The sequence below is a fragment of the Leptotrichia sp. HSP-342 genome, from assembly GCF_041199995.1.
GTDB lineage: Bacteria > Fusobacteriota > Fusobacteriia > Fusobacteriales > Leptotrichiaceae > Leptotrichia > Leptotrichia mesophila.
The window spans coordinates 403701-519043 of sequence record NZ_CP165646.1; the positions used below are offsets into that span (position 1 = coordinate 403701).

Here is a 115343-nt window from a genome sequence, read left to right on the forward strand (position 1 = left end):
TTGGACCATCTAAGGATTATGAATGTGCCTGTGGTAAGTACAAGAGAATGCGTTACAAAGGCATGGTATGTGAAAAATGTGGTGTTGAAGTGACAACTTCAAAAGTTAGACGTGAAAGAATGGGACATATAAAACTTGCTACTCCAATTGCACATATCTGGTATTCTAAAGGTACGCCTAACAAAATGAGCCTTTTATTGGGAATCAGTACGAAAGAATTGGAATCAGTTCTATATTTTTCAAGATATATTGTGACTGATCCAGGAGAAACTGGGCTTCAAAAAGGTGAAATTCTGACTGAACGTGAATATAAACTATATGAAAACCAGTTTAAAAATGAATTTACAGCAAAAATGGGAGCTGAGGGAGTTCTAGCCTTGCTTGAGGAAATCGACTTGTTTGAACTAGAAAAAACTTTGCAAGGAGAAATGGATACAGAACACTCTACACAAAAAAGAAGAAAAGTTATAAAAAGATTAAAAGTAGTTAGAGATTTGATAGAAGCAGGGAACAGGCCAGAATGGATGATTTTGACTGTATTACCTGTAATTCCTGCGGATTTACGTCCGATGGTTCAATTAGATGGTGGAAGATTTGCCACTTCTGACTTGAATGATTTATATAGAAGAGTAATCAACAGAAATATCAGACTTAAAAAATTAATGTCAATAAAAGCGCCTGAAATTGTAATAAAAAATGAAAAAAGAATGCTTCAGGAAGCAGTTGACGCATTAATTGACAATGGTAGACGTGGAAAACCAGTTGTTACACAAAATAACAGGGAATTAAAATCGCTTTCTGATATGCTGAAAGGGAAACAAGGACGTTTTAGACAAAATCTACTAGGAAAACGTGTGGATTATTCAGGAAGATCGGTTATCGTCGTTGGACCAAATTTAAAAATGAATCAATGTGGACTTCCTAAAAAAATGGCACTTGAGCTGTATAAACCATTTTTAATGAGAGAACTTGTAAAAAGGGAACTTGCCTCAAATATAAAAGTGGCTAAGAAAATGGTTGAGGAAGAAGATGAAAATGTATGGGAATTGATTGAAGAAATTATTAAAAATCATCCAGTTCTTTTAAATAGGGCGCCAACATTGCATAGACTTTCAATTCAAGCTTTTGAGCCAACATTAATTGAAGGGAAAGCAATAAGACTTCATCCACTTGTATGTTCTGCTTTTAACGCAGATTTTGATGGAGACCAAATGGCAGTACACTTGGTATTGTCACAAGAAGCCCAAATGGAAGCAAAATTATTAATGCTTGCAACAAATAACATTATCGCACCATCAAGTGGTAGACCGATAGCAGTTCCATCACAAGATATGGTAATGGGATGTTATTATATGACAAAGGAAAGAAAAGGTGTTAAAGGAGAAGGAAAATCTTTCTCTAACAAAAACCAGTTAATTACAGCATACCAAAATGGACAAGTTGCAGTTCACGCACTTGTAAATGTAAGAATTGATGGAAAAACAGTACAAACTACACCTGGACGTCTTATGTTTAACACAATGCTTCCAAAAGAAGTGAGAGATTATACAAAAACTTTTGGTAAAGGTGAATTAGGAAAGTTAATCGCTGAACTGTATAAAAAATTTGGATTTGAAAAAACATCTGAACTGCTTGATAAAATTAAAGAGTTTGGATTCCACTATGGAACACTTGCTGGAATTACTGTTGGAATTGAAGATTTGGAAATTCCTGAAAGTAAAAAGGCTATTTTGGAAAAAGCTGAAAATGAAGTGGCTGAAATTGAGGAACAATATAAATCTGGAGAAATTATTGATGCAGAAAGGTACAGAAGAACAGTCGCAATATGGGATGAGGCAGTTTCAAAAGTAACTAAGGAAATGATGGATAATTTGGATGAATTCAATCCAGTTTATATGATGGCGAATTCTGGAGCCAGAGGTTCGATTGCACAAATGCGTCAACTTGGTGGAATGCGTGGACTTATGGCAGATACGCAAGGGCGTATTATCGAAATGCCAATTAAAGCCAACTTTAGAGAAGGACTTAACATTCTTGAATTCTTTATGTCATCACATGGAGCGAGAAAAGGACTTGCGGATACAGCATTAAGAACAGCGGATTCAGGATACTTAACAAGAAGACTTGTTGATATTTCACACGAAGTTATTGTAAATCATGATGATTGTGGATGTGAACACGGAATTGTCGTATCAGATTTGATGGATGCTGGGGAAGTAATCGAAAAATTAAGTGAAAGAATTTATGGAAGAAACTTGGCAACAGACTTGATTCATGAAGGAAAAGTAATTGCTGAAAGAAATACCTTAATAACTGATGATTTAATTAGAAAGATTGAAGAATTAGATATTCGTGAAGTAGAAATAAGAACGCCTTTGACATGTAAACTGGAAAAAGGAGTTTGTAAAAAATGTTATGGATTAGATCTTTCTAATCATAAGGAAATTCTTAAAGGAGAAGCAGTTGGAGTTATCGCAGCTCAATCAATTGGAGAACCTGGTACACAGCTTACAATGCGTACTTTCCATACAGGAGGGGTAGCAACAGCGGCATCTGTTCAGTCAGACTATAAAGCTGATGTTTCTGGAAAAGTTAAGCTTAAGGATATCTCTGTACTTGTAAATGAGGAAGGCAAAGAAATTGTTGTTTCACAAAATGGACGTGTAATAATAGGAAAACATAGATATGAAGTACCATCAGGCTCGACTTTACACGTAAAAGATGGAGATTCAGTTAAGAAAGGACAAGTATTGGTAGAATTTGATCCTTATCAAATACCGATTATTACTTCTGTTGAAGGAAAAGTAGAATTTAGGGATATTTACGTAAGGGAAAATATTGACGTAAAATATGGAGTTACTGAAAAAGTGGCGATAAAACCTGTGGAAAGTAATGATGTAAACCCTAGAATAATAATTTATACAAAAGATGATAAGAAAGTAGAATATGCAGTTCCTTATGGGGCATATTTAATGGTAAGTGAAGGAGAAACTGTCAAAAAAGGTCAAATTATTACAAAAATCCTAAAAACTGGAGAAGGAAATAAGGATATTACAGGAGGACTTCCTCGTGTACAAGAATTATTTGAGGCAAGAAACCCTAAAGGAAAAGCTATTCTATCAGAAGTTGCAGGGCGTGTAGTTTTCTCTGACAAAAAGAAAAAAGGTATGAGATTAATCTTGATTGAAGATCCTGAAAGTGGGGAATTAATACAAGAATATACTGTTCCTGTTGGAGAGCATTTAGTTGTAACTAATGAGATGTTAATTGAAAAAGGTGCGAAAATAACTGACGGGCCTGTTTCACCACACGATATTCTGAAAATAAAAGGACTTGTAGAAGCACAGCAATTTATTCTTGAATCAGTACAGCAAGTTTATAGAGAGCAAGGAGTTGCGGTTAACGATAAACATATTGAGATAATCGTAAAACAAATGTTCCAAAAAATTAAAGTTAAAGAAGCTGGAGATTCATTATTCCTTGAAGATGAGTTAATCGATAAAAAAATTGTGGAACGTGAAAATGAAATATTAATTTCAAAAGGAAAACGTCCAGCAACTTACGAACCAGTAATTCAAGGTATTACGAAAGCAGCTGTAAATACAGAAAGTTTCATTTCTGCGGCATCGTTCCAAGAAACTACAAAAGTTCTTGCAAATGCGGCTGTTGAAGGAAAAACAGACAGACTTGAAGGATTGAAGGAAAATGTAATCATTGGTAAAAAAGTGCCAGGAGGTACAGGATTCAATGATTATAAATATTTGGATGCAGTATTAAAAAATGATATTGTAGAAGAGGAAGCTGTGGAAACTGAAGTGGAAGTAGATGGAGAAAAAGTAGAAGTTACAGAAACTTTAGGTTCCTTAAAGGACAATCCAAATGAAATTATAGAAACTGTTGAAGAAACAGCAGAAGTTGAATAATTAAGATAATTTAAACTTGATTGGTAAATATATACTTGTAGCAACTATGAATATAAAATTTTAATATTACTGTCAAAATTAGATTATTAATATAATATTGTGAATAGGGAGATTTGTGAATATAAATTTCCCTTATTCGCGTAAAAAAATAAAAGGTGGTTTCTAATGAAAGGAAAACTATTCATTATTTCAGGGCCTTCAGGCTCAGGAAAATCAACAGTTACAAAATTAGTAAAAGATCGACTAAATATTCCATTATCAATATCAGCTACAACTCGACAGCCAAGAGACGGAGAAATCGATGGTAAAGACTACTTTTTCTTAACTAAGGAAATTTTTGAACAAAAAATAAAAAATGATGAATTTTATGAATATGCAAATGTTCATGGAAATTATTATGGAACATTGAAAGAAGTAGTAGAAAGTAATTTAAATAAAGGATTAAATGTAATTTTGGAAATTGATGTGCAAGGTGCATTAATTGCGAAGGAAAAGAAAAAAGACGCTGTATTGGTATTTTTTCGTACAAAGGATATGGAAACTCTTGAAAAAAGGCTTCGTAACAGAAATACTGATACAGAAGAAGTTATTCAGACACGTTTAAAAAATGCGTTAAAAGAACTGGAATATGAAAAAAAATATGATTACACTATAATAAATAATGATATTGAAGAATCTTGCACAGCATTGATAAATATTATTAATCCACAAAATTGATATAAATTCTAAAATAATAGGAGAAAATTATAAAAAATGAAAAAAGAAAAAATAACAATAGATGAACTATTGACTAAAATACCGAATAAATATGAACTTGCAATTGTATCAGGAAAAATTGCAAAAAGAGAATTTGCTAAAGGAAAGCAAAAATCGGAAATAATGGATGAAGTTTTTAAAGATATTATGGAAGATGATGTGGAAATAATTCGTGAAACTAATGAGAGAAATTAAAAAAATTTGTTTATAAAGTATTGACTATTTAAAAAAACAAATTATACTAATAGTGTAAATATTTTTTATTGACTGTTTTTTTATGGAGGAATAAAAAATAATGATTTATAGTGAAAAAGAGATACAGAAATTAATTGATAATTTAGATATTGTTCAAGTGATTGGAGAATATGTAAATTTAAAAAAGGCAGGTTCAAATTATAAAGGCTTATCTCCTTTTAAAGATGAAAAGACTCCATCTTTTACAGTCAGCCCAGTAAAAAATATTTTTAAGGATTTTAGTACACAAATTGGCGGAAATGTAATTTCGTTTTATATGAAAATCAATGATGTTAGTTTCATTCAGGCAGTAGAAGAGTTATCTCGAAAGTATAATATTCCGCTCAAGAAAAATAGGGAATATAGGACAATCAATCAGGAAATTGAAAGAAAAAAGGCTATAAACAAGGAATATTACGAAATAATGAATGAAGCCCAGATATTTTTTAGAGAAAATATTGAAAAATATCCTGAAGCATTAGAATATATGAAGGAACGTGACTTCTCTATTGAAGAAATCAGAAAATTTGGGATAGGATTTGCCAATAGTTCAAGAGATGAATTATTTCAGCATTTATTAAAAAAAGAATTTCCAGAAGAAAAGATAATAGAATTAGGACTTGTCAAAAGAAATGAAAATGGTGAAATTTATGATAGCTTTAGGAATAGAGTGATTTTTCCAATTTACAATATAAATTCTCAGATTGTAGGATTTGGGGGACGTATAATTGAAAAAAATACTAATTTTCCTAAATATTTAAATTCGCCAGATTCACCTATTTTTAAAAAAGGAAATGAACTTTTTGGAATAAAGCATCAGGGAGAAAATATTAGGAAAAAAGGTTTTGCAATGCTTATGGAAGGATATCTTGATGTACTTACAGCCCAAAAAAATGGTTTTGAGAATGCAGTTGCAAGCCTTGGAACAGCACTTACTGAGGAACAGGCACAACTTCTAAAAAAGTATACAGATAAAATATTGATTTCGTATGATAACGATGAAGCTGGGAAAAATGCCATAATAAAAGCAGGATACATTTTAAAAAAATATGATTTTGATGTAAAGTGTCTAGTTATAGATGGAAATGAGAAGGATCCTGATGAGTTCTTGAGGAAAAATGGTAAAAAGGCATTTATAGAAGTTGTAAAAAAATCAGAAGAAATTTTTGATTTTTTAACAAAGGAAGCTTCAAAAGATTTGGATTTGAATGACATAAGTGGAGAAAGAAAATTCATTGAAAGATTAAAACCATTTTTTTCAAATGTTACAAATAATCTTAATAAAAATCTATATTTACAAAGATTATCAGCCAATTTTGGAATTAATGAATTTGTTTTAGAAGAGGAACTCAAAAATTTGCCGAATAAAACTTCTAAAATGAAAAAAAGAAGAATCTATGAAAATCAGAAAGTTCAATACAAAAAGCCAAAAAGAGATTTATATATTGAACTGGAAGAACAAACACTTATATATATATTGGAATTTTTTAAATCAGAAAAGGAAAAATGTATAGAACTTTTAAATAAAGAATTTAGCCATCCGATTTTTAATGAACTAATAGAAAAATTGAAAGCTATAGATTTTGATATAATGAAGCTTGATAAAATTGATATTAGTGAAGAAAATAGGGAGATTGTAACAAACTTGAAGTTACGGGCAGATAATGACATTAAGGATAAGGAAATTTATTTTAGGGAAATTTATTCTGGCTGGTTTGAGCGTGAAATAGATGAGGAAAGACAAAAAACTGAGGAAGAAAACGATAGAATTAAGAAAATTGAATTAAAAAAAATATTATCAAAATTAAAAAATATTAATAAAATTAGTGAAATAGAAAAATTATATAATGAATTTATATTGATAAGGAGACCGAATTATGTCTGATAAAAAACAAAATTTAAAAAATAGTCTCGCAAATTTTATAAAACAGGCACGAGAGCAAAAAGTTGTAAGTTACGAAGAAATAAATTCTGTTTTATCTATCGGATTTTCAACTGAAAAAATCGAGCAGTTAATAAAAAAACTGACTGATGATGGTGTTCAAATCGTAGATACTATAAAGGAAAAAGAGGATTTATTAAAAGTTCCTGATTCCATAGAAGCTATCGAAAAAATGGAAATATCGGATTTTGAAGATTCGCATGATGAATTTGTAGAGAGTGAAATCGACGATTCGGAAGTGGATAAACTATTACAGACAGATTTGTTAAAAATGGCAGAAAGTATGGATGTAGATGAACCAATAAAAATGTATTTGCGTGAAATTGGACAAATTCCACTACTTAGCTATGAAGAAGAAATCGAATATGCTCAACGGGTTTTAAATGGCGAGGAGGAAGCAAAACAGAAATTAATAGAGTCAAATCTAAGGCTTGTTGTCAGTATCGCAAAAAAACATACAAATCGTGGCTTGAAAATGCTGGATTTAATTCAGGAAGGAAACATGGGGCTTATGAAAGCTGTGGAAAAATTTGAATATGAAAAAGGATTCAAGTTTTCGACTTATGCAACTTGGTGGATTAGACAGGCTATAACACGTGCAATTGCAGATCAGGGAAGAACAATAAGAATACCTGTTCATATGATTGAAACAATTAATAAAATCAAAAAGGAAAGCCGTATTATTTTACAGGAAACTGGAAAAGAGCCAACAGCAGAGGAACTGGCTGAAAAGTTAGAATTACCAGTAGAAAAGGTAAAAAGTATTTTGGAAATGAATCAGGATCCAATTTCACTTGAAACTCCAGTTGGAAGTGAAGAAGATAGTGAACTGGGAGATTTCGTGGAAGATGATAAATTTGCAAATCCTTATGATGCGACAACTAGAGTTCTATTAAAAGAACAGCTTGATGAAGTATTAAAAACATTAAATGAGCGTGAGGAAATGGTGCTCAGATATAGATATGGACTAGATGACGGTTCTCAGAAAACTCTTGAAGAGGTGGGGAAAATCTTTAATGTAACAAGGGAACGTATTAGACAGATTGAGGTAAAAGCATTAAGAAAATTAAGACATCCAAGTAGAAGAAAAAAATTGGAAGATTACAGGAGCTAAAGTTGTTATTTAGCTCCTTTTAGATATTTAGGATTTTTAGATAAACTAAATAATAAATAAAATAAGGGGAAAGAAGATGTTAAAAAATGTTTTTGAAGATATAAGAAAAAAAGGAAGTTTCAGTTTTGAAAAAATTATAGAAAATCATACAATGAATGATGATGAGTTTTTTGAATTTTTGAAATTTATCCATTTGGAAAATATTCCAGAGGTTAGGACTTCAACTGATGGAAGTGATTTTATCGTATTAGAAGACGAGAATATTTTTATTGAAGAAAAGGATATGATAAAGTCTTATTTAGAAGATATAAAGAGAAAATACGAGGAACTCGAGAAAAAAAGTGAAAATGAGAAAGAAAAGGAAGAATTAATTGATAAATATTTAAAAATTGCAGTAAAAGAAAGCTTGCTTTATTCAAAATACGGATTTTCGTTTTTGGATACTGTTCAGGAAGCTACACTTGGAATTATGTCGGGTTTGAATTATTACGATGAAATTATGAAAATAACAAAAGAGCCTGAATTTTTTGTGAAAAATTTTGCTGTAAAATATATTTTGGAATTTCAGAAGGAACTGCTAAAAGATATTAAATCATCTGAATTATCATATATTTTATATTTAAAAGTAAAAGTTGATAGGAGTATGGGATTTTCAATGGATGAAATAAGTAAACAGATGAATGTTTCAAAAGAATATATTGAACAGCTTGAAAAACTATTTGACGAGGTAGAGCCTGAAGAGCTGATTGAAAATTCACAGATATTGGAAAAGGCTGATAAAATTACACAAATGTATATTCTTGAAAATATTCCTAAAAAATTAAATTATCTAGATGAGCAGATTTTAGTTATGACTTATGGACTGGATGATAAAGTGTATACAGAAAAGGAAATTGCAAAATCTTTAAATATTGCTAGTCACAATGTAAATATTTTAAAGGAAAAGGCACTTAATAAGTTATCAATTGACTTGATGAGAAATGATTTTGTAGAAAATAATGAAGAGGCAAATTATACAATAAATTAAGAAAAATAATGAAAGGAAAAGGAAATTATGAAATTATGGGAAATAATAGGAGAGCTTCACACAATCTTTAATCCTAAAATTGCTGAAAACTGGGATAATGTCGGACTTCTTGTGGGAGATAACACAAAGGAAGTCAATAAAGTGTTATTTTGTCTGGATGTAACAGAAAAAGTTGTAAAACAAGCTGTAGATAACAATGTAGATTTGATAATTTCACACCATCCAGTTATTTTTTCAGGTCTAAAGAAAATTACAAATGAAACTGTACATGGAAGAAAGTTATTAAAATTAATAGAAAATAAAATAGCAGTTTATTCAATTCATACTAATTCTGATTTTGCAATTAATGGATTAAATGACTTTATAATGGATAAATTAAATCTAGATGGGGGAGAAATAATTTTTAATGAACATGAATTTCAAGACTATAATCCAATAAAAAATAAGGTGGAACGTGTACATAGCGGACTTGCAAGAATAAAGATATTAAATGAGGAAATGAGACTGGAAGACTTGCTTGAAAGAATAAAGGATTCTCTTGGAATAAGCTATGTAAGGTATGTTGGCAATAAAGATGCATATGTACGAAAAATTGGACTTGTTACAGGTGGTGGAAGTTCATTTATGTATGAAGTGGCTGATAAAATTGATGTGTTTCTCACAGGAGACTTGAAGTACCACGAGGCTTTAGATGCTTTAGAAGAAGGGCGTATTTTAGTTGACATTGGACATTTTGAGAGTGAATACTTGTTTGTAGATATGATGGAACAGAAAATGGCGAAATTCTTTAATGGAGAAATGATTCGACATTTTGAAGACGAGGTATTTAAGTTAGGATAAAATTATTTTAAAAGTAATAATAAGAAAGTCTAAAAATATAATAAAATTAGACAAAAAAATTTTGAATATCCAGTACAAAGTGTTATAATACCTTTATAATTTCAAAAATTTGAGAATCAAAATATATTTAAAACTCTGTAAATTATAAATGCAAGATAAATAAAGCAAAATAATAACTTTTGAGTTTTAGATTTAAAATAATTACTTTAATTTTTGAAAAAAACAAGAAAAAAGGAAGGTGTTTCTATGACAACTACTCACACAAGCTGGTATCACAAGTTTAAAGCCTTTGGACCTGGAATTCTTATGGCTTCAGCGGCTATTGGAGGTTCTCATATCGTGGCATCTACACAAGCGGGTGCATTATACGGATGGCAATTGGCAATCATTGTAATTTTAGTTAATATTTTTAAATATCCATTTTTCCGTTTTGGAACTCAATATACGTTAGAGCGTAAACATTCATTGATTGAAGGATATGAAGAAAAAGGGAAAATTTACTTATGGGTATTCTTTATTATGAATATATTTTCTGCGGTTATTAATGTTGCGGCAATAGGTATTTTGACAGCAGCAATTTTGGCAAATATTCTGAAATTGACATTTTTAAGTAGCCTTACTCCTACAGCAATGGCTTCAATGATTAATTTGCTTACTACAATTGTTCTTGTAGGCTCACTTGCAATGATGGTATTTGGAGGTTATAAACTATTGGACAGCTCTTCAAAATTTATAGTTATTTCTTTGACAGTTGCAACAATCATTGCAGTAGCTATTGCATTATTTAAACAGCACCCTGTAGCTCCTAATTTTGTTGTTCCATCTCCTTGGAAACTTGCTGCATTGCCATTTATTGTTTCATTAATGGGATGGATGCCTGCGCCAATTGAAATTTCGGCAATTAATTCCATGTGGACAGTTGAAAAGCAGCAGAGTATGAAAGTTCCTCACAAGATTGCAATGCTTGACTTTAATGTAGGTTACTGGGTTACAACTATTCTAGCGTTTGTTTTCCTTGCATTGGGAGCATTAATTCAGTATGGTACAGGTACAGCAATTAAAGGAGCAAGTGCAGCCTATATTGCACAATTCATTCAGATGTACTCAAGTGTAATTGGAAGTTGGTCAGGTCTTCTTATTGCGTTTATTGCGTTTATGTGTATTTTTGGTACGACAATCACCGTAGTAGATGGTTATTCACGTGCTAATGCAGAATGTCTACGTTTAATTTGTAAACAGAAAGAAGTAAAGACTTCACATTTTAATATCTGGATGACTTTAACTGTAGTTATAGCAATGATTATTGTATTTTTCTTTGCTGGAAATGTTGCAGCAATGATGAATTTTGCAATGATATTTTCATTTGTTTCGGCTCCAGTTTATTCGTATCTTAATTTTTCACTTGTGAAGGATAACAATAAATTACCTGTCTGGCTATGGTTTTTATCAGTTGCAGGAATTGTTTATCTGGCAGGATTTACAATATTCTTCCTTGTGTATTTATCAGGAATTTTAAAATAGAGTAACATACAAGACTGTTTTAGAAATTGGAACAGTCTTTATTTTTTAATTGTTTTTGATAATTTTTATAAAATATAGTATAATAGGAATATATATTTCTTAGGATAATATCTATAATATTTAAAAAAAACTAAAAAAATAAACACAATATATTCAAAAATTTTTAAATTTAGGCAAAAAAAGCAGATAATATCAGGATTTAAATAATATAATCATAATTTTTGAATTTGGTTTTAAATGATTTTTTAGTTGAAATAGTCCGATTATTTTAGGAGGAAAGATGATTTACTTAGATAATTCAGCTAGCACAAAGCCACGTAAAGAAGTTATAGATGTGCTTATTCAGACAATGGAAGAAAATTATGCAAACGCTGATGCAATTCACAGTTTTTCCCATAATATTCTTTTAAAAATAAAAAATGCAAGAAAAATCATAGCTAACTATCTGAAGGTGGAAGCTGAAAGAATTTATTTTACAGCAGGGGGAGGAGATGGAAATAATCTTTTATTGCAGGGAATTATTAATGCAAACTCTCGTACAAAAAAGCATCTTATAACAACAAAAATTGATCATCCGTCAGTTTATGAGGTATTTAGACATTATGAAACTGCTGGTTTTGAAGTTGATTTTCTAGATGTTGATAGAGATGGATTTGTGAATTTGCAGCAACTTCAAGATGCAATTCGTGAAGATACGTTGATTGTATCTGTGGGAGCAGTAAATAGCGAAACTGGAGCAATTCAGGATTTAGAAAAAATTTCGAAAATTATTCAAGCAAAAAATAAGGATACATATTTTCATACTGATTTTGTGCAAGGTCTTGGATGTACAGATATAAAATTTGATAAATTTCCTGTAGATGCAATAACAATAAGTGGACATAAAATTCATGCACCAAAGGGAATTGGAGCCATCTATATAAATAAACGTGTCAAAATTGCAAATATAATTTACGGTTCAAATGCTGAAAATGGAATTGTAAAAAGAACAATGCCTACGGAACTTATTCTTGCATTTACAAAAGCTGTGGAAATTTTATCGAGGGAAGATAAGCTAGAAATGGAGCATTCTCAAAAAATAAAGAAATTACTTGCAGACAGGATTTGTGAAGAAATTAATGATATCAAGCTTAATTCATCGCTTAATTCTGAAAAATCAAGTCCAAAAGTTCTGAATATTTCTTTTAAGGGAACAAAAGCCGAAGTATTGACACATTTTCTGGGAATGTATCAAATTTATGTTTCCACGGGTTCAGCTTGCTCATCAAAGAAAGGAAATAGCAGAATACTTGAAGTTATGGGACTTAATCAATCGGAACTTGATGGAGCGATAAGATTTAGTTTTTCGAAAGATAATACTGAAGAACAGATTGCTGAAGTTGTCAAAAGGCTAAAGGAAAGTGTGGAAAGAATTAGAAAAATGAGATAATATTTTTTTTTAATAATATTTAGAAAGGGAAAAAATGAAAAATTATACTAATAAAAATTTATTAGACGCGATAGGTCTTTCTTATGGAGAATTGTCACTGAAAGGGAAAAACAGAGGACAATTCGAAAAAAAATTACGAAATAAAATCAATAAAGTGTTAAAGGGATTTGATTATAGGCTTTTTGACGATTTGTCAAAATTATATGTTTTAATAAATCCTCAAAATCTAGATGAAGTAACAGACAAGTTAAAAAAAGTTTTTGGAATAGTCGGGCTTAATCAGTCAGCAAAAGTTGAAAGAAATGATGAATTTATAAAGGAAAAAGTGCTAGAATTTGCAAACTATGCTTATGAAAATGGAGCTAGAACTTTTAAAATAACAGTCAATCGAAGTAATAAAGGATTTGAAAAAAAATCTATGGATTATGCACGTGAACTTGGAGGACATGTACTTGTAAACAGTCCGTTTGAAAAAGTTAAAATGAAAGATCCAGATGTTATGATAAATATAGATATTAGAAAAAACGTTTATATTTACACAGATAGAATAAAAACTTATGGAGGACTTCCTCTTGGATCGACAGGAAAGGGGCTTGTTCTTTTATCGGGTGGAATAGACAGCCCAGTTGCTTCGTTTATGATGGCAAAAAGAGGGATGCGTCTGAACTTTATTACATTCCACAGTTTCCCATTTACAAGTCAGCAGGCTCTTGAAAAAGTAAAGGAATTAACTGATATTTTATCACTTTATGTTGGAAAAACAAGACTTTATTCGTTAAATATACTAAAAATTCAGGAAGCAATAAATACTCAGACAAAAAAAGATTTAGCAACAATTTTGACAAGACGTGCTATGATGCGTCTAGCTGAAAGATTGTCAAATACTATGCAATACCAAGCTTTAATTACAGGAGAAAGCCTTGGACAAGTGGCGTCTCAAACAATGGGAGGGCTTACATGTACAAATGCTTCTGTAGAAAAATTGCCAGTATTTAGGCCTCTTATCGGAATGGACAAGACAGAAATAATTGAAATTGCAAAGGAAATAGAAACTTATGAAAAATCTATTGAACCGTATGAAGATTCATGTGTAATTTTTGCACCAAAGCATCCTGTTACAAATCCAAAGCTGGAAGATGTACTGGAAGAAGAGGCAAAGATTGAAAACTATGATGAAATTATGAATGAAATTTTTGAGGAACGTGAGTATTTTAATTTTGGGTAAAAATAAATTTTAAAAAATAATAATGGAGAAATTTTATGAAAGAAAAAAAAGATTTGAAAAAACAGAAAAAAGAAACATCAGAAGGTGGATTTAAGAAAAGAATTGAGGAAATAAAAAGGATAATTTATTTAATTTATAGAAATTATCGAGATGGAGAAACACAAATACTTGCAATTTCTCTTACTTACTATTCACTTTTAGCAATTTTTCCTGTAGTTGCTCTAGTTTTAGGAATTACAAAAGGATTTGGACTAGATAAGATATTTATACAGAAATTTTTTGAATTATGGCCGGGAAATAACAGCTTTCTAAAAATAATTGTAGATATAGCGCAAAGACTTTTATTATCAACAGAAAGTAGTATATTAACAGGTGTAGGAATTGTAATTTTGATTTATTCTGCAGTAAAAGTTTTGATAATGCTGGAAAATTCATTTAATAAAATATGGAAAATTAATAAAAAAAGATCTATAACAAGAAGAGTTATTGACTATATTGCGATTATATTTTTAGGACCAATATTTTTTGTATTATTGTCGGCATTAAATTCAATTGCAGTCGAGGAAATGGTAAAACATTTTCCAAGTAATGGTGTATTACTTAATTTGTTTATCGGACTTTTCGGGCCTGCAACGTATATTATTCTGTTCAGTTATCTATTTTATATAATTCCAAATACAAATGTAAAAATAAAGCCAGCAGTTTTTGCTGGAGTTGTAACAACAGCTCTTACCTTTGGATGGAAACTGTTATTTTTACTATTACAATCTTCAATTACAAAATATAATATAATTTATGGAAGCCTTGCATTAATTCCAATTTTTCTAATTTGGGTGCAATATGTATGGGTAACAATTTTATTAGGAGCACAAATAGCATTTTCAATTCAGACTTCTGATGAGTTTTTATATAATGAAAAAATTGAAATGCCAATAAAGGTAAAAAGAGAAGCGGGAATTTTAATTTTATCATTAATAATTAAGAATTTTGTGGAGAAAAAGGAAGCATTCACATATCAGAAATTAACGGATAGACTAGGTATGGAAGTGTTTTTTGTAAAAGAAGTGTTGTCCGATCTTGAAAAAATGGGATTCATAAATGAAGTGTTTTATGACAAAAATTCAGATAGTCAATATCAGGTTGCATACAGCCCTGAATCTATAACAATTAAAGAATTTATGAAAAAATTTGACACTAAAAATATCGAACATTATAAAGATATTTTTGACAATTTAAATGAGGATGATCAAAAACTTCTTGAAAAAATAAGAGAAAAATTAGCAATGAAAAAAATTGAAAGTTCTGAGAATGAAAATGAAATTTCGAAACAAGAAGTAGAATTTTCAGAAACAGAATATTTTAAAGAAACAAAAGTTCCTGCAAATTCAAGAAAGTCAGAAGAATTAACAATAGATTTTCAAATTTCAAAGCAATCAAAACAAAAAAATGAAAATTTACAAGTAAAAGATTCTCCTAAAATAATAAGAAAAGAAAAATTAAATCGTGATCCTGAAATTCAATCATCTTCAAAAGAAACTGAAAACTCTCAAAATAAACAAAAAAAGGTTAGATATGAAGATGGAACTTGGAAATTCTTTTAATAAATAAAAATTATGCAACTAAAAAGGAGACTTAGAAATGATAGTAATAGTACTAGTAATGACAATTATAAATATTATTTCAGTAGCCGCAATAATTATTTATCTTAATAGAAAAAATAATAAAAATACGGAAAAAATGATAATAAATCAAATAAATGAAAATAATAAGGAAAATTTTGAGGAAAATAAGAAAAAATTTGATGAAATTGAAAAATCAATAAATCTTAATACAAAAAATAATTTACTTGAAGGAATAAGCAATTTAGGAAATGTACTATCTGAAAATAACGAAAAACTTCTTTTAAGATTTAATGAGCTTGGGCAGAATATAAATACCACGATGAATACCAATAATCAGCTTTTATCTAAGAATCATACTGAAAATACACAACTTTTGACCACAAGTATGAATAATAATATTCAAAAACTGTCTGTCAGATTAAATGAAAATAATACAGCATTGACGGGTGTTATGACTGAAAATAATCAGTATTTAACTAAAAATATAAATGAAAATTTTGAAAAATTAAGTCATAAAGTTGAAAGCAGACTTGATTTAATGAATACAAAGGTAGAAGAGCGCCTGTCGAAAGGGTTTGAAGAAACTACAAAAACTTTTGGAAATGTGCTGGAAAGACTAAGTAAAATTGATGAAGCACAAAAAAAGATAGAGGCATTATCAAGTAATGTTGTTTCGCTTCAGGATATTTTAACAGATAAAAAAAGCCGTGGAATTTTTGGAGAAATTCAGCTTTATCAAATATTATCTTCAGTTTTTGGAGAAAAAAACGATAAACTTTACCAAAAACAATATAAACTTTCAAATGGAACAATTGTTGATTCTATTATTTTTACTCCAGAACCCCTTGGCAACATTGCAGTTGACTCAAAATTCCCATTAGAAAATTATAGAAAAATGTATAATAATGAATTATCTCAGATTGAAAGAGAAAATGCTAGAAAAGATTTTGTAAGTGACTTGAAAAAACATATAGATGCGATTTCTTCAAAATATATAATAAAAAATGAAACGAGTGAACAAGCAATATTATTTCTTCCGGCCGAAGCAATTTTCGCTGAAATAAATGCTTATCATACAGATATAATTGAATATGCTTACAAGAAGAATGTACGAATAGCTTCACCAACAACATTAATTTCAGTATTGACAGTAATTCAGGTTACGATGACTAATTTGGAACGTGACAAATATGCAAATATAATTCAGCAGGAATTGGAAAAATTGAACGTTGAATTTACAAGATATCGTACACGTTGGGATAATTTGCAAAAGGATATTGAAAAAGTTTCCAAAGATGTAAAAGAAATAAACACAACTTCAAATAAAATAAGCAAAAGATTTGTAGAAATTTCAAATGCAAAATTTGAAGAAAAAATAGGAAATAACAATGCAGAAAGTTTTAAAATTTTAGAAATTGAAGAATAAATTAATTTGATGAATTTAACAAAAAAATTATGCTAAATTCCATAAAAAACAGTTTTATACAATTTTTACCATAAATAAAATCAAAAAAAGTATTAGTATAAAAAGGAGAAAGAATAAACAATGCAAAAAAATGGAATAATATTTGGAAAATTTTATCCATTGCATACTGGACATGTTAATTTCATTCAAATAGCCAGTGGTTACGTAGAAAATTTATATGTTGTCGTATGCACAGATGATGATAGGGACAAAAAATTATATGAAGAATCAAAAATGAAGAAAATGCCGACCGTAAAAGATAGAATCAGATTTGTAGAGAAAACTTTTAAACATCAGAAAAACATAAAAATAATACATCTTGCAGAAGATGGAATTCCTTTTTATCCAAATGGCTGGAAATTATGGAGTGAAAGGGTACAGGAAGCACTTTTAAAAAATAAAATTAAAGTGGATGTAATTTTCACAAACGAAACTCAAGATGTAGAAAATTATAAAAACAATTTTTTAACATTACCAAATTTCGAAAAAACTTTTAATAAAAATTTGAAAATTCAATTAATAGACATAAATAGAAATAATTTTCATATCAGTGCAACAGAAATAAGAAAAAATCCATATAAAAACTGGTTTTTTATTCCAAAATATGTAAGAGAGTTTTTTGTCTTAAAAGTAGCAATAATCGGTTCAGAACACTCTGGAAAAACTAATTTGGCTCATAAATTATCCAATTACTACAATACAACTTATGTAAAAGAATATAGAAAAGAGTATATAAAAGAAGAATTACAAAATCATATAGAAAATATGCAATATTCTGATTATAGCAATATTGCTTATGAACATAACAGAAGAATATTGGAATCTGTTAAAAATGCTGACAAACTAACTTTTATAGATACTGAATTTTCCTCTTTGCAGACTTTTTCAATAATTCAAAATTATCAAAAAAACCTAGTAATAGAAGATTTAATTAAACACAGTAGCTTTGATATACTAATATATATTGAAAAAGAAATAAATTCAAAAAGTGAAAAATCTGAATTTGATAATATATTACAACACTTACTAAAAAAAAATAATCAAAAATTCATAAAATTATTTTATAAAAACAATAAAAGTCTTACAGAAAATTATATAAAGAGTATTGAAATAATAAATAAATATCTCGAAATAAATTAAAAATAATTTATTAGAATAATATCATTAAAACTAAGAAACAATAAGCGCTTTCTAAGAACTAAAAAATGATTTACGAATAAAAATATGAAAAAATTTAGAAAAATTCAAAAAAAGTAGTTGACAAAAGGGAGTGATTGTGGTAATATATATCTTGTCGATACGAAAAAGGTATCACAGGACAATAGAAAATAAGAATAGAAGAAGCAATAATGTGTAATAGATAAAATAAAAGTCAAGAGTATATATTTTAGTAGAGTAAGATATGAACTTGTCAAAACTAAGGTGAAATAAAATATATTTATGATATATTGAATGAAGAGTTTGATCCTGGCTCAGGATGAACGCTGACAGAATGCTTAACACATGCAAGTCTTTGGCGAAGCTGTGCTTGCACAGACTAGCCAAGGCGGACGGGTGAGTAACGCGTAAGGAACTTACCCTGCAGACAGGGATAACAGATGGAAACGACTGATAAGACCTGGTATTGTCAGGCTGACGCATGTCAAGCCTGATGAAAGGAGACGCTGCAGGAGAGCCTTGCGTCCTATTAGCTAGTTGGTGGGGTAATGGCCTACCAAGGCGATGATAGGTAGCCGGCCTGAGAGGGTGAACGGCCACAAGGGGACTGAGATACGGCCCTTACTCCTACGGGAGGCAGCAGTGGGGAATATTGGACAATGGGGGCAACCCTGATCCAGCAATTCTGTGTGCACGAAGAAGGTTTTCGGATTGTAAAGTGCTTTCAGCAGGGAAGAAGAAAGTGACGGTACCTGCAGAAGAAGCGACGGCTAAATACGTGCCAGCAGCCGCGGTAATACGTATGTCGCAAGCGTTATCCGGAATTATTGGGCATAAAGGGCATCTAGGCGGCCCTGTAAGTCTAGGGTGAAAACCTGCGGCTCAACCGCAGGCTTGCCCCGGAAACTACAGGGCTAGAGTACCGGAGAGGTGGACGGAACTGCACGAGTAGAGGTGAAATTCGTAGATATGTGCAGGAATGCCGATGATGAAGATAGTTCACTGGACGGCAACTGACGCTGAAGTGCGAAAGCTAGGGGAGCAAACAGGATTAGATACCCTGGTAGTCCTAGCTGTAAACGATGATTACTGGGTGTGGGCATGAAGAGTGTCCGTGCCGAAGCAAATGCGATAAGTAATCCGCCTGGGGAGTACGGCCGCAAGGCTGAAACTCAAAGGAATTGACGGGGACCCGCACAAGCGGTGGAGCATGTGGTTTAATTCGACGCAACGCGAGGAACCTTACCAGATCTTGACATCCTGCGAATGCCCGTGAGAGCGGGCAGTGCCTTTGGGAACGCAGAGACAGGTGGTGCATGGCTGTCGACAGCTCGTGTCGTGAGATGTTGGGTTAAGTCCCGCAACGAGCGCAACCCCTATCGTTAGTTACCATCATTAAGTTGGGGACTCTAGCGAGACTGCCTGCGAAGAGCAGGAGGAAGGTGGGGATGACGTCAAGTCATCATGCCCCTTATGATCTGGGCTACACACGTGCTACAATGGCCGGTACAGAGAGCAGCCAGGCGGCAACGCTGAGCGAATCTTGAAAGCCGGTCCAAGTTCGGATTGAAGCCTGCAACTCGGCTTCATGAAGCTGGAATCGCTAGTAATCGCAGATCAGCAATGCTGCGGTGAATACGTTCTCGGGTCTTGTACACACCGCCCGTCACACCACGAGAGTTGTCTGCACCTGAAGCTGCTGGTCCAACCGTAAGGAGGAAGGCATCTAAGGTGTGGATAGTGATTGGGGTGAAGTCGTAACAAGGTATCCGTACCGGAAGGTGCGGATGGATCACCTCCTTTCTAAGGAGAAATAAACACAGCTTCTTCTTATATCTTCTATGTTTTATATTAGGACAATGAGAAATGAATAGTAGGTAAAAGATTACAATAAAACTAGAGTAAAAGTTATTCTGGAGAAAAAGCTAATAAGGGCACACGGAGGATGCCTAGGCAACAGTAGCCGATGAAGGACGTGATAAGCTGCGATAAGCCAGGAGGAGATGCACATAATTATTGATCCCTGGATTTCCGAATGGGTAAACCTACATATCTGAAGGATATGTGTGAAAACGGTAAGTCCGCGAACTGAAACATCTAAGTAGCGGGAGGAAAAGAAAGTAAAAACGATTCCCTAAGTAGCGGCGAGCGAACAGGGAGGAGCCTAAACCGTGTCAGTGCCAAGCGGACAGCGTTGCTGGCACGGGGTTGAGGGACTTCCATTAACGGATTGTCATAATGTTTAAGCTGCATGTGTGTAAGTGGAACCAGCTGGGAAGCTGGACCAAAGAAGGTGATAGTCCTGTAGAACATAAAACATATGCTGTGACTGGAAGCACCCGAGTAGCGTCAGGCACGAGGAATCTGGCGTGAATCAGCGTGGACCATATCACGCAAGGCTAAATACTACTGTTGACCGATAGTGAAGAGTACCGTGAGGGAAAGGTGAAAAGAACCCTGAGCAAGGGAGTGAAATAGAATTTGAAACCGTGTGCTTACAAACGGTAGGAGCACTTTATGTGTGACTGCGTGGATTTTGGTTAATCATCCTGCGAGTTATGATTAGTGGCAAGGTTAATAAAGTGGAGCCGAAGGGAAACCGAGTCTTAATAGGGCATTAAGTCGCTAGTCATAGACGCGAAACCTAGTGATCTAGGCCTGTCCAGGCTGAAGCTGAGGTAAGACTCAGTGGAGGGCCGAACTCACCGCCGTTGAAAAGTTGGGAGATGAGATAGGTCTAGGGGTGAAAAGCCAATCGAACTAGGAGATAGCTCGTTCTCTCCGAAATGCATTTAGGTGCAGCCTTGATATTAAGATATGCGGGGGTAGAGCTCTGTATGGTCTAGGGGGCGTATTGCTTACCGAAATCAAGCAAACTGCGAATACCGCATATTAATAGTCAGGAGTGAGTCCGTGGATGACAAGGTCCTCGGACGAGAGGGGAACAGCCCAGACCGCCAGCTAAGGTCCCTAATTATGTCTAAGTGGGAAAGGAGGTGGATATTCACAGACAACCAGGAGGTTGGCTTAGAAGCAGCCATGCCTTGAAAGAGTGCGTAACAGCTCACTGGTCGAGAGTATCTGCGCCGAAGATGTAACGGGGCTAAGACATAAACCGAAGCTGCGGAGGCGTTTTTACGCCTGGTAGGAGAGCGTTCTGTAGGCCGTTGAAGAGACGCCGTAAGGCAGTCTTGGAGGTATCAGAAGTGAGAATGCAGGAATGAGTAGCGAGAAGGCGGGCGAGAATCCCGCCGGCCGGAAGTCCAAGGTTTCCAGGGGAAGGTTTGTCCGCCCTGGGGGAGTCGGGACCTAAGCATAAGCAAAAATGTGATGGCGAATGGAAAACAGGTTAATATTCCTGTACCGCTGTTATCGCCTGAGAGACGGAGTGACGCAGGAAGGTATGCGGGAAGGCTGACGGAATAGCCTTTCTAAGGGCGTAGCATGGGCATGCAGGAAAATCCGCATGCCTAAATGTGAGACCTGATGGGTAAGTGCATCTGCATAAGCTGCAGATCCTACACTGCCGAGAAAAACTTCTATCGATGAGAAGCAGCGCCCGTACTGTAAACCGACACAGGTGGACAGAGTGAGAAACTTAAGGCCGACAGGATAACTCTAGCTAAGGAACTCTGCAAAATGGCCCCGTAACTTTGGGAGAAGGGGTGCCTGATATACCTGATGGGAGAAACACCCTGAGGGGAAACAGGCCGCAGTGAAGAGTCCCAAGCAACTGTTTACCAAAAACACAGGTCTATGCTAAGCTGAAAGGCGACGTATATGGGCTGACACCTGCCCAGTGCCGGAAGGTTAAGAGGAGGGTTGAGAGACTCAAATTGAAGCCCCGGTGAACGGCGGCCGTAACTATAACGGTCCTAAGGTAGCGAAATTCCTTGTCGGGTAAGTTCCGACCTGCACGAATGGTGAAATGATTTGGGAGCTGTCTTGGCTGGAGACCTGGTGAAGTTGTAATGCCGGTGAAGATACCGGCTACCTGCAGTAGGACGGAAAGACCCCGTGGAGCTTTACTGTAGTTTGGCATTGGGTTCTGGCTGCATGTGTATAGGATAGTTGGGAGACTATGAAGCCAAGGCGTCAGTCTTGGCAGAGTCGCTGTTGGAATACCAACCATATGCCGTCGGAATTCTAATCTGGAAACGGAGACAGTGCTAGATGGGCAGTTTGACTGGGGCGGTCGCCTCCCAAAGAGTAACGGAGGCGTTCAAAGGTTCCCTCAGGCTGGATGGAAATCAGCCTAAGAGTGTAAACGCATAAGGGAGCTTGACTGCAAGACTGACGGGTCGAGCAGGCACGAAAGTGGGAGTTAGTGATCCGGCGGTTCCGAATGGAAGGACCGTCGCTCAACGGATAAAAGCTACCCCGGGGATAACAGGCTGATACTTCCCAAGAGTCCATATCGACGGAAGTGTTTGGCACCTCGATGTCGGCTCGTCTCATCCTGGGGCTGGAGAAGGTCCCAAGGGTTGGGCTGTTCGCCCATTAAAGAGGCACGCGAGCTGGGTTCAGAACGTCGTGAGACAGTTCGGTCCCTATCCACTGCAGGCGCTTGAGTACTGAAAAGATCTGACCTTAGTACGAGAGGACCGGGTTGGACAGACCTCTGATGTATCAGTTGTCACGCCAGTGGCACGGCTGAGTAGTCACGTCTGGAACGGATAACCGCTGAAAGCATCTAAGCGGGAAGCCGGCTTTGAGATGAGTACTCGCAGTATCCATGGAGAACACATGGTCGATAGGCCAGAGGTGTAAGCGTAGTAATGCGTTTAGCTGACTGGTACTAATATTACATATGCTTTTTAGGTAGTCTTTTACTTCTACTATTTATTTCTCATTGTCTTAGTTCATACAATTTAATCTTACATAGTTTGGTGATCATAGCGGCAGGGATACACCCGGTCACATTTCGAACCCGGCAGTTAAGTCTGCCTGCGCCTACGATACTTGGATTCGTCCCGGGAAAATAGGAAGTTGCCAAACTTTTTTTCTTTGCGTCTCCGTAGCTCAGCTGGTTAGAGCATCTGACTGTTAATCAGAGGGTCGTTGGTTCAAGTCCAACCGGGGACGCCATTTTTTTGTTCAAAAAGGAATTCAGTTTGATTTATGGCTGTTTACTTTTATATCGCTATATTTTATTTATAACTACAACAAACGCATTAAAAAATTTGTTCCATTGAAAGTTTAATTCTTTTGAATCGCTATAAATACATATAAAATTTAAAAGGAGCGCTAGTCTCTTTTAATGATAAGATTCTATATAATCATTTTATATTGTATGATAATAGAAAAAGAAATTCATTCCGAAAATTCTGTACGTCTGCTTTCATAAAATGTTTATCTCGAAAGTATTAATTATCTTTTAAAGTCTCTTAGAGATATGCTAGAATAAAATCTATACTAGATAATTATTTATAAAAATATAAAAGTCCTAATAATTTTAATTATTCTTATAAAAATAATTATAAGAAAAAACTTAAAAAATTTAAATGAGTCGTCTTTAAGAAATTTGAAAGTGTATCTTGAATTTTTTGTGAAAAGTCAAGATATTTATTTCATCGAATAAATAAATGATGTTATAAAGAAGAAATTTTAATATGTGATTGACCTATTTTTATAATTATCTGCAGAGTTATGAAGTAAATTAGATAAAATTGATTTAAAGGATTTTATATTTCTCATTTTCAAAAGTGAAAATTCTGTATTGTCCGTTACCTATTAGTTTACGTTCATCTAAATCTTTTGCTTCTTTATTTTGAATGTAATTTAAAAATAGTTCTAGGACCGTTCCGTGTGTTACAATTAGGATATTTCCAGATTTATGTTTGTTTACAATTTTATTAATACCTTTTAAAAAACGTTCTAATCCGTCTTTCAATTCTTCAGCTTTTATATTTTTAGCATTGTAATTTTTTACTTCATAAAAATAATTATGAGCTTCTTTTGGATATTTTAGAAAGATTTCTTTAAAATTCATTCCTTGCCATTCTCCGAAATAGATTTCATTTAATTCTGATAATTTTTGTGGTTTTAATTTTTTATTAGTATCTTTTATCCTTTCAGAATTGTTGTATTGTAAAATTATTTCAGCAGTAGAAATTGTTCTGCCTAGTTCACTAGTGTAAACTGCTTCAAATTTTATATTTTTAAGCTCTATTGAAGTTTCTTTTATTTTTTCTATCCCTTCTAATGTAAGTGGTGAATTTAATTGTCCTTGAAATTTTTTTAAAACATTCCATTCAGTTTGTCCGTGTCTTACAATATATAATTTTAGATTATTATTCATAATTTTTCAATATATAAATATTATATATTCCTTTCTTTTATTTCTACAAAGTTTAGCTTTAAGAAAATATTAATTATTGTCTTAAAAAATATTTTCTCACAATAATAAGAATATCAGATTTTTTCTATATTGTAAAGTTTCTTTTTGAGATGTTTTTATATTTTATTAAAATTTATTTGATAGTCTGATTTATGGTGCTATATTTAACTTTTTGGTTAGTTTCACATCATTTCCTATTTAAGTAGCAAATGTTTAATGAATTTTGAATTACATACTATATTAATATAAAATTAAGATTTCTTATTCTTAATATAATTTCTATTTTTTTATGGCATTTAGTACAGCTAGGGACATTGTAGTTTTTAAAATTATTTTTAATGAAATAATTTAAGAAAGTTTTATTTTAAGTTATTTAAAAAATTATTCTTGAGCATTTTATAGAAAATTATAATAAGTAAATTGTAAATAATGCTTGCAAAAGTTGAAATTATTAGTATAATAATAAAGGAGTAGATTTAAATATATTTGAAGATACTAAAACTATAATGATTAGGAGTGGGAAATTAAATGATTTGGATAATTGGTGGAACTAAGGATTCCAGAAGTATTTTAGATGAAGTTTTGAAGGTTAGGGAAGATGGAATCATTGTGAGTACAGCTACCGAATATGGTGGGAAATTGCTTGAAGATGTAGCTAAAAATGAAAGAGTACATGTGATTTCAGAGAGATTAAATGTATTGCAGATTGAAGGCATGATTTTAGAAAAGAATATTGATTTGATCATCGATGCTAGTCATCCATATGCACAGAATATTAGTAATACTGTTATTTCAATGGTAAGTTATTTGAATGAAAGAGCTGTAGCAGGAGAAAAGATTAAATATGTGAGGTTTGAAAGAAAAGTAATTAACTATGGAAATAAAAATGTATTTCAATTTAATGATTTAAAAGAAATAATTAAATTTTTGGATAAAGTCGAAAATAAAAATGTACTAAGTACACTAGGCTCTAATACTTTGGCAGAAATAAAGGAAATAAGTAATAAAAATAATTTGTTTGTTAGAATATTACCGACAACGACTTCAATCCAAAGTGCAGAAGAGCTTGGATATTTACCCAAAAATATAATAGCAATGCAGGGGCCATTTTCTAAAAATATGAATATTGCAATGTTAGAAGATTTTAAGATTGATTATCTTATTACGAAGGAAAGCGGTGAAACTGGTGGAGAACTTCAAAAAGTTGAGGCATGTCAGGAATGCGGAGTAAAAATTTTAGCAATAAAACGTCCAGTACTGAATTATGGAATATTTTTTGACACTATTGAGGAGTTGATTAAATATATAGCAGAGCTGTTTTAGTATAAAAAATATCTTGAATATTTGTAGTATTTATACTATTTTCTGTTTAAAAAATGAAAATTATATTTTAATAATTAGGAAATAAATACTGGATTTTAATCCTTTAATCTAAAAATTTACAATAAATCTGTTATTTAAAAGGAATTCAGTATTGGTATAAAAATAAGATTGGTGCTATTCATTTATTTAAAAAAAATTTATAAATGTTTAGCACCAAATATTTTTAGTATAATTAATTCAAATTATTCTTTTTAATAAACTCTAGTAATGCATTACAACCTTTCACAACATCATCATAAGTTGTATCAAAATCACCGGTAAACCACGGATCTTTTATTTCTCGGTTTTCTCCTGCGTATTCTAACAACATTTTTATTTCGCCTTTATTTTTTCCATTTGTAAAAAGTTTTATATTTTCTATATTACTTTCATCCATTCCAATAATATAATCGGCATCTAAATCATCATTATTCAAAATTCTGGAATACATTCCCTCAACTCCGATTCCTTCTTTAGCAAGCCTAGTTTTAGTACCGTGATGAACTGGGTTTCCATGTTCCCAAGAACTTGTGGCTGCTGAATCAATTATGATTCTATCAGATAGACCTTCTTTTTTTACCATTTCTCGAAAGACTGCTTCTGCCATTGGAGAACGGCATATATTTCCTAGACAGACAAATAATACTTTTATCATTTTCACCTCTTTATTTAATTTTTATTTTAAATTTTTAAAAATTTCTCCTATACTTTCGTGTATAACTAAATTTGCAAAATTATCCTGCTCAGTCTTGGATTTATTTATTAAAACAAGATTTTTTCCTTGAAAATATTGCACAAGAGAAGCTGCTGGATACACGATAAGGGAAGTTCCGCCTATAATTAATGTATCGGCTCTAGATATTTCGTTTATTGCTTTTCTAAAAGTATCTGGATCAGGTACTTCTTCATATAAAGTAACATCTGGTTTTATAATTCCGCCACATTTTGAACAATGCGGGATATTTTCAGTTTCACAGATTTCTAAAAATTCTTCCATATTGTATTTTTTGTTGCAAATAATACAAGTATTGCTGTCAACAGTTCCGTGAAGCTTTAGGACATTTTTACTTCCAGCCATTTCATGTAGACAGTCGATATTTTGGGTAATTACAGTAGCTAATTTTCCATCTTGTTCTAGCCTTGCCAAATATTTATGAGCGAAATTTGGTTTTGCATTTGGATAAACAAGATGTTTTTTATAAAAATTGTAAAATTCTTCAGGATATTTTTCATACATTGTGTGGGAAACAAGTTCTTCTGGAGAAAAATTTCTATTAAGTTTTAAATTGTAGACTCCATTTGCACTTCTAAAATCAGGGATGCCAGATTCTGTAGAAACTCCCGCACCTCCAAAAAAGACGATTCTTTTACTTTCATCAATTATTTTTTGAAGTAAACTTATTTTATCCATTTTATCACCTTATTTCATTGTTTACTTTACTTTTTATTATTAAACCCACCATTAAAATAGTGGGTTAAAAAAATTATAAATATTTCAATTTTCCTCTGAAATCTTCGATAGTTTTGTATCCTTTTTTATCCATAATAGCCTTTAATTCGTTAGTTATTCTTTCAAAAGCACTAGGACCTTCCTTATGTAAAGTCGTACCGATTTGCACCATGCTCGCTCCACAAAGAATATGTTCAAAAGCATCTTGTCCTGTAAGAATTCCTCCCGTTCCAATAATTTTGATAGAAGAATTTAATCTTTTATAAAAGGCGTGAACATTAGCAAGAGCAGTTGGTTTTATATATTCTCCACCAATTCCTCCAAATCCATTTTTAGGCTTTATTACAACACTTTCATCTTCAATTACAAGCCCATTTCCAATGCTATTTATACAATTTATGAATGTCAATGGAAATTTATTGAATACTGCGGCTGCCTGGTCAAAGTGGACAATATCAAAGTAGGGAGGCAATTTTACTCCAAGCGGTTTTTTGAAATATGAAAAAATATCTGCCAGCAACTTTTCAGTAGTTTCCAGATCATAGGCAATTTGTGGTTTTCCTGGCACATTTGGACAAGACAGGTTAAGTTCTGTTATTCCCTTAAAATCACTTTCTTGAACTTTTTTTAGTAATGCGTGAGTGTCTTCTGTTGACATTCCTACAAGCGAGAAAAAGAAAGTTCTATGAGGATGTGTTTTCTGCAATTCCAGTAAATAATCTAAATAGTAATCAAATCCCAAATTTGGGAGGCCCATTGAATTTATGCTTCCTAAAGTTGTGTCGTGGTATCTAGGCTCAGGATTTCCAGGACGTGACTGTAATGTGGCAGTTTTGGTAACAAATGTTCCAGCTTGTGAATTTATCACTTGTTCCAATTCGTTTTTGTCATAACAGTAAACTCCAGCAGCATTCATAAAGCAGTTTTCAAACTCAAAATTACCTATTTTTGTTTTTGTAGTTGCCATTTTTCCTCCTAAAATTTATTATTTATTTTTATTTAAATTACAAATGCAAAGCTGATTTATAGTATTGGATAGCCAATTTCAATTGATCTGCTTCTTCGTAAAGTTTTGCAACTTCAATTACATTGTCAGAAATTTTAAGATATTCGCTGCCTTTCAAATTTTGTTCAGCAACATCAAATTTTCCAAGTTTTATACAGCATTTTCCAAAATTAAATTTAAGTTTTGCATCGTCAATTTTTTTCATATCAACTTTTGCATTTTCTCGTTTTTTACCTTCAAAAAAATGTCCATAATTTGTGTAGGCAAGATTATAGTTCTTTTCATCAGCAAAAATGTTTCCAAGCAGTGCAAAAGCTTCCAAATGATTTTCATCTGCAAGCAATGTTAAATAGTGTTTTGCAAGAGTAAGATTGTTTTTATCTGTATAAAGTTTTGAAAGAACCTCCTGTGCTCTTTTATTGTCATAGTCATCTGCTGCTGTTTTTAAATGTTTTTCAGCAGTTTCAATGTCCTGTTTTTCACCATACAATTTTCCAAGAAGATAATATGCTTCACCATTATCTTTTGCCTTGTGCAAATATTCTTCAGCCAAGTCAACTTGACCATTGTCATAGTAAATTTTTGCAAGCAACACTTGAGCTTCCTGATCTCTCTCATCAGCAATAGGTTTTAAATAATCTATTGCTAAATTTTTCTTTTTGAATAAATAATATAATTTCCCTAAGTGATATTGTGCTCTTTGATTTCCATTATTTATAGCTTGTTTATAGTAATACTCAGCTAATTCAAAATTTGATTTTCTTTTATAAACTGTTCCAAGTTTATCCTGTAGTTCAAAATCTCCACCATCAGCAATTTTTTTTAAATATTTTTCTGCTAAATTTAGTTTGTCGTATTTTAGATAAATATCAGCAAGTAAAAGAAAAGCCTTTCTATTTCCACCTTTAGCGGCTTCTTTCAAATATTTTTCGGCAAGAATGTCAGAACCGCTGTCATAGTAACTTTTCCCCATGTCATACAATCGTCCTGAATCATCATTTTCAATATTATCGAAACTTTCAAATTCGATATTTTCCATAAAAAGCAACCTCCTATTTTCAATGTTTTATTTTTTGCCTCCAAATTTGTTATTCAAAGTTTGGAGTTTAAATTTAAAATTATTACATTATTATATTATACTATATTTTTTTATATTTGTCATACTATTTCAGAAAAATAACACGACAAACGCATGAATATTTTAAACTATTTCTTTATATTTATTCATTTTTTTAACAACAACTTTTCTATAATATCAAAAAATAATTTTAAATATCTTCTTATATTATCTCTTTATCCTTCTGCTAAATTTCTTTCTGAACGGCAGTTCTTCCAGTATTGAGATTGCTAATTTCCTTAGAATATTTAAGTTTCTTGCCGCATTTTTGTTCAATGTCCTGCTTGCATCTTCTCTGAATGTCACATCCAGTATCCAATGATAACTTTCTATTGCCCAATGTCCTCTTACCGCTCTTACAAATTCTTCCACTCCCCCTGCTATATTCGTTATGTAATACCTTTTCTGTTCCTGATTTTTTCCATTTTCTTCTGTTGTTAAAATTGATGCACCTATCCCTTTTACTTCCTTCCATTCCTTATTTCTTTTAATAAGCCATTCTGTTTCTTCAGTATAGTAATATTCCCTAGTTTCCAGTCGACCCCTTTGCTTTTCTGTTTTCCTGCTGTACATTCCTTTACTGAGATTTTATCAAGCAGACGTAATATCACTTCTATCTCATTCCCTTTTCCTTCAAGCGCCACTTGTGAATAGCAGATTCCATCTTCTTTGGAATACGCAGATACTATGTTTAACGGGCTGTTGTTTTTATTCTTCATTCCGTTTAAAAATTTCCCATCAATATTCAATATTTTTCTTATTTTTTTATATTCCCCGGAAATTTTTAGCTCCATCCATTTTGTCAAAAGAACTTCTGTAACTTCAGGCTCTATTGTAGCCATGACTCTTTGAATAGTATCATGCGAAGGAACTCCGTTTGGCAGCTCCAAGTATCTTTTTAATGCTTTAAGATACAGTTTCCCAACTTCCTCAATCTCTTCCCAATATTCAACATTCGCAAGCATAGCAAAAAGAGTAATCACAACAATGTCACTTAACTTGTGTTTTATTTTTGAAGCCTGTCGCTTGTCCTCTATTTGAGTAATATATAGTAAAACCTCTTTAAAACTGAACTGATTTATTAAATAAAACAGAAGTAACTGCTTCTTCCAGTGTATTAAAATTATGGGCTATGCCTTTTAATTTTTTCTTCATATTAGCCCATAATTTTTCTATTGGATTTAAATCTGGCGAATACAGCGAATGTAGAATAATATTAGCTATACTTATAAAACAACCTCCTTAATTTTCACAATTCCTAAAAGACTGTCAATCAGCTCTTCAAAAATTACATCCCGATTTTTTTCATCTTTATAAAGAATCAGAAAGAAAAGATCTGAATAAAATTCTTTTTTTATCCCATTAATAAAATAGTTTCCACATCTTATATTTTTTCTATTTTTTACAACTAGAATTCTATCTCTATCATTTTTACGTTCTGAAAAATAAATTCCAAATTTCAAGTTTTCAAGCTGAATCTTCTCAATATTCTCATCTTTAATGTCATTTTCTTTAAATAAAAAACTTTCCTTCATCTGCTGATTTAAGCTTTCTATATTTTCCATATCTGTAAAACAGATATAATCTCTAAAAGCGTTTTTCATGATTAATTTCTCCTTTTATTATTTAATAAATTTCCAATTGATATTTATAATAAAACTAGATTTGGTAGTATTTATTCTACTATTTAAATTCTAATTTTATTAAAAAAATAAATTGATATCAGAATTTTAACATAATATCAAAATATTTTTTAGGGTTAATTTTATTATTTTTAAAATACGCTCAAAGTAGCTAAAATAGATATTTTATTTTTATATTTAACATTAAAATAAAATTAATATAATGAATATGTTTAATAGTTAAAATATAATATATTATAATATTTATAATACTTTATCTATAAAAATATTATTTATATATATTAAAATTTTAAGAACTAAAAATAATATACTTTAATAATTAAAAAATAATTAGTATTGTTGTAAAAATATATAAAAAATTATATATATAAAATGATTATTACAGCTAAGTCATTGAATTTTTTCAATTTTTAATAATAGATCCATTCGATAACCTTTCAATAAAGAACAATATCAGGGTATAATAATGTTGGTAATTAAAATGATAAATAATGTTTGAAAGAATAAAAAGATTTAAGGAAGAAAACTATCAGAAAATTGTACCATAGGCTGAGAAAAGCAGGGAGTCTTCCTTGCCTAAAAGAGGGAGCTTGTCTGGGACACTGAGATAGAGGTTGTACTGGTTAACGCTATGGAATGCGAGATTAAGCGTCCTAAACAGTGGAAATATTACTCAGGAAAAAAGAAAAAGTACACGATAAAGGCTCAAATAGTGGCAAACGAAAAAGAGCTAAGGATACTTAATGTCTCATTTTCACATGGAAGTATTCACGACTTTAAGCTGTTCTGCAAGAGCCGCGTGCATTTTTTAAAAGATGTCCTTTTAATTGTCGACAAAGGATACATAGGCATGTAAGATACACAGTAACAGCTTGATACCTAAAAAATCGATAAAAAGAAACAAATTAACTAAAGAGGATAGAAAATACAATTCAACTATTTCAAAGCGGAGAATCTACATAGAGCATGTGAACAGGCATATCAAGAAATTTAGGATAGTATCTATATGTTACAGAAACAAGGAAAGAAAATTTTCTATGAGATTCTCGTTGATTTGTGTAATTTATAATTTTGAACTATAAGTTATCGAACAGGTCTAATGATATTTATAACATAAATTGCAATATTAATTGCGACATTTTACCAAATTTTTTTAAAAACTAATTTCGTGTAAAAATTTTTCAAACGGCGTTGCATAGTTTAAACATTTTCTTGGTCTTGAATTTATCAGCATCAAGGTTCTTATCAAGTCTTCTGTATCTATTTTTGATATGTTGGTCTTCTTTGGGTAAAATTCTCTTAGAAGACCGTTGCTGTTTTCATTGCAGCCTCTCTGCCATGAGCAGTAAGGATCTGCAAAATAGAAATCTATTCCCATCTTCTCCACCTCTTCCCAGCACGAAAATTCCTTTCCTCTGTCTGATGTGAAAGTCTTGAATGCTCCTTGTGGAATACTGGCTGTCAGCTGTTTTATTGCTTCCAGCATTGAATTTTTGCTTCTATCTTTCATCTTTATTGCTACATAAAACCGTGTCTTCAATTCCACAAATGTTGCAAAGCAGGCTTTGCTTTCTCCTCTTGATGAAACTACCGAGTCTAGCTCCCAATGCCCAAAAATTTCTTTTTTCTTAACTTCTTCCGATCTATCGCCAATTGTCTTCCAATATTGAATTTTCCTCTCGTCTCCTTCCCTTTCTTCTCAAGACATTCAGGGAAACATCTAAAAAATTACTGTAAAGCCAGTTATAGATAGTTTTAAATGAAAGTCTCCCCTTTAATTCCCTGCCAGCAATTTGTTCAGGAGACCAGGTTTTGTAGAGCCTGTCCTCTATCAGATTTTTCAATTCAGCAGTAATTTTTGAGTTTCTTCCTTTATTAGCAGATTTTGTATTGGCATCTGACTAAGCATTCTCAGAAGAGTATTCGCCATTAATTCTTTTGATTTCACGATAAATGGTAGCCCTGTGCCTGTTAAGGATTTTGGCAATTTTAGAAATTTTGTAATTTTCTTTTAGCAGGACCTCTAGTTTATTTCTTTCATTTATGGTAAAATATTTATGGCTCATGATATATTTCCTTTCGTTAATGTTTTTGTGGTTACTAACATTTTAACACGAAATTATCATGAGTTTTTACATTTTTTAGTTTGTCGCAATATATATTATACAATCTATGACTTGTAGTGATAGAAATAGTTACTTCAAAATTGATAAGGAGATGATGTTTATGAGAATGAAAGAAGATTGTATGAAAAAATGGCCAGCTAAGACCGGTATATAATTTATAGAAAGGTGTGAATTCTGAATATATTATAGGACTGGATTTGTTCCCTAATGTTATAGATATAGAATTTCCTTATATTTCTATTAGTATTAGAAAGTAAAAACATGAAATCTAAAACTAAAGTTGATGTTTTACTGTTTGTTATTAAATATAATTTAAGAAAATATATTTATAAAGAAGTACAAAAATATGAAGATATAAAATTCTATAAACTAGTTGTTAACTAAGTTTAAGAGAAATAAGGTTCTCTAATTTTTTAGTATAGGAAAAATTCTAATCGAATAATCACAATAAATTAAAGATTTTTTAATTTAGATAAAAAATAGAGGCTGAACTCAAGATTTTAATCATTTTGAGACAGCCCTTTTTTATTCAATTTACGTATATCAAAATTTTTCTGATAGTTTTATTTTTTTATCATTATTTATCACGAGTATTATTGTTTCCTGATATTATTCTTTAATTCGAAACAAGTTTAGTAAAAAGAGAATTAACCAGCTATTTTAGATAAAATGAGAGACTTAATGACTTTATAGTTGCCAATGCAGACCACCTTTTGAAAGATAATTTTGATATAAAGTTTTTTATATTTATTTTAAAATTCCTATTAAATCAGTTAGTATAAATGGAATAAACACTTGTCCATCAGCAAAGTTTGTACCTTCTCCTTGATTATATATTAGAACCAATGAATCATTTTCTAAGTAGAAGTTTTGTTTTTTAGAAACAGCATCAAATTTGGCTACCTGAGGCAGTCCAAACTGTCTAAACTTATCATTAACAGCATCTGTCAATGCGTCATTAAATCCATCTACAAGGACATCCTTTAATTTTAATGGTTTTCCATCTTTTACATTAAATGAAATTCCATCATAAGATGTTATTTTTTCACCAGTTTTTGTGTCTTTTTCTTCTACTGTGAACAACACGCTTACGAACGCACTATTATCACCTTTAACTTCAGAAGTAACTGTGTAAATTTTATTTCTTGAAGATTTGTAGTCCGAAATGAATTTCTCCATGTTTTTGTTCATATTTTTAGTAATATTTCCACTTTTACCAAAAAACATTGGATATGAAACTCTTGATTTTCCTAAGACTTTCACTCTTTTTGTCGATTTTACAACACTTGGAGAAACAGGACTAAATCCTTGGAAGGTAAAAGTAGTATCTTCCGCTGCAAATGACAAATTAAATAAAATTAATGTCATAAAAAACAATGTTAATTTTCTCATTTTTATAATCACCTCAAAATTTTTATTTTTTTATTTTTAAATAATAACTAAAAAGTAGATTTTGTTACAATGATTCAAATTTTTAAGTTATCTTAATATATTATATACTAAAATTGATAAATAAGCAAACTTTTTTATTTCTTTGAATCGAATTGTCAGACTAGAAGATTAAAGATTTCTTTTTTATAAAATTTGTTTCAATTTTATAGATACCTATTTAAAAAGTCAAATAAAAATCGTTAATTCAGAATATTTTTTAGGTAAAATTATAAAATAAATTATAAATTTTGAATATCAAAATAATATTAATTATGGAAGTTTTTTTCAAAAAATGTTAAAATAATTGTATATACAAATAATATTGGTGAAATTTTTGGTTTGTGAAGAAGAGAGGAATGTTGGAATATGAAATTGAATAATTATGAAAGAATCAAGGATTATGAGGCTGAGAGAGAGAAAAAAGAGCTGGAGTTTATTATAAATTTGACAAGGGAAGCTTTAACTGATCCTGAAAAGGAGAAGGAATGGAATGCAGTTAGGACTTCATTTGCACTTTATACAGAGGGAAGAAAAAAAGGGACGTATATGATAAGACCTCGTTTTTTTGAAAGTAAAATCGACATTGAGGACTTTGAGTATTTATTAGATGTTGTGCAGAAGTATTGTGATAAAAGGCTTCATCTTACGACAAGACAAGATTTTCAGCTACATGGAATAGAAAAGGAAAATTTGCCAGACTTATTGGAGGCTATTTCGAAAAGAGGATTTTTTACGAAAGCGACTTGTGGTGATTCTACAAGAGCAGTAATTACTCCTGAAACAACTGGATTTGAAGAAGAAGTTTTTGACGTTTCACCTCATGCAAAAATTGTGACAGATTATATTTTAAATGGACGTGAATTTATGCATTTGCCGAGAAAATATAAAATTGCTTTTTCAAATAAGGAAGAAAATTCACTTTATGTAAAAATAAATGACATTGGATTTCAGGCGGTAATTCAAGATGAAAAAAAGGGATTTCGAGTATATGTTGGCGGAGGAATTGGACCAATTTCAACTAATGCTATTATTTTGAGGGAATTTATCGAGGAAGATGAGTTTTTATATTATATTCATGCAATAAGAAATGTGTTTAATGATCATGGAAATCGTAAAATTCGTGCAAGAGCAAGGCTTCGTTACATTATGCTAAATTTGGGAGAAGAAAAATTTTTAGAATTATGTAATGAATATATTTCTAACTTCTATGTTGAAAAAGGGGATAGCCTTAGAGTTTATACGAAAAAATTACTTGAGGAAAGAGAAATTTTGGATAAGGAAAAAGAATTAGAAAAGATAGAAACATTTTCTGAAGGAGAAAATACGGATGAAAATGTTAAAAATGATGAATTTGTGAAAAATAATGAAAATATCGTGGTGGGAAAGCGTAAAGGAGAATATGGGTATTATTTAAGACCTGCCAGAGGAAATATTTACAAGGAAGATGGAGAAAAATTGATTAAGTTTGTAAAAAGCCTTGATTATAAAATTGAATTGAAACTTACAAGTTTTCAAAGTATTCTGGTTCGAGGATTGAAAAAAGAAGATGTTTTAAAATTAAGAGAAATTATGGAAGAATATTATGGCGAAAACGAATTTTTTAATTCATACTCGTGTATTGGGAGTACAACTTGTAATGTTGGAATTTTAGATACTCCGCCGATACTGGACTATATTTTTAAATATTTTGAAAATGAGGAAAAGAGGGAGCTTACAAATTATTTGCCACAAATAAAGATTGCTGGATGTCCAAATTCCTGTGCGACACCGCAGATAGCAAAACTTGGATTTAGTGGAAGAAGAAAAAAAGACGGAGAATACTTTGCAATTTTTGCAAGAGGAGAATTTACAGGTAAAACTGTCAAACTGAATGAAATCGTGGGAGAAATAAAGGCAAGTAAAATTCCGTATTTTCTTGAGGACATTGCAAACATCATAAAAGAGGAAAACATTGAATTTAAAGAGTTTGTACATGAAGAAAGGTTTATTGAGCTGATAGAGAAATACAAGGAATTTGAACTTGAAGTGGTTGATTTCAATGATTTCCGTAAAGCTGATATGGAAAGGGCGTGGTAGATGAATGTATGTGGAACTAAAAAATATTAACAAAATGTATAATAGCTACAAAGCGTCAGATAATATAAATTTAGGGATTAGAAAAGGAAAGCTGGTAGCTTTGCTAGGACCAAGTGGAAGTGGAAAATCCACGATTTTACGGATGATTGCAGGACTGGAAACACCTGATACTGGGGAGATTATAATTGACGGAAAAGTTGTAAATGATGTTTCTCCAAGTAAAAGGGGAATTGGCTTTGTTTTTCAGAATTATGCGTTATTTCGGTACATGACTGTGTTTGACAATATTGCATTTGGATTAAAGATTGCAAAAGTGAAAAAGTCCATTATAAAGGAACGTGTGGAAAAACTGATGGTGCTTGTGAATATAAAAGGACTTGGGAAACGGTATCCAAACCAGCTCTCAGGAGGACAGCGGCAAAGAGTGGCATTTGCAAGGGCATTAGCTCCTCATCCTGAATTATTGCTGTTAGATGAGCCTTTTGCTGCAATTGATGCTAAAGTTAGGCAGGAACTTCGGAACTGGCTACGTGAAACAATTGATAAAGTGGGAATTACGAGCATTTTTGTAACACACGACCAGGAAGAGGCAATAGAAGTGGCGGATGAAATCATTGTAACAAATAAAGGAAGAATCGAACAAATTGGAAGTCCAAAAGAAATTTATTCCAATCCCAAAACAGCATTTGTAGCCAAATTTATGGGAAACCCAATAGAACTGGAAAATATAAACAGATTTAAAGGTTTTGAAAACTTGAAAAATGGACAAAAAGCAATAATCCGTCCAGAAAACGTAAGTATTATAAAGGCAAATGAAAAATTTAGATATTCAGCTTCAACAGAGAACGGAATTGTTAAATATACATTATTTCGTGGAAAAGAAGTAGAAATTGGTGTACAAATAAACGGCACTTTAATAAAAGGAAATCGTAAAATTGAAGAAGATGCTGTATCTATGGGAGAAGAAGTCAATATTTATATATATCGTGCCTATGCCTTTGGGGAAAATGAGGAAGTGGAAATTGTGGAAAATGAAAATACAAGAAATCAAAATGATGTCGTTATTTAAAAAAACTGAAAAAAGATTTTTTAAATATCTAAAAATGTTTTTATATAAATTTTTTCAAAGAAATTATGATTAATAGAGAATTTTTCTGTAATTTTTCTGTTTTTTCTTTTTTATAAAGCAAAGGGAAACAGTCGCCATCCCCTTTGCAAACCCGGCTTGTCTAAGCATTTTTTGGAAACAAAAATTAAACTCGCTTCGCTCAGACAATAATTTTTATTTCCAAAAAATCACGACATTTTTAATTATGAAAATTAATTTGATTAAAAAGATTTTAAAACAAAATATTGATAAATAAAAAAAGAAAAATAATACAGTTTAATAGTATTGAATGGAGTAGCTAATATCATTAAAATTAATAAAAGAGGTGATTTTATGTTAGAGAATAAGGAGGACAAAAATAATAAGGGAAGAAAAAAATTTGAAATAAAGGAATTGGAAACGGATGTATTGATTATTGGTGGGGGAACTGCTGGATGTTATGCAGCTATTACGCTTGGAAAAAATTCTGATTTATCGGTAATTGTGGCAGAGAAGGCGAATATTAAGAGGAGCGGGTGTCTTGCGGCTGGGATTAATGCAATAAATGCGTATAATGTGAAAGGACGTGTGCCACAGGATTATGTGGATTACGCGGCAAAGGATGCCAATGGAATTGTGCGGCACGATTTGTTAATTACTGCTGCGAATAGATTTAATGAGATTACCGCTGAAGTAGAAAAGTTGGGGCTTGTGATTTTGAAAGATGAGAATGGAGAGTATGTTGCACGTGGAAATAGAAATATAAAAATAAATGGAGAAAATTTTAAGCCGATACTTGCTGATGCTGTGAAAAAAACAAAAAATGTGAGAGTTCTGAATACACTTAATATTACGGATTTACTTGTGAAGGACGGGAAAGTTTATGGCGCGGTTGGATTTTCTATAAAAAAAGAAGAAGTATTTGTGATTAGGGCGAAAAAAGTGATAATTTCGACTGGAGGAGCGGCTGGACTTTATAAGCCTAATAATCCTGGATTTTCAAGGCATAAGATGTGGTATCCGCCATTTAATACTGGGGCAGGATATGCGATGGGAATTCTGGCTGGAGCAGAAATGACAACTTTTGAGATGAGATTTATTGCTTTGAGATGTAAGGATACAATTGCGCCAGTTGGAACGATTGCCCAAGGAGTTGGAGCGAAACAGGTAAATTCAAGAGGGATGGTTTATGAGGATAAATATGGGCTTACAACGAGTGAGCGTGTTTATGGGACCGTGCGTGAAAATCAACTTGGAAATGGACCTTGTTACTTGAAGACAAGTGGAATTAGTGAAGAAGAAAGTGAAAGTTTGTTAAAGGCATATTTGAATATGGCGCCAAGTCAGACATTAAAATGGATTGAAAGCGGAAAGAATCCGAGTGAGCAGGATGTTGAAATTGAAGGGACAGAGCCGTATATTGTCGGTGGGCATACTGCAAGCGGCTTTTGGGTAAATACGAATAGAGAAACTACAATTAATGGACTTTATGCAGCTGGAGATGTAGCTGGAGGTTGTCCGCAGAAATATGTTACAGGTGCACTGGCTGAAGGTGAAATTGCGGCGCTTGACATAATTTCAAAGTTAGCTGATAAAAAAAATATTAATTGTGGAAAAATTGATGAAAATGTGGAAAACTTCTTGAATGAACAAAAGAATCAAATTATTAAGCAGTATGAAAAAATAAGAAATACAGAAGCCAAAAGATTTTCAACGGAAGATATGGAAGAAGGAATGCAAAAAATTATGGATGAATATGCAGGTGGAATCTCAACAAACTATCAATTTAATGAAAAGCAGCTAAATTTGGCAAAACAGAAAATTGATCAGCTTATAGAGCTTTCTGATGAGCTTTCGGCAGAAAATATGCATGATTTAATGTTTGCTTATGAGCTGAAAGAGAGATTGATAGTGTGTAAATCGCTAATTGAGCATCTTTTTTTCAGAAAGGAAACGAGATGGCATTCGTTTAATGAAAATCTGGATTATCCTGAAACTGACGAAAACTATTTTAAATATGTGAATTCGAGGTTAGTTAACGGAGAACTGAAAGTATTTATGAGGGAAATTGTTAAGGAGGAGAAATATGAGCATAGTAATTGATCCGTATGTGTGTATAGGATGTACAAAATGTACGCTGGTATGTCCAGGGACTTTAATTGAAATGCAGAAAGTGGATGACATGAAAATTGAAAAGGCGGTTATGCAATATCCGAAAGATTGCTGGGGCTGTGTTTCCTGCGTGAAGGAATGCCCAGTTCAGGCAATTTCATTTTTCCTTGGGGCAGATATTGGCGGAAATGGAAGCACAATGACAACGAAGGAAGAAGGAGATGTTCTGAAATGGATTATTGAAAAAAGAGACGGAACTGTGGAGGAAATTGATATAAACAGGAAAGATGCGAATAAATATTGATGAAATTTAACAAAAAATAAAAAAAAGAAAGGGTGATTTATATATGAATGAATTATCTCATTTAGATGAACTGGAAGCGGAGGCGATATATATTATTCGGGAAGTTGCGGCTGAATGTGAAAATCCTGTTATGCTTTATTCAATTGGAAAGGATAGCTCAGTTATGTTACATTTGGCGATGAAGGCATTTTATCCTGAAAGACCGCCTTTTCCATTTCTACACGTAAATACTGGTTGGAAATTTAAGGAAATGATTAATTTTCGTGATAAAAGGGCGAAAGAACTTGGAATTGAAATGATTGAATATATCAATCCTGAAGGAGTTGAAAAAAATATTAATCCATTTGATCATGGCTCTTCATTTACAGATATTATGAAAACACAAGCGTTGAAACAGGCACTTAATAAATATGGATTTACTGCGGCATTTGGTGGAGGTCGTAGAGATGAGGAAAAAAGTCGTGCTAAAGAAAGAATTTTCTCATTTAGAAATGCAGCACAAGCATGGGATCCCAAAAATCAACGTCCAGAAATGTGGAAACTTTACAATACAGAGATTAGTAAAGGTGAAAGTATTAGAGTTTTCCCAATTTCCAACTGGACGGAAAAGGATATTTGGGAGTATATTCAAAGGGAGAATATACCTATTGTTTCACTTTATTCGGCGGCAGAACGTCCTGTTGTGGAAAGGGATGGAAATTTGATAATGGTTGATGATGAGAGAATGAAACTGGAAGAAGGTGAAGAGCCTGAAATTAGGATGGTTCGTTTTAGAACTTTAGGAGATTATCCGTTATCAGGGGCTGTGGACTCAAATGCTGTAACTTTGGAGGAAATAATAGATGAAACGTTAAGTTCGGTGGAATCTGAAAGAACAAGCAGGGTTATTGACAAGGACAGCGGAGCGGCAAGCATGGAAAAAAGAAAAAGAGAGGGGTATTTTTAATGGTAAGATTATTAAAATTTATAACTTGTGGAAGTGTGGATGACGGAAAATCTACATTAATTGGAAATATCCTTTACAATTCTAAACTGCTTTATGCGGATCAGGAAGAAGCGTTAATTTTAGACAGTAAAGTCGGTTCACGTGGAGGTGCAATCGATTATTCGCTACTTTTGGATGGATTGATGGCTGAAAGGGAGCAAGGAATCACAATAGATGTGGCATATCGGTATTTTACAACAAATAAACGGAGCTTTATTGTGGCTGATACGCCAGGGCATGAGGAATATACTCGAAATATGGCGGTTGGAGCTTCTTTTGCGGAAGTGGCAATTTTACTTTTGGACGTTACAAAAGGAGTGCTTGTACAAACAAGAAGACATGCGAGAATTTGCTCGATGGTTGGAATAAAACACTTTGTCTTTGCAGTAAATAAAATGGATTTAGCAAAATACAGCGAAGAAAAATTTAATAAAATTGTCGATGAAGTGAAGGAATTAGCGAAAGAACTGGAATTAGAAAATATAAAAATAATTCCCGTGAGTGCCACAGAAGGCGATAATGTTACGAAAAAATCTGAAAACATGGACTGGTATAAGGGCGAGAGCATTATAGAATATCTTGAAACAGTGGATGTGACAGAAAATAAGGAAAATTCAGACTTTTATATCCCAATCCAGCGTGTATGCCGTCCAAATCACGAATTTAGAGGATTTCAGGGGCAAATTGAAAGTGGAATCATACGAACTGGAGAAGAAATCACTGTTTTGCCAAGTAATGAAACTGCAATTGTTAAAACGATTTTGAATGGAGATAAAAATGTAGAAGAGGCATTTTCTGGACAGGCTGTTACAATTCAGCTGGACAAGGAAGTGGATGTGAGCCGTGGTTCTGTTATTACAAAAAACAAAAATCTTCCAGTTGCAAAATCGGTTGAAGCCGTATTATTGTGGATGGATGATGACAAATTAACAGCTGGAAAGGAATATTTGGCAAAACTTGGAACAAAGAAACTTTCTGCAATATTAAAGGAAATTGTATATAAAATTGATGTGAATACAGGAGAAAAAATTGAAACACAAAGTATCACAAAAAATGAAATTGCATTTTGCAAAATAGAATTTTCAGATAAAGTTATTGTTGATTTGTTCAAAAAAAATAAGGCTTTGGGAGAATTGATACTGATTGACAGGCTTTCACATCAGACTGCCGCTGCAGGAGTAGTGGAAAATATTGATACAATTGGAGAAAAACCTTATTTTGAAAAGGATGACATAAAAATTGACGGATACATTTTTGAAGAACTGTATTTCGATTTTGAAAATGCGAGAATGTCTAAAGAAGGAACAAAAGAAAAAACATACCATGTAGGCGATGAAGTGCCTCAAAAAGGAGATAGTTTTGAATATCCGCAATATTATGACATTATATCACTTGAAAGTGAGGCGGCAGTTTTAGTGCGAGACTGTAAAATTTTTGATATTGTTAAATTGGAAGATTATCATTTTACAGGACTGCCAATATTAGATACAGCAGGATTTGGATTGCAGATTAAAACTAGGGAAGATATGAAAAATTATCTTTTAGACTACAATCAAAATGTAAATAAAGTGGGAATTCACAAAAAATGGGCTAAATTTGAAACTTACAGAAGAGTAGTAAGTGGGGATAATTTTTATATGATTTAATATTAATCGGATTATTGAATAGACAGATTTTATAAAAAGGGGGAAGGAAAATTATGATAAAAAAACTAAAAATACCAATTATATTTATTTTAATCGGAATTTTACTATATTTTATTGGCATTCTACGTCAAAATAGCAAATTTGAAAAAAGTAAGAAAAAATTGGAAATTGTAAATGTTTCCTATGATCCTACCCGTGAACTGTACGAAAAGTATAACAAGCTGTTTATAGAATATTACAGGCAAAAATATGGACAGGATGTGAAAATTTCCCAATCGCATGGAGGCTCAGGCTCACAGGCACGTTCGGTAATTGAGGGGCTTGATGCGGATGTGGTAACTTTAGCACTGGAAAATGATGTGGCACTTCTTGAGAAGGTAGACTTGCTTGAAAAAGGCTGGGTAAACAAATTTCCAGGAAGCTCTTCTCCGTATACCTCTGCAATCGTTTTTCTTGTAAGAAAAGGAAATCCGAAAAATATTAAGGATTGGAACAGTTTGACAGAAAAAGGAATAAAAGTGATAACACCTGATCCGAAAAGCAGCGGTGGAGCTTGCTGGAATTTTTTGGCAGCATGGTCATACGGACATGAAAAATTTGGAAATGATGAGAATAAGATTCAAAATTTTGTGAAAAATATCTATGACAATGTGACAGTAATGGATTCGGGGGCAAGGGCAGCAACTACGACTTTTGTGGAAAATAATCAGGGAGATGTACTGATTGCGTGGGAAAATGAGGCGATTGCTACGGTTAAGGAATATCCTGATAAATATGAGATTGTCTATCCGAGTGTGAGTATTTTGGCACAGCCTACAGTAGCAGTAGTTGACAAAGTTACAAAAAGCAACGGGACTTATCAGATAAGTACAGAATACTTGAAATATCTATATTCAGAAAAAGTACAGGAAATAATCGCTGAAAGTGGCTATAGACCCTACAATCAGAAAATTCTAAAAAAATATGAAAATAAATTTGACTTAAAAATGAAACTGACAAAAATAGATGAGTTTGGCGGTTGGAAAAAAGTCTATGAGAAATTTTTTAATGAAGGTGCATTATTTGATAAAATTTATGAAAATTAGAAATATTATTATGAAGGGAGCATAAAAATAATGAGAATATTAGCTTTAAAAAGAAAAGAGCAGTCTGTAATTCCAGGATTTGGACTGACATTTGGAATATCGTTGACAATGCTGTCAATCTTGATATTAATTCCGCTGGCCTCGATATTAGTTTACTCCTTTCGCCTATCACCTTCTGAATTTTGGAAACTTATAACAGAAAAACCAGTTTTGAATGCGTTTTTTACAAGTGTCATCTGTTCATTTATCGCTGCCGCTGTAAACTGTGTTTTCGGAGTAATTTTAGCGTGGGTGCTTGTAAAATACGACTTTTTTGGAAAAAGATTTTTAGATGGAATGCTTGAATTGCCTTTTGCTTTGCCTACTGCAGTTGCAGGAATCACACTTTCAAAAATGTATTCTGATACTGGGATGGTTGGAAAATATTTTGCAAAAATTGGGATAAAAATTTCATATACTCACATTGGGATAATAATTGCCTTAATCTTTGTAGGAATTCCTTTCGTGGTAAGAGCAGTTCAGCCAATTCTGGAAAAACTGGACAATCAGTACGAAGAAGCGGCATACATCTTAGGTGCAGACGGGAAGACGACTTTTCGGAAAGTAATTTTCCCTGAAATAAGACCTGCTTTATTAACAGGATTTGGACTTGCCTTTTCAAGAGGGCTTGGAGAATATGGAAGTGTAATTTATATTTCAGGAAATAGCTTGAAAGAGCATACACAGGTTGTTTCCTACGTAATTATGCAAAAATTAAATTATGTCGACTATCCTTCAGCGACTGTAATTGCTCTAGTTATGCTAATATTTTCATTCATACTTTTATTTTTAATAAATTTAGTTCAAATGAACCAGTTCAAGCGGACAAACAATATTTAGGGAAGGGGGAGAAGTGATGGATAAAAAAAATAATATTATAAAATATGTATTGATAGCAGTAAGTATTTTATTTATCGTAATCATGCTCATACTGCCATTAGTTGCAGTTATCATAAACTCACTTCAAAAAGGCTGGGTATTCTACATAAAAAGCCTGACAGATAGGTATGTTCTTTCAGCGTTGAAAGTTACAGTAATTGCAACAATTTCAGCATTAATTATAAATACTTTTTTTGGAGTGGCAGCAGCATGGCTTCTCACAAAGTTTTCATTTTGTGGGAAACATATGTTGGCAACACTAATAGACATCCCTTTCTCGATTTCTCCAGTAATAGCAGGTCTTGCCTTCATTATGACTTTTGGAAGAATGGGATGGGCAGCACCTTATATTGAGCATCTAAATAAATTTTTTGTACTTGACATAAAAATAGTGTTTGCAATTCCAGGAGTAATTTTAGCTACTGTATTTGTAACTTTCCCTTTTATTTCAAGAGAAATCGTTCCGATTCTGAATGCACAGGGAAAAGATGAGGAAGAAGCGGCTGCATTAATGGGAGCAGACGGATTCACGATTTTCAGAAAAATAACATTACCACAAATAAAATGGGGACTTCTTTACGGAATTATCCTTTGTACAGCAAGAGCATTAGGAGAATTTGGAGCAGTAAATGCATTATCAAAAGCGAGAGGAAAAACATTCACTTTACCACTAGAAATAGACGCTTTATACCTATCAGGCTCATCAGAGTCAATAGTATCAGCATTTGCAGTATCTTCACTTTTGGTAATAATTTCAATATTTATTCTGATTATAAAAAATATTATTGAGCATAAATCTACAAAAAAAGGAATTTAAAAATGATTTTCTTAAATAATTTATTTAAATTTATTTTTAAAAATTTAAACTAATAACTATTTCTTAATTCTTAGAAAATATATTGTTGTTAATAAAAATTTTTCTGTAATTCTTATGTTTTTCTTTTTTGAATACATAAAGGGGAGTAGTCGCCATCCCCTTTACAATCCCGGCTTGTTTAAGCATTTTTAGTTTAATCATAACAGGTAATTTTATTAAAACAAAAATATTTTTTATAAATTTCTGAGATTTTAATTTTTCAGTAAAAGACAACTTGTTTGAGCTTTTCTATTTTATTTGAATAGACAACAACTTAATGAGATGAAAATAACTTTTGTTAAAAGCGAGTTTTGTCTTTTGTTGTAAAATTAAAATTCGAGAGCGGGAGTGCAGTGGTATGGCGTCTGATACCTCTGCGTTAAAAAAACTAAAATAAATAAAATTAAGAAAAAACAGTTATTAATAAAACTAATCTATAAGAATAAAAAAATTAATAAATAGAAATTAGGAGATAAAAAATAATAGAAAGAAAAGTTAAAAAGTAATTGCAAATTTGAATTAGAAAATATATAATTATATATAGCTAGAATTTTATAAATGTAAGTTAAGTAAAGAAATTATAAAATTCTTTAATTTGGAGGGAAAAATGACAAAAAATATGAAAACAATGGATGGTAACCAAGCTGCAGCTCATATAGCTTACGCATTTACGGAAGTTGCTGGAATTTATCCGATTACTCCGTCGTCAACTATGTCAGAGCTTGTAGATCAGTGGGCATCATACGGAAAGGAAAATTTATTTGGAATGCCAGTAAAGGTTGTGGAAATGCAATCAGAGGCTGGAGCTGCAGGGATTGTACACGGATCGTTACAAACTGGAGCTTTGACCACGACATTTACTGCTTCTCAAGGATTACTGCTAAAAATACCTAATATGTATAAAATAGCTGGAGAATTGCTTCCAGGTGTAATGCACGTGGCGGCAAGGGCTATTTCTGCACAAGCATTATCAATATTTGGAGATCATCAGGATATTTATTCTGCTAGAATGACAGGATGGACTATGCTTGCGACAAGTTCGGTTCAGGAAGTTATGGATTTAGCTGGAATTGCACATTTAACAGCAATTAAGTCAAGAGTGCCAGTAATGCATTTTTTTGATGGATTTAGGACTTCGCATGAGATAAATAAAATAGAGGTTATGGATTATGAGTTTCTTGAGAGCCTGCTTGATAAAAAAGCTGTTCAGGAATTTAGAGAAAGAGCATTAAATCCAGAAAATCCTGTAACAAGGGGAACAGCTCAGAATGACGATATTTATTTTCAGGCAAGAGAAGCCCAAAATAAATTTTATGAAGCTGTACCTGATATTGTAAATGACTATATGAAAAAAATTAGCGAAAAGACAGGACGGAACTATGCACCTTTTGTTTATTATGGCTCAGAAACTGCTGAAAGAGTTATTATTGCAATGGGGTCTGTAAATGAAACAATAAAGGAAGTTGTCGATTATCTGAATAAAAATGAGGAAAATGTAGGTGTACTGAATGTTCATTTATATCGTCCTTTCTCCAGCAAGTATTTTTTTGATGCAATGCCAAAAAGCGTAAAAAAAATTGCTGTGCTTGACAGGACAAAAGAGCCTGGAGCATTGGGAGAGCCATTATATATGGATGTAAAGGCACTTTACTATGGACGTGAAAATGCACCTGAAATTGTCGGTGGAAGATATGGACTGTCATCAAAGGATACAACGCCAGAACAAATTATAGCAGTGTTCAAGAATATTGCACAAAAAGAGCCTAAAAATAATTTTACAATTGGAATTATTGACGATGTAACATTTACATCTCTTGCACTTGAAGATGAAGTGTTTACAGGAAATGAAGATGTAAAAGAATGTCTGTTCTTTGGGCTTGGTTCAGATGGAACAGTTGGAGCAAATAAAAATTCGATAAAAATTATTGGAGACAAGACAGATTTGTATGCACAGGGGTATTTTGCATACGATTCAAAAAAAGCTGGAGGAGTGACAAGATCTCATTTGAGATTCAGTAAAAGTCCAATTCACTCAACTTACTTAGTTACAAGACCTAATTTTGTAGCCTGTTCGGCACCTGCATATCTTGGGAAATATGATATGATTTCTGGATTAAAAGAAGGAGGAACATTCCTGCTAAATACAATTTGGGAGAAAGAGAAATTGATACCAAGTATTCCGAATGAGATAAAAAGGGAACTGGCTAGAAAAAAAATCAAATTTTTCATTATAAATGCTACAAAATTAGCTAAAGAAATTGGATTAGGAAATAGAACAAACACTATTATGCAATCAGCATTCTTTTATCTCTCGGGAGTAATTCCTCACGAAGAAGCAAAAGAATACATGAAAGAGTATGCAGAGAAAAGTTACGGAAGAAAAGGACAAGATATTGTTCAAAAAAACTGGGATGCGATTGACAGAGGAATTGACGGCCTGGAAGAAGTTGAGGTATTGTCAGAATGGGCAAACCTTGAAGTCAATGAGCAAATTATTGAAGCTGCAAAACCTGAATTTATCAAAAAGATTGCAGATCCGATTAATCTTATGAAAGGTAATGAATTGCCAGTTTCTTCAATTATAGAAAATGGAATGGTTGACGGAAGCTTCCAGCATGGAACGGCACATTATGAAAAAAGAGGAATTGCTGATGAAGTGCCAGAATGGCAGCCAGACATGTGTATCCAATGTAATCAATGTGCTTATGTATGTCCTCACGCTGTAATACGTCCGTTTCTGCTTGATGAGGAAGAAATGAAAAAGGCACCAGAAGGAATGCCTACAATAAAAGCTCTTGGTAGAGGAATGGATGGACTTGAATATAAAATTCAGGTATCGCCTCTGGACTGTACAGGATGTAGTGCCTGTGTAGATGTTTGTCCTGCACCACGTGGAAAAGCCATTGTTATGAAATCTACTCAATCTCAAATTGAAAGAAATGAAATTGAATACACAGATTACTTATTTAATAATGTTTCATACAAAGATAAGATTTTAGGAAAAAATACTGTAAAAGGCTCACAATTTGCAAAACCTCTATTTGAATTTTCTGGAGCGTGTGCAGGCTGTGGAGAAACACCTTATATTAAATTGGTGACACAGTTATTTGGAGAACGTATGATTGTGGCAAATGCGACAGGATGTTCTTCAATTTATGGAGCTTCTGCACCATCTTCACCTTATACGACTGCTGAAAGTGGTTGTGGGCCTGCATGGGCTTCTTCACTATTTGAAGATAATGCTGAATATGGGTATGGAATGTTTCAGGCTGTAAATACAATTCGGCTTAGAATTTTAAAAAGAATGGAAGAAATAAAGGCTGATGTTTCAAGTGAATTAGCTGATTTATTTACCATTTTTGCTGAAAATTTTTATGATGGAGATAAAACTACTGAAATTCGAGATGAACTGGTAATCTTATTAGAAAAGGAAAATAATGAAAATCCGAATGAAAAAGTAAAAAAGAATACTCAAGAAATATTGGAGCTAAAACAATATTTAATAAAAAAATCAATGTGGATGTTTGGTGGAGATGGATGGGCTTACGATATCGGATTTGGAGGTCTTGATCACGTCCTGGCTTCAGGAGATGATGTAAATGTTCTTGTACTTGATACGGAAGTTTATTCAAACACAGGAGGACAATCTTCAAAATCTTCGAGAGCAGGAGCAGTTGCAAAATTCGCAGCATCGGGAAAACCAGTCAAGAAAAAAGATTTAGCTGCGATACTAATGACCTATGGAAATATCTATGTTGCTAAAGTATCGATGGGTGCAAATCAAAATCAGACACTAAAAGCAGTAAGAGAAGCAGAGGCTTATCCAGGACCATCAATAATAATTGCTTATTCACCTTGTATAGAGCATGGAATAAAAGCTGGAATGGGTAAATTCCAGACAGAAGAAAAACTTGCAACAGAAGTAGGATACTGGCCAATTTTCAGATATGATCCAAGACTCGCTGAAAAAGGGAAAAATCCACTGCAGTTAGATACACGAAATCCCGCTTGGGACAAATATGAAGATTTCTTGCTAGGAGAACGAAGATATGCAACTTTAGCCGCAGAATTTCCTGAAAAAGCCAAAGAATTGCTTGAAGCAAACTTAAAGAATGCCAAAGACAACTGGAACTACTATAAACGAATGGCAGCAATGGATTATTCAACAGAAGAATAAAATTAAATTAAAATAAAATTTATTTTTTATAAAAAGAAATTCCCCTTTATTTTAGGGGTTTTTCTTATTTTTTAGAAAAAAATTAGAATAGGTGGCATTTATTTTGATAAAAAAATGTGGTAAAATTATTAAGTATAAAAATAAAAGGGGAAAATATAAAAGAGGAGATAAAATATGAGAAATACGAAATGGGCTGCAAAAATCATTCCTAATCCACGACAGGAAAGAGAATATATTGAAAGAGACAACAAGCAGGAAAATGATGAAAAAACAAAAAAATTGAAAAAAAGTAAGACTGAAAAACAGAATTTTGAAAATACAAATTTAAGTTCGGTAATTGATAATGATATTTTGAAAATACTTTATTCACGAGGGATAACGACAGAGAAGAAAGTAAGGGAGTTTTTGAATCCAAAACTTGACAATATTCAGAATCCTTATGGACTGCAGGATATGGAAAAGACAGTTTTGGAAATTGAAAAGGCGATAAAAGAACAGAAAAATATTTGGATATATGGGGATTATGATGTGGATGGAATTACTTCGACATCTATTTTGTATATGGCGTTAAAAGAGCTTGGGGCGGAAAATGTGAACTACTACATTCCTATTCGGGATGAAGGGTATGGACTGAATAATGAGGCTTTGAAGAAAATAAAAGAATCTGGGGCAGATTTGGTAATTACTGTGGATTGTGGAATTACAGCATTTCCTGAAGTGGAGTTTGCAAATTCTATAAATTTGCCAATTATTGTTACTGATCACCATAATTTACATGGGGATAAAGTTCCAGACGCTATTACAGTTGTGAATCCAAAACGTCCTGAAAATAAATTTTCCTTTGAGTTTCTAGCGGGAGTTGGGACTATTTTTATGGTAATTCTTTGTCTTTATGAAAGAATTGGGAAAAAGGCAAAAGCATATAAATATCTCGATCTGGTGGCAATTGGTACGGTTGCCGATATTGTGCCGCTGGTGGAAGAAAACAGGATTTTGACTAAGTTTGGGTTGGAGCAGCTTAGCCGCTCTAAAAATAAGGGGCTTAGATTTTTGCTGTATAAATTGTTTAGTACGCAAAATTCAGATTTTAATGAGAAAACTGAGTATAATTCATATGATGTGGGCTTTATCATAGCACCTGTCTTTAATGCGGCTGGAAGGCTTAAAGATGCAAAAATGGTGGTAAAATTGCTAATTTCTGATAATGACAGGGAAATTGAGATAATCGTAAAGGAATTGATTAATAAGAATTTTGAGCGTAAAGAATTACAGAATGAAATTGTGGAAAAAGTGGAAAAACACATTGAAGAAAGCGATTTGAAGGAAGATTATGTGATTGTGGACTATTCGCCTGAATATCATCACGGTGTAATTGGTATAGCGGCTTCCAAAATTGTGGATAAATATTACAAGCCTGCGATTATCATTGAAGTGAAGGAAGATGAAGGAATAGCAGTTGGATCGTGCCGAAGCATTGGGAACTTTAATATTTTGGAGGCGTTGCAGTCAATGCCTGAACTTTTTGTGAAATTTGGGGGACATTCTGGAGCGGCTGGATTTACGATTGGAATAAAAAATTTGGAATTATTTAGGAAAAAAATAAATAAATTTGCAAAAACAAAACTGAAAGAAGAGGATTTTGTAAAAATAATAGAAATTGATAAGCAAATCCCAATTCAAAAGGTTTCTTACGAATTTTTCCAAATAATAGAACTGTTAAAGCCATTTGGATTTGGAAATCCAATGCCGACGTTCAGGACAAATAACGTACTTTTTGAAAATATAAAATTTATTGGAGAAAATAAAAATCATATAATGTTTGACATAAAGCAAAAGGGATTTTTTAATAAAAATGCTGTCTGGTTTAATTCTGGCGAGTATTTTAAAGAGCTGAACGAGAATTTGTTTTACGATATTGTTTATAAATTAAAGACGGAAATGTTTCAAGATAGATATTATACGAAAGTGTATGTTGAGGATGTGAAGGTGTCGCAGTTGAAGGACGATACTTTATCTTATTATCATTCGCTTTTTAACACATCTTTCCCGATGAAGTCGGTATTTTATACAAATATTGAGCTGGAAACGGAAAAGAAAATTACAATGAAAATGGAATTTGACCAGGTTTCGCTTTTTCAAGGAAGAAAGTTCATTGGACGGCTTGATTACAGCATTTCCAACTTGTTAATACTTTTAAATCAGTATTATAACTGGAATTTTATTGTGAAAATGGAGGATGTGAAGCAGGCTTCAAATAATAATATTGTAAATATACTGATAAAAAGAGATTATAATTTTAAATGTTATGATTACACGCAAATTGGTATTTTTAAGAAAATAAAAGAATTTTTGATTGGGAAAATGGAGTATAATTCACAGACTAAAGAATTGCTGGCACAGTTTTTTAAGCAAAATAAAAATTTGATTATAAAAAATATTTTTGATGAAAATGAAAAATATAAATATAAGATGTCAAATTTTGAAAACTTTTTACTAACAGTTGGAATTTATTATAAAAAAATGACTGATAAAAAAAGTCAGATTGTGATAAGTTCAGATAAAAAGCCAGCTTTTAACAATTTTATAAAATCATATTTTGATATAAATGAAGAATATTCGGAAAACAATTATCCATTTACATTATTTTATAACTACAAGGATACAGAAAAGCTCGAAAATATTATAAAAACAGATTTTTCAATGCAAAACGAAATCAATTATGAAATTGACGAAAATAGCCAAAATCTTGAAGTTAATGAAGAACCAAAACAGCTGGAATACAAGAAAATTGAAAAAATAGAGTTTAAAAATAATGAAAATGTGGAAAACTCCGAGAGTATTGTGGAAAAAGAGCAGGAAAATACTGAAAAGTTAAGTGAAGCTGGAAAACAGGAAGTGGAGAAAAGATTTTGCATAATAATAAATTCTGAAGATTTTATGGTAAAAACAGATGATTTGGACAAAAATAATATTGAAGAGATAGATACGAAAATTGAAGTGCCAGAAAATATAATGTTTTTAGAAAATTCAACGAAGAAAGAGAGAAAAAATGCAAAAAATATTTTTGTAGAATATTTACCAATTGAAGAAAAAATGAAATTGAAAAAGTTGCTTACTGATGGAGAAAAGATTTATTCTGATTATTCAGTTAATGAGATTTTGTAAAAGTAAATAATGATAAAAATATTTGAGTAGCAAAAAAATCTTGATTTGTTGTAAAAAATTATAAAAAAAATGATGTGAGATAATATCTATGTGACAAGAATATAAAAAATATAATATTAATAAGATTTTATAAACTCTTTCAAATAATGAATTAAAAAAATAGGAGAATTTATGGAAAAATTAAAAAAGGCTATTTTGGTTTACAATCCAAAATCTGGAAATGCCAATATGATTTTAAGCAATTTTGATTTAATCACGACAAAACTGCTGGGAAAAGGGATTACATTGACACTTTACAGCATAAATCAGAATTATGATTTGCTTACAGAAATTTTAAAAAATGAAAAATATGATATTTTGATTTTATCAGGTGGAGATGGAACATTAAGCCGTTGTTTAAGTGAACTTTACTCTAAAAACATTGAGTTTCCAGAAGTTGCAATATTTCCGACAGGAACATCAAATGACTTTGCAAAAGCATTGAAAATTGAAGAAAACATTGAAAAATGGATAGAGAAAATTACAGATAAGACTGCTAAAAATATTGATTTTGGGTTAATTAATGGAAAAACGGTATTCCTGTCTTCGTATGCTGGCGGACTATTTACTAAAATTTCCTACAATACAGACAAAACATTGAAAAAGACGTTTGGAAAAATTGCCTATTACATAAATGGACTTGGAGAACTTACAAATATAAAGACTTTTGACTTGGATATTGTGCTGGATGGGAATGAGAAAGTAAAGGAAAAGGCTATTTTGTACGCAATTCTGAATGGAAAAAGTGTTGGAGGATTTGAGAATGTAATCGATGAAGCCAGTATGAATGACGGATTTATGGATATTCTAATTGTAAAAAACATTGACAATCCGCTGGATATTCCAAAAATCCTAATAGACTTAATGAATAGCAATCTAACAAACAACGATTATATCCGAACTTTACAAGCCAAAAACTGTGAAATAAAAAAAGTTACAGAAGAAATTGACGTAAGCATTGATGGAGAAGAAGGGGAAAATGCGGATGTAACAATTGAGTTTATTAGTGGAAAATTAAAAGTTTTTTGTTGAAAAATTTGCAATATAAGGATTTGCAACAATAAACAATCCTAAAAAAAATAAAAAAAACATTAATAAGATTATAAATTAATTTAAAAATAATAGAAAAAATTTATACATAGATATAGAATTTTTTTTAAATATATTTTAAATAATATTTTTAAATTTTAAAATTATACTGGCTAAAAAATGAAATAGATAAGAGTCGGGAATTTTTATTAAATAGTAAAAATTAAAATATAAAATATTAGAGGACAATAAAAAAAAGTTTAAAAATTCAGTAAACTTTGTATCACGACAAACGCATGAAAAAAATCTAAAAAAAAGGTATAATATTACTGAGATATTTTATGAAAGAAGCTGGTAAAAATGTCGGAAAATAACCAAAATCTAAAAGAATTGTTAATATATATTACTCAAATAGAGGACAAGCGACAGGCTTCAAAAATAAAACACAAGTTAAGTGACATTGTTGTGATTACTCTTTTTGCTATGCTTGCGAATGTTGAATATTGGGAAGAGATTGAGGAATTTGGGAAACTGTATCTTAAAACATTAAAAAGATACTTGGAGCTGCCGCATGATACTATTCAAAGAGTCATGGCTACAATAGAGCCTGAAGTTACAGAAGTTCTTTTGACAAAATGGATGGAGCTAAAAATTTCCGGGGAATATAAAAAAATAAGAAAAATATTGAATATTGATGGGAAATTTTTAAACGGAATGAAGAATAAAAACAACAGCCCATTAGACATAGTATCTGCGTATTCTAAAGAAGATGGAATCTGTTATTCACAAGTGGCGGTTGAAGGAAAAGGGAATGAGATAGAAGTGATATTACGTCTGCTTGATAAAATCTCAGTAAAGGAATGTATAGTTACAATAGATGCGATAGGAACCCAGAAAGAAATCATAAAAAAGATAGGAAAGAAGAAGGGCTATTTCTGTCTCCAGGTAAAAGGGAACCAGAAGACTTTAAAAGAAGATATAGAAGATTACTTTGCTGACAAGGGATTCAGAAAAAAATTAAAGGAAGAAGGAATGTACAGCAGGAAAACAGAAAAGCAAAGGGGTCGACTGGAAACTAGGGAATATTACTATACTGAAGAAACAGAATGGCTTATTAAAAGAAATAAGGAATGGAAAGAAGTAAAAGGGATAGGCGCATCAATTTTAACAACAGAAGAAAATGGAAAAAAGCAGGAACAGAAAAGGTATTACATAACGAATATAGAAGGGGGAGTGGAAGAATTTGTAAGAGCGGTAAGAGGACATTGGGCAATAGAAAGTTATCATTGGATACTGGATGTGACATTCAGAGAAGATGCAAATAAGACATTAAACAAAAATGCGGCAAGAAACTTAAATATTCTAAGGAAATTAGCAATCTCGATACTGGAAGAACTGCCGTTCAGAAAGAAATTTAGCAGAAGGATAAAGAGATATATCATATCATTAGATATAAGAAGATATTTAAAATTATTTTTTGATATTATAGAAAAGTTGTTGTTAAAAAAATGAATAAATATAAAAAAATAGTTTAAAATATTCATGCGTTTGTCGTGTCCATAGGCAAAAATAATTGATAATTTGGAAAAAATGTAGTACAATTAGTTGAATGGTTATTGTTATTTGTCATAATTCAATTATACCATTTTGCCGAGATTTTATCTTTTTTTTAGACAAAAAAGAAGCTGAACTCAAAATTTTAATCTTTTTGAGACAGCCCCTTATTCATTGTGATACACACCTCTTAATCTTAATTTGTGCTCTTTTCTCAACATATTTCTATAAATTGGAACATATTCTAAAACTTGGATGATTTTTAAGTGTTTTTTTTCTATATTTATTTTGGTTTACAAAACCTATTTTGTTACGTATATTGATTATTATACTACATTTCTATGTATTTGTAAATTTTGGATTTTTTTAGTTTTTGATATAAACTTTGTTATACAAATATAAATTATAATGAGAAAGTGAAAAAAAACACTTGAGTTTTTTGATAAAATAGAGTATTATATAATTTATAAGGAATGTAACAAAATATATGCTTTATTTATAGGAGGAAAAATGGCAGTAGTTAAGGATTTAGAAAGTTTAAAGGAACTTATTCAAAGAGTTAGAAAAGCTCAGGAAGAATTTGCAACATTTGATCAGGAAAGAGTCGACAAAATTTTTAGAAAAGTGGCTCAAAAAATGAATGATGAAAGAATTACTCTGGCAAATCTGGCAGTAGCAGAAACTGGAATGGGAATCGTAGAAGATAAAGTTATAAAAAATCACTTTGCTTCTGAATACATTTACAATAAATATAAAGACGAAAAAACTTGCGGCGTGCTGGAAGATGACAGATCTTACGGAGTTAAAAAAATTGCAACTCCGATAGGGATTATCGCAGGTATTATACCAACAACAAATCCAACTTCAACAGCAATGTTCAAAACATTAATCTCATTAAAGACAAGAAACGCAATAATATTTTCGCCACACCCAAGAGCAAAGCAGGCAACAATTGAAACAGCCAAAATTGCTTTGGAAACAGCAGTAAAATACGGAGCGCCAAAAGATATAATCGGATGGATTGACGAACCAAGCGTAGAACTATCAAGAGAACTTATGGCAAGCGTTGACCTGATACTTGCTACAGGTGGACCAGGAATGGTTAAATCTGCTTATTCATCAGGAACTCCTGCGATTGGGGTTGGAGCTGGAAATACACCGGTTGTAATTGACAAATCAGCAGACATAAAAATGACTGCAAACTATATTTTAATGTCTAAAACATTTGATAATGGAGTAATCTGCGCAACAGAACAGTCTGTAATTATAGATAAAGAAATTTATGATAAAGTAAGAAATGAATTTTTAAACAGAGGGGCTTATATCCTTAACGACGAAGAACTAAATAAAGTAAGAGAAATATTATTTATAAATGGAAATCTAAACGCCGATATAGTTGGAAAAAGTGCATATATTATTGCAGGTATGGCAGGGTTTGAAATTCCAAAAAGTTCAAAAGTGTTAATTGGGGAAGTTGAGTCTACTGGAATTGAAGAACCATTTGCACACGAAAAATTATCACCTGTGCTTGCAATGTATAAATCAGAAGATTTTGAAGATGGACTTAAAAAAGCTGATGAATTAGTAAAACTTGGTGGATTGGGACATACGTCTTCATTATATATTAATTTAGCTGAAAAAGAAAAAATAGACAAATTCGGAAGATTGATGAAAACAGGACGTACATTAATCAATATGCCAGCATCACTTGGAGCAATCGGAGATGTATTCAACTTTAAATTAGAACCGTCATTAACACTTGGATGCGGTTCATGGGGAGGAAATTCTGTGTCAGAAAATGTAGGAGTAAAACACTTATTAAACGTAAAAACAATTGCAGAAAGAAGAGAAAATATGTTATGGTTTAAAGTTCCTGAAAAAATTTATTTTAAATATGGATCGCTTCCAACAGCTTTAGAAGAATTGAAAGGAAGCCACAAAAAAGCATTTATCGTAACGGATAAAGTATTGGCTGAATTAGGATACACAGAACATATTACAAAAGTGCTTGACAGCATACATATCGATTATAGAATATTCTCAGAAGTAAAAGAGGATCCAACATTAAGTTCAGCTCAGGCTGGAGCAAAAGCAATGCTTGAATATAATCCTGATGTCGTTATTGCTCTTGGTGGAGGTTCTGCAATGGATGCCGCTAAAATTATGTGGGTATTGTATGAACATCCAGAACTTCGATTTAGAGATTTGGCAATGAGATTTATGGATATTAGAAAGAGAATTGTTGAATTTCCTGAAATGGGTAAAAAAGCTAAATTTGTTGCAGTAGCAACATCGGCTGGAACTGGTTCGGAAGTAACTCCATTTTCTGTAATTACAGATGATGAAACTGGAATCAAATACCCTCTTGCAGATTACGCATTGACACCAAATGTAGCAATTAACGATCCTGAACTTATGCTTACAATGCCGAAAGGGCTTACAGTAGCTTCTGGAATTGATGTATTCACACATGCTCTTGAGTCTTATGTTTCAGTTATGGCGACAGAATACACAAAACCTTATTCAAAAGAAGCGGCTAGACTTGTATTCAAATACTTGCCAGAATCAGTAGAATTAGGTTCAAAAGCAATTAAAGCAAAAGAAAAAATGGCAAATGCTTCATGTCTTGCAGGAATGGCTTTCGCAAATGCATTCTTAGGAATAAATCACTCGCTTGCACACAAACTTGGAGGAAAATTCCACGTTCCACACGGTATTGCAAATGCTATGCTTCTTGAAGAGGTTATCCGTTTCAACGCAGCTGAGGCTCCAACAAAGATGGGATTATTCCCTCAATATAGATACCCTGATGCAATGCAAAGATACGCTGAAATGAACGATTATCTAGGATTTGGCGGAAATACTAAAGAAGAAAAAGTAGAAAATTTAATTAAAGGAATTAATGAATTAAATAGAAAAATAGGAATTCCAGCAAGCATTAAAGAATGGGGAGTGCCTGAAAAAGACTTCTTGGAAGCTGTAGATGAAATGTCGCTAGATGCTTTCGATGACCAATGTACTCCAGCTAACCCAAGATACCCGCTAATGGAAGAATTAAGAGAAATTTACTTGAAAGCTTACTACGGAAAAGAATGGGAAAATGAAAAAGAAAGAGTTGGTAAAATTTTAGGTTTTTAATCTATGTTTCCAAATCTATTTAAAATTGAACTGCTAAAAATTATCATAAATTGCAACATTTTACCAAATTTTTTTTTAAAACTAATTTCGTGTAAAAATTTTTCAAATAGTGTTGCATAGTTTAAACATTTTCTTGGTCTCGAATTTATCAACATTAAGGTTCTTATCAAGTCTTTTGTATCTATTTTTGATATGTCGGTCTTCTTTGGGGTAAAATTCCCTTAGAAGACCGTTAATAAGGATCTGCAAAATAGAAATCTATTCCCAGCATAAAAATTTCTTGCCTCTGTCTGATGTGAAAGTCTTGAATGTTCCTTTTGGAATACAGGCTGTCACCTGTTTTATTGCTTTCATCATTGAATCTTTGCTTCTATCCTTCATCTTTATTGCTATATAAAATCGTGTCTTCAATTCCACAAATGTTGCAAAGCAGGCTTTGCTTTCTACTCTTGCTGAAACTACCGAGTTTAGCACTTCTTTTTTCTTGACTTCTTCCGGTGACTTCCCTATATTGAATTTTCCTCTTGTCTCCTTAGTTTTCGCTCTCCTTCTCTTTCTTCTGAAGACATTCAGGGAAACATCCAGAAAATTACTGTACAGCCAGTTGTAGATAGTTTTAAATGATAGTTCCCCTTTACAATTTGTTCAGGTAACTAAGTCTTGCAGAGTCTGTTCTCTATCAGATTTTTCAATTCAGCAGTAATTTTTGAATTTCTTCCTTTATTAGCAGCTTTTGCATTGGCATTTTCTTGAGCATTCTAAGAAGAGTATTCTCCATTAATTCTTTTGATTTCACGGTAGATGGTGGACCTGTACCTGCTAAGGATTTGAGTAATTTTAGAAATTTTGTAATTTTCTTTTAGCAATTTCTTTCATTTATGGTAAAATATTTATGGCTCATGATATATTTCTTTTCGTTAATGTTTTTGTCGTTACTAACATTTTAACATGAAATTATCATGAGTTTTTACATTTTTTAGTTTATCGTAATATATAGTAAAACCTGTTTAAAACTGAACTAATTTATTAAATAAAACAGAAGTAACTGCTTCTTCTAGTGTATTAAAATTATGGGCTATGTCTTTTAATTTTTTCTTTATATTAGCCCATAATTTTTCTATTGGATTTAAATACGGAGAATACGTCGGAAGAAATAATAGACAATGTCCCGTCCCCTTTATTATCTTTTCTAATATATTCTTTCTATGAAATCTGGCATTATCCATCACTATTAGAACTTTCTTCCCTAATTTTTCAATATCTCTTCCTGAACCATTCTTAAAAAAATTCACTTTCCATTGTTTCCCTGTATACCATACTTCCTATCAGTGCATTCCCTATTTTTCCAGCAACCAGGTTTATTCTTAAATATCTTAATCCTCTTTTCTTCCCTTCAACATATATTCCCCTTTTACTCCAGCCGTATTCACGGTAGTAATATTCGTCAAAGTCTATTTCATCAATATAGATTATTTCTCTGCCTGAACCTGCTTCTGATAATTTTTTTAAATATCTATTTACTTTTTTCTCATCCTGCTCCCTGTATTTTGTCTGTTTTTTTTCTTGTGTATCCTGATTTTTTTAGTGCTACTCTCACTGTCTCCTTTCCACAGCCAAAATCTTTTGCTATTTCACGGATGTATTTATCTGCATTCTCTGGATTTTTCATATATTCATCAAGTTTTTCAGGATCAAGCACCTTAAATTTTCTTTTCCGTGTTCTTGATGAAAGATCTCCTGTTTCCTTCTTAAGTTTTATCCATCTGTACAATGTGCTGGAACTTATGTTGAATTGAAATAATGTTTTTGTTTTTCCATTTTCGTAATAAAAATTTAAAATTCTTTTTCTATAATCTTTTTCATATGCCATAAAGTTATTATACCATATTTTTAGGTCGATTTTGTATAAAAAAATTTTGAATTTGTAGGAAAATGTGGTATAAATATAATATATAAAAATTTTATAGAATATGGAGGAAGAATTATGAATGGATATTTTAGTCTTGTTTTACATGCACATTTGCCGTATGTAAGACATCCAGAGTATAAAGAATTTTTGGAAGAAGATTGGTTATATGAAGCAATTACAGAAACGTATGTTCCTCTACTAGAAATGTTTGAAAGCTTAACAAGGGATAATATTCCTTGGAATATAACAATCACAATGTCTGGGACACTTGTAAATATGTTAAATGATGAGTTATTAAGAGAAAGATATATTCGTCATATAGACAAATTGATAGAATTTTGTGAAAATGAAGTGGAAAGACTGAGTCCATATCCTGATATGCTAAATGTTGCAAAACACAACCTATGGTTTAATACAAGAGCGAAACAAGTATTCGAAGAAAAATACAATAGAGATTTGGTAGGAGCATTTAGAAAATTTCAAGATCAGGGGAATCTTGAAATCATTCCTGTTACAGCAACACATGGATTTTTACCAGTTATGAAGGATTATCCTGAAGCAGTAAATGCTCAAGTTTTTATGGCAAAAAAAGATTATATAAAAAACTTTGGAAGAAATCCAAAAGGAATTTGGCTAGCTGAATGTGCTTATTATCCAGGACAGGATAAATTCCTTGAAAAACATGGAATAAGATACTTTTTAGTAGATGCACATGGAATTATGCACAGTAATCCACGTCCAGTTTATGGTATTTATTCACCAGTCTACACAAAAAACTACGTAGCTGCATTTGCAAGAGATTTAGAGTCGTCTGAGCAAGTTTGGAGTTCTGAATCAGGTTATCCTGGAGATGGACTTTACCGTGAATTTCATAAAGATGCCGGTTATGAACTGGATTATGAACTTGTAAAGCCTTATTTGCATAGTGATGGAGTAAGAAGAAACATTGGAATAAAATATCATGCAATAACAGATAAAAAAGGAACTTACAAAGCTGTTTATAATCCACAGGCAGCAGCAGAAAGGGCAAAAGAACATGCCTATAACTTTGTCTTCAACCGTTCAAAACAAATAGAATACCTCGCTTCAAAAATGAAATATAGAAAACCTATTGTAGTATCACCTTATGATGCTGAATTATACGGTCATTGGTGGTATGAAGGACCAATATTCCTAGAATGGGTATTCAGAGCAATAGCAGAATCTAATTTTTCTACAATAACACCATACAAATATTTAGAATTATATCCTACAAATCAAATAGTTGACGTAAGTATGTCAAGCTGGGGAGCAAACGGTTATTATGACGTTTGGATAGATGGCTCAAATGATTACGCATACAGACATCTACATAAAGCCGCACAAAAAATGATAGAACTGGCAAACGGAAGAGAGCCATACAATGAATTGGAATACAGAGCATTAAATCAGGCCGCAAGAGAATTATTGATGGCACAGACTTCTTGCTGGGAATTTATAATGTACACAGGAACAATGGTTGGTTATGCTCACAAAAAAATAAGTGATCATGTCCATAGATTGTTCAAAATTTATGAAGATTTCAAAAATGGAAGATTAGATGAAGGATGGATAAATGAAATCGAAAGTAGAGATAATATCTTTCCTGAAATTGAATACAGAATGTATAGAAGTGACTGGTTATAATTTAAATAATAAAAATTAATATAATTTAAGGAGTGTTTTTTATAAGAGCATTCCTTTTTTATATTAATTAAATTGGTAAATATTTTTATTTGATTTTGAGGTTAAATTAGTATAAAATATATTTAAAAGAGAAAAATTATTTTTTCTAATTTTAGGTTGTTTTTATTAATAATTTTTATTTTTAAAATTTTATTTTTGAGGTTATTTTAAGCAAGGGCATCAGACGCCATGCCCTTGCATCCTCGCTTTTCGAATTTTAATTTTACAGCAAAAGACAAAACTCGCTTTTAACAAAAGTTATTTTAGCCTCATAAAGTTATTATAAATTTAAGTAAGACAGAAAAGCTCGAACAAGTTGTCTTTTACTGAAAAATTAAAATCTCGGAAATTTATAACAGATATTTTTTTGATTCAAATTTTGTTTAGTTTTTATTAAAAAACCCCCCTCAGATAAGTCAGGGATAATGCGTAGCACTTTTGCTATTATGATTATTTGAATATATACAAATAATCATTGTTGCGAAACAAAGGGAAATAGCAATCAAAATAATTTGAAAGTAATAATTTAATAAATAGAAATTAATAGTAGAAAAAATTTTTAATAGATAATAATAGAAAGAGAGAAAAAAGAATGGAGAAGATAATAGGTATAAATCCGGTAATTGAAGTATTGAAATCGGATAAAAATATTGAGAAACTGGAAATTTATAAGAAGATAAAGAAGGAAACAATCAAGGAAATATTGAATTTGGCAAGTAAAAGGAATATAAAGATTTTTTATACTGATAGACGGACTGAAAATTCACAGGGGGTTGTGGTACTTGTTTCAGAATTTGATTATTATATGGATTTTTCTGCATTTTTGGAAAAGCTTTTGAGAAAAGAAAAGTCAAGAGTAGTTGTACTAGATCAGATTCAGGATCCAAGAAACTTTGGGGCGATTATAAGAAGTGCAGAGTGCTTTGGAGTGGATGGGATTATTATTCAAGACAGAAATAGTGTGAAAGTTACGGGAACTGTTGTAAAATCATCGACAGGAGCAATTGAGCATGTGGATATTATAAAAGTTACAAATATTTCTGATACGATTGACAAATTAAAAAAATATGGATATACAGTTTACGGTGCAGAAGCTGACGGGCAAAATTATTATTATGAGGAAAATTACCCAGAAAAAGTATGTCTTGTGCTTGGAAGCGAAGGAAATGGAATGCGTAAAAAAGTAAAGGAACATTGCGACAAGATTGTAAAAATACACTTGAAGGGTCAAATAAACTCGTTGAATGTGTCTGTGGCTGGAGGGATAATATTGGCAGAAATGTCGAAAAATTAATGAAATTTGATAAATAATACGTCTTTAATTTTTGCTCCAAATCTACAAAAAAAATTCTTGAAATTAAAGTGAAAAAATGATATTATTAAATATAATAGTTTTTTTAAAATTTCTTTAAATATTGGAATTTATCATAGAAAAAGATAGTTTTTTATGTAAAATATTTAGATTTAGGAGATTTTTAAGTTAAAAAAATAAAAAGGAATTTTGGAAATTACTGTGAGTAAAAATTAAGTGTAGATAATTGAATTTAGGAGATGAATTGAGTTTATTTATTTTAAAGATAATTGGAATAATAGCAATGTTTGTGGATCATTATCATTATATTATCGGTGGAAATGTGATTTTAAATATTGTTGGGAGAATTGCTTTTCCAATATTTGCATTTACGCTAAGTGAAGGATATGTACATACTAGAAATTTAAAAAAATATTTATATAGACTTTTTATTTTTGCAATAGGTATACAAATACCATCTGTCATATTTGGTCATAAATACCCTATAAACATATTCTTTACATTGTTTTTAGGACTTCTAACAATTTATATACTTAATTTTAAGAAAAAATACATAAAAAATCAGATATTTTTATGGATAATAAAAATTATTCTGATGAGTTTTATATTATTTATTTCTCAATGGCTTGAAATGGATTATGGGGCATACGGAATTTTATTAATTGTAAATTTTAATATTTCTAGAAATAGTAAATTTTGTATATTAATGAACTTTCTTATATTAAATACTTTTAATTTATTATTTCCCGATATTTTTAAGCTAACAAAAACACAGTTTTTTTCAATAGTTTCATTAATCTTTATTTTTATGTATAATGGAAAAAAAGGAAGAAGTATGAAATATTTTTTTTATTTATTTTATCCGATACATTTTCTTATTTTAGAAGGAATAAGAAATATCAGATAGTTTTAGTGTATTCATAAAAATTTTTGGAGAGGGAAAATGACAAAAAAGGAAAGATTGAAAAAGATATTTCCAATATTAAAAGAAAAATTTGGCAATCCAAAAGCTGCATTAGAATTTGAGACTCCTTATCAGCTAATGGTAGCAGTCATCTTATCAGCTCAATGTACCGATGTACGTGTAAACATTGTTACAAAGGAGCTTTTTAAAGTTGTTAGAAAACCTGAGGACATTAGAAAAATGGATTTAGAAACACTTGAAAAATATATAAAATCAACAGGTTTTTATAAGAACAAGGCAAAAAATATAAAATTAAATGCTGAGATGATGCTTGAAAAATATAATGATATAATTCCAAAGGATTTGAAAAAACTTGTAGAATTGCCAGGTGTCGGACGAAAAACTGCAAATGTTGTTCTTGGAGAGCTTTGGAATATTCGAGAAGGAATTGTTGTTGATACTCATGTTAAGAGATTATCTAACCGTATAGGATTTGTAAAAAATGATAATCCTGAGATTATTGAACGGGAACTTATGAAATTTGTGCCCAAAAAAGATTGGTTTGTGTATTCGCATTATATGATTTTACATGGGCGGGATAAATGTATAGCAAGAAAGCCCAAATGTAATATATGTGAAATCAGGGACTACTGTAAATATAATCTAGATAATTTAAAGAAAAAAGGAATTAGTAAATAGATTTTTAGTATAAATAAATGTAGAAAGGAAAAGAATGGTTAAAAAGATAAAAAGAGTTTTGATTTTTGGAGTGTTGGCATTGTTTGCTGTTCTTATCTATGCAGAAGGAGAGCAAGATTCATCTAAAGAGGGGATTACTGTCAAGGAGGAGAAAAGTAAAAATTCTACAACAAGAGAAGATGGTTCTAGTGAAATAGAACAGGCAACGAGAAGAGGGTATTCAAAACATTTTAGACACGGTAAAAAAAGAAGAAATTCTAAGCATGAGGAATATAATGAATATACTGAAAATAATCAAAATCGATCATCAAATTGGAAGAGTAAATCTGAAAAATGGCAAAATAAAACTAGTTCATTAAAAGATAGCAATTCAGAAGAAACAAAGCACAGAAGAAAACTTGTAAAGGCAATAGAACATGAACATGAAGGAGCTTCACATTATTACGGAGAGGTTATAAAATTTATTGCCACTACAGATGGAAAAGTCTTAAAGGAAAAAATGTCAAGGCAGAAGCATCCGATAGCTTCACTTACAAAGGTTATGAATATTTTAGTGGCATTGGAACAGGTTGACAGGGGAAATGCAAAGTTAGATGATAAAATATGCTTTACACCTGAATTTGTAAATATGGGTGGAAGCTGGCTGAATGCAAAGGCTGGAGATTGCTATACATTAAAAGATTTACTTCGTGCAGAAATTATTTATTCAGCAAATAATGCTGCATATTTAGTTGCACATCATATTGGAAAAGGAAATATTGATAATTTTGTAAAATTAATGAATGATAAAGCTAAAGAACTGGGAATGAATGATACACGTTATTATACACCAGCAGGATTGCCGCCTTCGATGACAAATAAAAATATGGATATTTCAACAGCATATGATATGTATTTGCTTGGAAATAGAGCTATAAGAGATGAAAGATTACGTGCATGGATGAAGGAATCAGAGTTGGTATTGCAAAATTCAGAAGGTGAAGATGTTGTTTACAACAATAGAAATCATCTTTTAGACCAGTTTGGTATTTACGGCTTAAAAACAGGATTTCATGCACAGGCTGGTTACAACATGATAGTATCAAGTAAAATAGGGAATCTTGAAATTATCTCGGTAACATTAGGAAACAAGAGTGATAATGCCAGAACAGAAGATCAAGAGCAGGAATTTACACAGCTGGAAAAACGTATGATACCAGTTTACAAGGCAGGACAGGAAATTAATAAAAAGTTTAAGATAAAAAATGCTGAAGCAAAAGAAATAAAAGGTGTTTTATCAACAAATGTCTACCAGATTGATAATACAAATTATAAATTTGAAGTAAAAGATTTACAAGTCTCAGCTGAAAAAGAAGGAATTTCCAAAGGAGATGTAATAGGTAAACTTGAAGTTCTGTCAAATGATAACAAGGTTGTAGGAACTGTTGATATTGTGGCACAGAATGATTATAAACAGTTATCTCTATTTAGACGTATTTTGAGATTTATAACGCTTGGGCTTGCATAAAAGATAGAAATTGAGCTGTTTAGAAATGAAACGGCTCTTTTTTTATTTATCTGATATAAATATAATGTAATTTAGATGAAAATGTGGTAAAATATATTTAAGCTTATCTGAGATTTAATACTAATTCTATGAGTTTAGTATAAAACAGTATAGTTTTAAGTTTGGTTTTAAAAGAATATTATTGTAATTTTATAAAATTGTTGAAAAAAAGGAGAAAAATGGTTATGAAAATATTGGGAGTTATACCAGCAAGATATGCATCTAGCAGGTTTGAGGGGAAACCACTCAAGGATATTTGCGGGCATACTATGATTGAATGGGTTTACAAAAGAGCAAAAAATGCTGATATTGATGAGATTGTTGTGGCTACTGATGATGAGAGAATTTTTGAGGCAGTAAAAAAATTTAGCGGGAATGTGGTTATGACAGCTGAAAATCATCAGAATGGAACTTCCAGAATAATAGAAGTTATTAATAAAAATGAATACAAAAACTACGATTTTATTATAAATATTCAGGGAGATGAGCCATTAATTGACATTGAATCGATTAATATTCTGGCAAATAACTATAGAGATGAAAAATCGGAAATTGTTACATTGAAGCAGGAAATGAAAACTCAAAATGAAATTGAAAATCCGAATCACGTAAAGGTAATTACAGACTTTAATGACAATGCCATTTATTTTAGCCGTTCAGTAATTCCATACGAACGTGATAAAAATAATAGTGAAAATATAAGATATTTCAGGCATATTGGAATTTATGGATATACAGCAAAATTTTTAAATGAACTGAAAAATCTAAGAGACGGCGTTTTGGAAAAGATAGAGTCGCTTGAGCAATTGAGGTTTATTGAAAATGGATATAAAATAAAGGTTTTGGAAACTGATTCAAACGTAATAGGTGTGGATACAGAAGAAGATTTGAAGGAAGTTGTTAAATTTATAGAAAAAAAGGGAATAAAACTGGAAAGCTGAAAAATATTGTAAAAGGAGGATGTTTTAATGGAAAATGGAGTAATGATACAGTATTTTGAGTGGAAATTACCAAATGATGGAAAACATTGGCAAAGATTAAAGGAAGATGCAAGGCACCTAAGTGAAATTGGAGTAAGTGGAGTATGGATTCCACCAGCATATAAAGGAACTTCACAAGCAGATGTCGGTTATGGTGCTTATGATTTATGGGACTTGGGGGAATTTGACCAGAAAGGAACTGTCAGAACGAAATATGGTACAAAGCAGGAACTGATTGAAGCAATAGAAGAACTTCATAAATACAATATAAATGTGTATTTGGATACTGTCTTGAATCATAAGGGCGGAGCTGATGAAACAGAGAATTTTTTGGCAATAGAAGTTGATCCTGAAGACAGAACCGTGGAAATAACCGAGCCTTTTGAAATAGAAGGCTGGACAAAATTTACTTTTCCTGGAAGAAATGATAAATACTCTGCATTCAAGTGGAATTATAATCTTTTCGATGGAGTAGATTTTGATAATAAAACTGGTAAAACTGCAATTTATAAAATTGTTGGGGAAAACAAGGACTGGGATGAGGGAGTTGACTCTGAACTTGGGAATTATGATTATCTGATGAATGCCGATATTGATTTTTCACATCCTGAAGTACGTGAGGAAGTAATCCGTTGGGGAAAATGGGTTGTAAATGAATTAAAAATTGATGGATTCAGGATGGATGCGGTAAAACACATAAAAGATGAGTTTATAGCTGAATTTTTGACACAAGTAAGAGCAGCTTACGGAGAAAAATTTTATTCTGTTGGAGAATACTGGCGAAATGACTTAGAAAAATTGAAGGAATATTTGGATAATGTTGGTTATAAAACCGATTTGTTTGATGTTGGACTACACTTTAATATGTATGATGCTTCTAAAAAGAAAAAGGATTATGATTTAAGAGAAATTTTTGAACATACAATAGTGGCAACAAACCCGATGGCAGCGGTAACATTTGTGGATAATCATGATTCTCAAAAAGGAAGTGCTTTAGAATCACAAGTGGAAGACTGGTTTATTCCCCATTCATATGCTATAATATTATTATCAAAAGATGGCTATCCATGCCTGTTTTATGGCGATTACTACGGAGTGGGAGGAGAAAAAAGCCCGCATCAATGGATAATTGACAAACTTCTGGAAGTACGAAGAATACATGCTTATGGAGAACAAATAAATTATCTGGATAATCCAAATGTAATTGCAATTCAAAGAACGGGAAGAGATGAATGGACTGGATGTGTAGCCGTACTTTCAAATTCTGAAGAGGAAGAAGAAATACAAATTGAGCTTGGAAGAGAAAGAGTAGGAGAAGTTTGGCAGGAAGTTACAGGTAGTGGGTATGAAGACATTACAATAGATGAGGAAGGAAATGCCAATTTTAAAGTTGAACCTGAAAAAATTTCTGTGTGGATACGTAAAAGTTAAGATAAAAATATTGAAATTATCTATGGTTGTAAAGAAATAAATGTTAAAATAATATGAACCTTTCTAGGTTATTTTAAGAAAGAAACCAAAATTGGAGGTAAGAAAAATGAGAAAAGTTAAAATTATAGGAGTAATAATTGCATTGGTTATGAGCTTGAGTTCTTGTACTGCTGTAGCATTGGGAGCAGGAGCTGTTGCTGGAGGGTACACTTGTTTAAATACAAGTCTCTGTAATAAATTGAAAAAATAGTTTGAGTAAATTTTAAGGGCATAGAATTTTATGCCCTTATATTAAAAATTCAAAATACACAAAAATGTTAAACAGGAGAATAGGGGAAATATGAAAAATAGTAATACAAGAGAAAAAATCTTGGAAAATATACAGAGGATAGTCGTAAAAGTTGGAACTTCTACACTTACGACTGAAGATGGACATTTAGATATTGAAAAAATAAAGAAAATTGTGCTGGAACTAAGTAATTTACAAGATAAAGGATATGATGTAATACTTGTAACTTCTGGTGCAGTTGGAGCTGGAATGGGACTGCTTAATATAAGTGAAAAGCCTAAAACTTTGGCAGAAAAACAGATGCTGTCAGCAGTTGGACAAGTTTCACTTATGCAAATTTATCAAACTCTTTTTAAAGAGCATAACAAGATAATCGGGCAACTATTGTTGACAAAAGAGGAATTTTCAAATAGAAAAAGGTACTTGAATATGAGAAATGTTTGTAATGCTTTTTTGAAAAGAAAAATTATTCCAATTATAAATGAAAATGATGCAATTGTATCTAATGCTTTGAAAATCAAGGTTGGAGACAATGATACGATGTCAGCACTTGTTTCAGGATTGATTGATGCAGATTTATTAATTATTTTGTCAGATATTGATGGACTTTATAACAAAAATCCTCGAAAATATGAAGATGCGAACCTGATTAATATGGTTGGGGATATTAGTGAAGATATAAAACAGATGGCAGGAACTGAAGGCTCAAAATTTGGTACTGGTGGAATGATAACAAAAATTATTGCTGCGGAAATGGTAACAAAAATAGGTATAAATCTAGTAATTGCTAGTGGAGACGATCCAGGAAATATTACTAGGATTGTGGAAAAGGAAAATATAGGTACACTTTTTGTAAAAAAGAATAAAAAAATTAGTCTCAGGAAATACTGGCTTGCTTATGGAACGAACAAAGAAGGGGTATTAATTATTGATGATGGAGCAAAGTTAGCCCTAAAAAATGGAAAAAGCTTATTATCTGTAGGAATAAAACATATAGAAGGAATCTTTGACAAGGGGGCTGTAATTGAAATAGAAGATTTAGAAAAAAATATTATTGCAACAGGAATTTCAAATTATTCATCAGAAGAGATAGACTTGATAAAAGGGGAAAAAAGTGAAAATATAGAAGAAATCTTAGGATATAAATATGACGATGCTGTGATTCATATTGACAATGTTGTTATGAGAAAATAAGAATTATTATAAATACTTTAACATGGTTTTACAGAATGATAAGAAGAAATGAGGGAAGTATGAATTATATAGAAGAACTTGGAAAAAAAGCAAAAGCCGCTTCAAGGAAACTTTTGAAAATTGGAACAAAAACTAAAAATGACGTATTATTTGCAATAGCAGAGGAACTGATAAATAAAAAAGAAGAAATAAAGGCTGCGAATAAAATAGATATGGAAAATGGTAAGAAAAATGGAATGGCATTTTCCTTGCTGGATAGAATGGAGCTTACAGACAGCAGAATTGAAGGAATGGCTCAAAGTCTGCGTGAAATGGCTATGTTTCCAGATCCAATTGGAGAAGTTATTACAGGATGGAACCATAAAAATGGAATGAATATTGTAAAAAAAAGAGTTCCGCTTGGAGTAATCGGAATGATTTACGAATCTCGTCCAAACGTTACAGTAGATGCGGCAGGACTTGCAATAAAATCTTCAAATGCGATAATTTTACGTGGGTCAGAAGATGCCCTGAATTCAAATATTTATTTGAATAATTTATTAAATAGAGTTGCAGATGCTCACGGATTGCCAAAAAATACAGTTCAGCTTGTAGAAAAGCCAGAAAGGGAACTTGTGAAGGACTTAATCCGTGCAGACAAGTATATTGATGTAATTATCCCAAGAGGGGGAAAAGGATTAAAAAGATTTATCATAGAAAACGCAACAATTTCAATGATAGAAACAGGTGCAGGAATCTGTCACATATTTGTAGACGAAACAGCCGATATAAAGCAGGCATTACCAATTATCGAAAATGCCAAAGTACAGCGTCCAAGTGTATGTAATGCTATCGAAACAACACTTATTCACGAGAACATTGCAAAAGCAATCTTGCCAGAATTAACAGAAATGCTTTTAAAAGATGGTGTAGAGCTAAGGTACAACAAAGAAGCATTAGAAATTGTTGGAAACAGAAAAGATGTAAAATTGGCAACAGAAGAAGATTTTGGGGCTGAATATCTAGATTTAATAATGTCACTAAAATTAGTTAAAAACATAGATGAAGCAATTGAATATATAAATAATCATGGAACGCACCATTCCGACTCAATCTTGACAAAATCTATAGAAAATGCTGAAAAATTCCTAAACGAAGTAGATTCAGCGAACGTTTATTTAAATGCTTCTACAAGATTTTCCGACGGAGGAGAATTCGGTTTTGGTGGAGAAATCGGAATTTCCACGCAAAAACTTCACGCTCGTGGGCCTATGGGAATAAGAGAGCTGACTACGACGAAATATGTGATTAGAGGAGAAGGGCAGATAAGGGAATAGTAAGAAAAAGAATATAAATTTATGAAAAAGTCTGATAGAAAGAAACCTATTGGGCTTTTTTGTTTTAAATAGATACTTTTTTGTGAAAAATATTAAACATAATTAAAAAAAAACAGAATAAGGTTAATCTTAAGGTTTAATTATAGTATTCTTGATATTATATGTATAAGAATTTTGAAATTAAAATAACAAATTACTGAAAGGAGGTGAAAAAATGGCTTCGACAAGATACAGATGTGCGTATTGTGGAATGACAACGACAACAGGATGGAATCCTCCTAGTGGTAGAGGATGTCATAAGTCGCCAGATGGATATCATGATTGGTATCAAGTTTAAAAATTGAAAGAAAAAAGGGGGAAGTTAATTTTGATTAAGAAATATAAACAAATGACAATAGATGCATTAGAAAGTCTTTCTTTAACAGATAAGGAAGCATTGAATGAATTAGGAGAAAGGTTATTTTATAAAAAAGAATATCAAAAATTTTTAGAATATTTTAAAAAATCTGCTATTCTTGGTAATGATATGGCAATAAATAATCTTGGTTTTTATTATTTAGAGATAGAAAACGATTTTGAAAATGCAAAAAATATTTTTTAGATGCAATGGAAAAAGGAAACATACTAGCAATAAATAATCTTGGAGTATTGTATGATAGAAATAAAAATTATAAAAAAGCTAGAGAATATTATTTGATGGCAATAAATAAAAAATGTAGTTTTGCATATAATAATTTGGGAAATTTATATGAGGATATTTATCAAGATTATGAAAAAGCTAAAGAATTATACAGCAAGTGTTTTAAAGAAACTAAAAATACAGAAGCATTAATATGCAAGCAAAACTTTATTCAAATTATTATAGTGATGATGAGAAAGCGAAAAAATATTTGGAAAAAGCAATGAAACTTGGAAATGTTGAAGCTAGACATATATTAGAGCGTCATTTTAAATAAAAAAATCGAAAGGAATGTTTTAATTAAAATGATTAAACATGCAATAAGATTAAAAGATAGAAAAACAGGAAAACAAACAATAGTTTATATCGAAGCAATTTCTTTTAGGGAAGCCAAACAAATTGCAATGAGAGATTACGGTTTAGCATATGAGATACAATGAGATAAGTTTTTTGAATTTAAAAGATGATAAAGAACAGTAAAATTGTTTAATATCATCTTTTTTTTTAAAAAAAATTTATATTCATTAAAAAAATAAAAAAATGATATACAAATATAATAAAAAATGTTATAATTTTATCAATCCTTGAGAAAGGAGGTGTTATAGTTATGCGTACGTTATTAATAAAAATCTTAGTTATAATTTTATTACAAATAGTAATAATTTTAATACAAGAATTTTGGAAATAACTAAAAAAGAGAGCTTACTTTGGGGGTTAGCTCTCTTTTGATTTGTGTATAGTTATGCGTATTTTTATTACTTTACAATTCTATTATAACATTTTATAATAAAAAAATCAACTAAATTTAAAACAAAAATTTTTAATTTTTTGTAAATAAATTGTTAATAAAAAAGATTAAGAAATTTCTGTAATATCCTTCACTTTATAATGCCCAGCACTATTAATTACATCTGCTATTAACAAATCGTCAACTTCTTCATTTAAAATAATTTTTGCATTTTTATCAGAAAGGTTTACTTCTACACTTTCTACTTCTGGCAGTCCGTATAAAACATTTTCTACTTTTTTAGCACAGTTTTCACAGTGCATCCCTTCTATTTCAACAAGTTTTTTAATCATTTCAAAACCTCCATAAAATTTTATTTTTATTTATACACAAAATTTTAAACTAATAGTTTTGTGTTAAGTTTATTATATAAAAAAATTTATAAGAATGCAAGAAGTTTTGTATATGCAATAATTTTGAAATAAAGTTGTTTTTGAAAAAATACTTGTAAGACAAAAAATGGATATGTAACTTTAAAAAATATGGTATAATAGTAAAAGTGTTGAAAGATAGAAATAATTCTGATAATACAGCAGGGGAGTATTATGAATAATTGAAATTCAGTGATAAAATAAACGTTGGAATAAAAAAATAGAAAAATTAGGAGGAAATTGGTAATGAGCCATTATTTTTCAGAAAAGCAGGAAGTAAAGTCGGATAGAAAAATAATAAAATATGAAATAGAAAATAAAAATTTTGAGTTTGTAACAGATAATGGGGTATTTTCAAAGACAAAGATAGATTTTGGAACGGATATTATGCTGAAAGTATTTTTAAGAGAAAATTTGGATAAGAAAAGTCAAAAGTTTGATATACTGGATATTGGCTGTGGATACGGAGTTGTATCAGTTGTTATAAAGTCTTTTTTTGAAAATGCTAGAACTGTTTCATCAGATGTGAATGAGCGGGCTTTGGAGCTTACAAGGGAAAATCTTTTGAGAAATGGAGTTGTAAAAGATGAAAATGATAATTTTGAAGTAAGAAAATCATTTGCATTCGATTATGTTTCTGAAAAGTTTGATGTGATTTTATCTAATCCGCCAATTCGAGCTGGAAAGCAGACAATTTTTCAAATTTATGAACAAAGTTTTGAGCATTTAAATCAAGATGGTCAATTTTATTGTGTGATTCAGACAAAACATGGAGCAAAAAGTACACAAAAAAAATTGGAAGAAATTTTTGGAAATTGTGAAACTCTGGAAATTAATGCGGGGTATAGAATTTTTAGGAGTGTAAAAAATTAGAAAAATCCATAAAAATAACTGTAAAATAAAAAATAATTGACAAAATACGATAAATACTGTATTATGATAAGGTAAATAATCAAATGTATATTGTTTTTTTTATTTTTATAAAAATAAAATGTTAAAAAAACTGGACATTTAGTTATTTTTTTGTTATAATAGAAAGGATCCGAGGTGATTATTTATGGCAAAACAGGATGTTCTTGAGCTGGAAGGTGAAATAATCGAAGCATTACCAAATGCGATGTTTCAAGTAAGGCTTGAAAATGGACACGAAGTTTTAGGACATATCTCAGGGAAAATGAGAATGAACTATATAAAAATTTTGCCAGGAGATAAGGTTACGGTGGAAGTTTCTCCGTATGACTTGTCAAGGGGTAGAATTGTATATAGAAAAAAATAACAGTTGGAAGGAGGGTTTTTAGTGAAAGTAAAAGCTTCAGTAAAACCTATTTGTGACAAATGTAAAATTGTTAAACGTCACGGAAAAGTAAGAGTAATATGCGAAAACCCTAAACATAAACAAATACAAGGATAGTTTTAAAATATTTTTTATTTTAAAAAATAACAGATTAATAAACCTAAAAACATTTTTATTAAAATATATTGTAGATAAAAAACAAAAATACTATGGATATTTAAATAAAGATTGTAAAGGTATGTTTAGCTGTAGGGCTTATTCCTTATATTGTATATGTGAGGGCATATTGAAGAAGATTAAAAATATCAAAACGAGGAGGAAAAAAATTTGGCTAGAATAGCAGGAGTAGATATTCCAAGAAATAAAAGAGTAGAAGTTTCTTTAACTTATATTTTTGGAATTGGTAGAAGCACTTCAAACAAAATTTTAGGAGCAACTGGTATCGACAGAGATACTAAAGTAAAAGATTTGACAGAAGAACAAGTGGCAAAATTAAGAGCTGCTGTGGAAGAGTACAAAATTGAAGGAGAGTTAAGAAAAGAAATTAGACTTAACATCAAACGTCTGCTTGATATCAAGAGTTACAGAGGATTAAGACATAGAAATGGATTACCTGTAAGAGGACAAAAAACAAAAACAAATGCAAGAACTAGAAAAGGGCCAGTTAGAATGGCAATTGCTAAGAAAAAATAATAAACTATTAAGTTAAAGGAGGAAACCATAAGTGGCAAAAAGACCAGCAACTTCAAAAAAGAAAAAATTAAAAAATATTCCTAATGGAATCGCATATATACATTCTACTTTTAATAATACTGTTGTTACTATAACAGATTCAGAAGGTAAAGTAGTAATTTGGAAATCAGGAGGAACTTCAGGGTTCAAAGGAACTAAAAAAGGAACTCCGTTCGCAGCTCAAATAGCAGCTGAACAAGCAGCTCAAGTTGCAATTGAAAATGGTATGAAACAAATCGAAATCAAAATAAAAGGACCTGGATCTGGAAGAGAAGCTTCTATTAGATCAATACAGGCTACTGGATTAGAAGTAACAAGAATAGTTGATATAACTCCAGTACCTCATAATGGTGCAAGACCACCTAAAAAGAGAAGACCGTAATTTTATAAACTAAGGAGGAAAAAGATAAATGGCAAGAGATAGACAGCCTGTGTTAAAAAGATGTAGAAATCTTGGTTTAGATCCTATTGTTTTAGGGGTAAACAAAAAATCAAATAGAAATATTAGACCAAATGCAAATAGAAAATTAACTGAATATGGAACACAACAAAGAGAAAAACAAAAAGTAAAATTCGTTTACGGAGTAATGGAAAAACAATTCTATAAATTATATGAAGAAGCAACAAGAAAAGAAGGAGTAACAGGGGAACTTTTACTTCAATATCTTGAAAGAAGATTAGATAATGTAATTTACAGATTAGGATTTGGTGCTACAAGAAGACAAGCAAGACAAATCGTAAGTCATGGACATATTTTAATTAATGGAAAAAGAGTAAACATTGCATCATACAGAGTAAAACAAGGTGATGTAATTACAGTTAAAGAAGATTCTAAAGAATTAGCTTTAATTAAAGAGTCTGTTGGACAAAAAACAGTTCCAGGATGGTTATCACTTGAAGAAGGAGCTTTGACAGCTAAAGTGTTAGAAAATCCAGGAAGAGATGCAGTTGACTTTGAAGTTGACGAAGCGATGATTATCGAGTTCTACTCTAGATAATAATATTTTAATCGGAGGAGATGAATTAGCTTGTTAAATATTGAAAAAATAGCTAAAAATGTAAGATTAACTGAAGAAAAAGAAGATAATTATACAGCAAAGTACACACTAGAGCCTCTATATAGAGGATACGGAAATACTATTGGAAATGCACTTAGAAGAATATTGTTGTCATCAATTCCAGGAACTGCAATAAAAGGAATTAAAATTGAGGGTGTATTAAACGAATTTTCTACAATAGAAGGTGTAAAAGAAGCAGTTACAGATATTATTTTAAATGTTAAGGAAATAGTAGTTGAAGCTGATGAGCCTGGTGAAAAGAAAATGACACTTTCAGTAAAAGGGCCGGCTGTAATTACAGCGGCAGACATTCATGTAGAACCTGGGCTAAGAATTATAAATCCTGAACAAGTTATTATGACTGTTACAACTGATAGACAGATTGACATAGAATTTCTTGTTGATTCTGGGGAAGGCTTTGTAGTTTCTGATGAAATTAATACTGATGGATGGCCAATAGGATATTTGGCAGTTGATGCAATTTATACACCTATCAAAAGAGTAAATTATAGTGTTGAAGATACTATGGTTGGACGTGTTACAAACTATGACAAGTTAATTTTGGAAATTGCTACAGATGGAAGTATAGAAATTAAAGATGCTTTATCATATGCAGTAGAATTATTAACTTGGCATTTGGAGCCGTTTACAAATATTGGAAACAGTATGAGTAAATACAGAGATAGTGAGGATGAATTGGCAGAAGCTGATGCCGAAAATGAAAATAATATTGAAGATATGAAAATTGAAGAACTTGACTTTACAGTACGTTCTTATAATTGCTTGAAGAAAGCAGGAGTAAATACAATTTCGGACTTAACTTCAATGACATATAACGAATTATTGAAAATTAAAAATTTAGGAAAAAAATCGTTAAATGAAATTATCGATAAAATGAAAGAACTTGGTTATGATTTAGACGATAATACAAGTAGTGATGAATAATCATATAAAATTAAACTAGAATTTAGAATAAAATCTTAAACGAGGAGGGAAAATGAATCATAATAAATCATATAGAAAACTAGGTAGAAGAACTGATCATAGATTAGCTATGCTTAAAAATATGACAATTTCTTTAGTAGAACATGAGCAAATTGAAACAACAGTAACTCGTGCTAAAGAATTAAGAAAGTTTGCTGAAAAAGCAATTACTTTAGGGAAAAAATATAATAATTCAACTGATGCAGCAAGAAGAGTACATTTGAGAAGACAAGCTTTTGCATTTTTAAGAAATGAAGGAGCAGTTGCAAAAATCTTTAATGAAATTGCACCTAAATATGCTGAAAGAAATGGTGGTTATACAAGAATCATCAAAACTGCCGTTAGACGTGGAGATTCAGCTGAATTAGCAATTATTGAATTAGTATAATAATTATAATAGTTAAAAGGCATAGGTTTTATACTTATGTCCTTTTTTTATAGTAATTTTAATTAAAAAGATGTTTTATTTATTTTCTAACAAGGGTTTTAAAACACTTGTTAAATAGATTTACAATAAATTTATTATTCTAATGCGAAATATTGTAAGATTAAAAAAAATAAAATATAGTAAAATAAAAGGAGAATTCATGAAAAAAAAATTAATTATATTAAGTTTATTGGTTTCAGCTCTTTCAATGGCTGCTGATAATAAAAAAGGATTAGTAGATTCTAGTAAAAATCATAAAAATGTTGAAGTGAATAAGAATGAAGATAAAAAGCCACAAATGGGAGCACCTATGAATAAAAAAGTAATAACCGAAGATATGATAACAAATAAAGCAGAAAATGGTTATAATTTAAATTTTGATGTAAATAAGAATTATACGACGAAGACAGCTACTGTTAATGGGAAAACAGTTACTTATCGTGCTTATGAAAATATAGTTTATGTTGCAAAACCAGTTGATATTGCTTATCAGACTATAAATATCTATATTCCAGAAGAATATTTTAAAAATAAGTCAGTTGGAAAATATAATGCGAAAAGTGCGCCGATATTTTTCCCAAATACAGTTGGAGGATATATGCCTGGAGCAGCTGGAGTGCCTGGAAATGGAAGAGATGGAAAACCTGATGCTTCATTAGTCGCATTATCAAATGGATATGTCGTGGCAAGTCCTGGAGCTAGAGGTAGAACTTTGGAAAAAGATGGGAAGTATACTGGAAAGGCACCTGCTGTAATTGTAGATTTGAAGGCAGCTGTTAGATATTTACGATATAATGATACTAGAATGCCAGGAAGAGCCGATAGAATTATTTCCAATGGGACAAGTGCTGGAGGAGCAGTTTCAGCTTTGCTTGGTGCAACTGGGAATAATAAGGATTATGAACCGTATCTAAAGGAAATTGGTGCATTGAATGCAAGAGATGATATCTACGCTGTGTCAGCTTATTGTCCAATAACTAACTTGGATAATGCGAATACAGCTTACGAATGGATGTTTAATGATGTAAAGACATATAAAAAGATAGAGATTTCAATGTTAGATTACAATGTGGAAAGAAAATACACTGAGGGTACGTTGACTGATGATGAAATTTCACGTTCAAATGATTTAAAGAAAATGTTTCCTGCCTATTTAAATAGTTTAAAATTAAAAGGTAAAAATGGGAAGCTTTTAACATTGGATAAAAATGGAAATGGAAGTTTTAAGAATCAGATTAAGCAGTATTACATTGATTCTGCAAATACCGCTTTGAAAAAAGGAACTGATTTATCGGAATTTGAATTTTTGACAATAAAAAATGGGAAAGTTGTAGATTTGGATTATGATAAATATGTGGCTTATATGGGTAGACAAAAAACGCCAGGGGCATTTGACAATGTAGATTTGTCAACAGGGGAAAATAACGAGTTTGGAGACGAAACTACGAACAATAAGCATTTTACGGAATACATGTTGGAACACTCGACAGTAAATGGAACTATGGCTGATAAAAAAATCATAAAAATGATGAATCCAATGAACTACATTGCAAATTCGAAAGTAAAATACTGGAGAATAAGACATGGTGCGGTTGACAAGGATACTTCACTTGCAATACCTGCGATACTTGCCATAAAATTAGAAAATCTTGGGAAAAAGGTTGATTTTGCGTCGCCTTGGGCAACTCCGCATTCAGGAGACTATGATCTGGATGAGTTGTTTAGCTGGATGGATAAGATTGTAGAAGAAGGAAGATAGTGTGAAAGTAGGAAATAAAAAACTTAAAGAGATAAAATTTAAAAATAAAATATTTATAAAACTACTTTCGTATTTTGGATTGTCGCTTTTGTTATTTTCTATTGTAATTGGAAGTATTTTTGGATATATTTATATTCAGAATACTGTTAGTTTACATAAGAAAGATTTGGTTGAAAGAGCTTATAAGATTTCAGAAACTTTGTCTAAAATGTGGTTTGAGAATAGAGATGAAAAAAATGTAGATAAAAATTTGGATGTAGAAAGAAAAAATGATGCTCTAGAAAGAAATAAAAATAAATTTTTAAAGCCAAAAAGGGAAGTTCCTAAAATTGTAGGAAATATAAATGGAAAGGCATTTGAAAATAATATTATTGAAGATATAAGAAAAGATAAAATTGAAAAAAGTTCAGAAGAAAAAAATTCTAAAAAATTATTAGATGAAAAACATTTTCATAGGCATAGAATCGTGGATGAGAAGGACAATAATGTTAAAATTTTTAGAAGTATGCGGATGATTGAGGATATTGCGATGGGAGAAGTCTGGATAGTGGATGCAAAAACTGGAAACATTGTACAGGGAAGAAACGAAAAGGGACAACCGTTTTCATATCTGAAATTACCGCCAAATGCAGAAGCAACTATTAAAAAAGCTATTTCTGGAGAAACAACTACGACAGAAAATTTTAATGATTACTTAAATGAAAATTCAATAACAGTAGCAGTTCCAATAAAAAATGGTGAAATGATTGAAGGAGTCGTACTGCTTCATTCTCCAGTAAAATATATGTCTTCAGCATTAAAAAGTGGTATTTATACACTTGTTTTTAGTATTTTAGCTGCACTAATCCTTGCGGGTATCAGTGCTGTTTGGCTTTCTATCAGCTTTACAAAGCCACTTAATAAGATTCGTAATACAACAACAGAATTGGCAAAGGGAAATTATGAAGTAACAACACAGGTAAATCAGAATGACGAAATTGGAGAACTTGCAAAAAGTATTGATAAACTGGCACTTCAACTAGATAAGAGTTCGAAAGAAAGTGAACGTTTTGAAAAAATGAGACAAAATTTTATTGCAAATATTTCTCACGAACTGAGAACTCCAATTACAGTGATTCGTGGTTCAATAGAAGCTATTTGTGATGGAATTATAAAGGATTCCAAACAGCTAAAGGATTATAATGAACAAATTTTATCAGATAGTATTCATTTACAAAGACTGGTTAATGACTTGATAGATTTGACAAAACTTCAAAATACAGATTTTTCCATTGATAAAAGTACAATAAATTTATTTGAAATTATAAATGATGCCGTTAGAAGTATGAAGCAGATTTCAACTAAAAAAGGTGTGAAAATAAATTTTTCTGCAGAAAATGCAATTGAAGAAGACAGGTATCTTTTTGTCGGGGATTATCAGCGGATTCGGCAAATGATAATAATTGTGCTGGATAACGCAATAAAATTTTCTAATGAAAATCAGAAAGTTGAAATTTTTCTAAAAAAAGAGAATAAAAAATATGAGCTTAAAATATGTGACAGTGGAAGAGGAATTGATTCTAAAAATATTGGAGAAATTTTTAACCGTTATCATAAATCAAATACTGAGGAAAATAAAAATGGAATGGGGCTGGGACTTGCAATCGCAAAAGAAATTGCAATACGACATAATATTGAAATTATGGTAGAAAGTGAGCCATATATAAAAACGGTCTTTATTTTTTTAATTCCTATAAATGAAAATTTTAAAATAACAGAAATTTAGTGAAAAAATAAACTTTGATACTAAAAATAAATAAATCTATTGACAAAATTTAGAAAAAGATATAAAATTGTAATGGATACAAAGAAGTAAGTATAAATGTTAGTTGTCTTACTCAAACAATATATCTATTTTTATTATTTAATTGAAATTAAAATATAAATAACAAACAATATTAGGAGGAAGTATGCATATAGAAAACGTTGGTGACTATTTAAAGAAAAATGGAATAAAACCTTCAGTACAAAGAATGAAAATATTTCAATATCTACTAGATCATCATACACATCCAACAGTTGATGATATTTTTCAAAATTTATCTCCTGAAATGCCTACTTTATCAAAAACTACAGTATACAATACATTAAATATATTTGTCAGTAATAATATTATTCAAGAAATTATTATTGAAGAAAATGAAGTAAGATATGATGTAGTCACGGATAATCATGGACATTTCAAATGTAAATCTTGTGGAGAGATAGTTGATTTTGATGTAAATTTATCAAAATTTGATTTATCAAAATTGGGAAATGTAGAAATTGATGAAATACATTTTTACATAAAAGGTACTTGTGAGAAATGTTTAGAAAAACATAATTAAAAATTTAAAATATAAAAAATACAGATTGGAGAGAAAATGAAATTAAATAAAGAATTAGAAGTTTTACTAAATAATCAAATAAACATGGAATTAGCAGCAGCTTACCAATATCAAGCTATGGCTGCATACTTTGATGAAAGAGCATTAGAAGGTTTTGCAAGCTGGATGGGAAATCAAGCAAAAGAAGAAATGGAACATTCAAAAAAGTTTTATGAGTATGTATTAAAAAGAAACGGTAAAATTGAATTTTTGGGATTAGATAAACCTAAAATGGACTTTACATCAGTAAGAGAAGTATTTGAAGCTGCTCTTGCACATGAAGAAGCTGTAACAGCCTCTATTGAGAATATTCACAAACTTGCAAGAGAACTAGGAGATTATGGTGCAGAAGTATTCTTGAATGAATTTGCTGAAGAACAGGAAGAAGAAGAAGAACAAGCTCAAAAATTCCTTGATAAGATTATTTCACTTGATGTTGATAATAATAACGCTACGTTATATTTATTAGACAAGGAAATGGGAAAAAGAGACTAAATAAAGTAGTATATAATTTTGTAATTATATAATAATATTATTCAAGAAATTATTATTGAAGAAAATGAAGTAAGATATGATGTAGTCACGGATAATCATGGACATTTCAAATGTAAATCTTGTGGAGAGATAGTTGATTTTGATGTAAATTTATCAAAATTTGATTTATCAAAATTGGGAAATGTAGAAATTGATGAAATACATTTTTACATAAAAGGTACTTGTGAGAAATGTTTAGAAAAACATAATTAAAAATTTAAAATATAAAAAATACAGATTGGAGAGAAAATGAAATTAAATAAAGAATTAGAAGTTTTACTAAATAATCAAATAAACATGGAATTAGCAGCAGCTTACCAATATCAAGCTATGGCTGCATACTTTGATGAAAGAGCATTAGAAGGTTTTGCAAGCTGGATGGGAAATCAAGCAAAAGAAGAAATGGAACATTCAAAAAAGTTTTATGAGTATGTATTAAAAAGAAACGGTAAAATTGAATTTTTGGGATTAGATAAACCTAAAATGGACTTTACATCAGTAAGAGAAGTATTTGAAGCTGCTCTTGCACATGAAGAAGCTGTAACAGCCTCTATTGAGAATATTCACAAACTTGCAAGAGAACTAGGAGATTATGGTGCAGAAGTATTCTTGAATGAATTTGCTGAAGAACAGGAAGAAGAAGAAGAACAAGCTCAAAAATTCCTTGATAAGATTATTTCACTTGATGTTGATAATAATAACGCTACGCTATATTTATTAGATAAGGAAATGGGAAAAAGAGACTAAATAAAATATATAATTTTGTAATTATATAATAAATATAAAGTGGTTTTTCAAAAATGGCTAAGTATGCACGATTTAAGGAGGGCACGATAAAAGTATTTAGCTGTTTTTTTCAAAAAAACTTAAAATAAAAATTTGAGAAATAAAAAAACCTATTTACTAACTATTAAAATGAATTTTAGTAATAGGTTATTTTTTTATATAAAAGAATCTGCTATTTCCTGAAGTTGTGAATTATCAGCACCATCTAAATATGCCTTTATAATACGCTTACAAGCCAAGTATCTTTTTTCATAACTATTTGATTTTACTGTAATATATTGAATATGATATTCTTTATATAATTTCTTTAATAAATTTTGGAATTTTTCACGTCTGTCATTGTCGCCAATTGAACGAAGGCCATCATTTACCCAAGTAACATTATTTTCAAGTAAAATCGTCAGGTCAAATCTGTAATTTTGTACAAATTCGCGAACTATTGGATTGTCCCGTTTTTCATAAGTTAGGCAAAAAGCCAGGGTCGCGATATAATCTGTATCAATTAATGCAAATTTATTAGCATTTCTTGCAGCATATAAAACATTTGACTGATGTCCAAAAACGATTTTTTCGTAGTCAGAATATTGTAATGATTCTTCATCTCCACCTAATTTTTCAAAAACATATTCACGTCCATATTCCCAAGCAGAAGTTGTATTAAAAACATTTGCAAGTTTATCTATCATTACGCTTTTTCCACTACTCTCTCCTCCACAGATTGTAATAATGGGTATTAGATGTTCTCTTACTTCACGTGGCAAGTAGTTCCAATATTTACTAGGATTTTCACGTATTTGCTTGGAATTAACATTATACTCTATATAATTTTTATCAATGGATCTAGTCTCTGAGCCAAAATGTTTTAAATTGTATTCTTTGTCTTCATCACGGTTACTAATAAATATCACATCATTTTTCCAGTCTATTTCCTTATCATTTTCTCTTTTTTCAATTTCATTTTTTAAGGTTATAGCCCATTCTTTCCAGTTATCACCTTGCTGAGAAAAGTTATTTTCATCCAATAGAAATGATGAAATATTTGGCTGGTTCTTAAATGTCTGTTTTACAAAACGTAATCTGTCCTTTGGTGTGATTTCCTTCACAAAACGGGAGTTAGAAGTAAGAAGATCATCTGCATCATCAGAATATGAGATAATAACATATAATCTATCTACAATTCCACTGGCTCTTTGAATAAAGTTTACATGCCCAATGTGAAGTGGAAAAAACTTTCCAGTAATTATTCCTATTCTCTTCATTATCCTGTATTTCCTTTTCTAAATATTTTAAAATAAAAATCTATAATATAGTTTTGGTAAATTTTTATTGAGTTTAAAATTAAGAATATTTAACTTTTAGATTTACACAATTTCATAAGTTTAATAAAGCAAATATATTTAAAAAACTTCCATATTTTAAATACAGAAGTCTTTCATAATTTAATATTTGTTTCTTTTAATTTATTCTTCCATTTATTTATACTTTTCTTCTTTAATATTTTTTATTAATTTCGCAAGAATTCCGTTTAAGAAGTCTTTTGTGTCATTATATGAATATTTTTTTGCGATTTCTAAAACTTCATTAATTGCGATTTCATATCCAATATTTTTTATCGTAATTTCATAAAAGGATACTTTTAATAAAACTTTTTCAATTGTTCCTAAACGTTCATACGTCCAACCTTCTAATACATCCTTTATTCTTTCAATTAAAATATTCTCATTTGCAATTATTTCAGTAACATAACTTCGTAAAAAATTAACTTCCTCATCTTTTTTTAAGCTTTCTTCATTAATTACGTCATTTATTCTCTTTTCGATATTATTGTTAATTAGCTCATATTCAAAAAGGAGTTTAAAAATCTCTTCTCTAATTTCTCTTCGTGTCATTAATTTTCCTTTCCAGATGGAGAAGTTTTAATTTCTGTATTAGTTTGATTTTCCAAATTTGAGATTATGTTATTGTTATTTTTTTGTATATTTTCTTTTTGATTAGTTGGAGAGTCAATAATTTTTTTTTCAACAATTGTTTCTCCTAAAACTTTTTTCAATTTTACTTTACTTTTTTTCACAGTAATTCCAGTTGAATGAAAAACATATTCAGATAATTTATTTTGAATTTCTGCAAGTTTTTCGTTTAAGTTATCGACATTATAAGTATCTACAGTAGCTTCAATAACAACAGATTTTCCTTTTGGATATGATTTTACTTTTGAATTTTTAATGATTTCCTGTCCATTTAAGAAGTCTTTTGATGTTTCATTTATTGTTTTTATGGAAACTTCTATTTCTCCATTTTTATTTTTTACTTTTCTATTTTGAGAATATTTTGTAAGTTTATTAATATAAGAAAGTAAAAATACTACTAAATAAATTATTGACAATAGTCCAACTAAAATTTTAAAATTTAAACTACTTAAATCTATAAAACTATCTAATTGTCCTAAATAATCAGTCCTAAACAGAATATCTGATATACTTGAAAATACAATACCAATAAATCCAAGTATTACAGATAATCTTGCTAAAAATCCTAATATTGCAATCATTAATATATACCGACAAAATACACTGCATTTTAACTTTGTGAGTTAGATGAAGTGTATCTGTCAGTTTCTCCTTTCCTAATTGAGTGAGTATGCTCAAATATTATTAATAAAAATTTATATTTAAATTTAATAATACTTGAGTCTATTATGATTTTTATTCTTCAATTTCTGCAGTTTCTGTTACAGGAGCTTGAACAGTCTCTTTTTTGTCTTCTTTTATAATTTTTTGAATATATACGTTTACTTCCTGAACTTTTAATCCTGTCATTTCAGTAATTGCTTTTACTACTTTTGTTTGAATTTCCCCAGCTAATGCAGGTAACTTGAATCCCATTTTTGCAACGATGTATAAATCTAATGTACATTCAGTTTCTCCAACTTCTACTTCGATTCCTTTTCCACCTGAAGATACATTTTGGAAAAATTTAACAATTTCATTTTTAGAAGTTCCGCCAACAAGGCTATGTACTCCTTCAATTTCTGCCACTACTGATTCTGCAATAGTCGCTACTACTTCCTGAGATATATTTACATTTCCTAATTCATTCATTTCTAATTCCTCCTATTTTTTATTTTTTATCAAATAGTAATCAGATTATTTAATTAATAATATGATTTTTATTGATTTCAAAAATTATTATCTAGTTTTTTATTAATTATTTACCAAGTGCATCTTTAAAATGTGTCTCAATAAAGTTTGTATAGATTGTTCCTTTTTTAAAGTCTTCATTATCAAGCACTTTTAAATGAAATGGTATAGTTGTGTCGATACCTTCTATAATAAATTCGTTTAAGGCACGCTTCATTCTTGCAATAGCTTCTTCCCTATTTTTTCCTTTTACGATAAGTTTTGCTATCATTGAATCATAGTAAGGCGGAATTTCATAATTCTGGTAAGAATGAGAATCGATTCTTACTCCAATTCCACCTGACGGAATATATGTTTCTAGAACTCCTGAAGATGGAAGGAAACCATTTTCAGAGTCCTCTGCATTAATCCTGCATTCTATTACATGTCCATTAATATTTATATCTTTTTGAGAAAAACTTAATTTTTCTCCTGCGGCTACTCTTATTTGTTCTTTTATCAAATCTACACCAGTGATTTCTTCACTTACTGTATGTTCTACCTGAATTCTTGTATTCATTTCCATAAAATAGAAATTCATGCTTTTGTCAACAAGAAATTCCAATGTTCCAACACTGTCGTAACCAATTCCTTTTGCTAATTTTGCAGCAAATTTTCCCATTTTTTCACGTGTTTTCGCATCAATTCCTGCTGATGGGGATTCTTCTATTAATTTTTGGTGTCTTCTTTGGATAGAGCAGTCTCTTTCTCCAAGATGGACAACATTTCCAAATTTATCTCCAATAACTTGTATTTCAACGTGTCTTGGTTCTTCAACATATTTTTCAATATAAACATCTGGATTTCCAAAAGCCGCTTTTGCCTCATTTTGTGCAGCAACAAAATTTTCTACAAGTTCTTTTTCATTATGGGCGATTCTCATTCCTTTTCCGCCACCTCCTGCAGTTGCTTTTATCATAACAGGATAAGTTATCCATTGTGCAACTTTTTTGGCTTCTTCAACATTTGGAACAATTCCATCTGACCCTTTTGTTATTGGAACTTTGTGCTTGATAGCAGTTTCCCTTGCTGTTGCCTTGTCTCCCATCATACTAATTAGTTCAGGTTTTGGACCAATGAATACGATGTTGTTTTTATCACATATTTCAGCAAATCTTTGATTTTCTGCTAAAAATCCATATCCTGGATGAATAGCTTCACTTCCTGTAATCTGTGCTGCTGAAATAATATTCGGTATTTTTAAATACGAGTCTGCACTACTGGCAGTTCCGATACAGACAGCTTCGTCAGCAAGTTTTACGTGAAGTGAATCTTTATCGGCTTCTGAATAAACTGCAACTGTGGCAATTCCTAACTCTCTTGCTGCTCTAATTATCCTAACAGCAATTTCTCCTCTATTTGCTATTAATATTTTTTTAAACATTAATATTCCATCCTCCTAAAAGATTTCTGTTTCATAAAAATAATTTTAATTAATTTCAATTTTAAATAGCTCTTTTGCAAAGTCAACTGGTGAGCCATCTGCCACTAGCACTTCCTTTAGAATACCATTTACATTAGATTTTACATCATTATCAATTCCTATTGTATTTATTTTTGCAAGGACTTGTCCTTTTTTTACTAAAGTTCCAGGTTTTGAACTTACTAGCTTTATTCTTCCCACATTACTTGATTTGATAATTTCTTCTGCTGGTAATACAGCTGGAAGAGTTTCTTTTTCAACTTTTTCTGTTACAGGTGCTACAATATTTGCAATATTTGTAGTTTCAGAATTTGTTAATGTAAGTTTTACTTTTCCATATCTTACTTTTAGTTCTGCTATATCTTCTTTCTTTAGAACTTTCATCAATTCCTGAATATCTTTAAGTTCCATATTCCCTCCTTGTATCTTATTTTATAAATCAAACTTTTAATCGCTAAATTTATCACAAAATTATACATATAATTTTATCATATTATAAGTATTTTTTCAATTTTTTCTTTTCTTAGTTCTGTTTTTATTATACCATATTTTTTTTGAAATTTTATTATATAAAAAAATTATTTTCTGTATTGATAAATTAATATAATCTTGACTTATATTGTTTTATTTAAGGTTTATATTGAATTTGAAAAATAAAAATTGTTGCAAATAAATGAAAAAAGGTATAAAATATATCCACACTTTTGTAAAATTGAATAAATTTTGAATTTAAACTGGATTTTTGTGGGAAGGAAAAAATGAAAAAAGTAGTTATTGGGCTTACAGGTGGAATTGGAACAGGAAAAAGTACAGTTAGTCAAATTTTAAAAGAAAAAAAATTTCCAGTTATTGATTTAGACGTAATTTCTCATGAAGTTATTAAATTTCCTAAGGTTGTGGAAAAAATTGTAGAAAATTTTGGTAAAGAAGTCTTAGAATATAATAATACTGGAAATTGGATTGTTTCACGTGAAAAATTAGGAAGAGTTATTTTTGGAAATAGAGAAAAAAGACTTATTTTAAATTCTATTATGCATCCAGAGATTTTACGTATTATGCGAGAAAAGATTCTGGAGTGTAAAAAAGAAAATAAAATTATTTTTGTGGAAATTCAGCTTCTTTTTGAAGTTCAATGGGAAAAGGAATTTGATTACATTTTGCTAGTAAGTGCAGAAAAAGAAACGCAGATTAAACGTATTTTAGCTAGGGATAACCGTAGTAAAGAAGAGGCTTTGAGTATTATAAATTCACAAATGTCTTTGGATGAAAAAAAGAAAAGAAGTGACTATGTTATTGAAAATGACGGAAATAGTCAGGATTTGGAAAAAAAAGTTGATGATTTTTTGAAAAAAATAGAATTTGAAAATATACTCAAACCTATTTTAAATTAAACTGCTAAAATTATATAAATTTAAGGTTTGAGTAAAATAGTCATAGCTTTTGTGTTTGGTTTTAAATAAGTTTTACTATAAAATTTAACTTTGAAATAATTTGTAAGAGTAAGCTTTATTATAAAGTTCTCTAATAAAGGATATAAACCCAATATTTTCAAATGATTTAATATATAATTTTTATTTTTTAAATAGAATTTAGTATCATAGGTTGTAGGATTTGCGGTAATGAGCAATCCTATGAAAATAAAATAGAAAAAAATTGAATGATTATGAATTAACTGTTGAAAAACCTTATTATAAAAATTTGTTCTAATTTTTAAACGAGGTTTAGTATTAAATAAATTTATTTTAAATATATTATTCAAAAATTTGTAAAAGTATAAATAATGTAAAAATTAAGAGGTGAAAAAATGAAAAAAGTATTTATAATATTAGGAATATTTTTAGTGGTGTTTATAGGGTGGCTTTCAGTACCATTTAATATTCTTGTCATAGGAGTAGATGCGTATGCTAATCAGCCGACAGAAGGTTCTCGGAGCGATGGACTGGTTGTTATAAGAGTTGTGCCTTATCTGGCACAGGTAAAAATGATTTCAATTCCGCGTGATACATATGCAGAGATTCCTTGTGAAAATTATAAGCAGGATAAAATTACACATTCACATCATTTTGGTGGTGTGCAATGTACAATTGACGCTGTGGAAAACTTTCTTGATACAAAAATTAATTATCATGTAAGATTTAGATTTGAAGATGTTATGAACTTGACTAATTTGATTGATGGAGTCGATGTTGTTTCAAATCATACTTTTAATCAGGACTATTTTGATCAGGAAGTATTTCATTTTAATCAAGGTCAGGTTTATAATTTAAGAGGGAGAATGGCACTTGCCTATACAAGACATAGAAAAAGTGATACAGCCTTTAAGCGTGATGAACGTCAAAGACAGGTTATTCAGGGAATTGTGAAAAAATTAGTCGCACCATCTGGATGGAAATATATTCCAGAAGTTTATGGATATGCAAAAGAAAAGATGGATGTTGCAGTAAATCCAATTAAAGGATTATCAGTATTGCCAGCATTTTTACTAAACAAAAAAATTGAGCAGTATGAGATTACTGGGGATGGAAGAATGATTAATGGAATATGGTACTTTATTCCTGAAGAAACTTCATTGGAAAATGCAAAAGATGAGTTTAAAAATTAGAAAAATAGAAAATTATAGAAAAAAAGAGGTGAAGCATGGAAATAAGCAAGTCAGAATTTGTGAAATCAGCAGTTGTGGAAAAAGATTATCCAGAATTTAATAATACTGTGGAATTTTCTTTTATCGGAAGATCAAATGTCGGGAAATCTTCACTTATAAATTCACTCACAAAAAGAAAAAATCTGGCAAGAACAAGTAAAACACCAGGAAGAACTCAGTTAATCAATTATTTTTTGATAAATAATAAGATTCATTTTGTAGATTTGCCAGGATATGGGTTTGCTAAAGTGCCTGAGGCTGTGAAAAGAAATTGGGGGAAAACAATAGAAAGCTATCTTGTGTCAAATCGTGAAAAAGTAGTTTTTTTATTGCTGGATTTGCGTAGAGTTCCGTCAAATGAGGACATGGAAATGTTAAAATGGTTAGAACATTTTGAAATTGAATATTATATAATATTTACAAAAGCTGATAAATTGTCAAACAATGAAAAGTTTAAACAGCTAAAGGAAATCAGGAAAAAACTTGTATTTAAAAATGAAGATGTATTTTTTTATTCTTCATTAAAAAATACTGGAAGAAAAGAATTGCTTGATTTTATAGAAGAACGGATTAATGAGAAAAAATAAGAAATTAAAGAGATATAAAAATGTGTAATTACTCAGTTTTATTTGAATAGTCACACATTTTTTATTTTTCTAAATTATAAAAAAATCAAATTTAATTTTTAAGTATCCATCTTAAAAACTTTTGTAATTTTATACAAAATAAATTTAATTTCATAAATTTCTGATTTTATACTCGAACCCATTTAAAATTGAACTGCTAGAAATTATATAATTTAGGGTTTGAGTAAAATAGTCATAATTTTTGAGTTCTGTTTTAAACTAGTTTTACTATGCTATTTTACAAGTATTAAGACTGCTTGTTATTAAAAAATTCTTTTTTTAATAAGTTTAGTGCTATTTATTTTCGTCGATAATTTAGTGCCTCCAATAAATGTTCCTTTTTTATGTTTTCTTCACCATCTAAATCTGCTATTGTTCTGGATACCTTCAAGATTTTATCAAACATTCTGACTGACAATTTTAAATTATCAATGGCAGATTTCATAATTTCTTCACTTTCTTCATCTATTTTGCAATATTTATTTAATTGTTTCTTATTCATATCTCTGTTTAGAGTATTTGAATTAAAACGTTGTTTTTGGACTTCACGAGCTTTTATAACTCTTTTTTGAATTTCTTTGGATTTTTCTGATAGAGATTCATCAAAAATTTCATCTTTTTTTAACTGGTGCATTTCTACATATAAATCCATTCTGTCGAGAAGTGGGCCTGAAAATTTTTTCTGATAACGTTTAATTTCTTTTAGACTGTCGTTACATAGTGGGTTATCAGGGAAATATCCGCTGGGAGTAGGATTTGAAGCAGTTATTGTAATATTTTTTACTGGATAGGTTACACTTAGGTTTGCTCTTGAAATAACGATTTTTCCATCTTCCAGAGGCTGTCTTAACGTTTCCAATGTTTTTCCTTCAAACTCTCCAATTTCATCTAAAAATAATATTCCATTTAGTGCCAGCGTGATTTCTCCGACTCTGTTTGCACCGCCTACTAGAGCTACTTGTGTAGCTGAATAGTGTGGAGCTCTAAATGGACGGTTATGTATTATTGGTTCACTTTGGCTTAGCATTCCTGAAATACTGTAAATCTTTGTTGTTTCGATTATTTCTTCTTCGGTCATGTCAGGTAAAATTGTATTAAATCTTTTTGCAAGCATTGATTTACCTGAACCAGGATCGCCTATTAGAAATACATTGTGTCCACCAGCGGCTGCAATTTCTAAAGCCCTTTTTGCAAGTAGCTGCCCTTTTACATCTGAAAAATCAACAGTCTCATCTAAGTTTTTATCTTTTTCTGATTTTGAAGCATTCATCTCGACAGCTTTTTTACACAATGTTTTTATATCAATTTTTCCATCTAGAAAATCTAGTAATTCTGTAATTTCATCAACAGGAATAATTTCTACACCTGAAATTAATTTTGCTTCATTATAATTTTCCATTGGGACAACAACGCCTGTAAAATCTGTTTCTTTTGCTAAAATTGTGGCGTTTATTGCTCCATTTATTGATTTTATCTTTCCGTTTAAGGAAATTTCTCCTAAAATTAGATATTTTTTTAATATGTCTATATTTGAAATATGCCCTGTATTCGCAAGTATGCCTAAAAATATGCTTAAATCAAAATGACTGCCTTTTTTTCTGATATTTGCAGGTGACAAATTCACTAGCACGCGTCTGACAGGAAATTCAAACCCCACATTTTTAAAACAGCTCCTAATCCGCTCCTTGCTTTCAGAAATCGCCTGATCCCCCATTCCAACTATATTAAATACAGGCAGCCCTCTGGATAAATCAACCTCTACTTCTACAACATAAGTATCTACACCCATATAGCTGCAACTAAATAAACTTATTGCCATAACCCCACCTTTTTAATTTTTTGTTAATAATTAATTATAACATTTTTTATATATTTTGTAAATAAAAAAGAGAAAATCTGTAAAAAGATTTTCTCTAGATATATGTAATAGGTAATTTTAATGACTTTGTAAAGATTTTTAATTATGATTATTATTTTAAGTATGCATTTAACATCCATAAATCTTTTTCATATGTACTGATATACTCATCAACTAATGCAGATGTTCCATAGTCATTTTCCTCATCAGCCGCTTCTTTTACTTCTTTCACTAATTTTAACATTGCTTCAAATTCTTTTTTTACATCAGCTACTGCTTCTGGAATAGAAATTTCTCTATTTTCAGCTTCCTTAATAGTTGTAACTGCTAAATAGTCTTTTAATGTTCCTAGAGGACGACCTCCTATTGATAAAATTCTTTCTGCAACGTCATCAATTTGTTCATTTATTGCATCATAATATTCTTCCAATTTTTCATGAACAGAAAAGAATCCAGCACCAACAATGTTCCAGTGGTAATTTTGAACCTTTCTGTAAAGTACGTTCAAGTTAGCTAAGTAAAGATTTAATTTTTCAACTGTTTTTGACATTTTTATCACTCCTTAATTTATAATATTTATACATTTGTAATAATTACAAATTTATTATACTAAAAAATAGTTAAGTTGTCAACACATTTTTTTCAATTTTAGTATAATACTTGCAAACCTACGTTTTAATTACACCTTGACAATTAATAGAAATCAATTTTTTCTAATAATTTATTTCAAAAATTTGAACAGTAAAAAATTAAATTATTAAAAAAGTAGAAAAATACAATCAAAGGGTGTATAATAGGAGAAAACAAAAAATTAATATTGAAAGGGATGAAATTAATGAAAGAAAAAACAGGGTTAGTATTAGAAGGTGGAGGACTTCGGGGGATATTTACGGCAGGAGTGCTAGATTTCTTTTTGGAAAAAAATATTGAATTTGATAGTTGCATAGGCGTATCTGCTGGGGCTTGTCATGCCTGCAGTTATTTAGCAAAACAGCATAAAAGAGCATTTAATGTATCGGTAGATTATTTGGATGATAAAAGATATTGCAGTTTATACAGCTTAATTACTACTGGAGATTTGTTTGGAGTAGACTTTGTTTATGACGAGATTCCGAATAAATTGAATCCAATTGACAATGAGGCATTTATGAAAAATAAGACAAAATTTCAGGCAGTGATTACAAATTGTGAGACTGGAGAAGCGGAATATCCAGAAGTTAAAGACTTCGACAAGGACACTGTTTATGTAAGGGCTTCAAGCTCTTTGCCGTTACTTGCCAGAATGGTTAATATTAATGGAAATGTTTATCTGGATGGTGGAGTTTCTGATTCAATACCAATTAAAAAATCTATAGAAAATGGAAATACAAAAAATGTAGTTGTCTTGACACGTGATAAAAATTATAGAAAAAAACAAAGTGCATTGGGTAAAATTACTGGGATAAGATATAAAAAGTTTCCTAAATTTGTAGAACTTATGAATACAAGATATAGCCGATATAATGAAGTGCTTGACTATATTGATGAACTGGAGGCAAAAGGAGAGATTTTTGTGATTCGTCCAGAAGTGGAACTGACACTTGGGAGAATTGAGAAAAATAAGAAGAAACTTTTGGAAGTTTATAGTATTGGCTATGAAACAGCGAAAAAAAATTATGAAAATTTGAAAAAATATTTGGAAGAGTAATAATTTTTTGATTACTTGGTCTTGAGCATTTATAAATAAGAATTGAATTTGTAAAAGGAAAGTTTTGAGCAAGCTTGTTTAAATAATGCTTTGGAAGTAAAAAATAAATAAAACAGAAGAGGATAAAAGTGAAAAATGAAAAAATATGGTATGAGCTGGACGCTTTTGCAAAAACATATTCTTCAATAATTAGTGAGGGGAGGACGACCTGTTTTCGGCTTTCAGCATTGTTTTCTGAAAATATTGACTTGGAAATATTGCAAAAAGTTACGATTTCGCTTGAAAAGAAATATCCGTTTTATAATTCGGAGCTGAAAAAGGGAATTTTTTGGAATTACTTGCAGCAGAAAAAGGCTCATTTTATGATTGAAGAGGAGAAAACTTATCCTTGTACGGATATACAGAAGGATAATCCGCTTAGAATCATTTATTTTAATAATAAATTGTCGATAGAAATAGCACATTTTTTGACCGATGGAAAAGGTGCGGCATTATTTTTTAAGGATTTGATTGAAGAATATTTGGAGAAAAGGTATTTTTTGGAAAATTTTGAAAAAGATAAAAAGGATAATTTAATTTACAAGACTGAAAAAAAGAAGGAAATAGAAATTGAAAAAATAAATAAAATAATTAATTTTGGGAAAAAGATAAATAAAAATGAAAAAGATTTTGAAAATAAAAAATCTGAAAAAAATTTTTTTGAAAAAACAAGGGAAATATTGGGAAATGATAATGGGCTGAAAAATCCTCAAAAAAACGAATATGTCGACCTTTATGAAAAATACATGAGGAAAGTGAGCAAGGAAACTACGATAAAGTCGGCATTTCATTTGCCAATGAAAATACTGGAAAAGGGGCAGTACCATATTACAACTGGAGAAATTGATGTGGAAAGCCTGAAGGAGGAGAGTAAAAAATATGGGACTACTATTGGGAAATATCTTCTTTCAGTATATTTCAAAATTTTGCTGGATAGGTATTCACAAGCAAAAAATCCGATTGTTATTGGAGTGCCAGTTGATTTGCGAAAAATTTTTGAAGAAACTACATACAGAAATTTTTTTATAAACATAACTCCTAGCATGGATGCAAGTCTTGGTGCATATTCCCTCTCTGAAATCATAACTTATCTGGATAACTATTTTGCCTTAAAAATTACAAAAAAAGAATTTTACAAAAGTATATACAAGGCAATGAATCCAATGCAAAATATAATAATAAAGTCTGTTCCATATTTGATAAAACGTATGTTTTTCCCATTTATATTTGATTATTACGGAGAACGGGGCTATACAACAGGATTTTCAAATTTAGGAATTTTTAAAGTTAATAAAAAGTATGAAAAGTATCTAAAGGGATTCCGATTTTTACCGCCACCAAGCAAAAGGTGCAAAATCAAGATGGGAGTTGTAAGTGACTTTAATAAGGTTTATGTAAATTTTGGAAATTTGACTGCAAATTATGATATTGAGAGGGATTTTTTTGTTTATTTAAGAAAGAGAGGAATAAAATCCAAGATTATTACTAATTATTTTTAGTGTTTAACAAATTAATACGAATAAAAATTATGTTTTAAAATGGATAGCGCAACTTTTGAGACTAGTTTTAAAGTAAAATTATTATAGAAAAAGAGGATAAATATGTATTGTATAAAATGTGGAGTAGAGCTGGAAGACGGTGCGAAAAGATGTCCATTGTGTGAAACGCCTGTTCCTGAGATAAAGGGTCTGGAAGAAAAGAAATTTGTAAAGGAATATCCGATGATTAATATAAATTTGTACGAAATGAAAATGAAGAAAGTTAAAAAGGCTGTTTTTTTATCATTTTTTACAATATCAATAATTTCAATTCTGGAAGTTCTTTTTCAAAATTTGATAATGTATGGAAAATTGGAATGGGGTTATTATGCAATTCCGTCTATTTTAATATTTGATTTAGGATTGTTTGTTTTTTTGGATTCATATAGAATGAGAACAAATCTATTTTTATTGTTAAGTGGATTTACGAGTTATTTTTTATTACTTGATTTTGGAGATAAAAAATTGACTTGGAGTATAAAGCGTGGAATTCCTATTGTTATCGCTCTTTATCTTATTAGTCTTGTTTTTTCATATGTCTGGGATAAGCATAAGAGTGATAGATTAAAGATACTAAATTTTTTCATTTTTTTTGTTGGAATATTTCTTTTGATTTTGGAACTAATTATAAGTAAAAAGATGACTTGGAGCATATTTTCATCTATTCCATTATTTATTTTGAGTATAATGTTAAGATATGCGTATAAGTCTTATAAAGAAGAGTTTAAACGTAGATTGCATAGGTAATAAAAGAGGCTAGATATTTTTCTAGCCTTAATTTTTTTAGTATAAATCTAATTTATATGTCAAATAATATAACGGTTTATTTTGATTCTGCACCGCGAAGTCGTATTCATTAAATGCTTTTTTTGCTTGAGGAATATTTTTTTGAAGTTGTGCAGATAGACTGAATTTTTCTGTAATCATATTTGTAAAGGATTTTAATTTTTGTGAAAAATCTTCTTCCAGATAGATACTTTCCACAGCGTAATTTTTTCGTAATCCTAAATCTTTTGCCATTATTTTTATAACTTCATCAAGACTTGCAATTCCATCAACTAAATTTATATTTTTAGCTTCATCTCCAAGCCATATTTTACCTTGTGCATAATTTTCAAGAGTATTCTCATCAATTTTACGATTTTTAGAAACACGTGATTTGAATTCTTTGTATGTTTCTTCCATTGATTGAGTAATTTTAGCACGCGATTCTTCAGATAGTGGGGCAAAGCTGTCAGAAATATCAGAATATTTACCTTTTGATACTGAATTTGAATGAACTCCGTATTTATCCTGTGCATTGTAAAGTTTTGGAATCATTGAAACTACTCCGATTGAGCCTGTAATTGTGGCATTGTTTGCAAAAACTTTATTTCCAGCCATTGAGATGTAGTAACCTCCAGAAGCAGTAGTGTCAGACATTGAAACATAAATTGGAATATTTAGTTTTGTAAGTTCCTGATAAATTATTTCAGAAGCAAGCGCTGAACCTCCGCCTGAATTTACCCGAAGGACAATTCCCTTTAAATTTTTAGTCTGCATTGCTTTTTCAACTTTTTGCAAAATGTTGTCAGGTGTAATAACACCTTCGGTAACTCCGTTTGGATCGTATAGGATTGAACCTTCGGCATAAATTACAGCAATAGTTCCATTTCTAGGATTTCCAATGTTCTGATCTTTTACTTGTTTTTCATAATAATCAGTAATATCTGCAACGTTATCTTCACGAATATTTAGACGTTTTGTAAAATCAGAAAAATGTTCTAGTTTATCAACTAGGTTTTTATCACGAGCTGCAAATGGTGTCAAGCTTGTATCAGTTCCATTTACAATATCGTTGTTTAGTGCATTTTTATCAATCTTACGATTTTTGGAAATATCAGTGATGAACTTATCATATCTGTTTTCTAGTATTCTTGTAAGTTCTGAACGTAATTCGGGAGTCATTTCATTTCCAGTATAATTTTCACCATAAGACTTGTAATTACCAATACGGACAACTTCCATATTTACTCCTAATTTATCAAACAACCCTTTATAGTAAATATCTGAATAATGATAACCAGTCAAATCCAAACTAGCAGAAGTGGAAGGAACCATTATAACTTCATTTGCAATGGCAGCTAGCTTGTAGTTAGCGTTTGTAATATAAGCTCCAAAAGCATATATTTTTTTGTTGTTTGCTTTTAATTCTTCAAATTTCTTTGAAAGTTCCTCAATTTTTGAAGATGGTAAGTCTATTGTATCAAGTGCAATAATGACACCTTTAACTTGATTATTATTCTTTATGTCATTTAAGCTCTGGAGAATATCCATGTATGATAAATTTTCTTCAGAAAGGAAGTTTCCCTTGACTTTATCTTCATTGACATTTGCAACGTTAAAAAGTATATATTCATAGCTTTTTTTTCTTTCATTCTTATTTTTAGAATTGAAAATCGCAATAGTGGAAATTCCAATAATAAAAATCAGAAGTATAAACAGAGCTGTTTTCAGAAAAAATGAATATGTTTCTTTTAATGTAAATATTAAAGCCTTTTTTAAAAAGTTCCAAAATTTCATTTTTTTATTTTCCTCCTTATGCATTTTTAAATATTTTGTATTAAATATGACAAATTATATCACTTTAATTAACAAATAGCAATAAATAAGTTTTTTACAGCTCCAGCATATCTAAACTATAATTTTTGTTTAATTATTGACAAAAATAAAAAATAATATATAATTAATATAATTTTATAAAATAAAAAATTGATTATAAGGAGATTATTTAAAATGAAAAAACTTATCGTATTGGGAACTATTATCATATCGCTTGCATTAAAAGCTGGATACTTAGAAGATGGAATATCATATTATGAAAATAAAAATTATTTAAAAGCAGAAGAGATGTTTTTAAAAGCTGTTCAAGAAAAAGATGGTAAAGTTGAAGCTATGTATAATCTAGGACTTTTGTATCAAGCTCAGAAAAAATTTGATAAGGCTGAGCAGATGTATTTAGAAGCTGTAGAAAATAACAACGTTGAAGCTATGAATAATTTAGGAAATTTATACAAAGATCAGAAAAAATTTGATAAGGCTGAACAGATATATCTAAAAGCTAGTCAAAAAGGTTATGTTGCGGCTATGAACAGTTTAGGAGTTTTGTATTATGATCAAAAAAAATTTGATAAGGCTGAACAAATGTATTTAAGAGCTAGTCAGCAAGGTTCAATTTTTGCCATATACAATTTGGGAAACCTATATTATTATCAAAAGAAATTTGATAAAGCTGAACAAATGTTTTTAAAAGCTAGTCAAGCTGGTGAAGTTGAAGCTATATATAATCTAGGGGTTTTATATTATGAACAAAAAAAATTCGACAAAGCTAAACAAATGTTTTTAAAAGCTATAGAAAAAGGACATATTAAGGCTACATACAACCTAGGAGTCTTGTATTATTACCAAGATAACCGTGTCAATGCAAAAAAATATATAAAAATGGCATCAGATGCAGGATATGAAGAAGCTCGGGAACTTTATAGAAAAATGTTACAGGCAGGATACTAATAAAATTGAAAAATTTTAAAGAGAGAAAGTTTTTAGTTATTATCATAAATTATTTTACAACATTCAAATAATAAATAAGTATAAATTTTTCTACTTGCTAAATACCTAAATTTATGCGATAATTTAGCATATTTAAAAATAATTTAAATTTTGTGAAGATGGAGGTATGAAGATGAGCGATAGAATAGTTATTACAGTTATTGGAGCGGATAAATCAGGAATTGTTGCGAATGTATCGACAAAGTTAAGTGAACTTAATTTGAATATTATTGATATAACTCAAAAAGTGTTTGAAAATGATATTTTTGCGATGATTATGCTTGTGGAAGCTCCTAAAAATACGGATATAAAAGGATTGCAGGAAGAGTTTAAGGTGGTTGAGGAAAAGATTGGAGTAAGAGTTTACTTGCAGCATGAAAATATTTTCAAGGCGATGCACAGAATATAATTTTTCAGAATTTTTCGAGAGCAACTATTATAAGAAATTTAGGAGGGAAAAATGAATTTATTACCTGATGAGATACTGGAAACTATAGATATGGTAGAAATGCAGCACCTTGATGTGAGAACTGTCACAATGGGGATAAGCCTGCTTGACTGCATTGATGCAGATGCCGAAAAAACAGCAGAAAATATTTATAACAAAATTACGGAAAATGGAAAAGATTTGGTAAAAATCGCTGATGAAGTAGCAAGTAAATACAATATGCCAATTATTAATAAAAGAGTTTCAGTTACTCCAATTTCAATAATTGGAAATGCAACTAATGCCGAAGATTACACAATTTTTGCAAAAGCACTTGATAGAGCGGCAAAAACAATCGGAATTGACTTCATTGGAGGATTTTCCGCACTTGTGGACAAAGGTTTTACAAAAGGCGATGTTAAGCTGATAAACAGTATTCCGAAGGCACTTTCTGAAACAGACAGAGTTTGCTCCTCTGTAAATGTAGGCTCTACAAAGTCAGGAATCAACTTGGATGCTGTAAAAATGATGGGAAAAACTGTAAAGGAACTGGCTGAACTTTCCAAAGATGCAGACGGACTGGCAGCCGCAAAATTTGTCGTATTTACAAATGCTGTTCCTGATAATCCATTTATGGCGGGTGCATTTCATGGGGTAGAAAATCCAGATGTTGTGCTAAACGTTGGAATTAGTGGTCCAGGGGTTGTAAGACACACACTTGCGAACATTTCAAAAACGGCAAAAATTGATGAAATAACAGAAGCAATAAAAAAAGTAAGTTTTAAAATCACAAGAATGGGAGAATTAATCGGAAAAGAAGTTGCTGAAAGACTTGGCGTTGAATTTGGAATAATCGACTTGTCACTTGCACCAACTCCAGCAGTAGGCGATAGTGTTGGAAATGTACTGGAGGAATTTGGACTGGAAGCAGTCGGAGCTTATGGAACAACACTTGCACTTGCAATATTGAATGACGCTGTAAAAAAAGGCGGAGCAATGGCTGCAACTCGTGTCGGAGGCTTAACAGGGGCATTTATTCCAGTAAGTGAAGATCAGGGAATGATAGAAGCTACAAGTAAAGGATATTTGACACTTGAAAAATTGGAGGCGATGACTTGTGTATGTTCTGTCGGACTTGATATGATAGCTATTCCAGGTGATACTTCTGAAGCTATAATTTCTGGAATAATAGCAGATGAAATGGCAATTGGAATGGTAAACAGCAAAACTACCGCAGTCAGAATAATCCCAGTTCCTGGGAAAAAATCTGGAGACAGAGTAGTGTTTGGTGGACTTCTAGGAGAAGCAGATATTATAAATATAAATAATTTAGATTGCTCTGTGCTAATTAATCGTGGTGGAAAAGTAGCTCCGCCAATTCAGGCATTAAAAAATTAATTTAAAAATATACTCGAACCCATTTAAAACCGAACTATTGAAAATTATATAAATTTAGGGTTTGAGTAAAATAGTCATAACTTTTAAGTTCGGCTTTAAAGCGGTTTTACTATACAACAAATAAAAAATAGAAAGTTAGGATTTACTCTTGGCTTTCTTTTTAAACTATAATATAAAATAAGGAGTAATAAAATGTATCATATAAAAGATGAAGAATTTTTAAGAGGAAAAGTTCCTATGACAAAAGAGGAAATCCGTTTTGTAAGCCTTGGGAAAATGGAGATGAAAGATGATGATATTTGTCTTGACATTGGTGGCGGAACTGGTTCTGTGAGTATGGAAATGGCAAGATTTGCACGAAACGGAAAAGTTTTTGTAATTGAGAGAAATGATGAGGCAGTTGAGCTGATTCATAAGAATATAGAAAAATTTGATTTGAAAAATATTACTGTAATAAAAGGAATGGCGCCAGATGGACTAAAAGACTTAAATATAAAGTTTAATAAAATTTTTATTGGAGGTTCAGCTGGAAATCTGGTGGAAATTATAAAATATTCTTATGATAAGCTTGTTGAAGATGGAATTTTAGTACTAAACTTTATCGTACTGGAAAATATATCTACGGCTGTTGAGGAACTGAAAAAATACAATTTTAAAGATGTGGATATTTGTCAGTTAATCGTGAGTAAAAATAGAAAAGTTAAGGATTTTAATATGATGATGGCAGAAAATCCAATTTATGTGATTACTGCGAAAAAATAGTGATAGATTGTATAATAAAATGCAAAAAATTTATTACAAAATTGTGTGTATTTACAAAAATATGTTATCGTGTTATTATATTATTATGAGTTATCAAAAAATTTAGAATATGATAATTTATAAAGAAAATAATGTAAACACCTGTAAAAGCATTGGCTCAAAGTGTTCCAAATGTTATGATGAATGGGCATCAGGATTGGTTGAGCGGACTAGTTAAATTTGCAAAAGGAGAAATAAAATAATGGCTAAAATAGGTTGGATAGGATTAGGACAAATGGGGACTCCTATGGTAAAAATTTATTAAAAGCTTCTGTTGATGTGACAGTTTACAATAGAAATTTTGATAAAACTGTACCACTTGTAGAAAAAGGAGCTAAAAACACAAAAAATGTAGAAGAAATTTTTGAACAAAATGACATTATATTTTTTATGATTTCAAATTATAATGCGGCATTAGAAATTTTAAATGAAAATGTCTTATCAAAAATAAAAGGAAAAAAAATAGTAAATATGAGCACAATTTCACCTACCGAAAGTAAAGCTGTAGGAAAACTTGTTATTGAAAATAATGGAAAGTATATTGAAGCACCAGTATCTGGATCAGTAGGAGCTGCTACTGCTGGAGTTTTATTAATATTAGCTGGAGGAAATAAAGCTGATACTAAAGATTTATATTCAATTTTTGATATTTTAGGAAGTAAAACATATTATTTTGGAGAATTAGGAAAAGCAACTGGAGCAAAATTAGTATTAAATTCTTTACTTGGAATATTTGGAGAAGCTTATAGTGAAGTATTATTATTAGCACAAAATTTTGGAATAGATACAGAAACTATTGTAAATGCTATTTCAGATTCTAGAATGAGTTCGCCACTATTTCAGGAAAAAAATATGTTTACAAACAGAGAATACCCTGCGGCATTTATGCTTAAACATATGACAAAAGGCTTGAAATTATCAAATGAAGAAATCGAAAATAGAAAATTATCATTACCATTAATTCAAAATACAACTAAAAATTATTCAGAAGCTTTAGAACAAGGTTATGGAGAACAAGATATGGCGGCTATTTTTGAAATTTTAAGCAAGAAAAATGATTAATTAAAAGATAGGAAATCGTAAAATTATTAAAAATAAAACTTTTTCTTTTATTATCAATTTTTAGATTTACTTTACAGACAAATTCTATATTTATTAGAACAAACTGAAAATGTAATATTGAAGAAGAATTCAATTATGAATAAAGGTGTAATTGAGTAAAAAAGATGAAGAACTGTAACTTTTAAGACAAACAGTGTAACAATGGCAGAAAATCCAATTTATGTGATTACTGCAAAGAAATAATAAATAAAAATAATAATTTAAATTTGTGTAAAACTCTGAAAAGATATTTATTTATCAAGAATAATCAGAGAATTACACAAATTTTTTATATTATTTAATTTTATACACTTTACCAAATGACATTCCTACACCTTGATTTGAAATATCCCATCCATTCTTAGTCTTGCTTAACATTACAAAACCTGAATTTTTCTTATATGTTTTAATTTTTGTAATTTCAGTATGAGCTACATCTGCTGTAATAGAAAAAACATCTTTTAAGTACAATTGTTCCTGAATTTTTGATGAAGATTTTTTGGAAATTTCGCTAATATTAAATCCATATTTTTGTTTAAATTTAAATCCAATAGTTTTAATAATAGCATTGTAATCTCTTTCAGAAAGATTCTTTACATTCGATTCATAAGAAACGGCTGCAACTGTATTAGAACGATATTCGATTTTGGTAATCATAAAAGAAGCATCTTTAAACTGCTCTTCCATTAAAATTTTCATCACTTTAACTTCGTTTGGAGAAGAAAAGCCTAAAAACGCCGTAACCTCTTCGTCTGTAACTTGAAATAAATTTTCTGGACTTAGCAGCTTTTCAATTTGAGCATTATTTTTTTGCAATTCACTTTCACTAAGGCTGACTTTATCACTGCGAAAAACAGGGTAACTAAATAAGAACAAAGATATAGTAAAAGTTAAAATAGCTATCAGTAATTTATTTTTCATAAAAATTCTCGCTTTCTATTTTTGATTAAAGTATAACTACGTTAATTATAGCATATTATTTTTAAAAAACAAGTTGGAAAATTATGGTTTTATATGCTGGTTAATGTAATGGGGTAAATTGTAATGACAGTGGAGCAGTTAGAATTTAAATACACTGAAAACTATGAAAAAAAGAAAGTTATTCAAGATATTTTGGAAAAATTATAAAATAATTTTGAATTCATTACAAAATACAAAAGTATTTTTTGTAAAAATGTGATATAATTCTAAAAGATATAAATTCAGAAAAAGGAAAGATTAAAAATGAATAAACTAAACTGGAAAAGAATTTATGAAAAAGCAGAAGAAACTGATGGATTTAGAGTATTTGTAGACAGGCTGTGGGCAAGAGGAATGAAAAAGGAAGATGCCAAAATTGATTACTGGGCAAAGGAAATTACACCTACAAAGGAGCTTAGGGAAGATTATCATAAAGGAAAAATTAATTTTGAGACATTTGCAGCAGGATATCTAAATGAATTGGAAAAAAATCCTGATTTTGATAAATTTTTAAAAATAATAAAATCTGAACTGCTTTCAAAAAATGTTACAATGGTTTTTGCAAGCAAAACTTCTGAAATTAGTCATATTCCGATTTTGAAAAAGTATTTGGAAAATAAATTATAAAAATAGGAGAAAAATATGATTGCAACATTATGTTATCTTGAAAAAGATAATAAATATCTGATGTTATATAGAAATAAAAAAGAAATTGATATAAATAAGGGAAAATGGATTGGCGTTGGCGGAAAAATGGAAAAGGGTGAAACGCCTGAGCAATGTTTGGTACGAGAAGTATTCGAAGAAACTGGATACAAACTGAATAATTATAAATACAAAGGACTGGTAATTTTTAACTATAATGAAGATGAGCCTTTATTTATGTATGTTTATACAAGTTCTGATTTTTCTGGAATTAAAAAGAAATGTGATGAAGGGGATTTGAAATGGATTCCAAAAAATGAAATTTTCAATTTAAAATTGTGGGAAGGCGACAAAATATTTTTAGAATTATTGTTTAAAAATACACCATTTTTTTATTTGACTTTAAACTATGAAAACGACGATTTATTGAGTTCAAAATTAGAATTTAAAGAAAAATATAGCTGTTTTGAAGTTTTTGTGCCAGAAAATTATGTGGAAAAAATTGTGGAAAACTTACAAAAACATAACCTTTTGACAGAGGGATTTTATGCAGATGTATATTCTACAGCTGATGCAATTGGGCATTGGAAAACTCTGGAAGGCGGAAATCCTTTTGATGGAGAAATTGGAAAATCAAGTGTAGCCAATGAGAAAATAATGCGATTTCGGGTAAAAAGAGAATTTGAGGAACTGGCATATTATCTGGTAAAAGAGGCTCATCCTTATGAAACTGCAGTTATTAATGTATTCAGGATGGAAGTTTAGAAAATTTTAGGAAGGGTCGTAAAAATATGAAAAAGAATTTTATTAAAATATTTTTCTTGATATTTTTAATTAGTAGTCTGATTTTTTCAGAAAATAAAAAGTTAAATGAAAATTTTGGAATAGAAGATGGAAAAGTTTATTATATAAACAGAAAAATTGAGGAAGCTGATATAAAGACTTTTGAAGTTTTCGAAGATGGTGAGTATGCAAAAGATAAGAATAATGTTTATTATAAAGAAAATGTTCTTAATGAAGCAGATCCTAAAAGTTTTAAATTATTGACAAAAATTAGTTACGGATTGGGTAAAGATAGAAATAATCTTTATTTTTGGGAGAATAAGGTAAATAATATAGATGTAAAAACTCTTGAAATAATGACAGATGAATTTTCAATTTATTTAAAAGATAAAAACGGAGTGTATATTTTATTTTCATATAATGGAGGACTTCCTGTCGATTTAGATAATATGATAATGTCTCTAAAAATTTTAAAAAATGTTGACAAACAAACTTTTCAACTAATTAGTGGAGGGTATTCAAAAGATAAAAATAGTGTTTATTATATTGGTAAAAAAATAGATGGAGCAGATCCCAAAAACTTTAAAGTTTTAAAAGATTATATTTTTACAGATGGAAAAAATGTCTATCTTTATGGAGAAAAAAAAGAGGATATAGATTTACAGACATTAAAATTTTTTGATGATAATTCCAGTTATTTTTTTGACAAAAATAATATTTATTTTCAAGGAGATAAACTAGAGAATGCTGATTTTAAAAGTTTTAAAATAATGGAGTTGAATTTTTCAAAAGATAAAAATAATGTTTATGAAGGAAATGAAAAAATAGATGGAGCAGATGCTAAAACTTTTGAAGTAATTGATACTTACGCAGGATTTGCGAGAGACAAAAATTATTTGTATTATTCTAATGAAAGAATAAAAAATTCTGATCCGTATACTTTTGAAAGAGTAAATGAACATTTGGTAAGAGATAAAAATCAATTTTATTCTAACGGAATGGTTTTAGATGTGGATGGAAAAACTTTTCAAATAGTAAAAGATTATGAAAAAGATTATTTTATGTATGCAAAAGATAAAAATAAAGCATATTACATAAATTTTATGGATGGAAAAGATGAAATGGTAAAAGAGTTAAAAGGATTAAATCCTAAAAATTTTAAAGTGCTAAATCGTTATTATACAAAAGACGATAAAAAAGTTTATTTTAGTAAAGAATATGCGGATATACAAGAAGTTCAAAATGTAGATGTAAAATCATTTGAAGTATTATATTTTGAAAATATAGAAACTAAAGATGATTTTGGAAAAGATAAAGATAAAGTTTATTTGTTTGGTCTTGAATTAAAAGATGTAAAACCTGAAAAATTTCAAGTTGTGAAAGAGCCAATAACGGAAAAAATTATATATGTTCGAGATGAAAATAATTTATTTGTAATTTTTTATGATTATTTTTCAGGATTTAATTTTGTAAAGACTAAAAAATTTGAAAATATAGATTTTGAAACTCTTAAATGGAAATCAGCAAGAGAACTGGAAGATAAAAATGGAAAATATATTGTGAATGGCAGCGTAATTGATGAAGATAAAATAGAAATTAAATTTATAAAGAAATAGAAAAAAGGAGAAGAAATGAGAACAGCAGTATATTGCGTAAGCAAAAACGGATATAAAACTTGTTTAAAAATAAAAGAAAATGTGTATAAAAATTTGCATATTTATGTTTCAGGAAGAGTTGCTAATTTATTAAATCTTGAAAATGAAAATATCGAAAATCTATTTATTATAAATGAAAGAGTACCGATTTTGCTTGAAAAAACATTTAATAAATATGATTTACATATATTTGTTACAGCAACTGGAGCTGTTGTGAGAATAATTGACGGAAAATTTAAAAGTAAGGATACCGATCCTGCGGTAATTACTGTTGATGACCATGCCAACTTTGTTATTTCACTGCTTTCAGGACATCTAGGAGGAGCAAATGAAGAATGTGAGAAAATCGCACAAGGAATCGGTGCTATCCCCGTAATTACAACTGCTTCAGATGTAGGTGGAAAAATAGCTGTAGACACATTTTCACAAAAAATAAAGGCAAAATTGGAAGATTTGGAAGGAGCTAAAAGAGTTACTTCGCTAATTGTGAACGGAGAAAAAGTTAGCCTGCATTTACCAAAAAACATTGTATCTCACAATGAAAATAGTGCTGGAGCAATAATTGTATCAAATAGAAAAAATATTGAAATTTCAAAGGTTATACCACAGAATATTTTTATCGGAATTGGTTGCAGGAGAGGAATTAGCAAGGAGCATATTATAGAAAAATTAAAATATGTGATGGATAAACAAAATTTAGAGCTTTCCGCTATAAAAATGGCAGCATCTGCCTGGGTAAAATCTGATGAAATTGGGCTTATTGAGGCAATGGAAGAACTTGAAATTCCAATTAAATTTTTTGATAAGGAAGAAATATTAAAAGTAGAAGATTTAGTTGAAGAACGTTCAGAATTTGTAAAAAATCAAATCGGAGTATACGGTGTTTCCGAACCTTGTGCATTTTTGGCTTCTAGCGGTAAAGGAAAATTTTTAGTAAAAAAAGTGAAATTAGACGGTATGACATTGTCTATTTTTGAAGATGAATTGAAGGTTTTGTAAAATTATTATTTTGATTGTAAAATAATTTGATAAGATATGATAATTTTATAAAAAAATAAGGAATTACAAAGATAAATAATTTATAATTTAAGGAATTGAAAATATAATTTTTTAAAAATGAAAGGAAGAGAGAAAATGAACAAAAATGGAAAAATTTATGTAGTGGGAATTGGGCCTGGAAAAAAGGCAGACATGACTTTCAAGGCTTATGAGGCAATGGAAAAAAGTGATATTATTGTAGGTTATAAAACTTATACTGACTTAATTGAAGAATATTTTCCAAATACTGAAATAAAAAGTTCAAGTATGATGAAAGAAGTTGACAGATGTATTGAAGTTTTGGAACTTGCAAAATCTGGTAAAAATGTTGCTTTGATTAGCAGTGGAGATGCTGGAGTATACGGTATGGCTGGAATAATGTATGAAGTAATCGGAGAAAATGACGATGTGGAAATCGAAGTAATCGCAGGAGTTACAGCAACAAATGCTGCAGCCGCAATCGTAGGAGCTCCAATTATGCACGATTATGTAACAATCAGCCTAAGCAACCTTCTAACAGACTGGGAACTAATAAAAAAACGTCTAGAATTAGCTGCACAAGGTGATTTCATCGTAAGCTTATACAATCCAAAAAGTAAAGGAAGAACAACACAAATTGTTGAAGCACAGGAAATTATGCTAAAACACAAACCAAAAGATACGCCAGTTGCAATCGTAAGAAATGCAGGACGTGAAACTGAAGAGCATGAAATCACAACACTTGAAAAAATGCTTGATTCTGAAATAAATATGCTTACAATTGTATTAATCGGAAATTCAAATACATTTGTTAAAAAAGGAAAAATGGTTACACCTAGAGGTTATGATAAAAAATATGAATATTAATACTTTTTAAAAAGTCAGAAACAAAATTTGATAATATACTCGAACCTATTTAAAATTAAACTGCTAGAAATTATATAATTTAGGGTTTGAGTAAAATAGTCATAATTTTTGAGTTCTGTTTTAAACTAGTTTTACTATATTTATAAAATAAAAAAATTGGACTATCATATAAAGTTAGTCCATTTTTATTTTCAAATCTGTCATTTTTATTTCTTCTTAAACCATTCAAACACTTTTTTCAGCGACAATACAGGTTTATTTCTTACAATTTTTTCATTTCCAAGAAAATCACGCATTGTCTTTAGTGTTTTTCCAGCATTTTTTACAACAAAATTATACGATCCAGCACTTTTAGTATCTATGAAAAAACCACGAATATATTTGTCTTTAAAAAAAATCTGTGCTCTTACTCTTACAATTTCCTCCCAAGGAATCTGAATATAGTCTTCGGGATTACGGTTATTATAAAATTCAAAGGCTTTATCACCTACAAGTATATTCCCATTTTTATTTCCAATCATTCCCGATAAAGAATTTGCCTTTGTAGTGAACAACACTTTTGTATTCATTGAAATAGCCACTTTTATTCCTCATTTCTTTAATTCAAATTTATATATAAAATTAGAAAAAAGTTGGCTTTTTAGTTCCAACTTCTCTCCTTTACATAGATTTTCCAATTATTTAATTAGTAGTAATTCTTTATTTTTAGAATATTTTAACTAAATGTCCTAAAATTCCAACTAAGAATAATCCAAAGATAATTAGAATTGGACTTATTTTTTTCTTTAACAACCACATACATAGGAATGTTAATAATAAAGCCGCTAATCCTGGTACTAGTTGATTTAAGTTATCTTGTAAAGTCGTTACTTTTTCTGGAGAAAGCGATAATCCTTTTGCTACATCTCCAAGAATTTTTTGTAACTGGGTACTGTCTATAGGTCCTTTTGGAAATTCTACATAAGCCCCTTTTGCTAAAGGAACTTTTGATACAACCATTGGGAAATTAATTGTTGTCCAACGTTGAACTAGTATTCCCATAACGAACATTCCTAAAATGGATGCTCCTTTAGTAATTGTTTGTAATAAACCACCTGATAAATCTTTTGTAATTTCAGCACCTTTTTGGTAACCAAATTCTTGAGTATACCATAAAAAGCCTATACGTATTACATTCCATACAATAAAGAAGAAGAAAGGTGCTATAAGTGATCCACCTGCTGCCAATGAAGCTGCAATTGCTCCTAAAATTGGACGTACTGTGAACCAGAATACTGGATCTCCGATTCCTGCAAGTGGTCCCATCATTCCAACTTTTACCCCTTGAATAGCTGCATCATCAATTTTTGCTCCATTTGCTCTTTCTTCTTCAAGAGCAAGAGTTACTCCTAAAATTGGTGCAGCAATATATGGGTGAGTATTAAAGAATTCCATATGTCTTTTTAAAGCTGCTGAAGCATCATCTTTATTTGGATATAATTTTTTCAATGCTGGGATTAAAGAATAAGCCCAACCTCCATTTTGCATACGTTCGTAGTTCCAAGAACCTTGAAGAAATTGAGAACGTAACATTACACTACGACGATCTGATTTTGATAATTTTATTCTATTATTTTCTGCCATTTCTTGTTCCTCCCTTATTAATAATCGTTTAAAATGTCACCTAGCGGATCTCCAGAAGAAGATGCTCCGCCATCTCCGCCACCGTTACCTTTATTATTTGTAACATTTAAGTAAATAATAGCTGCACATACACCTATAATACCAGTTGCAATCAATGTCAATTCATTTAATGGTGCTAATGCAAAACCTAGGAAGAAGAACGGCCATACTTCTTTAGTTGCCATTAAGTTAATAACCATTGCATATCCTACTGCTACAACGAATCCACCACCAATTTTCATTCCATCAGTAAACCATTCTGGCAATAATTTAAGAGCATGTTGAATAACAGGAGAAGGTATAAATAACAATAATAGGGCAGGGATAGCAATACGTAAACCTTGACATGCAAGTGCAACCATATGCCATAATTCTACACCTTTGAAATTTCCTTTTTCTGCTTCTCTATCAGCTTGGTGAACAATAACTACTGATAAAGTACGAACAATCATAGTTAAAACTAACCCAGCTGTAGCAAGTGCAATCGCTGTACCAATCGCTACAGTTTGACCTGCAGCATCAAATTTTCCAGCTTTAACAAAAATAATTGCCGAAGCTACAGAAGCAAGAGCCGCGTCTGGAGCAACTGCCGCTCCTACATTTGCCCAACCTAAAGCCATTAACTGTAAAGCTCCACCTAACATAACACATTCCTTTATATGCCCTGTCGCAACTCCAACTAATGAACACGCAATAATTGGCTGATGGAATTGGAACTGATCAAGGATACCTTCCATTCCTGCTAGAAATGCGACAATTAATATTAAAATAATTGATAAAATATTAAAATCCATAATAACCTCCTAAAATTAAAGTTTTAATCCTTCGTTTTGTTTTTCTGAAATTAGTTTAAATAAGTCTGCTCTCTTGTCAGCAGCAACTTTTCTTACATCAAATTGAACACCTAAATCTCTAAGTTTCTTATAAGTGTCAACATCATTTTGATCCATTGAAAGCACATTGTTTACCATAACTTTTCCAACACTATGTGCCATTGATCCTACATTTAGTTCTTTAATATCTACACCTTTTTCAATTACATAAAGTGCATCCTGAGGATTTTCAAATAACAATAATGCTTTTGTATTTCCAAATCTTGGATCTTTTGAAACTTCTACTAATTTGTCAAGTGGAATAACATGTGCACGTACACCTGGAGGCGCTGCCTGTTCGATTAATTTTTTACGTAGTTCATCTTTTGAAACTGTGTCTGAAACTACAATTATTCTATTTGGATTTGTTGCTTTTGTCCAGCTTGTTGCAACTTGTCCATGTAACAAACGTGTATCAATACGGGCTAGAACAAATTTTATTTTCCCATCTCCGATAACTGTTCCTTCTGGAATTGCTCCTTTTGGCGTGTCGTCTTGAGCTGCTGCTTTTGCTACTGTTTCTTTAGGCTGTAATTCTTCAGGACGAACCTTGACTTGATCTCTTCCTTCTGGAACAATAGCCTTTGCTACTTCATGAGCTGTATTTAAGTCTTCTCTTTCTGATAAAGCCGCTAAAAGCATTGGCAAGTTAAGTCCTGCTACAATTGCTCTTTTTTCAGGTGCTTCTTCAAAGAAACGATTTGATTGGTTGAATGGGCTTCCTCCCCATAAATCAACTAAAAATAGAACTTCTTCAGTTCCTAATTTCGTAATGGCATCTTGAATTTTTTTATATAAGTCATCTGGTCCTTCACTTGGCATAAACACAACTGATTCCAATAATTCTGCTTCACCTAGAATCATTGAAGCCGACTGCTTTATACCAGCTGCAAATTCACCATGACTTGCAACGATAATTCCTACCATCTTGAGCCTCCTTTTAGATAAAATTTATTTTTATGTTTTCACTTTATAAAATTACAATATTTTTATTTATAGCAAAAGTGAATAACCTCATATTTTAAGTGTACCACATTTTTTTTGATTTGCAAGTATTTTATAAGAAATTTATAAAACAAAATTAATGGATATTGCTCTTTAGTACATTTTTTATAATTTATAATATTGGAATAAATATAATTTGACATAAAAAATAGTTTTTGTTGATGTGCATATACAAATAAAATGTAACAGGAGCAGATAAAAATCAGAATACTAAAATTATAAATAAAGGATTCATTTGAATTTTTTTATACAAAGAATAATAAATTAACTTATTAGATATTTTTGATTTTATAAAGAACTGTCCTCATATACAATTTAAAGAAGCTCTTTTTATATTATTTAATAAAATAAATTTTCTATTGAAAAATTTTGACTAAACTTAACTGGTTGAAATTCGATTATTTCATAATCTGCTATTTCTTCAATATAAAATGGATCTTCATACAATATTTTTTTTGCTTCTTCTAAATTGTTAGAATTAAACAAGATTACTCCTCCTAATTCAGGAAAACTTTTCTTCCCTGTACATATAAATTTCCCTTTTTCAAAATATTTGTCAAGATATTCTAAATGAGCCTCTAAAGCCTTATTTACTTCTTCCATTGATTTTTTATATTTTAAATTAGCAATAAACATTCATTTTCAAATATTTTATATGCCATGTACTTCTGGGGCAGAGAAAATATTAAATTAAGGCAAAAATGGGAGAAGACATTATATTGCTTGATAAAAAAGACGAATTTAGAAAAAACATTGGTAAATAATTTCGTTAAAATAAAGAATCAGATATATTCATAACATTTTATCAGAATGTCATGTTTTTTTAAAAAGAAAAAACTTGCATGATTTTTTAAAAAGGTATAAAATTAATTTGATAGCTAAAATATTTGGATTTCAGAGTGTTTGTTACACTTTTGAAATAATTTTAAAGTGAATCTTTAAAAGTTTATCAAAAAACTTATTTTAAAATTATTTTAAATAAAAAAACTTCAGAAATCAAAAATAATAATGAGAGGAGATGGACTAAAATGACTCTAGTGGAAGGAAAAATTGGAGAGAAATTTTTGCTAAAAGATATTGATGAGAGGACATTGGATACACGATTATTAAGTTTGGGAGTTTGCAGAGGCGACGCATGTACAATAGAAAATATTGCAAATGGAAATATTTTAATAAAAACAGTGGAAACAAAAATCGTAATCAGTACAAATTTAGCAAATCATATTCAAATTGAGGTGGTAAAATGATAAACGTAGCATTTGTTGGAAATCCTAACGTAGGAAAAACCGCTTTAATTAATCAAATCTCACATGCAAGTTTAAAAATAGGAAACTGGCCAGAGTAACAATAGAAAAAAAGAAGTTTTTTTAAGATAGGCAATGAAGATATAAAACTTATCGATTTGCCGGGAATTTACAATTTATCAATAAATACTCCTGAAGAACGTGTTTCAAGAGATTTTTTATTAAATGAAAAAGTTGATGTAATAATCAATGTTATGGATTCGACATCGCTTGAGAAAAATATTTACTTAACAGCTCTATTAAAGGAACTTGGCATTCCAATCGTTAT

The 115343-nt window shown here is 30.7% G+C and carries 102 protein-coding genes, 1 tRNA gene, 3 rRNA genes and 2 pseudogenes (2 of these 108 cut by a window edge); 79 read left to right on the forward strand and 29 right to left on the reverse strand.

Going from position 1 to position 115343, the window contains the following annotated elements; genetic code table 11:
* The 17 genes from rpoC to AB8B23_RS02065 form a co-directional block, all read left to right on the forward strand.
* Positions 1-3923 carry the 3' portion of a DNA-directed RNA polymerase subunit beta' gene (gene rpoC / locus AB8B23_RS01985; protein ID WP_369713186.1) on the forward strand. Its footprint begins 151 nt before the window's first position, so 3923 of the gene's 4074 nt are visible here — the last part of the coding sequence; its start codon lies off the left edge, out of view; its stop codon occupies positions 3921-3923.
* 165 nt (positions 3924-4088) lie between these two features.
* The gene (gmk, locus tag AB8B23_RS01990) at positions 4089-4640 is read left to right on the forward strand and encodes a guanylate kinase (RefSeq protein ID WP_021745205.1); all 552 of its coding nucleotides are present in this window, start codon (positions 4089-4091) and stop codon (positions 4638-4640) included.
* Positions 4641-4676: 36 nt separating this feature from the next.
* Positions 4677-4874 (forward strand): DNA-directed RNA polymerase subunit omega, encoded by a 198-nt coding sequence (locus tag AB8B23_RS01995; RefSeq protein WP_369713187.1) that lies wholly within the window; start codon positions 4677-4679, stop codon positions 4872-4874.
* Between the two features lie 100 nt (positions 4875-4974).
* Complete coding sequence (gene dnaG / locus AB8B23_RS02000) at positions 4975-6798, forward strand: DNA primase (RefSeq protein WP_369713188.1); 1824 nt, start codon at positions 4975-4977, stop codon at positions 6796-6798.
* The gene (rpoD, locus tag AB8B23_RS02005; protein WP_021745208.1) at positions 6791-7969 is read left to right on the forward strand and encodes an RNA polymerase sigma factor RpoD; all 1179 of its coding nucleotides are present in this window, start codon (positions 6791-6793) and stop codon (positions 7967-7969) included. Before dnaG ends, rpoD begins: the two co-directional genes overlap by 8 nt.
* A gap of 76 nt (positions 7970-8045) precedes the next feature.
* The gene (locus AB8B23_RS02010; RefSeq protein ID WP_369713189.1) at positions 8046-8996 is read left to right on the forward strand and encodes an RNA polymerase subunit sigma; all 951 of its coding nucleotides are present in this window, start codon (positions 8046-8048) and stop codon (positions 8994-8996) included.
* A 27-nt stretch (positions 8997-9023) separates the two neighbouring features.
* Positions 9024-9836, forward strand: a complete 813-nt coding sequence (locus AB8B23_RS02015) for a Nif3-like dinuclear metal center hexameric protein (protein ID WP_369713190.1) — start codon at positions 9024-9026, stop codon at positions 9834-9836.
* A gap of 246 nt (positions 9837-10082) precedes the next feature.
* Complete coding sequence (locus AB8B23_RS02020; protein ID WP_039901623.1) at positions 10083-11357, forward strand: NRAMP family divalent metal transporter; 1275 nt, start codon at positions 10083-10085, stop codon at positions 11355-11357.
* Positions 11358-11637: 280 nt separating this feature from the next.
* Complete coding sequence (locus tag AB8B23_RS02025; RefSeq protein ID WP_369713191.1) at positions 11638-12786, forward strand: cysteine desulfurase family protein; 1149 nt, start codon at positions 11638-11640, stop codon at positions 12784-12786.
* A gap of 34 nt (positions 12787-12820) precedes the next feature.
* Positions 12821-14011 carry a tRNA uracil 4-sulfurtransferase ThiI gene (thiI, locus tag AB8B23_RS02030; protein WP_147005942.1) on the forward strand — a complete coding sequence of 397 codons (1191 nt, stop codon included), beginning with the start codon at positions 12821-12823 and terminating at the stop codon, positions 14009-14011.
* 35 nt (positions 14012-14046) lie between these two features.
* On the forward strand, positions 14047-15612 hold the full coding sequence (locus tag AB8B23_RS02035; protein ID WP_369713192.1) for a YhjD/YihY/BrkB family envelope integrity protein: 1566 nt from the start codon (positions 14047-14049) through the stop codon (positions 15610-15612).
* A gap of 37 nt (positions 15613-15649) precedes the next feature.
* Complete coding sequence (locus tag AB8B23_RS02040) at positions 15650-17059, forward strand: DNA recombination protein RmuC (protein WP_369713193.1); 1410 nt, start codon at positions 15650-15652, stop codon at positions 17057-17059.
* Positions 17060-17179: 120 nt separating this feature from the next.
* Entirely contained in the window at positions 17180-18238 is a 1059-nt protein-coding gene (gene nadR / locus AB8B23_RS02045) for a multifunctional transcriptional regulator/nicotinamide-nucleotide adenylyltransferase/ribosylnicotinamide kinase NadR (protein ID WP_369713194.1), read from the forward strand.
* A 309-nt stretch (positions 18239-18547) separates the two neighbouring features.
* Positions 18548-20059: ribosomal RNA gene (locus tag AB8B23_RS02050) — 16S ribosomal RNA — on the forward strand.
* Between the two features lie 115 nt (positions 20060-20174).
* Positions 20175-23078 (forward strand): 23S ribosomal RNA (locus tag AB8B23_RS02055).
* A 63-nt stretch (positions 23079-23141) separates the two neighbouring features.
* Positions 23142-23254: ribosomal RNA gene (rrf, locus tag AB8B23_RS02060) — 5S ribosomal RNA — on the forward strand.
* The 16S, 23S and 5S rRNA genes sit together here with 1 tRNA gene alongside, the layout of an rRNA operon.
* 13 nt (positions 23255-23267) lie before the next feature.
* Positions 23268-23344, forward strand: a tRNA-Asn gene (locus tag AB8B23_RS02065).
* Positions 23345-23930: 586 nt separating this feature from the next.
* Here the strand turns inward: AB8B23_RS02065 and AB8B23_RS02070 are convergent.
* A complete protein-coding gene (locus AB8B23_RS02070) occupies positions 23931-24557 on the reverse strand; it encodes a histidine phosphatase family protein (RefSeq protein ID WP_369713195.1) in 627 nt (208 codons plus the stop codon).
* Between the two features lie 567 nt (positions 24558-25124).
* Between AB8B23_RS02070 and cobK the strand changes: the two genes are divergently transcribed.
* Positions 25125-25919 carry a precorrin-6A reductase gene (gene cobK / locus AB8B23_RS02075; protein ID WP_021744465.1) on the forward strand — a complete coding sequence of 265 codons (795 nt, stop codon included), beginning with the start codon at positions 25125-25127 and terminating at the stop codon, positions 25917-25919.
* 232 nt (positions 25920-26151) lie between these two features.
* Here the strand turns inward: cobK and AB8B23_RS02080 are convergent, their stop codons facing one another.
* The 7 genes from AB8B23_RS02080 to AB8B23_RS02110 all read right to left on the reverse strand — a co-directional run bounded on the left by AB8B23_RS02080 (position 26152) and on the right by AB8B23_RS02110 (position 31135).
* Positions 26152-26613, reverse strand: a complete 462-nt coding sequence (locus tag AB8B23_RS02080) for a low molecular weight protein-tyrosine-phosphatase (RefSeq protein WP_369713196.1) — start codon at positions 26611-26613, stop codon at positions 26152-26154.
* Between the two features lie 21 nt (positions 26614-26634).
* A complete protein-coding gene (locus AB8B23_RS02085) occupies positions 26635-27369 on the reverse strand; it encodes an NAD-dependent protein deacylase (RefSeq protein WP_369713197.1) in 735 nt (244 codons plus the stop codon).
* A 73-nt stretch (positions 27370-27442) separates the two neighbouring features.
* Positions 27443-28375, reverse strand: coding sequence for a dihydroorotate oxidase (locus AB8B23_RS02090; RefSeq protein WP_369713198.1), 933 nt, complete (start codon positions 28373-28375; stop codon positions 27443-27445).
* A gap of 37 nt (positions 28376-28412) precedes the next feature.
* Positions 28413-29453 (reverse strand): tetratricopeptide repeat protein, encoded by a 1041-nt coding sequence (locus AB8B23_RS02095; RefSeq protein WP_369713199.1) that lies wholly within the window; start codon positions 29451-29453, stop codon positions 28413-28415.
* A gap of 246 nt (positions 29454-29699) precedes the next feature.
* Positions 29700-30104, reverse strand: a complete 405-nt coding sequence (locus tag AB8B23_RS02100; RefSeq protein WP_369713200.1) for an ISAs1 family transposase — start codon at positions 30102-30104, stop codon at positions 29700-29702.
* Positions 29993-30658, reverse strand: a complete 666-nt coding sequence (locus tag AB8B23_RS02105) for an ISAs1 family transposase (RefSeq protein ID WP_369713891.1) — start codon at positions 30656-30658, stop codon at positions 29993-29995. The genes AB8B23_RS02100 and AB8B23_RS02105 overlap by 112 nt, the downstream gene beginning before the upstream one ends.
* Positions 30659-30757: 99 nt before the next feature.
* Positions 30758-31135 carry a hypothetical protein gene (locus tag AB8B23_RS02110; RefSeq protein ID WP_021744259.1) on the reverse strand — a complete coding sequence of 126 codons (378 nt, stop codon included), beginning with the start codon at positions 31133-31135 and terminating at the stop codon, positions 30758-30760.
* Between the two features lie 670 nt (positions 31136-31805).
* Between AB8B23_RS02110 and AB8B23_RS02115 the strand changes: the two genes are divergently transcribed.
* Positions 31806-32030 (forward strand): transposase, encoded by a 225-nt coding sequence (locus tag AB8B23_RS02115; protein ID WP_369713201.1) that lies wholly within the window; start codon positions 31806-31808, stop codon positions 32028-32030.
* A 16-nt stretch (positions 32031-32046) separates the two neighbouring features.
* Positions 32047-32256 (forward strand): transposase family protein, encoded by a 210-nt coding sequence (locus AB8B23_RS02120; protein WP_369713202.1) that lies wholly within the window; start codon positions 32047-32049, stop codon positions 32254-32256.
* Between the two features lie 71 nt (positions 32257-32327).
* Here the strand turns inward: AB8B23_RS02120 and AB8B23_RS02125 are convergent.
* Positions 32328-33240: pseudogene (locus tag AB8B23_RS02125) on the reverse strand (IS30 family transposase).
* A gap of 807 nt (positions 33241-34047) precedes the next feature.
* A complete protein-coding gene (locus AB8B23_RS02130) occupies positions 34048-34692 on the reverse strand; it encodes a DUF3298 domain-containing protein (protein WP_369713203.1) in 645 nt (214 codons plus the stop codon).
* A 405-nt stretch (positions 34693-35097) separates the two neighbouring features.
* On the opposite strand from AB8B23_RS02130, the gene AB8B23_RS02135 reads away from it, so the two are divergent.
* From AB8B23_RS02135 to adhE, 14 genes are all read left to right on the forward strand, one after another.
* Entirely contained in the window at positions 35098-36807 is a 1710-nt protein-coding gene (locus AB8B23_RS02135) for a nitrite/sulfite reductase (RefSeq protein WP_369713205.1), read from the forward strand.
* 4 nt (positions 36808-36811) lie between these two features.
* Positions 36812-37876 (forward strand): sulfate/molybdate ABC transporter ATP-binding protein, encoded by a 1065-nt coding sequence (locus AB8B23_RS02140; RefSeq protein ID WP_369713206.1) that lies wholly within the window; start codon positions 36812-36814, stop codon positions 37874-37876.
* A gap of 372 nt (positions 37877-38248) precedes the next feature.
* The gene (locus AB8B23_RS02145; protein WP_369713207.1) at positions 38249-39997 is read left to right on the forward strand and encodes an adenylyl-sulfate reductase subunit alpha; all 1749 of its coding nucleotides are present in this window, start codon (positions 38249-38251) and stop codon (positions 39995-39997) included.
* Complete coding sequence (locus AB8B23_RS02150) at positions 39981-40310, forward strand: 4Fe-4S dicluster domain-containing protein (protein WP_006805883.1); 330 nt, start codon at positions 39981-39983, stop codon at positions 40308-40310. The genes AB8B23_RS02145 and AB8B23_RS02150 overlap by 17 nt, the downstream gene beginning before the upstream one ends.
* A gap of 43 nt (positions 40311-40353) precedes the next feature.
* Positions 40354-41256, forward strand: coding sequence for a sulfate adenylyltransferase subunit CysD (gene cysD / locus AB8B23_RS02155; RefSeq protein ID WP_369713208.1), 903 nt, complete (start codon positions 40354-40356; stop codon positions 41254-41256).
* Positions 41256-42941 carry a sulfate adenylyltransferase subunit 1 gene (locus AB8B23_RS02160; protein ID WP_369713209.1) on the forward strand — a complete coding sequence of 562 codons (1686 nt, stop codon included), beginning with the start codon at positions 41256-41258 and terminating at the stop codon, positions 42939-42941. The genes cysD and AB8B23_RS02160 overlap by 1 nt, the downstream gene beginning before the upstream one ends.
* Positions 42942-42994: 53 nt before the next feature.
* Positions 42995-44026, forward strand: a complete 1032-nt coding sequence (locus tag AB8B23_RS02165; RefSeq protein ID WP_369713210.1) for a sulfate ABC transporter substrate-binding protein — start codon at positions 42995-42997, stop codon at positions 44024-44026.
* 30 nt (positions 44027-44056) lie between these two features.
* Positions 44057-44905, forward strand: coding sequence for a sulfate ABC transporter permease subunit CysT (gene cysT, locus AB8B23_RS02170; protein ID WP_369713211.1), 849 nt, complete (start codon positions 44057-44059; stop codon positions 44903-44905).
* 16 nt (positions 44906-44921) lie between these two features.
* Positions 44922-45761 carry a sulfate ABC transporter permease gene (locus tag AB8B23_RS02175; protein WP_021743924.1) on the forward strand — a complete coding sequence of 280 codons (840 nt, stop codon included), beginning with the start codon at positions 44922-44924 and terminating at the stop codon, positions 45759-45761.
* 646 nt (positions 45762-46407) lie between these two features.
* Positions 46408-49977: a pyruvate:ferredoxin (flavodoxin) oxidoreductase gene (gene nifJ, locus AB8B23_RS02180; RefSeq protein ID WP_369713212.1), complete on the forward strand. Its 3570-nt coding sequence runs from the start codon at positions 46408-46410 to the stop codon at positions 49975-49977.
* Positions 49978-50151: 174 nt separating this feature from the next.
* The gene (gene recJ, locus AB8B23_RS02185) at positions 50152-53142 is read left to right on the forward strand and encodes a single-stranded-DNA-specific exonuclease RecJ (protein ID WP_369713213.1); all 2991 of its coding nucleotides are present in this window, start codon (positions 50152-50154) and stop codon (positions 53140-53142) included.
* A gap of 171 nt (positions 53143-53313) precedes the next feature.
* Complete coding sequence (locus AB8B23_RS02190; protein ID WP_369713214.1) at positions 53314-54213, forward strand: diacylglycerol/lipid kinase family protein; 900 nt, start codon at positions 53314-53316, stop codon at positions 54211-54213.
* A 357-nt stretch (positions 54214-54570) separates the two neighbouring features.
* A complete protein-coding gene (locus tag AB8B23_RS02195; RefSeq protein WP_369713215.1) occupies positions 54571-55722 on the forward strand; it encodes an ISAs1 family transposase in 1152 nt (383 codons plus the stop codon).
* A 552-nt stretch (positions 55723-56274) separates the two neighbouring features.
* Positions 56275-58902 (forward strand): bifunctional acetaldehyde-CoA/alcohol dehydrogenase, encoded by a 2628-nt coding sequence (adhE, locus tag AB8B23_RS02200; protein ID WP_369713216.1) that lies wholly within the window; start codon positions 56275-56277, stop codon positions 58900-58902.
* A gap of 258 nt (positions 58903-59160) precedes the next feature.
* On the opposite strand, the gene AB8B23_RS02205 is transcribed toward adhE, so the two are convergent.
* From AB8B23_RS02205 to AB8B23_RS02215, 3 genes are all read right to left on the reverse strand, one after another.
* Complete coding sequence (locus AB8B23_RS02205) at positions 59161-59376, reverse strand: hypothetical protein (RefSeq protein WP_369713217.1); 216 nt, start codon at positions 59374-59376, stop codon at positions 59161-59163.
* A gap of 533 nt (positions 59377-59909) precedes the next feature.
* Entirely contained in the window at positions 59910-60194 is a 285-nt protein-coding gene (locus tag AB8B23_RS02210) for a transposase (RefSeq protein ID WP_369713218.1), read from the reverse strand.
* Between the two features lie 236 nt (positions 60195-60430).
* On the reverse strand, positions 60431-60772 hold the full coding sequence (locus tag AB8B23_RS02215) for an IS630 transposase-related protein (protein WP_369713219.1): 342 nt from the start codon (positions 60770-60772) through the stop codon (positions 60431-60433).
* 114 nt (positions 60773-60886) lie between these two features.
* Between AB8B23_RS02215 and AB8B23_RS02220 the strand changes: the two genes are divergently transcribed.
* From AB8B23_RS02220 to AB8B23_RS02280, 13 genes are all read left to right on the forward strand, one after another.
* The gene (locus AB8B23_RS02220; RefSeq protein WP_021744121.1) at positions 60887-62476 is read left to right on the forward strand and encodes a glycoside hydrolase family 57 protein; all 1590 of its coding nucleotides are present in this window, start codon (positions 60887-60889) and stop codon (positions 62474-62476) included.
* A 631-nt stretch (positions 62477-63107) separates the two neighbouring features.
* Positions 63108-63809 carry a 23S rRNA (guanosine(2251)-2'-O)-methyltransferase RlmB gene (gene rlmB, locus AB8B23_RS02225; protein WP_369713220.1) on the forward strand — a complete coding sequence of 234 codons (702 nt, stop codon included), beginning with the start codon at positions 63108-63110 and terminating at the stop codon, positions 63807-63809.
* Positions 63810-64071: 262 nt separating this feature from the next.
* Positions 64072-64734, forward strand: coding sequence for a TraX family protein (locus AB8B23_RS02230; protein WP_369713221.1), 663 nt, complete (start codon positions 64072-64074; stop codon positions 64732-64734).
* 36 nt (positions 64735-64770) lie between these two features.
* Positions 64771-65430 carry an endonuclease III gene (nth, locus tag AB8B23_RS02235; protein WP_369713222.1) on the forward strand — a complete coding sequence of 220 codons (660 nt, stop codon included), beginning with the start codon at positions 64771-64773 and terminating at the stop codon, positions 65428-65430.
* 34 nt (positions 65431-65464) lie between these two features.
* Complete coding sequence (locus AB8B23_RS02240) at positions 65465-66937, forward strand: D-alanyl-D-alanine carboxypeptidase family protein (protein ID WP_369713223.1); 1473 nt, start codon at positions 65465-65467, stop codon at positions 66935-66937.
* A 224-nt stretch (positions 66938-67161) separates the two neighbouring features.
* On the forward strand, positions 67162-67917 hold the full coding sequence (kdsB, locus tag AB8B23_RS02245) for a 3-deoxy-manno-octulosonate cytidylyltransferase (protein ID WP_369713224.1): 756 nt from the start codon (positions 67162-67164) through the stop codon (positions 67915-67917).
* Positions 67918-67944: 27 nt separating this feature from the next.
* Entirely contained in the window at positions 67945-69387 is a 1443-nt protein-coding gene (locus AB8B23_RS02250) for an alpha-amylase (RefSeq protein WP_369713225.1), read from the forward strand.
* A gap of 106 nt (positions 69388-69493) precedes the next feature.
* The gene (locus AB8B23_RS02255) at positions 69494-69637 is read left to right on the forward strand and encodes a hypothetical protein (protein WP_369713226.1); all 144 of its coding nucleotides are present in this window, start codon (positions 69494-69496) and stop codon (positions 69635-69637) included.
* A 90-nt stretch (positions 69638-69727) separates the two neighbouring features.
* Complete coding sequence (gene proB, locus AB8B23_RS02260; RefSeq protein WP_369713227.1) at positions 69728-70870, forward strand: glutamate 5-kinase; 1143 nt, start codon at positions 69728-69730, stop codon at positions 70868-70870.
* 59 nt (positions 70871-70929) lie between these two features.
* The gene (locus tag AB8B23_RS02265; RefSeq protein WP_369713228.1) at positions 70930-72186 is read left to right on the forward strand and encodes a glutamate-5-semialdehyde dehydrogenase; all 1257 of its coding nucleotides are present in this window, start codon (positions 70930-70932) and stop codon (positions 72184-72186) included.
* 214 nt (positions 72187-72400) lie between these two features.
* Positions 72401-72523: a hypothetical protein gene (locus tag AB8B23_RS02270; protein WP_021744131.1), complete on the forward strand. Its 123-nt coding sequence runs from the start codon at positions 72401-72403 to the stop codon at positions 72521-72523.
* A 30-nt stretch (positions 72524-72553) separates the two neighbouring features.
* Positions 72554-72787 carry a hypothetical protein gene (locus AB8B23_RS02275; protein ID WP_369713229.1) on the forward strand — a complete coding sequence of 78 codons (234 nt, stop codon included), beginning with the start codon at positions 72554-72556 and terminating at the stop codon, positions 72785-72787.
* Positions 72788-72792: 5 nt separating this feature from the next.
* Entirely contained in the window at positions 72793-73092 is a 300-nt protein-coding gene (locus AB8B23_RS02280) for a tetratricopeptide repeat protein (protein WP_369713230.1), read from the forward strand.
* A gap of 628 nt (positions 73093-73720) precedes the next feature.
* Here the strand turns inward: AB8B23_RS02280 and AB8B23_RS02285 are convergent.
* Positions 73721-73945: a heavy-metal-associated domain-containing protein gene (locus AB8B23_RS02285; RefSeq protein ID WP_369713231.1), complete on the reverse strand. Its 225-nt coding sequence runs from the start codon at positions 73943-73945 to the stop codon at positions 73721-73723.
* Between the two features lie 324 nt (positions 73946-74269).
* Here AB8B23_RS02285 and AB8B23_RS02290 point away from each other — a divergent pair, with 324 nt between their 5' ends.
* The 14 genes from AB8B23_RS02290 to AB8B23_RS02355 all read left to right on the forward strand — a co-directional run bounded on the left by AB8B23_RS02290 (position 74270) and on the right by AB8B23_RS02355 (position 83963).
* Positions 74270-74896, forward strand: a complete 627-nt coding sequence (locus AB8B23_RS02290) for a class I SAM-dependent methyltransferase (protein WP_369713232.1) — start codon at positions 74270-74272, stop codon at positions 74894-74896.
* Between the two features lie 184 nt (positions 74897-75080).
* Positions 75081-75299, forward strand: coding sequence for a translation initiation factor IF-1 (gene infA, locus AB8B23_RS02295; protein ID WP_006805851.1), 219 nt, complete (start codon positions 75081-75083; stop codon positions 75297-75299).
* Positions 75300-75320: 21 nt separating this feature from the next.
* Complete coding sequence (gene rpmJ / locus AB8B23_RS02300) at positions 75321-75434, forward strand: 50S ribosomal protein L36 (RefSeq protein ID WP_015770204.1); 114 nt, start codon at positions 75321-75323, stop codon at positions 75432-75434.
* Between the two features lie 210 nt (positions 75435-75644).
* Positions 75645-76010, forward strand: coding sequence for a 30S ribosomal protein S13 (gene rpsM / locus AB8B23_RS02305; protein WP_021744138.1), 366 nt, complete (start codon positions 75645-75647; stop codon positions 76008-76010).
* A 31-nt stretch (positions 76011-76041) separates the two neighbouring features.
* Positions 76042-76431, forward strand: coding sequence for a 30S ribosomal protein S11 (gene rpsK, locus AB8B23_RS02310; protein ID WP_015770205.1), 390 nt, complete (start codon positions 76042-76044; stop codon positions 76429-76431).
* Positions 76432-76459: 28 nt separating this feature from the next.
* On the forward strand, positions 76460-77047 hold the full coding sequence (rpsD, locus tag AB8B23_RS02315) for a 30S ribosomal protein S4 (protein ID WP_006805848.1): 588 nt from the start codon (positions 76460-76462) through the stop codon (positions 77045-77047).
* A 30-nt stretch (positions 77048-77077) separates the two neighbouring features.
* Positions 77078-78052, forward strand: a complete 975-nt coding sequence (locus tag AB8B23_RS02320; RefSeq protein ID WP_369713233.1) for a DNA-directed RNA polymerase subunit alpha — start codon at positions 77078-77080, stop codon at positions 78050-78052.
* 52 nt (positions 78053-78104) lie between these two features.
* On the forward strand, positions 78105-78479 hold the full coding sequence (rplQ, locus tag AB8B23_RS02325; protein WP_026747746.1) for a 50S ribosomal protein L17: 375 nt from the start codon (positions 78105-78107) through the stop codon (positions 78477-78479).
* A gap of 199 nt (positions 78480-78678) precedes the next feature.
* On the forward strand, positions 78679-80277 hold the full coding sequence (locus tag AB8B23_RS02330) for a subtype B tannase (RefSeq protein WP_369713234.1): 1599 nt from the start codon (positions 78679-78681) through the stop codon (positions 80275-80277).
* Position 80278: 1 nt separating this feature from the next.
* The gene (locus tag AB8B23_RS02335) at positions 80279-82042 is read left to right on the forward strand and encodes a sensor histidine kinase (RefSeq protein WP_369713235.1); all 1764 of its coding nucleotides are present in this window, start codon (positions 80279-80281) and stop codon (positions 82040-82042) included.
* 184 nt (positions 82043-82226) lie between these two features.
* A complete protein-coding gene (locus tag AB8B23_RS02340; protein WP_299574671.1) occupies positions 82227-82643 on the forward strand; it encodes a Fur family transcriptional regulator in 417 nt (138 codons plus the stop codon).
* A gap of 36 nt (positions 82644-82679) precedes the next feature.
* Positions 82680-83177 carry a ferritin gene (locus tag AB8B23_RS02345; RefSeq protein ID WP_369713236.1) on the forward strand — a complete coding sequence of 166 codons (498 nt, stop codon included), beginning with the start codon at positions 82680-82682 and terminating at the stop codon, positions 83175-83177.
* A gap of 39 nt (positions 83178-83216) precedes the next feature.
* Positions 83217-83429: a transcriptional repressor gene (locus AB8B23_RS02350; RefSeq protein WP_269472175.1), complete on the forward strand. Its 213-nt coding sequence runs from the start codon at positions 83217-83219 to the stop codon at positions 83427-83429.
* Between the two features lie 36 nt (positions 83430-83465).
* A complete protein-coding gene (locus AB8B23_RS02355) occupies positions 83466-83963 on the forward strand; it encodes a ferritin (protein WP_369713236.1) in 498 nt (165 codons plus the stop codon).
* Between the two features lie 194 nt (positions 83964-84157).
* Here the strand turns inward: AB8B23_RS02355 and nadR (AB8B23_RS02360) are convergent, their stop codons facing one another.
* The 6 genes from nadR (AB8B23_RS02360) to AB8B23_RS02385 form a co-directional block, all read right to left on the reverse strand.
* Positions 84158-85261, reverse strand: a complete 1104-nt coding sequence (gene nadR / locus AB8B23_RS02360) for a multifunctional transcriptional regulator/nicotinamide-nucleotide adenylyltransferase/ribosylnicotinamide kinase NadR (protein WP_369713237.1) — start codon at positions 85259-85261, stop codon at positions 84158-84160.
* A gap of 213 nt (positions 85262-85474) precedes the next feature.
* Positions 85475-85891 carry a transcription antitermination factor NusB gene (gene nusB, locus AB8B23_RS02365; RefSeq protein WP_021742963.1) on the reverse strand — a complete coding sequence of 139 codons (417 nt, stop codon included), beginning with the start codon at positions 85889-85891 and terminating at the stop codon, positions 85475-85477.
* Positions 85891-86550, reverse strand: coding sequence for an alkaline shock response membrane anchor protein AmaP (gene amaP / locus AB8B23_RS02370; RefSeq protein WP_021742964.1), 660 nt, complete (start codon positions 86548-86550; stop codon positions 85891-85893). The genes nusB and amaP overlap by 1 nt, the downstream gene beginning before the upstream one ends.
* A 154-nt stretch (positions 86551-86704) precedes the next feature.
* The gene (locus tag AB8B23_RS02375; protein WP_021742965.1) at positions 86705-87100 is read right to left on the reverse strand and encodes an Asp23/Gls24 family envelope stress response protein; all 396 of its coding nucleotides are present in this window, start codon (positions 87098-87100) and stop codon (positions 86705-86707) included.
* A gap of 106 nt (positions 87101-87206) precedes the next feature.
* Positions 87207-88562 carry an acetyl-CoA carboxylase biotin carboxylase subunit gene (gene accC / locus AB8B23_RS02380; RefSeq protein WP_369713238.1) on the reverse strand — a complete coding sequence of 452 codons (1356 nt, stop codon included), beginning with the start codon at positions 88560-88562 and terminating at the stop codon, positions 87207-87209.
* A gap of 45 nt (positions 88563-88607) precedes the next feature.
* Positions 88608-89012, reverse strand: coding sequence for an acetyl-CoA carboxylase biotin carboxyl carrier protein (locus AB8B23_RS02385; protein WP_369713239.1), 405 nt, complete (start codon positions 89010-89012; stop codon positions 88608-88610).
* A gap of 347 nt (positions 89013-89359) precedes the next feature.
* Here AB8B23_RS02385 and coaE point away from each other — a divergent pair, with 347 nt between their 5' ends.
* The 3 genes from coaE to yihA all read left to right on the forward strand — a co-directional run bounded on the left by coaE (position 89360) and on the right by yihA (position 91829).
* Positions 89360-89992: a dephospho-CoA kinase gene (coaE, locus tag AB8B23_RS02390; protein WP_369713240.1), complete on the forward strand. Its 633-nt coding sequence runs from the start codon at positions 89360-89362 to the stop codon at positions 89990-89992.
* 413 nt (positions 89993-90405) lie between these two features.
* Positions 90406-91203 (forward strand): LCP family protein, encoded by a 798-nt coding sequence (locus AB8B23_RS02395; RefSeq protein ID WP_369713241.1) that lies wholly within the window; start codon positions 90406-90408, stop codon positions 91201-91203.
* Between the two features lie 35 nt (positions 91204-91238).
* A complete protein-coding gene (yihA, locus tag AB8B23_RS02400) occupies positions 91239-91829 on the forward strand; it encodes a ribosome biogenesis GTP-binding protein YihA/YsxC (protein WP_006805833.1) in 591 nt (196 codons plus the stop codon).
* Positions 91830-92166: 337 nt separating this feature from the next.
* Here yihA and AB8B23_RS02405 read toward each other — a convergent pair whose 3' ends face one another.
* Positions 92167-93687, reverse strand: coding sequence for a YifB family Mg chelatase-like AAA ATPase (locus AB8B23_RS02405; protein WP_369713242.1), 1521 nt, complete (start codon positions 93685-93687; stop codon positions 92167-92169).
* 151 nt (positions 93688-93838) lie between these two features.
* Positions 93839-94276, reverse strand: coding sequence for a Dps family protein (locus AB8B23_RS02410; RefSeq protein WP_147005906.1), 438 nt, complete (start codon positions 94274-94276; stop codon positions 93839-93841).
* A gap of 285 nt (positions 94277-94561) precedes the next feature.
* Between AB8B23_RS02410 and AB8B23_RS02415 the strand changes: the two genes are divergently transcribed.
* The 3 genes from AB8B23_RS02415 to AB8B23_RS02425 all read left to right on the forward strand — a co-directional run bounded on the left by AB8B23_RS02415 (position 94562) and on the right by AB8B23_RS02425 (position 97737).
* Positions 94562-95413: a patatin-like phospholipase family protein gene (locus AB8B23_RS02415; RefSeq protein WP_369713243.1), complete on the forward strand. Its 852-nt coding sequence runs from the start codon at positions 94562-94564 to the stop codon at positions 95411-95413.
* Positions 95414-95541: 128 nt separating this feature from the next.
* Positions 95542-96951 (forward strand): alcohol acetyltransferase, encoded by a 1410-nt coding sequence (locus AB8B23_RS02420; RefSeq protein WP_369713244.1) that lies wholly within the window; start codon positions 95542-95544, stop codon positions 96949-96951.
* Positions 96952-97053: 102 nt separating this feature from the next.
* On the forward strand, positions 97054-97737 hold the full coding sequence (locus tag AB8B23_RS02425; protein WP_369713246.1) for a DUF6320 domain-containing protein: 684 nt from the start codon (positions 97054-97056) through the stop codon (positions 97735-97737).
* A 36-nt stretch (positions 97738-97773) separates the two neighbouring features.
* On the opposite strand, the gene sppA is transcribed toward AB8B23_RS02425, so the two are convergent.
* Positions 97774-99552, reverse strand: coding sequence for a signal peptide peptidase SppA (sppA, locus tag AB8B23_RS02430; RefSeq protein WP_369713247.1), 1779 nt, complete (start codon positions 99550-99552; stop codon positions 97774-97776).
* Positions 99553-99765: 213 nt separating this feature from the next.
* On the opposite strand from sppA, the gene AB8B23_RS02435 reads away from it, so the two are divergent.
* The 5 genes from AB8B23_RS02435 (at position 99766) to AB8B23_RS02455 (ending at position 104266) form a co-directional block, all read left to right on the forward strand.
* A complete protein-coding gene (locus AB8B23_RS02435) occupies positions 99766-100539 on the forward strand; it encodes a tetratricopeptide repeat protein (RefSeq protein WP_369713249.1) in 774 nt (257 codons plus the stop codon).
* A gap of 172 nt (positions 100540-100711) precedes the next feature.
* Entirely contained in the window at positions 100712-100987 is a 276-nt protein-coding gene (locus AB8B23_RS02440) for an ACT domain-containing protein (RefSeq protein ID WP_369713250.1), read from the forward strand.
* Positions 100988-101038: 51 nt separating this feature from the next.
* Positions 101039-102403: a PFL family protein gene (locus AB8B23_RS02445; RefSeq protein WP_369713251.1), complete on the forward strand. Its 1365-nt coding sequence runs from the start codon at positions 101039-101041 to the stop codon at positions 102401-102403.
* Between the two features lie 192 nt (positions 102404-102595).
* The gene (gene cbiT, locus AB8B23_RS02450) at positions 102596-103165 is read left to right on the forward strand and encodes a precorrin-6Y C5,15-methyltransferase (decarboxylating) subunit CbiT (protein WP_369713252.1); all 570 of its coding nucleotides are present in this window, start codon (positions 102596-102598) and stop codon (positions 103163-103165) included.
* 255 nt (positions 103166-103420) lie between these two features.
* Positions 103421-104266, forward strand: a complete 846-nt coding sequence (locus AB8B23_RS02455; protein WP_369713253.1) for an NAD(P)-dependent oxidoreductase — start codon at positions 103421-103423, stop codon at positions 104264-104266.
* A gap of 333 nt (positions 104267-104599) precedes the next feature.
* On the opposite strand, the gene AB8B23_RS02460 is transcribed toward AB8B23_RS02455, so the two are convergent.
* The gene (locus tag AB8B23_RS02460; RefSeq protein ID WP_369713254.1) at positions 104600-105226 is read right to left on the reverse strand and encodes a hypothetical protein; all 627 of its coding nucleotides are present in this window, start codon (positions 105224-105226) and stop codon (positions 104600-104602) included.
* A gap of 303 nt (positions 105227-105529) precedes the next feature.
* Between AB8B23_RS02460 and AB8B23_RS02465 the strand changes: the two genes are divergently transcribed.
* The 5 genes from AB8B23_RS02465 to cobJ all read left to right on the forward strand — a co-directional run bounded on the left by AB8B23_RS02465 (position 105530) and on the right by cobJ (position 110232).
* Positions 105530-105892, forward strand: a complete 363-nt coding sequence (locus AB8B23_RS02465; RefSeq protein ID WP_369713255.1) for a DUF488 domain-containing protein — start codon at positions 105530-105532, stop codon at positions 105890-105892.
* A gap of 15 nt (positions 105893-105907) precedes the next feature.
* Positions 105908-106675, forward strand: coding sequence for an NUDIX hydrolase (locus tag AB8B23_RS02470; RefSeq protein WP_369713256.1), 768 nt, complete (start codon positions 105908-105910; stop codon positions 106673-106675).
* Between the two features lie 26 nt (positions 106676-106701).
* On the forward strand, positions 106702-108309 hold the full coding sequence (locus tag AB8B23_RS02475) for a DKNYY domain-containing protein (protein ID WP_369713258.1): 1608 nt from the start codon (positions 106702-106704) through the stop codon (positions 108307-108309).
* A 15-nt stretch (positions 108310-108324) separates the two neighbouring features.
* Positions 108325-109347 carry a cobalt-precorrin 5A hydrolase gene (gene cbiG, locus AB8B23_RS02480; protein WP_369713259.1) on the forward strand — a complete coding sequence of 341 codons (1023 nt, stop codon included), beginning with the start codon at positions 108325-108327 and terminating at the stop codon, positions 109345-109347.
* 135 nt (positions 109348-109482) lie between these two features.
* The gene (cobJ, locus tag AB8B23_RS02485; protein WP_039900840.1) at positions 109483-110232 is read left to right on the forward strand and encodes a precorrin-3B C(17)-methyltransferase; all 750 of its coding nucleotides are present in this window, start codon (positions 109483-109485) and stop codon (positions 110230-110232) included.
* A gap of 206 nt (positions 110233-110438) precedes the next feature.
* On the opposite strand, the gene AB8B23_RS02490 is transcribed toward cobJ, so the two are convergent.
* From AB8B23_RS02490 to AB8B23_RS02510, 5 genes are all read right to left on the reverse strand, one after another.
* Positions 110439-110813: a DUF956 family protein gene (locus AB8B23_RS02490; protein ID WP_039900842.1), complete on the reverse strand. Its 375-nt coding sequence runs from the start codon at positions 110811-110813 to the stop codon at positions 110439-110441.
* 124 nt (positions 110814-110937) lie between these two features.
* A complete protein-coding gene (locus tag AB8B23_RS02495; protein ID WP_147006117.1) occupies positions 110938-111855 on the reverse strand; it encodes a PTS system mannose/fructose/sorbose family transporter subunit IID in 918 nt (305 codons plus the stop codon).
* 17 nt (positions 111856-111872) lie between these two features.
* Positions 111873-112688 carry a PTS mannose/fructose/sorbose transporter subunit IIC gene (locus AB8B23_RS02500; protein WP_369713261.1) on the reverse strand — a complete coding sequence of 272 codons (816 nt, stop codon included), beginning with the start codon at positions 112686-112688 and terminating at the stop codon, positions 111873-111875.
* A gap of 15 nt (positions 112689-112703) precedes the next feature.
* Entirely contained in the window at positions 112704-113693 is a 990-nt protein-coding gene (locus AB8B23_RS02505) for a PTS sugar transporter subunit IIB (RefSeq protein WP_021742990.1), read from the reverse strand.
* Positions 113694-114110: 417 nt separating this feature from the next.
* Positions 114111-114407: a YciI family protein gene (locus tag AB8B23_RS02510; RefSeq protein WP_369713262.1), complete on the reverse strand. Its 297-nt coding sequence runs from the start codon at positions 114405-114407 to the stop codon at positions 114111-114113.
* A gap of 392 nt (positions 114408-114799) precedes the next feature.
* On the opposite strand from AB8B23_RS02510, the gene AB8B23_RS02515 reads away from it, so the two are divergent.
* Both AB8B23_RS02515 and feoB read left to right on the forward strand, forming a co-directional pair.
* Positions 114800-115018 carry a FeoA family protein gene (locus tag AB8B23_RS02515; RefSeq protein WP_006805216.1) on the forward strand — a complete coding sequence of 73 codons (219 nt, stop codon included), beginning with the start codon at positions 114800-114802 and terminating at the stop codon, positions 115016-115018.
* Positions 115015-115343, forward strand: a pseudogene (gene feoB / locus AB8B23_RS02520) (ferrous iron transport protein B) (it continues 1861 nt past the right edge of the window). The gene AB8B23_RS02515 and the pseudogene feoB overlap by 4 nt, the downstream one beginning before the upstream one ends.

Bases quoted from the DNA above. Each gene is read 5' to 3' on its own strand.
- AB8B23_RS02405 (WP_369713242.1), bottom strand. From the start codon at position 93,687: ATGGCAATAAGTTTATTTAGTTGCAGCTATATGGGTGTAGATACTTAT.
- rpoD (WP_021745208.1), top strand. From the start codon at position 6,791: ATGTCTGATAAAAAACAAAATTTAAAAAATAGTCTCGCAAATTTTATA.
- AB8B23_RS02375 (WP_021742965.1), bottom strand. From the start codon at position 87,100: ATGAATGAATTAGGAAATGTAAATATATCTCAGGAAGTAGTAGCGACT.
- AB8B23_RS02215 (WP_369713219.1), bottom strand. From the start codon at position 60,772: ATGGCATATGAAAAAGATTATAGAAAAAGAATTTTAAATTTTTATTAC.
- AB8B23_RS02130 (WP_369713203.1), bottom strand. From the start codon at position 34,692: ATGAGAAAATTAACATTGTTTTTTATGACATTAATTTTATTTAATTTG.
- AB8B23_RS02440 (WP_369713250.1), top strand. From the start codon at position 100,712: ATGAGCGATAGAATAGTTATTACAGTTATTGGAGCGGATAAATCAGGA.
- cbiT (WP_369713252.1), top strand. From the start codon at position 102,596: ATGTATCATATAAAAGATGAAGAATTTTTAAGAGGAAAAGTTCCTATG.
- AB8B23_RS02340 (WP_299574671.1), top strand. From the start codon at position 82,227: ATGCATATAGAAAACGTTGGTGACTATTTAAAGAAAAATGGAATAAAA.
- AB8B23_RS02150 (WP_006805883.1), top strand. From the start codon at position 39,981: ATGAGCATAGTAATTGATCCGTATGTGTGTATAGGATGTACAAAATGT.
- AB8B23_RS02415 (WP_369713243.1), top strand. From the start codon at position 94,562: ATGAAAGAAAAAACAGGGTTAGTATTAGAAGGTGGAGGACTTCGGGGG.
- AB8B23_RS02475 (WP_369713258.1), top strand. From the start codon at position 106,702: ATGAAAAAGAATTTTATTAAAATATTTTTCTTGATATTTTTAATTAGT.
- AB8B23_RS02175 (WP_021743924.1), top strand. From the start codon at position 44,922: ATGGATAAAAAAAATAATATTATAAAATATGTATTGATAGCAGTAAGT.
- AB8B23_RS02090 (WP_369713198.1), bottom strand. From the start codon at position 28,375: ATGGCAACTACAAAAACAAAAATAGGTAATTTTGAGTTTGAAAACTGC.
- AB8B23_RS02095 (WP_369713199.1), bottom strand. From the start codon at position 29,453: ATGGAAAATATCGAATTTGAAAGTTTCGATAATATTGAAAATGATGAT.
- AB8B23_RS02255 (WP_369713226.1), top strand. From the start codon at position 69,494: ATGAGAAAAGTTAAAATTATAGGAGTAATAATTGCATTGGTTATGAGC.
- AB8B23_RS01995 (WP_369713187.1), top strand. From the start codon at position 4,677: ATGAAAAAAGAAAAAATAACAATAGATGAACTATTGACTAAAATACCG.
- AB8B23_RS02280 (WP_369713230.1), top strand. From the start codon at position 72,793: ATGGAAAAAGGAAACATACTAGCAATAAATAATCTTGGAGTATTGTAT.
- AB8B23_RS02140 (WP_369713206.1), top strand. From the start codon at position 36,812: ATGTATGTGGAACTAAAAAATATTAACAAAATGTATAATAGCTACAAA.
- proB (WP_369713227.1), top strand. From the start codon at position 69,728: ATGAAAAATAGTAATACAAGAGAAAAAATCTTGGAAAATATACAGAGG.
- AB8B23_RS02395 (WP_369713241.1), top strand. From the start codon at position 90,406: ATGAAAAAAGTATTTATAATATTAGGAATATTTTTAGTGGTGTTTATA.
- AB8B23_RS02010 (WP_369713189.1), top strand. From the start codon at position 8,046: ATGTTAAAAAATGTTTTTGAAGATATAAGAAAAAAAGGAAGTTTCAGT.
- AB8B23_RS02500 (WP_369713261.1), bottom strand. From the start codon at position 112,688: ATGGATTTTAATATTTTATCAATTATTTTAATATTAATTGTCGCATTT.
- AB8B23_RS02220 (WP_021744121.1), top strand. From the start codon at position 60,887: ATGAATGGATATTTTAGTCTTGTTTTACATGCACATTTGCCGTATGTA.
- nadR (WP_369713237.1), bottom strand. From the start codon at position 85,261: ATGAAGAGAATAGGAATAATTACTGGAAAGTTTTTTCCACTTCACATT.
- gmk (WP_021745205.1), top strand. From the start codon at position 4,089: ATGAAAGGAAAACTATTCATTATTTCAGGGCCTTCAGGCTCAGGAAAA.
- cysT (WP_369713211.1), top strand. From the start codon at position 44,057: ATGAGAATATTAGCTTTAAAAAGAAAAGAGCAGTCTGTAATTCCAGGA.
- AB8B23_RS02190 (WP_369713214.1), top strand. From the start codon at position 53,314: ATGGAAAAATTAAAAAAGGCTATTTTGGTTTACAATCCAAAATCTGGA.
- AB8B23_RS02110 (WP_021744259.1), bottom strand. From the start codon at position 31,135: ATGAAAAACGCTTTTAGAGATTATATCTGTTTTACAGATATGGAAAAT.
- AB8B23_RS02035 (WP_369713192.1), top strand. From the start codon at position 14,047: ATGAAAGAAAAAAAAGATTTGAAAAAACAGAAAAAAGAAACATCAGAA.
- AB8B23_RS02165 (WP_369713210.1), top strand. From the start codon at position 42,995: ATGATAAAAAAACTAAAAATACCAATTATATTTATTTTAATCGGAATT.
- nifJ (WP_369713212.1), top strand. From the start codon at position 46,408: ATGACAAAAAATATGAAAACAATGGATGGTAACCAAGCTGCAGCTCAT.
- nusB (WP_021742963.1), bottom strand. From the start codon at position 85,891: ATGACACGAAGAGAAATTAGAGAAGAGATTTTTAAACTCCTTTTTGAA.
- cbiG (WP_369713259.1), top strand. From the start codon at position 108,325: ATGAGAACAGCAGTATATTGCGTAAGCAAAAACGGATATAAAACTTGT.
- AB8B23_RS02385 (WP_369713239.1), bottom strand. From the start codon at position 89,012: ATGGAACTTAAAGATATTCAGGAATTGATGAAAGTTCTAAAGAAAGAA.
- AB8B23_RS02505 (WP_021742990.1), bottom strand. From the start codon at position 113,693: ATGGTAGGAATTATCGTTGCAAGTCATGGTGAATTTGCAGCTGGTATA.
- accC (WP_369713238.1), bottom strand. From the start codon at position 88,562: ATGTTTAAAAAAATATTAATAGCAAATAGAGGAGAAATTGCTGTTAGG.
- sppA (WP_369713247.1), bottom strand. From the start codon at position 99,552: ATGAAATTTTGGAACTTTTTAAAAAAGGCTTTAATATTTACATTAAAA.
- AB8B23_RS02435 (WP_369713249.1), top strand. From the start codon at position 99,766: ATGAAAAAACTTATCGTATTGGGAACTATTATCATATCGCTTGCATTA.
- AB8B23_RS02085 (WP_369713197.1), bottom strand. From the start codon at position 27,369: ATGGATAAAATAAGTTTACTTCAAAAAATAATTGATGAAAGTAAAAGA.
- cobJ (WP_039900840.1), top strand. From the start codon at position 109,483: ATGAACAAAAATGGAAAAATTTATGTAGTGGGAATTGGGCCTGGAAAA.
- AB8B23_RS02020 (WP_039901623.1), top strand. From the start codon at position 10,083: ATGACAACTACTCACACAAGCTGGTATCACAAGTTTAAAGCCTTTGGA.
- AB8B23_RS02145 (WP_369713207.1), top strand. From the start codon at position 38,249: ATGTTAGAGAATAAGGAGGACAAAAATAATAAGGGAAGAAAAAAATTT.
- AB8B23_RS02195 (WP_369713215.1), top strand. From the start codon at position 54,571: ATGTCGGAAAATAACCAAAATCTAAAAGAATTGTTAATATATATTACT.
- AB8B23_RS02330 (WP_369713234.1), top strand. From the start codon at position 78,679: ATGAAAAAAAAATTAATTATATTAAGTTTATTGGTTTCAGCTCTTTCA.
- AB8B23_RS02410 (WP_147005906.1), bottom strand. From the start codon at position 94,276: ATGTCAAAAACAGTTGAAAAATTAAATCTTTACTTAGCTAACTTGAAC.
- AB8B23_RS02135 (WP_369713205.1), top strand. From the start codon at position 35,098: ATGAAATTGAATAATTATGAAAGAATCAAGGATTATGAGGCTGAGAGA.
- rpsD (WP_006805848.1), top strand. From the start codon at position 76,460: ATGGCAAGAGATAGACAGCCTGTGTTAAAAAGATGTAGAAATCTTGGT.
- amaP (WP_021742964.1), bottom strand. From the start codon at position 86,550: ATGATTGCAATATTAGGATTTTTAGCAAGATTATCTGTAATACTTGGA.
- AB8B23_RS02345 (WP_369713236.1), top strand. From the start codon at position 82,680: ATGAAATTAAATAAAGAATTAGAAGTTTTACTAAATAATCAAATAAAC.
- AB8B23_RS02290 (WP_369713232.1), top strand. From the start codon at position 74,270: ATGAGCCATTATTTTTCAGAAAAGCAGGAAGTAAAGTCGGATAGAAAA.
- AB8B23_RS02465 (WP_369713255.1), top strand. From the start codon at position 105,530: ATGAATAAACTAAACTGGAAAAGAATTTATGAAAAAGCAGAAGAAACT.
- AB8B23_RS02270 (WP_021744131.1), top strand. From the start codon at position 72,401: ATGGCTTCGACAAGATACAGATGTGCGTATTGTGGAATGACAACGACA.
- AB8B23_RS02355 (WP_369713236.1), top strand. From the start codon at position 83,466: ATGAAATTAAATAAAGAATTAGAAGTTTTACTAAATAATCAAATAAAC.
- AB8B23_RS02495 (WP_147006117.1), bottom strand. From the start codon at position 111,855: ATGGCAGAAAATAATAGAATAAAATTATCAAAATCAGATCGTCGTAGT.
- AB8B23_RS02040 (WP_369713193.1), top strand. From the start codon at position 15,650: ATGATAGTAATAGTACTAGTAATGACAATTATAAATATTATTTCAGTA.
- AB8B23_RS02080 (WP_369713196.1), bottom strand. From the start codon at position 26,613: ATGATAAAAGTATTATTTGTCTGTCTAGGAAATATATGCCGTTCTCCA.
- AB8B23_RS02515 (WP_006805216.1), top strand. From the start codon at position 114,800: ATGACTCTAGTGGAAGGAAAAATTGGAGAGAAATTTTTGCTAAAAGAT.
- AB8B23_RS02025 (WP_369713191.1), top strand. From the start codon at position 11,638: ATGATTTACTTAGATAATTCAGCTAGCACAAAGCCACGTAAAGAAGTT.
- AB8B23_RS02425 (WP_369713246.1), top strand. From the start codon at position 97,054: ATGTATTGTATAAAATGTGGAGTAGAGCTGGAAGACGGTGCGAAAAGA.
- thiI (WP_147005942.1), top strand. From the start codon at position 12,821: ATGAAAAATTATACTAATAAAAATTTATTAGACGCGATAGGTCTTTCT.
- AB8B23_RS02285 (WP_369713231.1), bottom strand. From the start codon at position 73,945: ATGATTAAAAAACTTGTTGAAATAGAAGGGATGCACTGTGAAAACTGT.
- AB8B23_RS02015 (WP_369713190.1), top strand. From the start codon at position 9,024: ATGAAATTATGGGAAATAATAGGAGAGCTTCACACAATCTTTAATCCT.
- dnaG (WP_369713188.1), top strand. From the start codon at position 4,975: ATGATTTATAGTGAAAAAGAGATACAGAAATTAATTGATAATTTAGAT.
- nadR (WP_369713194.1), top strand. From the start codon at position 17,180: ATGCAAAAAAATGGAATAATATTTGGAAAATTTTATCCATTGCATACT.
- yihA (WP_006805833.1), top strand. From the start codon at position 91,239: ATGGAAATAAGCAAGTCAGAATTTGTGAAATCAGCAGTTGTGGAAAAA.
- recJ (WP_369713213.1), top strand. From the start codon at position 50,152: ATGAGAAATACGAAATGGGCTGCAAAAATCATTCCTAATCCACGACAG.
- adhE (WP_369713216.1), top strand. From the start codon at position 56,275: ATGGCAGTAGTTAAGGATTTAGAAAGTTTAAAGGAACTTATTCAAAGA.
- rplQ (WP_026747746.1), top strand. From the start codon at position 78,105: ATGAATCATAATAAATCATATAGAAAACTAGGTAGAAGAACTGATCAT.
- nth (WP_369713222.1), top strand. From the start codon at position 64,771: ATGACAAAAAAGGAAAGATTGAAAAAGATATTTCCAATATTAAAAGAA.
- AB8B23_RS02510 (WP_369713262.1), bottom strand. From the start codon at position 114,407: ATGTTTATTGCTAATTTAAAATATAAAAAATCAATGGAAGAAGTAAAT.
- AB8B23_RS02250 (WP_369713225.1), top strand. From the start codon at position 67,945: ATGGAAAATGGAGTAATGATACAGTATTTTGAGTGGAAATTACCAAAT.
- AB8B23_RS02460 (WP_369713254.1), bottom strand. From the start codon at position 105,226: ATGAAAAATAAATTACTGATAGCTATTTTAACTTTTACTATATCTTTG.
- cobK (WP_021744465.1), top strand. From the start codon at position 25,125: ATGATTTGGATAATTGGTGGAACTAAGGATTCCAGAAGTATTTTAGAT.
- AB8B23_RS02265 (WP_369713228.1), top strand. From the start codon at position 70,930: ATGAATTATATAGAAGAACTTGGAAAAAAAGCAAAAGCCGCTTCAAGG.
- infA (WP_006805851.1), top strand. From the start codon at position 75,081: ATGGCAAAACAGGATGTTCTTGAGCTGGAAGGTGAAATAATCGAAGCA.
- cysD (WP_369713208.1), top strand. From the start codon at position 40,354: ATGAATGAATTATCTCATTTAGATGAACTGGAAGCGGAGGCGATATAT.
- AB8B23_RS02070 (WP_369713195.1), bottom strand. From the start codon at position 24,557: ATGAATAATAATCTAAAATTATATATTGTAAGACACGGACAAACTGAA.
- AB8B23_RS02470 (WP_369713256.1), top strand. From the start codon at position 105,908: ATGATTGCAACATTATGTTATCTTGAAAAAGATAATAAATATCTGATG.
- AB8B23_RS02160 (WP_369713209.1), top strand. From the start codon at position 41,256: ATGGTAAGATTATTAAAATTTATAACTTGTGGAAGTGTGGATGACGGA.
- kdsB (WP_369713224.1), top strand. From the start codon at position 67,162: ATGAAAATATTGGGAGTTATACCAGCAAGATATGCATCTAGCAGGTTT.
- AB8B23_RS02115 (WP_369713201.1), top strand. From the start codon at position 31,806: ATGGAATGCGAGATTAAGCGTCCTAAACAGTGGAAATATTACTCAGGA.
- rlmB (WP_369713220.1), top strand. From the start codon at position 63,108: ATGGAGAAGATAATAGGTATAAATCCGGTAATTGAAGTATTGAAATCG.
- AB8B23_RS02240 (WP_369713223.1), top strand. From the start codon at position 65,465: ATGGTTAAAAAGATAAAAAGAGTTTTGATTTTTGGAGTGTTGGCATTG.
- coaE (WP_369713240.1), top strand. From the start codon at position 89,360: ATGAAAAAAGTAGTTATTGGGCTTACAGGTGGAATTGGAACAGGAAAA.
- AB8B23_RS02100 (WP_369713200.1), bottom strand. From the start codon at position 30,104: ATGTACAGCAGGAAAACAGAAAAGCAAAGGGGTCGACTGGAAACTAGG.
- AB8B23_RS02445 (WP_369713251.1), top strand. From the start codon at position 101,039: ATGAATTTATTACCTGATGAGATACTGGAAACTATAGATATGGTAGAA.